Source organism: Bradyrhizobium genosp. SA-4 str. CB756 (assembly GCF_000473125.1).
In the GTDB taxonomy this organism is placed as follows: Bacteria; Pseudomonadota; Alphaproteobacteria; order Rhizobiales; family Xanthobacteraceae; genus Bradyrhizobium; species Bradyrhizobium arachidis.
Genome location: NZ_KI421499.1, coordinates 4,444,119 through 4,557,931, shown reverse-complemented (window position 1 = coordinate 4,557,931; position 113,813 = coordinate 4,444,119). Strand labels below are relative to the sequence as shown.

Annotated in this window: 101 protein-coding genes and 2 riboswitches (2 of these 103 cut by a window edge); of the genes, 70 read left to right on the top strand and 31 right to left on the bottom strand. The window is 65.6% G+C overall.

Annotated features, from left to right (window positions below):
- The 7 genes in view from BRAGE_RS0122340 to cobJ are tightly spaced (at most 2 nt apart) and all read left to right on the top strand, a layout consistent with a single transcriptional unit that may run on beyond the window.
- On the top strand, positions 1 to 300 hold the 3' portion of the coding sequence (locus BRAGE_RS0122340; protein WP_027558954.1) for a DUF1636 family protein. 75 nt of this gene lie to the left of the window's left edge; 300 of the gene's 375 nt are visible here — the last part of the coding sequence; its start codon lies off the left edge, out of view; the stop codon is at positions 298 to 300.
- On the top strand, positions 297 to 1,331 hold the full coding sequence (gene cobW / locus BRAGE_RS0122335; protein WP_027558955.1) for a cobalamin biosynthesis protein CobW: 1,035 nt from the start codon (positions 297 to 299) through the stop codon (positions 1,329 to 1,331). Before BRAGE_RS0122340 ends, cobW begins: the two co-directional genes overlap by 4 nt.
- Positions 1,331 to 4,579 carry a cobaltochelatase subunit CobN gene (cobN, locus tag BRAGE_RS0122330; protein WP_027558956.1) on the top strand — a complete coding sequence of 1,083 codons (3,249 nt, stop codon included), beginning with the start codon at positions 1,331 to 1,333 and terminating at the stop codon, positions 4,577 to 4,579. The genes cobW and cobN overlap by 1 nt, the downstream gene beginning before the upstream one ends.
- Positions 4,576 to 5,739 (top strand): precorrin-3B synthase, encoded by a 1,164-nt coding sequence (gene cobG, locus BRAGE_RS0122325; RefSeq protein ID WP_027558957.1) that lies wholly within the window; start codon positions 4,576 to 4,578, stop codon positions 5,737 to 5,739. The genes cobN and cobG overlap by 4 nt, the downstream gene beginning before the upstream one ends.
- A complete protein-coding gene (locus BRAGE_RS0122320; RefSeq protein WP_027558958.1) occupies positions 5,739 to 6,368 on the top strand; it encodes a precorrin-8X methylmutase in 630 nt (209 codons plus the stop codon). The genes cobG and BRAGE_RS0122320 overlap by 1 nt, the downstream gene beginning before the upstream one ends.
- Positions 6,369 to 6,370: 2 nt before the next feature.
- On the top strand, positions 6,371 to 7,102 hold the full coding sequence (locus BRAGE_RS0122315) for a precorrin-2 C(20)-methyltransferase (RefSeq protein ID WP_027558959.1): 732 nt from the start codon (positions 6,371 to 6,373) through the stop codon (positions 7,100 to 7,102).
- A complete protein-coding gene (gene cobJ, locus BRAGE_RS0122310; RefSeq protein ID WP_027558960.1) occupies positions 7,099 to 7,833 on the top strand; it encodes a precorrin-3B C(17)-methyltransferase in 735 nt (244 codons plus the stop codon). The genes BRAGE_RS0122315 and cobJ overlap by 4 nt, the downstream gene beginning before the upstream one ends.
- Here the strand turns inward: cobJ and BRAGE_RS0122305 are convergent.
- The gene (locus BRAGE_RS0122305) at positions 7,809 to 8,555 is read right to left on the bottom strand and encodes a cobalt-precorrin-6A reductase (RefSeq protein WP_027558961.1); all 747 of its coding nucleotides are present in this window, start codon (positions 8,553 to 8,555) and stop codon (positions 7,809 to 7,811) included. The two genes, cobJ and BRAGE_RS0122305, sit on opposite strands and share 25 nt — an antisense overlap.
- A 10-nt stretch (positions 8,556 to 8,565) precedes the next feature.
- Here BRAGE_RS0122305 and BRAGE_RS0122300 point away from each other — a divergent pair, with 10 nt between their 5' ends.
- From BRAGE_RS0122300 to cobT, 8 genes are all read left to right on the top strand, one after another.
- Positions 8,566 to 9,747: a bifunctional cobalt-precorrin-7 (C(5))-methyltransferase/cobalt-precorrin-6B (C(15))-methyltransferase gene (locus BRAGE_RS0122300; RefSeq protein WP_027558962.1), complete on the top strand. Its 1,182-nt coding sequence runs from the start codon at positions 8,566 to 8,568 to the stop codon at positions 9,745 to 9,747.
- On the top strand, positions 9,744 to 10,112 hold the full coding sequence (locus BRAGE_RS0122295; protein ID WP_027558963.1) for a cobalamin biosynthesis protein: 369 nt from the start codon (positions 9,744 to 9,746) through the stop codon (positions 10,110 to 10,112). Before BRAGE_RS0122300 ends, BRAGE_RS0122295 begins: the two co-directional genes overlap by 4 nt.
- Positions 10,109 to 10,891 (top strand): precorrin-4 C(11)-methyltransferase, encoded by a 783-nt coding sequence (gene cobM / locus BRAGE_RS0122290; RefSeq protein WP_027558964.1) that lies wholly within the window; start codon positions 10,109 to 10,111, stop codon positions 10,889 to 10,891. The genes BRAGE_RS0122295 and cobM overlap by 4 nt, the downstream gene beginning before the upstream one ends.
- Positions 10,891 to 12,201 carry a cobyrinate a,c-diamide synthase gene (locus BRAGE_RS0122285; RefSeq protein ID WP_027558965.1) on the top strand — a complete coding sequence of 437 codons (1,311 nt, stop codon included), beginning with the start codon at positions 10,891 to 10,893 and terminating at the stop codon, positions 12,199 to 12,201. Before cobM ends, BRAGE_RS0122285 begins: the two co-directional genes overlap by 1 nt.
- Positions 12,198 to 12,929 carry a uroporphyrinogen-III C-methyltransferase gene (gene cobA, locus BRAGE_RS0122280; protein WP_027558966.1) on the top strand — a complete coding sequence of 244 codons (732 nt, stop codon included), beginning with the start codon at positions 12,198 to 12,200 and terminating at the stop codon, positions 12,927 to 12,929. Before BRAGE_RS0122285 ends, cobA begins: the two co-directional genes overlap by 4 nt.
- 45 nt (positions 12,930 to 12,974) lie before the next feature.
- Positions 12,975 to 13,194, top strand: a riboswitch (cobalamin riboswitch).
- 37 nt (positions 13,195 to 13,231) lie between these two features.
- Positions 13,232 to 13,909 carry an energy-coupling factor ABC transporter permease gene (locus BRAGE_RS0122275; RefSeq protein WP_027558967.1) on the top strand — a complete coding sequence of 226 codons (678 nt, stop codon included), beginning with the start codon at positions 13,232 to 13,234 and terminating at the stop codon, positions 13,907 to 13,909.
- 42 nt (positions 13,910 to 13,951) lie between these two features.
- Positions 13,952 to 14,701: a precorrin-6A synthase (deacetylating) gene (gene cobF, locus BRAGE_RS0122270; RefSeq protein ID WP_027558968.1), complete on the top strand. Its 750-nt coding sequence runs from the start codon at positions 13,952 to 13,954 to the stop codon at positions 14,699 to 14,701.
- A gap of 10 nt (positions 14,702 to 14,711) precedes the next feature.
- Positions 14,712 to 15,770: a nicotinate-nucleotide--dimethylbenzimidazole phosphoribosyltransferase gene (cobT, locus tag BRAGE_RS0122265; RefSeq protein ID WP_027558969.1), complete on the top strand. Its 1,059-nt coding sequence runs from the start codon at positions 14,712 to 14,714 to the stop codon at positions 15,768 to 15,770.
- Positions 15,771 to 15,844: 74 nt separating this feature from the next.
- Here cobT and BRAGE_RS0122260 read toward each other — a convergent pair whose 3' ends face one another.
- Positions 15,845 to 16,417, bottom strand: a complete 573-nt coding sequence (locus BRAGE_RS0122260; protein ID WP_027558970.1) for a histidine phosphatase family protein — start codon at positions 16,415 to 16,417, stop codon at positions 15,845 to 15,847.
- 72 nt (positions 16,418 to 16,489) lie between these two features.
- Positions 16,490 to 16,691, top strand: a riboswitch (cobalamin riboswitch).
- A 116-nt stretch (positions 16,692 to 16,807) separates the two neighbouring features.
- Here BRAGE_RS0122260 and BRAGE_RS55960 point away from each other — a divergent pair.
- Both BRAGE_RS55960 and BRAGE_RS0122250 read left to right on the top strand, forming a co-directional pair.
- Positions 16,808 to 19,165 carry a TonB-dependent receptor gene (locus BRAGE_RS55960; RefSeq protein ID WP_027558971.1) on the top strand — a complete coding sequence of 786 codons (2,358 nt, stop codon included), beginning with the start codon at positions 16,808 to 16,810 and terminating at the stop codon, positions 19,163 to 19,165.
- 12 nt (positions 19,166 to 19,177) lie between these two features.
- Positions 19,178 to 20,608, top strand: coding sequence for a PepSY-associated TM helix domain-containing protein (locus BRAGE_RS0122250; RefSeq protein ID WP_027558972.1), 1,431 nt, complete (start codon positions 19,178 to 19,180; stop codon positions 20,606 to 20,608).
- A 24-nt stretch (positions 20,609 to 20,632) separates the two neighbouring features.
- On the opposite strand, the gene BRAGE_RS0122245 is transcribed toward BRAGE_RS0122250, so the two are convergent.
- The 5 genes from BRAGE_RS0122245 to BRAGE_RS0122225 all read right to left on the bottom strand — a co-directional run bounded on the left by BRAGE_RS0122245 (position 20,633) and on the right by BRAGE_RS0122225 (position 25,335).
- Entirely contained in the window at positions 20,633 to 21,673 is a 1,041-nt protein-coding gene (locus tag BRAGE_RS0122245; protein ID WP_027558973.1) for a Bug family tripartite tricarboxylate transporter substrate binding protein, read from the bottom strand.
- Positions 21,674 to 21,878: 205 nt separating this feature from the next.
- Entirely contained in the window at positions 21,879 to 22,628 is a 750-nt protein-coding gene (locus tag BRAGE_RS0122240; RefSeq protein WP_231164317.1) for a siderophore-interacting protein, read from the bottom strand.
- Between the two features lie 15 nt (positions 22,629 to 22,643).
- Positions 22,644 to 23,336, bottom strand: coding sequence for an O-methyltransferase (locus BRAGE_RS0122235; RefSeq protein WP_027558975.1), 693 nt, complete (start codon positions 23,334 to 23,336; stop codon positions 22,644 to 22,646).
- A 105-nt stretch (positions 23,337 to 23,441) separates the two neighbouring features.
- Positions 23,442 to 24,266 (bottom strand): AraC family transcriptional regulator, encoded by an 825-nt coding sequence (locus BRAGE_RS0122230; protein ID WP_027558976.1) that lies wholly within the window; start codon positions 24,264 to 24,266, stop codon positions 23,442 to 23,444.
- 97 nt (positions 24,267 to 24,363) lie between these two features.
- A complete protein-coding gene (locus tag BRAGE_RS0122225; RefSeq protein WP_027558977.1) occupies positions 24,364 to 25,335 on the bottom strand; it encodes a LysR family transcriptional regulator in 972 nt (323 codons plus the stop codon).
- A gap of 150 nt (positions 25,336 to 25,485) precedes the next feature.
- Here BRAGE_RS0122225 and BRAGE_RS0122220 point away from each other — a divergent pair, with 150 nt between their 5' ends.
- The 17 genes from BRAGE_RS0122220 (at position 25,486) to BRAGE_RS0122140 (ending at position 46,899) form a co-directional block, all read left to right on the top strand.
- Positions 25,486 to 26,106 (top strand): UbiX family flavin prenyltransferase, encoded by a 621-nt coding sequence (locus BRAGE_RS0122220; protein WP_027558978.1) that lies wholly within the window; start codon positions 25,486 to 25,488, stop codon positions 26,104 to 26,106.
- Between the two features lie 29 nt (positions 26,107 to 26,135).
- Positions 26,136 to 27,557 carry a UbiD family decarboxylase gene (locus BRAGE_RS0122215; protein ID WP_027558979.1) on the top strand — a complete coding sequence of 474 codons (1,422 nt, stop codon included), beginning with the start codon at positions 26,136 to 26,138 and terminating at the stop codon, positions 27,555 to 27,557.
- A 106-nt stretch (positions 27,558 to 27,663) separates the two neighbouring features.
- Positions 27,664 to 28,503 carry a helix-turn-helix transcriptional regulator gene (locus BRAGE_RS0122210; protein WP_027558980.1) on the top strand — a complete coding sequence of 280 codons (840 nt, stop codon included), beginning with the start codon at positions 27,664 to 27,666 and terminating at the stop codon, positions 28,501 to 28,503.
- Positions 28,504 to 28,644: 141 nt separating this feature from the next.
- A complete protein-coding gene (locus BRAGE_RS0122205; RefSeq protein WP_027558981.1) occupies positions 28,645 to 31,647 on the top strand; it encodes a xanthine dehydrogenase family protein molybdopterin-binding subunit in 3,003 nt (1,000 codons plus the stop codon).
- On the top strand, positions 31,644 to 32,459 hold the full coding sequence (locus tag BRAGE_RS0122200; protein ID WP_027558982.1) for an FAD binding domain-containing protein: 816 nt from the start codon (positions 31,644 to 31,646) through the stop codon (positions 32,457 to 32,459). The genes BRAGE_RS0122205 and BRAGE_RS0122200 overlap by 4 nt, the downstream gene beginning before the upstream one ends.
- Positions 32,456 to 32,974 (top strand): (2Fe-2S)-binding protein, encoded by a 519-nt coding sequence (locus tag BRAGE_RS0122195; protein ID WP_027558983.1) that lies wholly within the window; start codon positions 32,456 to 32,458, stop codon positions 32,972 to 32,974. Before BRAGE_RS0122200 ends, BRAGE_RS0122195 begins: the two co-directional genes overlap by 4 nt.
- Complete coding sequence (locus tag BRAGE_RS0122190; RefSeq protein ID WP_027558984.1) at positions 32,967 to 34,511, top strand: AMP-binding protein; 1,545 nt, start codon at positions 32,967 to 32,969, stop codon at positions 34,509 to 34,511. The genes BRAGE_RS0122195 and BRAGE_RS0122190 overlap by 8 nt, the downstream gene beginning before the upstream one ends.
- Positions 34,512 to 34,540: 29 nt before the next feature.
- Positions 34,541 to 35,347 (top strand): enoyl-CoA hydratase/isomerase family protein, encoded by an 807-nt coding sequence (locus BRAGE_RS0122185; protein ID WP_027558985.1) that lies wholly within the window; start codon positions 34,541 to 34,543, stop codon positions 35,345 to 35,347.
- A gap of 76 nt (positions 35,348 to 35,423) precedes the next feature.
- The gene (locus BRAGE_RS0122180) at positions 35,424 to 36,755 is read left to right on the top strand and encodes an MFS transporter (RefSeq protein ID WP_027558986.1); all 1,332 of its coding nucleotides are present in this window, start codon (positions 35,424 to 35,426) and stop codon (positions 36,753 to 36,755) included.
- A 63-nt stretch (positions 36,756 to 36,818) separates the two neighbouring features.
- Positions 36,819 to 38,516 carry a GMC family oxidoreductase gene (locus BRAGE_RS0122175; protein WP_027558987.1) on the top strand — a complete coding sequence of 566 codons (1,698 nt, stop codon included), beginning with the start codon at positions 36,819 to 36,821 and terminating at the stop codon, positions 38,514 to 38,516.
- An 81-nt stretch (positions 38,517 to 38,597) separates the two neighbouring features.
- Positions 38,598 to 40,046, top strand: coding sequence for an NAD-dependent succinate-semialdehyde dehydrogenase (locus tag BRAGE_RS0122170; protein WP_027558988.1), 1,449 nt, complete (start codon positions 38,598 to 38,600; stop codon positions 40,044 to 40,046).
- A 247-nt stretch (positions 40,047 to 40,293) separates the two neighbouring features.
- A complete protein-coding gene (locus tag BRAGE_RS0122165) occupies positions 40,294 to 41,226 on the top strand; it encodes an N-carbamoyl-D-amino-acid hydrolase (RefSeq protein ID WP_027558989.1) in 933 nt (310 codons plus the stop codon).
- Positions 41,227 to 41,425: 199 nt separating this feature from the next.
- Positions 41,426 to 43,027, top strand: a complete 1,602-nt coding sequence (locus tag BRAGE_RS0122160) for an ABC transporter substrate-binding protein (protein ID WP_027558990.1) — start codon at positions 41,426 to 41,428, stop codon at positions 43,025 to 43,027.
- A 17-nt stretch (positions 43,028 to 43,044) separates the two neighbouring features.
- Complete coding sequence (locus BRAGE_RS0122155) at positions 43,045 to 43,986, top strand: ABC transporter permease (protein WP_027558991.1); 942 nt, start codon at positions 43,045 to 43,047, stop codon at positions 43,984 to 43,986.
- The gene (locus BRAGE_RS0122150; RefSeq protein ID WP_027558992.1) at positions 43,983 to 44,906 is read left to right on the top strand and encodes an ABC transporter permease; all 924 of its coding nucleotides are present in this window, start codon (positions 43,983 to 43,985) and stop codon (positions 44,904 to 44,906) included. Before BRAGE_RS0122155 ends, BRAGE_RS0122150 begins: the two co-directional genes overlap by 4 nt.
- A 20-nt stretch (positions 44,907 to 44,926) precedes the next feature.
- Complete coding sequence (locus BRAGE_RS0122145; RefSeq protein WP_027558993.1) at positions 44,927 to 45,916, top strand: ABC transporter ATP-binding protein; 990 nt, start codon at positions 44,927 to 44,929, stop codon at positions 45,914 to 45,916.
- Entirely contained in the window at positions 45,913 to 46,899 is a 987-nt protein-coding gene (locus BRAGE_RS0122140; RefSeq protein ID WP_027558994.1) for an ABC transporter ATP-binding protein, read from the top strand. Before BRAGE_RS0122145 ends, BRAGE_RS0122140 begins: the two co-directional genes overlap by 4 nt.
- On the opposite strand, the gene BRAGE_RS0122135 is transcribed toward BRAGE_RS0122140, so the two are convergent.
- The 11 genes from BRAGE_RS0122135 to BRAGE_RS0122085 all read right to left on the bottom strand — a co-directional run bounded on the left by BRAGE_RS0122135 (position 46,896) and on the right by BRAGE_RS0122085 (position 57,774).
- Positions 46,896 to 47,183 (bottom strand): YciI family protein, encoded by a 288-nt coding sequence (locus BRAGE_RS0122135; protein WP_027558995.1) that lies wholly within the window; start codon positions 47,181 to 47,183, stop codon positions 46,896 to 46,898. The two genes, BRAGE_RS0122140 and BRAGE_RS0122135, sit on opposite strands and share 4 nt — an antisense overlap.
- A gap of 75 nt (positions 47,184 to 47,258) precedes the next feature.
- Complete coding sequence (locus BRAGE_RS0122130; RefSeq protein ID WP_027558996.1) at positions 47,259 to 48,245, bottom strand: sugar ABC transporter substrate-binding protein; 987 nt, start codon at positions 48,243 to 48,245, stop codon at positions 47,259 to 47,261.
- 42 nt (positions 48,246 to 48,287) lie between these two features.
- Positions 48,288 to 49,265, bottom strand: a complete 978-nt coding sequence (locus BRAGE_RS0122125) for an ABC transporter permease (RefSeq protein ID WP_027558997.1) — start codon at positions 49,263 to 49,265, stop codon at positions 48,288 to 48,290.
- Positions 49,262 to 50,212: an ABC transporter permease gene (locus BRAGE_RS0122120; protein ID WP_027558998.1), complete on the bottom strand. Its 951-nt coding sequence runs from the start codon at positions 50,210 to 50,212 to the stop codon at positions 49,262 to 49,264. The genes BRAGE_RS0122125 and BRAGE_RS0122120 overlap by 4 nt, the downstream gene beginning before the upstream one ends.
- Positions 50,205 to 51,728: a sugar ABC transporter ATP-binding protein gene (locus BRAGE_RS0122115; RefSeq protein ID WP_027558999.1), complete on the bottom strand. Its 1,524-nt coding sequence runs from the start codon at positions 51,726 to 51,728 to the stop codon at positions 50,205 to 50,207. Before BRAGE_RS0122115 ends, BRAGE_RS0122120 begins: the two co-directional genes overlap by 8 nt.
- Entirely contained in the window at positions 51,725 to 53,119 is a 1,395-nt protein-coding gene (locus BRAGE_RS0122110) for an FAD-linked oxidase C-terminal domain-containing protein (RefSeq protein ID WP_027559000.1), read from the bottom strand. Before BRAGE_RS0122110 ends, BRAGE_RS0122115 begins: the two co-directional genes overlap by 4 nt.
- 63 nt (positions 53,120 to 53,182) lie before the next feature.
- The gene (locus BRAGE_RS0122105; RefSeq protein WP_027559001.1) at positions 53,183 to 54,067 is read right to left on the bottom strand and encodes an intradiol ring-cleavage dioxygenase; all 885 of its coding nucleotides are present in this window, start codon (positions 54,065 to 54,067) and stop codon (positions 53,183 to 53,185) included.
- 14 nt (positions 54,068 to 54,081) lie between these two features.
- On the bottom strand, positions 54,082 to 54,984 hold the full coding sequence (locus BRAGE_RS0122100) for an NAD(P)-dependent oxidoreductase (protein ID WP_027559002.1): 903 nt from the start codon (positions 54,982 to 54,984) through the stop codon (positions 54,082 to 54,084).
- Between the two features lie 21 nt (positions 54,985 to 55,005).
- Positions 55,006 to 56,370: an amidohydrolase family protein gene (locus BRAGE_RS0122095; protein ID WP_027559003.1), complete on the bottom strand. Its 1,365-nt coding sequence runs from the start codon at positions 56,368 to 56,370 to the stop codon at positions 55,006 to 55,008.
- Positions 56,371 to 56,374: 4 nt separating this feature from the next.
- Positions 56,375 to 57,454, bottom strand: coding sequence for a maleylacetate reductase (locus tag BRAGE_RS0122090; RefSeq protein WP_027559004.1), 1,080 nt, complete (start codon positions 57,452 to 57,454; stop codon positions 56,375 to 56,377).
- Positions 57,451 to 57,774 carry a Dabb family protein gene (locus BRAGE_RS0122085; protein ID WP_027559005.1) on the bottom strand — a complete coding sequence of 108 codons (324 nt, stop codon included), beginning with the start codon at positions 57,772 to 57,774 and terminating at the stop codon, positions 57,451 to 57,453. The genes BRAGE_RS0122090 and BRAGE_RS0122085 overlap by 4 nt, the downstream gene beginning before the upstream one ends.
- 107 nt (positions 57,775 to 57,881) lie before the next feature.
- Here BRAGE_RS0122085 and BRAGE_RS0122080 point away from each other — a divergent pair, with 107 nt between their 5' ends.
- The 6 genes from BRAGE_RS0122080 to BRAGE_RS49080 all read left to right on the top strand — a co-directional run bounded on the left by BRAGE_RS0122080 (position 57,882) and on the right by BRAGE_RS49080 (position 64,322).
- Positions 57,882 to 58,805 (top strand): LysR family transcriptional regulator, encoded by a 924-nt coding sequence (locus BRAGE_RS0122080; RefSeq protein WP_027559006.1) that lies wholly within the window; start codon positions 57,882 to 57,884, stop codon positions 58,803 to 58,805.
- Positions 58,806 to 58,818: 13 nt separating this feature from the next.
- Positions 58,819 to 60,264 (top strand): xylulokinase, encoded by a 1,446-nt coding sequence (gene xylB / locus BRAGE_RS0122075; protein WP_027559007.1) that lies wholly within the window; start codon positions 58,819 to 58,821, stop codon positions 60,262 to 60,264.
- A gap of 130 nt (positions 60,265 to 60,394) precedes the next feature.
- Positions 60,395 to 61,918 (top strand): sugar ABC transporter ATP-binding protein, encoded by a 1,524-nt coding sequence (locus tag BRAGE_RS0122070; protein ID WP_027559008.1) that lies wholly within the window; start codon positions 60,395 to 60,397, stop codon positions 61,916 to 61,918.
- On the top strand, positions 61,911 to 62,951 hold the full coding sequence (locus BRAGE_RS0122065; RefSeq protein WP_027559009.1) for an ABC transporter permease subunit: 1,041 nt from the start codon (positions 61,911 to 61,913) through the stop codon (positions 62,949 to 62,951). Before BRAGE_RS0122070 ends, BRAGE_RS0122065 begins: the two co-directional genes overlap by 8 nt.
- A 66-nt stretch (positions 62,952 to 63,017) precedes the next feature.
- Complete coding sequence (locus tag BRAGE_RS0122060; RefSeq protein ID WP_027559010.1) at positions 63,018 to 63,965, top strand: ABC transporter substrate-binding protein; 948 nt, start codon at positions 63,018 to 63,020, stop codon at positions 63,963 to 63,965.
- Positions 63,966 to 64,163: 198 nt separating this feature from the next.
- Positions 64,164 to 64,322, top strand: coding sequence for a hypothetical protein (locus BRAGE_RS49080; protein WP_156950870.1), 159 nt, complete (start codon positions 64,164 to 64,166; stop codon positions 64,320 to 64,322).
- Here BRAGE_RS49080 and BRAGE_RS49075 read toward each other — a convergent pair.
- Together BRAGE_RS49075 and BRAGE_RS0122045 are read right to left on the bottom strand one after the other, a co-directional pair.
- On the bottom strand, positions 64,306 to 65,550 hold the full coding sequence (locus BRAGE_RS49075) for an MFS transporter (protein ID WP_051377981.1): 1,245 nt from the start codon (positions 65,548 to 65,550) through the stop codon (positions 64,306 to 64,308). The genes BRAGE_RS49080 and BRAGE_RS49075 overlap by 17 nt on opposite strands.
- A 97-nt stretch (positions 65,551 to 65,647) precedes the next feature.
- The gene (locus BRAGE_RS0122045) at positions 65,648 to 67,003 is read right to left on the bottom strand and encodes a glycosyltransferase (protein WP_027559011.1); all 1,356 of its coding nucleotides are present in this window, start codon (positions 67,001 to 67,003) and stop codon (positions 65,648 to 65,650) included.
- Between the two features lie 566 nt (positions 67,004 to 67,569).
- Between BRAGE_RS0122045 and BRAGE_RS0122040 the strand changes: the two genes are divergently transcribed.
- The 6 genes from BRAGE_RS0122040 (at position 67,570) to BRAGE_RS49070 (ending at position 73,155) form a co-directional block, all read left to right on the top strand.
- Complete coding sequence (locus tag BRAGE_RS0122040) at positions 67,570 to 68,295, top strand: response regulator (RefSeq protein WP_027559012.1); 726 nt, start codon at positions 67,570 to 67,572, stop codon at positions 68,293 to 68,295.
- A 120-nt stretch (positions 68,296 to 68,415) separates the two neighbouring features.
- Complete coding sequence (locus BRAGE_RS0122035) at positions 68,416 to 69,039, top strand: DUF1127 domain-containing protein (protein WP_027559013.1); 624 nt, start codon at positions 68,416 to 68,418, stop codon at positions 69,037 to 69,039.
- Positions 69,029 to 69,259, top strand: a complete 231-nt coding sequence (locus BRAGE_RS0122030; RefSeq protein ID WP_027559014.1) for a hypothetical protein — start codon at positions 69,029 to 69,031, stop codon at positions 69,257 to 69,259. Before BRAGE_RS0122035 ends, BRAGE_RS0122030 begins: the two co-directional genes overlap by 11 nt.
- 153 nt (positions 69,260 to 69,412) lie before the next feature.
- Complete coding sequence (locus BRAGE_RS0122025; protein WP_231164318.1) at positions 69,413 to 70,255, top strand: cytochrome-c peroxidase; 843 nt, start codon at positions 69,413 to 69,415, stop codon at positions 70,253 to 70,255.
- Positions 70,252 to 72,768 carry a two-component system VirA-like sensor kinase gene (locus BRAGE_RS0122020; protein ID WP_027559016.1) on the top strand — a complete coding sequence of 839 codons (2,517 nt, stop codon included), beginning with the start codon at positions 70,252 to 70,254 and terminating at the stop codon, positions 72,766 to 72,768. The genes BRAGE_RS0122025 and BRAGE_RS0122020 overlap by 4 nt, the downstream gene beginning before the upstream one ends.
- A 108-nt stretch (positions 72,769 to 72,876) precedes the next feature.
- The gene (locus BRAGE_RS49070; RefSeq protein ID WP_141262976.1) at positions 72,877 to 73,155 is read left to right on the top strand and encodes a hypothetical protein; all 279 of its coding nucleotides are present in this window, start codon (positions 72,877 to 72,879) and stop codon (positions 73,153 to 73,155) included.
- Between the two features lie 43 nt (positions 73,156 to 73,198).
- Here the strand turns inward: BRAGE_RS49070 and BRAGE_RS0122005 are convergent, their stop codons facing one another.
- Positions 73,199 to 74,734, bottom strand: a complete 1,536-nt coding sequence (locus BRAGE_RS0122005) for a glucosamine inositolphosphorylceramide transferase family protein (RefSeq protein ID WP_027559017.1) — start codon at positions 74,732 to 74,734, stop codon at positions 73,199 to 73,201.
- Between the two features lie 27 nt (positions 74,735 to 74,761).
- Positions 74,762 to 75,952, bottom strand: a complete 1,191-nt coding sequence (locus BRAGE_RS0122000; protein WP_027559018.1) for a glycosyltransferase family 4 protein — start codon at positions 75,950 to 75,952, stop codon at positions 74,762 to 74,764.
- Between the two features lie 280 nt (positions 75,953 to 76,232).
- Here BRAGE_RS0122000 and BRAGE_RS0121995 point away from each other — a divergent pair, with 280 nt between their 5' ends.
- Positions 76,233 to 78,323 carry a GumC family protein gene (locus BRAGE_RS0121995; RefSeq protein ID WP_027559019.1) on the top strand — a complete coding sequence of 697 codons (2,091 nt, stop codon included), beginning with the start codon at positions 76,233 to 76,235 and terminating at the stop codon, positions 78,321 to 78,323.
- A gap of 8 nt (positions 78,324 to 78,331) precedes the next feature.
- Here BRAGE_RS0121995 and BRAGE_RS0121990 read toward each other — a convergent pair whose 3' ends face one another.
- Positions 78,332 to 79,678 carry a lipopolysaccharide biosynthesis protein gene (locus tag BRAGE_RS0121990; protein WP_027559020.1) on the bottom strand — a complete coding sequence of 449 codons (1,347 nt, stop codon included), beginning with the start codon at positions 79,676 to 79,678 and terminating at the stop codon, positions 78,332 to 78,334.
- 480 nt (positions 79,679 to 80,158) lie between these two features.
- Between BRAGE_RS0121990 and BRAGE_RS0121985 the strand changes: the two genes are divergently transcribed.
- Positions 80,159 to 81,379 carry an FAD-dependent oxidoreductase gene (locus BRAGE_RS0121985; RefSeq protein WP_027559021.1) on the top strand — a complete coding sequence of 407 codons (1,221 nt, stop codon included), beginning with the start codon at positions 80,159 to 80,161 and terminating at the stop codon, positions 81,377 to 81,379.
- A 28-nt stretch (positions 81,380 to 81,407) separates the two neighbouring features.
- On the opposite strand, the gene BRAGE_RS0121980 is transcribed toward BRAGE_RS0121985, so the two are convergent.
- Positions 81,408 to 82,544, bottom strand: a complete 1,137-nt coding sequence (locus BRAGE_RS0121980) for a GNAT family N-acetyltransferase (protein ID WP_027559022.1) — start codon at positions 82,542 to 82,544, stop codon at positions 81,408 to 81,410.
- Positions 82,545 to 82,764: 220 nt separating this feature from the next.
- Here BRAGE_RS0121980 and BRAGE_RS0121975 point away from each other — a divergent pair, with 220 nt between their 5' ends.
- The 4 genes from BRAGE_RS0121975 (at position 82,765) to BRAGE_RS0121960 (ending at position 86,828) form a co-directional block, all read left to right on the top strand.
- On the top strand, positions 82,765 to 84,051 hold the full coding sequence (locus BRAGE_RS0121975; RefSeq protein WP_027559023.1) for an O-antigen ligase family protein: 1,287 nt from the start codon (positions 82,765 to 82,767) through the stop codon (positions 84,049 to 84,051).
- Between the two features lie 22 nt (positions 84,052 to 84,073).
- Complete coding sequence (locus BRAGE_RS0121970; protein WP_027559024.1) at positions 84,074 to 85,099, top strand: glycoside hydrolase family 5 protein; 1,026 nt, start codon at positions 84,074 to 84,076, stop codon at positions 85,097 to 85,099.
- 131 nt (positions 85,100 to 85,230) lie between these two features.
- A complete protein-coding gene (locus BRAGE_RS49065; protein ID WP_084334270.1) occupies positions 85,231 to 86,376 on the top strand; it encodes an AI-2E family transporter in 1,146 nt (381 codons plus the stop codon).
- Entirely contained in the window at positions 86,373 to 86,828 is a 456-nt protein-coding gene (locus BRAGE_RS0121960) for a potassium channel family protein (protein ID WP_028146339.1), read from the top strand. The genes BRAGE_RS49065 and BRAGE_RS0121960 overlap by 4 nt, the downstream gene beginning before the upstream one ends.
- Positions 86,829 to 86,851: 23 nt before the next feature.
- Here BRAGE_RS0121960 and BRAGE_RS0121955 read toward each other — a convergent pair whose 3' ends face one another.
- Complete coding sequence (locus BRAGE_RS0121955; protein ID WP_027559025.1) at positions 86,852 to 87,535, bottom strand: helix-turn-helix domain-containing protein; 684 nt, start codon at positions 87,533 to 87,535, stop codon at positions 86,852 to 86,854.
- Between the two features lie 301 nt (positions 87,536 to 87,836).
- Here BRAGE_RS0121955 and BRAGE_RS0121950 point away from each other — a divergent pair, with 301 nt between their 5' ends.
- Together BRAGE_RS0121950 and BRAGE_RS0121945 are read left to right on the top strand one after the other, a co-directional pair.
- Entirely contained in the window at positions 87,837 to 88,460 is a 624-nt protein-coding gene (locus BRAGE_RS0121950) for a response regulator transcription factor (protein ID WP_027559026.1), read from the top strand.
- Positions 88,461 to 88,649: 189 nt separating this feature from the next.
- The gene (locus tag BRAGE_RS0121945; protein ID WP_027559027.1) at positions 88,650 to 89,018 is read left to right on the top strand and encodes a response regulator transcription factor; all 369 of its coding nucleotides are present in this window, start codon (positions 88,650 to 88,652) and stop codon (positions 89,016 to 89,018) included.
- Positions 89,019 to 89,030: 12 nt separating this feature from the next.
- Here the strand turns inward: BRAGE_RS0121945 and BRAGE_RS0121940 are convergent, their stop codons facing one another.
- From BRAGE_RS0121940 to BRAGE_RS0121930, 3 genes are read right to left on the bottom strand one after another with little or no spacing between them, the layout of a single operon-like run.
- Positions 89,031 to 89,615 carry an invasion associated locus B family protein gene (locus BRAGE_RS0121940; RefSeq protein WP_027559028.1) on the bottom strand — a complete coding sequence of 195 codons (585 nt, stop codon included), beginning with the start codon at positions 89,613 to 89,615 and terminating at the stop codon, positions 89,031 to 89,033.
- Positions 89,616 to 89,638: 23 nt separating this feature from the next.
- Positions 89,639 to 90,523 (bottom strand): alpha/beta hydrolase family protein, encoded by an 885-nt coding sequence (locus BRAGE_RS0121935; protein WP_027559029.1) that lies wholly within the window; start codon positions 90,521 to 90,523, stop codon positions 89,639 to 89,641.
- An 11-nt stretch (positions 90,524 to 90,534) separates the two neighbouring features.
- A complete protein-coding gene (locus BRAGE_RS0121930; RefSeq protein ID WP_027559030.1) occupies positions 90,535 to 92,223 on the bottom strand; it encodes an aspartate:alanine exchanger family transporter in 1,689 nt (562 codons plus the stop codon).
- Between the two features lie 135 nt (positions 92,224 to 92,358).
- Here BRAGE_RS0121930 and BRAGE_RS0121925 point away from each other — a divergent pair, with 135 nt between their 5' ends.
- The 5 genes from BRAGE_RS0121925 to BRAGE_RS0121905 all read left to right on the top strand — a co-directional run bounded on the left by BRAGE_RS0121925 (position 92,359) and on the right by BRAGE_RS0121905 (position 99,799).
- Positions 92,359 to 93,042: a YoaK family protein gene (locus tag BRAGE_RS0121925; RefSeq protein ID WP_027559031.1), complete on the top strand. Its 684-nt coding sequence runs from the start codon at positions 92,359 to 92,361 to the stop codon at positions 93,040 to 93,042.
- The gene (locus BRAGE_RS0121920; RefSeq protein ID WP_027559032.1) at positions 93,039 to 94,742 is read left to right on the top strand and encodes a SulP family inorganic anion transporter; all 1,704 of its coding nucleotides are present in this window, start codon (positions 93,039 to 93,041) and stop codon (positions 94,740 to 94,742) included. The genes BRAGE_RS0121925 and BRAGE_RS0121920 overlap by 4 nt, the downstream gene beginning before the upstream one ends.
- Positions 94,743 to 94,876: 134 nt before the next feature.
- Entirely contained in the window at positions 94,877 to 97,630 is a 2,754-nt protein-coding gene (locus BRAGE_RS0121915; protein ID WP_027559033.1) for a decarboxylase, read from the top strand.
- An 18-nt stretch (positions 97,631 to 97,648) separates the two neighbouring features.
- Positions 97,649 to 99,349, top strand: coding sequence for an aspartate:alanine exchanger family transporter (locus BRAGE_RS0121910; RefSeq protein ID WP_027559034.1), 1,701 nt, complete (start codon positions 97,649 to 97,651; stop codon positions 99,347 to 99,349).
- 15 nt (positions 99,350 to 99,364) lie between these two features.
- Complete coding sequence (locus tag BRAGE_RS0121905; RefSeq protein ID WP_027559035.1) at positions 99,365 to 99,799, top strand: hypothetical protein; 435 nt, start codon at positions 99,365 to 99,367, stop codon at positions 99,797 to 99,799.
- Positions 99,800 to 99,870: 71 nt separating this feature from the next.
- Here the strand turns inward: BRAGE_RS0121905 and ppk2 are convergent, their stop codons facing one another.
- Both ppk2 and BRAGE_RS0121895 read right to left on the bottom strand, forming a co-directional pair.
- Positions 99,871 to 100,692, bottom strand: a complete 822-nt coding sequence (gene ppk2 / locus BRAGE_RS0121900; RefSeq protein ID WP_231164319.1) for a polyphosphate kinase 2 — start codon at positions 100,690 to 100,692, stop codon at positions 99,871 to 99,873.
- Positions 100,693 to 100,717: 25 nt separating this feature from the next.
- On the bottom strand, positions 100,718 to 101,173 hold the full coding sequence (locus BRAGE_RS0121895; protein ID WP_027559037.1) for a hypothetical protein: 456 nt from the start codon (positions 101,171 to 101,173) through the stop codon (positions 100,718 to 100,720).
- Positions 101,174 to 101,338: 165 nt separating this feature from the next.
- Between BRAGE_RS0121895 and BRAGE_RS0121890 the strand changes: the two genes are divergently transcribed.
- From BRAGE_RS0121890 to BRAGE_RS0121855, 8 genes are all read left to right on the top strand, one after another.
- Entirely contained in the window at positions 101,339 to 101,755 is a 417-nt protein-coding gene (locus tag BRAGE_RS0121890; protein ID WP_035729965.1) for a hypothetical protein, read from the top strand.
- The gene (locus BRAGE_RS0121885) at positions 101,748 to 102,983 is read left to right on the top strand and encodes an HlyD family secretion protein (protein WP_027559039.1); all 1,236 of its coding nucleotides are present in this window, start codon (positions 101,748 to 101,750) and stop codon (positions 102,981 to 102,983) included. Before BRAGE_RS0121890 ends, BRAGE_RS0121885 begins: the two co-directional genes overlap by 8 nt.
- Positions 102,984 to 103,005: 22 nt before the next feature.
- Positions 103,006 to 103,419 carry a hypothetical protein gene (locus tag BRAGE_RS0121880; RefSeq protein ID WP_027559040.1) on the top strand — a complete coding sequence of 138 codons (414 nt, stop codon included), beginning with the start codon at positions 103,006 to 103,008 and terminating at the stop codon, positions 103,417 to 103,419.
- Between the two features lie 136 nt (positions 103,420 to 103,555).
- Positions 103,556 to 105,439: a sensor histidine kinase gene (locus tag BRAGE_RS0121875; protein WP_231164320.1), complete on the top strand. Its 1,884-nt coding sequence runs from the start codon at positions 103,556 to 103,558 to the stop codon at positions 105,437 to 105,439.
- A 111-nt stretch (positions 105,440 to 105,550) separates the two neighbouring features.
- On the top strand, positions 105,551 to 106,531 hold the full coding sequence (locus BRAGE_RS0121870) for an ABC transporter substrate-binding protein (RefSeq protein ID WP_027559042.1): 981 nt from the start codon (positions 105,551 to 105,553) through the stop codon (positions 106,529 to 106,531).
- A 103-nt stretch (positions 106,532 to 106,634) separates the two neighbouring features.
- A complete protein-coding gene (locus BRAGE_RS0121865; RefSeq protein WP_027559043.1) occupies positions 106,635 to 108,347 on the top strand; it encodes a DUF3300 domain-containing protein in 1,713 nt (570 codons plus the stop codon).
- Complete coding sequence (locus tag BRAGE_RS0121860) at positions 108,344 to 109,261, top strand: DUF2950 domain-containing protein (RefSeq protein WP_027559044.1); 918 nt, start codon at positions 108,344 to 108,346, stop codon at positions 109,259 to 109,261. The genes BRAGE_RS0121865 and BRAGE_RS0121860 overlap by 4 nt, the downstream gene beginning before the upstream one ends.
- Entirely contained in the window at positions 109,245 to 109,700 is a 456-nt protein-coding gene (locus tag BRAGE_RS0121855) for a hypothetical protein (RefSeq protein ID WP_027559045.1), read from the top strand. Before BRAGE_RS0121860 ends, BRAGE_RS0121855 begins: the two co-directional genes overlap by 17 nt.
- Positions 109,701 to 109,703: 3 nt before the next feature.
- Here the strand turns inward: BRAGE_RS0121855 and BRAGE_RS0121850 are convergent, their stop codons facing one another.
- Positions 109,704 to 110,240, bottom strand: a complete 537-nt coding sequence (locus BRAGE_RS0121850) for a GNAT family N-acetyltransferase (protein ID WP_027559046.1) — start codon at positions 110,238 to 110,240, stop codon at positions 109,704 to 109,706.
- Between the two features lie 160 nt (positions 110,241 to 110,400).
- Between BRAGE_RS0121850 and BRAGE_RS0121845 the strand changes: the two genes are divergently transcribed.
- The 3 genes in view from BRAGE_RS0121845 to BRAGE_RS0121835 are tightly spaced (at most 29 nt apart) and all read left to right on the top strand, a layout consistent with a single transcriptional unit that may run on beyond the window.
- Positions 110,401 to 112,629 carry a DUF3141 domain-containing protein gene (locus BRAGE_RS0121845; RefSeq protein WP_027559047.1) on the top strand — a complete coding sequence of 743 codons (2,229 nt, stop codon included), beginning with the start codon at positions 110,401 to 110,403 and terminating at the stop codon, positions 112,627 to 112,629.
- A gap of 29 nt (positions 112,630 to 112,658) precedes the next feature.
- Complete coding sequence (locus tag BRAGE_RS0121840; RefSeq protein ID WP_027559048.1) at positions 112,659 to 113,621, top strand: phosphate acetyltransferase; 963 nt, start codon at positions 112,659 to 112,661, stop codon at positions 113,619 to 113,621.
- Positions 113,622 to 113,626: 5 nt separating this feature from the next.
- Positions 113,627 to 113,813 carry the 5' end (the start) of an acetate/propionate family kinase gene (locus BRAGE_RS0121835; RefSeq protein ID WP_027559049.1) on the top strand. The gene runs 1,028 nt beyond the window's last position, so only the first 187 of its 1,215 coding nucleotides appear in the window; its start codon is at positions 113,627 to 113,629; the stop codon falls past the right edge of the window.

Here is a 113,813-nt window from a genome sequence, read left to right as displayed (position 1 = left end):
AAGCGCCTGCATGGCGCGATCCTCGAGGCCGGCGTGCCCGAGGGCGTCAACGTGGTTCCCGTCGAATGCCTGTCTGCATGCAGCCAGGGCTGCTCGGTCGCGCTCAGCGCGCCCGGCCGCTGGTCCTATGTCTATGGCCGCCTGTCGGATGCGAACGCGCAGGACGTGGTCGCGGGCGCCGCGGCCTATGCGGCCGCGCCCGACGGCCTCGTGCCGTGGCGCAGCCGGCCCGAAATCTTCCGCAAGCAGTCGCTTGCCCGCATTCCCCCCATTGCCGTGTTGCCGGAGGCCGCCGAATGAACTCGCTCGCAAAAGTCCCTGTCACGGTGGTCACGGGCTTTCTCGGCTCCGGCAAGACGACGCTGATCCAGCATCTGCTCAGCAATGCCAATGGCAAGAAGCTCGCCGTGCTGGTCAACGAGTTCGGCAGCGAGGGCGTCGACGGCGAGATCCTGAAATCCTGCGCCGATGCCAACTGCCCGGAGGAGAATATCGTCGAGCTCGCCAATGGCTGCATCTGCTGCACCGTTGCCGACGATTTCATTCCGACCATGGAGCAGTTGCTGGCGCGCCCGGTGCGGCCCGATCACATCCTGATCGAGACCTCGGGCCTGGCGCTGCCAAAACCGCTGCTGAAAGCATTCGACTGGCCGGAGATCCGCTCGCGCATCACCGTCGACGGCGTGATCGCGCTCGCCGATGCCGAGGCGGTTGCCGCCGGTCGCTTCGCGCCGGACCCGGCGGCTGTCGAAGCGCAGCGCGCCGCGGACGAAAATCTCGATCACGAGACGCCGCTCTCGGAGGTGTTCGAGGACCAGATCGCCTGCGCAGATATCGTGCTGCTGACCAAGGCCGATCTCGCCGGCAGCGCCGGCATTGAAGCCGCCAAGGCCGCGATCGCCGCCGAGATGCCGCGCCGCGTGCCGATGCTGCCCGTCACCGACGGTGCGATCGACGCGCGCGTCATTCTCGGGCTCGGCGCCGCCGCCGAGAACGATCTTGCCGCGCGCCCGTCGCATCACGATGGCGAGGAGGAGCACGAGCACGATGATTTCGCCTCCGTCGTGATCGATCTTCCGGAGGTTGCGGATGTCGATACGCTGGTTGCGTCGGTGCAGAGGCTGGCGCGCGAGCAGAACGTGCTGCGTGCCAAGGGCTACATCGCGGTCGCGGGCAAGCCGATGCGCCTGCTGCTTCAGGCCGTCGGCGAGCGCGTGCGCCACCAGTTCGACAAGCCCTGGGGCGCGGGTCTCAGGCAGTCGAAGCTCGTCGTGATCGGCGAGCATGGCGATATCGATGAGGCCGCGATCAAGGCGGGATTGGGAGTCTGATGCACGTCGTCTTCCGCGAGAGCCGGGGTCTCGAGGAGACCGCGACGCCAAGAGACATCGGCCAGGACCCGGCCGATCTCGTGGTGCTCTCGTACTCGGATTCCGACCTTGCCGCATTCGCGGCGGGCTGGCGGCGCGGCCGTAGCAGCCTGCCGTCGCTGCGGCTCGCCAATCTCGCGGAGCTGCGTCATCCGCTCTCGGTCGACACCTATATCGAGCGCACGCTGTCGCAGGCGCGCGGCATCCTGGTGCGTCTGATCGGCGGAGAATCTTATTGGCCCTATGGCCTTGCGGCGCTCCAGCAGCTCGCCAAAGATCGTAACATCGTGCTGGCCGTGCTGCCGGCCGACGGCCGCGACGACACGCGGCTCGATGCTTACTCGACCCTGCCGGTCTCGACGCTGCGGCGGCTCAAGGTGCTTTGCGACACCGGTGGCCCCGTTGCCGCTCAGGCCGCGATTGCTCAGCTTGCGCTGGCTTCGGGCCTTTATGCCGGTCCGGTCGTCGGCGAGATGACCGTGCCCGAGATGGGCTTTTATGATCCCGCGCGTGGTGTCATCGCCGCGCCGGCGCCGGGTGAAGGCAGGCCGCTCGCGCTGGTGACCTTCTATCGCTCTTATCTCACTGCCGCTGACACCGGCCCGGTCGATGCCCTGATCGCTGCGCTGCGCGAGAAGGGTTTTGCGGCGTATGGCGTGTTCGTCACCTCCCTAAAGGGCCCGGGCGTCGCGGGCTGGCTGCGGGACTATCTTGCGAAGAACCCTCCGGCCGCGATCGTCAATGCGACGGCGTTTTCTGCGCTGGGCGAAGATGGCACGACGCCGTTCGATGCTGCGTCATGTCCCGTCTTCCAGGTCGCGCTCTCGTCGGCACGGCGCGAGGACTGGGCGGAATCGTTGCGCGGTCTGTCGCCCGGCGATCTCGCGATGCACGTGGTGCTGCCCGAGGTCGACGGCCGCGTGTTCGCGGGCGTCGTGAGCTTCAAGTCGGCGGCGGAGCGCGATCCCGATTTGCAATTTTCGCATCTGGCGCATCGGCCGGATGAGGAGCGCGTGACGGCCGTCGCCGCGCGCGTTGCAGCCTGGTGGCGCCTTGCGGAAAAGCCGGCTGCCGGGAAGCGCGTCGCGATCGTGCTTTCGAACTATCCGGGCCGGCCGCACCAGATCGCGCATGCGGTTGGGCTCGATGCGCTGGCTTCGGTCGAGGCATTGGTGTCTGACCTTGCAAAGGCCGGCTTCGATGTCGCGCCGGTCCATGCGCTCGGCGAGACGCTGCTGAAGCAGCATCTGAGCTGGAGCGTCGCCGATTACCGCGCGTCACTCTTACACCTCCCGCAATCCCTGCGGGATGATCTCGCGCAAGCCTGGGGCGGGCTGGAGACCGATCCAAGCTGCGGCAGCGGTGCGTTCCGCTTCGCGGCCACCGCTTGCGGCCAGTCAATCATCGCCGTTCAGCCGGAGCGTGGCGACGCCATCACGCGCGATTCCGACTATCACGATCTCGCCCGCACGCCGCGCCACGGCTATGTCGCGTTCTATCTCTGGCTCCGCGAGCAGGGCATTGATGCCGTCGTGCACATGGGGGCGCACGGGACGCTGGAATGGTTGCCGGGGAAATCCGTGGCGCTGTCGTCGGGGTGCTGGCCGGAAGCGCTGATCGGCGATCTCCCCGTCATCTATCCCTTCATCGTCAACGATCCCGGCGAGGCTGCGCAGGCCAAGCGGCGGATCGGTGCCGTCACCATCGGCCATCTGCCGCCGCCGCTCGAGCAATCCACGGTGCCGGAGGGTTTGCGCCGGCTCGAACGCCTGCTCGACGAATATTCGACCGCCGATGGTCTCGATCCCGCGCGCCGCCAGCGCCTGATCGCGGCGATCCGCGACGAGGCCCGTGCAGCGGGCCTCGAAGACGATCTCGGTCTCGATGCGTCGGCCGCGCCGGCCGAAGCCATTCCGCGCATCGACCGCTTCGTCTGCGATCTCAAGGAAAGCCAGTTCGGCGACGGCCTGCACGTGTTCGGCCGCGGCGCCTGCGGCGAGGCGGAGCGGGATGCGCTGCGTGCCGCGCTCGCAGGGCAGCGCGTCGCGCCGGGGCCGTCGGGCTCGCCCTATCGTGGACGGCGGGACGTGTTGCCGACGGGACGCAATCTCTTTGCCGTCGATCCGCGCGCCGTGCCGACGCCGTCGGCACATGCGCAGGGGGTCAAGCTCGCCGAAGAGCTGCTTCGTCGCCATTTGCAGGATCACGGCGACTGGCCGAAGGGCCTCGTGGTCGACCTCTGGGGCTCGGCGACGATGCGCACTGCCGGCGAAGAGTTCGCGATGGCGCTGCATCTGGCCGGCCTCGCACCGCGCTGGGATCACGCCTCCGGCCGCGTCACCGGCTACGACATCATCGCGCCGGCCGAGCTTGGACGGCCCCGCATCGACGTCACGCTGCGTGTGTCGGGGCTGTTCCGCGATGTCTTCTCCGGCCTTGCGCAATTGTTCGAGGCAGCATCCGAGGCGCTCGCAACGCGCGAGGAGGAGGGCGACGAGAATCCGTACCGCCACCGCGCCTCGCGCGTGTTCGCGCCGCGGCCCGGACAATACGGCGTCGGCCTCTCAGCGATCCCCGATGCCTTTACGGCAGATACGCGCGACGCCGCCGGCGAAGCCTGGCTGTCAGCCTCGTCCTGGGCCTTCTCCGCCGATGGCGCGATCAAGCCCGATCGCGCCGGCATCGAGCAGCGGCTCGCATCGGCCGATGCCTTCGTCCACGTCCAGGATTTGCCGGAGACCGATCTGCTGCTCGCTGCCGACTATGCCGCGCACGAAGCCGGCGTTGCGGCGGCCGCGGCCCATCTCGGCGCGGCCGGGCCATCGCTCTATCATCTCGACACGACGCGCCCCGAGCAGCCGCATGCGCGCACGCTGACGGAGGAGATCTCGCGCGTGGTTCGCGCACGCGCGGCCAATCCGGCCTGGATCGCCGGCATGATGCGTCACGGTTTTCGCGGGGCCGCCGAGATCACGGCGACACTCGAGCACATGGCTGCATTCGCGCATCTGGCCGGGGCCGTGCCGCCGCATCTGTTCGATCTGTATTACGACGCGACGCTCGGCGATGCCGACATCCGCGCCTTCATGGCGCACGAGAATCCGGCGGCGCTGGCCGCGATGGAGACCTGCTTCGCGCGCCTGCATGAGGCCTCCCTCTGGCGAACGCGCCGCAATTCGATCGCGGCTGCGCTGAAGGAGGCATCATGAGCGCGTCGATGGTCAAGGGCTGGTGTCCCGGCGCGCTGCGCCCGATGCAATCGGGCGACGGGCTGGTGGTCCGCGTGCGTCCGTTCGGCGGACGGCTTGAGGCAAACCAGATCGCCGGGCTCGCCGAGCTCGCCGAGCGCCACGGCAACGGCCTCATCGATGTGACCAGCCGCGCCAACCTCCAGATCAGGGGCGTGAGCGAGGAGACCCATCGGCCGCTGATCGACGGCCTTGCGCAGCTGCAATTGCTCGATCCAGATACCGACATCGAAGCTCGCCGCAACATCCTGGTGACGCCGTTCTGGACTGTCGGTGACGAGACGCAGGCGCTCGCTGCGGAGCTTGAAGAAGCGCTCGCCGACAGCGCGCTCGACCTTCCCACCAAATTCGGCTTCGCCATCGACGACGGCAAGTCGCGCGTGCTCGCCGGCGATTCCGCCGACGTGCGGATCGAACGCGATCGCGGCGGCCGTCTGCTGGTGCGGGCTGATGGCGCAAGGTTCGGCCACTCGGTCGCGCGCGGAGAGGCCGTGAGCACGGCGCTCGCGCTCGCAGGCTGGTTCGTCGCCTCCGGTGGCACGAAGGGCGGGCGAGGGCGCATGGCGGCCCACATCGCGGCCGGCGCGGCATTGCCCGCGGCCTTGCGCGGCGAGACCGAGCCTGCGCCCGTGATGCCGGCATCGCGGCCCGGGCATTATCCGCAAGGAGCGCTCGTCGGCGTCGCGTTCGGGCAGATGCTGCACACGACGCTGCATCAGTTTTCCGGCTGCGGTCACGCGCTGCGCATGACACCGTGGCGGATGGTTTTGAGCGAGGGCAAACGCGAGATGCCGAACGGCGCGGGTCTCATCACGGAGCCTCACGATCCGGCGCTGCGCGTGATCGCCTGTAGCGGTGCGCCGCGCTGCCGCGAGGCGCATGCCGACACGCGCGCGCTGGCGGCCGCGCTGGCGCCGCGCATTGCCCTCGACACGAAGCTCCACGTCTCCGGATGCGCCAAGGGCTGCGCTCGCTCCGGAGCCTCGGCGGTGACGCTGGTTGCGACCAGCGCCGGTTTCGATCTCGTGCGGAACGGCTCGACCCGGGACGAGCCGGTCCTGCGCGGCCTGAACTGTGCCGACATCGTCAGCGATCCCTCCATCCTGGTCGGAGGACACTGATGCCGCACACCTATGAAACCGACGGCGCGGCGATCTACCGGCAATCCTTTGCGACCATCCGCGCCGAGGCCGATCTTGCGCGGTTCACGCCCGATGAAGAGCAGGTCGTGGTGCGGATGATCCACGCCGCCGGCATGGTCGGGCTGGAAGCACATATCCGTTTCACGCCCGGTATGGCAACCGCTGCGCGCGCCGCCTTGCAGAAGGGCGCCCCGATCCTGTGCGATGCGCGCATGGTCTCGGAAGGAATCACGCGTGCCAGACTTCCTGCGGCCAATGCCGTGATCTGCACGCTCGGCGACGAGGCCGTTCCGGCGCTGGCGCAGTCCATGCGCAACACGCGCTCGGCTGCGGCGCTGGAGTTGTGGCGGCCGCATTTGGGTGGCTCAATCGTCGCGATCGGCAACGCACCGACCGCGCTGTTTCACCTCCTCAACATGCTGGAGGACCAAAACTGTCCGCGGCCGGCGGCGATCATCGGTTGCCCCGTCGGCTTCGTCGGCGCCGCCGAATCCAAGGCGGCGCTGATGGCCGATCCGCCGGTGCCGGCATTGACGGTCGAGGGCCGCCTCGGCGGCTCCGCGATCACGGTGGCCGCCGTGAACGCGCTGGCGAGCCGGAGCGAATAGCCATGGGTCGCATCATCTGCTGCGGTCTCGGCCCCGGCGATCCAGACCTGATGAGCGTGCGCGCCGATCGCATGGTGCGCGGCGCAAAGCACGTCGCCTATTTCCGCAAGAAGGGCAGGCCCGGCCAGGCGCGCCGCATCGTCGAGGGCATGCTGGCGGCCGAGGTCACCGAATATCCCATGGAATATCCGGTCACGACAGAAATTGCGTTCGACAGTCCGGAGTACGTGCAACTTCTCGCCGGCTTCTACGACGAATGGGCCGAGCGCCTGGCGCGGCTTGCCCGCGCGGTCGATGTCGTCGTGCTCTGCGAGGGCGATCCCTACTTCTACGGCTCCTTCATGCATCTGCACACGCGCCTGCAGGGCCGCGTCGAGATCGAGGTGATCGCCGGCATTCCCGGCATGGTCGGCTGCTGGAATGGCGTCGGGCAGTCGATCGCGCTCGGCGACGACGTGACGACGGTGCTCATGGGGACGCTTCCCGAGGACGAGCTCGAACGCCGCATGCGCGATTCCGATGCGCTCGTGATCATGAAGACCGGGCGCAACATCGCAAAGGTGCGCCGCGCGCTCGCAACCGCTGGGCGGCTCGATGATGCCTGGCTGGTCGAGCGCGGCACCATGCCCGGTGAGCGCGTGGCGCGGCTCTCGGAGATCGATGCCGCCGATTGTCCTTACTTTGCGATCGTGCTCGTGCATGGCAAGGGCCGGCATCTGGACGCCGCCGAATGACGGGCACACTGACCATCGCAGGCCTCGGGCCGGGCAGCGATGCTCTGGTGACGCCCGAGGTCTCCGCGGCGCTCGCAGCGGCGACCGATATTCTTGGCTATGCGCCTTATGTCTCGCGCGTGCCGCCGCGGCCGGGGCTGACCCTGCATCCGTCGGATAATCGCGAAGAGCTGCAGCGCGCGCGCGAAGCCCTGCGGCTCGCGGCTGAAGGCGGGCAGGTCGTCGTCGTATCCTCTGGCGATCCCGGCGTTTTTGCGATGGCCTCAGCGGTGTTCGAGGCGCTGGAGCAGGCGCCGCAATATCAAAAACTGCCGATCCGCGTGTTGCCCGGCATCACCGCGATGCTGGCGGCGGCCGCGCGCGCCGGCGCGCCGCTCGGCCATGATTTCTGCGCGATCAATCTCTCCGACAATCTCAAGCCCTGGGCGGTGATCGAGAAACGCCTGCGGCTCGCCGCCGAGGCCGACTTTTCGATTGCGATGTACAATCCGCGTTCAGTGAGCCGACCGGAGGGATTTGGCCGTGCGCTTGCGGTGTTGAAGGAAGCTGGTTGTAGCGACCGCTTAGTCATCTTCGCGCGTGCGATCAGCTCGGCTGACGAGAAGATCGAGACCGTCGCGCTGAACGAAGCGACGCCTGAGATGGCCGACATGCGTACGCTTGTCATCATCGGCAATTCGCAGACGCGCCGCGTCGGCCGCTGGGTCTATGCACCGAGGCGGGTCGAATGACCGAGCCACTGCATCACGTCAGTGACGCTCTCGACCCGCAGCCGCTCGGGCAGCCGCGGTCGGGAGATCATGATCACGGGCAGGCCGAGCCCTCGGGCCGCGTCGATCTTGGCGCGCGCGCCGTCGCCGCCGGAGTTGCGGGCGACGATCCAGGCGATGCCGCGGGCGCGCAGCATCTCGAGCTCGCCCTCGAGCGTGAACGGTCCGCGCGACACGATGACATCCGCGGCGAAGGGCAGGGGCGCTTCGGGCGGATCGACGAAACGCAGCGTGTAGGCATGCTGCGGCTTGCTCGCGAACGGCGCGATGTGCTGGCGGCCGATGGCGAGGAACACGTTTGCCGGCGTGTCGGGCAGCGCGGCGACCGCCGCGTTGACGTCCGCGACCTCGATCCAGTTGTCGCCTTGCGTCCTGTCCCATGGCATGCGTTCGAGGGCAATCAGCGGCGTGCCGGTCTCGGCGCACGCCGCAACCGCGTTGCGGCTCATCTCGGCGGCGAAGGGATGCGTCGCGTCGATCATATGCGTGATGCCTTCATCGCGGATATAGTCCGCAAGCCCGCTCACGCCGCCGAAACCGCCGATGCGGGTCGGCAGCGGCTGATCGGCGGGCGCACGGGTGCGGCCGCCATAGGAATAGACGGCATCGATCTGCGCGCGCGCGATCGTCGCGGCGAGCAGGCTCGCATCGGCAGTTCCGCCCAGAATGAGGGCGCGCATCATGGTTGATTCCTTGGCTGATCCCTGGCTGACCATCATCGGTATCGGTGAAGATGGCCTTGCCGGGCTGCCCGAGGCAAGCCGAAAGGCGCTTGCCAAGGCGGAAACTGTTTTTGGCGGCGAGCGTCATCTCGCGCTTGCAGACGTTGGTCACCGCGGCCGCCCCTGGCCGGTGCCGTTCGATGCGGATGTCGTGCTGAACTGCCGCGGCCGGCCGACGGTGGTGCTCGCCTCCGGCGATCCGTTCTGGCATGGCGCCGGCGCAAGTCTTGCCGAAAAGCTCGATGCCAACGAGTGGATCGCGCATTCGGCGCCGTCGACCTTCTCGCTCGCCGCTGCGCGGCTGGGCTGGCGTCTCGAGGCCGTTGCCTGTCTCGGCCTCCACGCAGCGCCGTTCGAACGTCTCATTCCGCATCTAGCGAATGGTGCGCGCATCATTTGCCTCGTGCGCGACAGGAGGGCGGCGGGTGATCTCGCGAAATGGCTCAGCGAGCGCGGATGGGGCGCGTCGGGCTTCTGGATGCTCGCCGCGCTCGGTGGGCCGCGCGAAAGCATTGCTGAACATCGCGCCGACAGCTTTGCGGGCGATGTCGCTGGCAACTTGGTCGCAGTCGCTGTTGAGGCGAGGGGCGGGCAAGGCATTCCCCGCAGCTCCGGCCTCTCAGACGATCTCTTCGTCCATGACGGACAGATCACCAAGCGGCCGGTGCGCGCGCTCGCGCTCTCGGCGCTGGCGTCGCGTCCGGGCGAGCGGCTGTGGGACATCGGCGCCGGCTCGGGCTCGATCTCGGTGGAGTGGGCGCTGTGCGGCGGGACGGCGATTGCGATCGAGGCGCGCGAGGATCGCGCCGCGAACATTCGCACCAATGCGGCGGCGTTCGGATTGGCGCATCGGATCACCGTCGTCACGGGAAGGGCACCTGAAGCTCTTGCTGGCCAAGACCCGCCGGATGCCGTCTTCATCGGCGGCGGTCTCGATCCCGCGATGTTCGATGCCGTCTGGTCCCGTCTCTTGCCAGGCGCGCGGCTCGTCGCACATTCGGTCACGCTGGAGACGGAAGCGCTGCTCGGCGAGCTGCATCAGCGCCATGGCGGCGAGCTGATGCGGGTCGAGATAGCGCATGCCGCTCCGCTCGGCCGCTATCGCTCGTGGGAGGCAGCCCGGGCGGTTGTGCAGTGGAGTGCGGTGCGATGAAAGTCGCCGGACTCGGATTCAAAAAGGATGTCACGCTGGCTTCGCTGCGCGAGGCGTTGCTGGCCGCTGGCGGCACTGAAGGTCTTGCGGCGGTCGCGACCGTCAGCGACAAGGCCGATGCGGAGGCGCTAAAGCAGCTCGCGCGCGAATGCGGCGTGCCGATCAAGGCCGTTCCGTCGGATGTGCTCGCGAATGTCGACACGCCGACGCAGTCAAAACTCGTCGCGGAAAAATTCGGAACCGGCTCGGTCGCCGAGGCGGCAGCGCTTGCGGCCGCGGGCCCTCGCGCGCGTCTGATTGCGACGCGCGTGGTCTCGCAGGATCGCACTGCGACGGCCGCGATCGCCGAAGGAGATGGCGCATGACCGTGCATTTCATCGGCGCAGGGCCCGGGGCGCCTGACTTGCTGACGTTGCGCGGCCGCGATTTGATCGCGGCCTGTCCGGTCTGCCTCTATGCCGGCTCGCTGGTGCCGGAAGGCGTTTTGGCGCATTGCCCGTCCGGTGCACGCATCGTCAACACCGCGCCACTGTCGCTCGACGAGATCATCGCGGAGATCGCCGCCGCGGATGCCGAGGGCAAGGACGTCGCACGGCTGCATTCCGGCGATCTGTCGATCTGGTCGGCGATGGGCGAGCAGCTCCGCCGCCTGCGCACACTCGGCATTCCCTACACGGTCACGCCGGGTGTGCCGTCGTTCTCGGCCGCCGCCGCCGCGCTGGAAGCCGAGCTGACGCTGCCCGGCCTTGCGCAGAGCGTGGTGCTGACGCGCACGCCGGGCCGCGCCAGCGCGATGCCCGAAGGCGAGAACCTTGCCGCATTCGCGGCGACCGGTGCTGTGCTTGCGATCCATCTGTCGATCCATCTGCTCGACAAGGTCGTCGCCGAGCTCTCGCCGCACTACGGCGGAGATTGCCCGGTCGCGATCGTCTGGCGCGCAAGCTGGCCGGATCAACGCATCGTGCGTGCGACGCTCGCAACCCTCGATGCCGCCGTCGGTGGCGAGATGGAGCGCACGGCGCTGATCCTCGTCGGCAAGACGCTCGGCGCTGCGGATTTCGACGAGAGCCGTCTTTACGCCGTCGATTACGATCGCCGCTATCGTCCCGTCGGCGCCGAGCCGCGCTTTCCGGAGGCGTCGTGATGGCCGCAGGCCTCGTCATCTCTGCGCCGGCCTCCGGTGTCGGCAAGACCACGCTGACGCTGGCGCTCGCGCGCGCCTGGCGCCAGCGCGGATTGAACGTGCAGTGCTTCAAGAGCGGGCCCGACTACATCGATCCCGCCTTTCATGCCGCCGCGACGGGTCGCGCCTCGGTCAATGTCGACAGCTGGGCGATGGACCGCGCGGCGATCGCCCATCTCGTCAGCCGCGGCGCGGACGCGGATGTCGTGCTCGCGGAGGGCTCGATGGGCCTGTTCGACGGCGTCGCCGCGCGCGGGGTCTCCGGCACTGGCGCGACTGCCGATATCGCGGAGATGCTGGGCTGGCCCGTGGTGCTGGTGATCGATCCCTCCGGGCAGGCGCAGACCGCGGCTGCGATCGCAGCCGGTCTTCGCGACTACCGCGCCGGCGTGCGCCTTGCCGGTGTCGTGCTCAATCGTGTCGCCAGCCCGCGCCACGAGGACCTCGTGCGGCGCGCGCTCAACGACGCGGACATCGCCGTATTCGGCGCGCTGCCGCGCCATGCCGAGATCTCGCTGCCGAAGCGGCATCTCGGCCTGGTGCAGGCTGAGGAGCAGGCCGAGATCGGCAAGCTGATCGACGAGGCCGCGCGCTTCGTCGCCGAGCATGTCGATCTCGATGCGGTGCTGCGAGCGGCAGCGAGCTGGTCGCCGCAAGCTGCGTCGAACGGCCTCAATGTGACGCCGCCCGGGCAGCGCATTGCACTGGCGCGCGATGCGGCGTTCTCGTTCGTCTATCCGCACATGCTGGAAGCCTGGCGCGCGGCGGGCGCGGAGATCTCGACATTTTCGCCGCTTGCCGATGAAGGTCCCGATGCCAGTGCGGACGTCTGCTGGCTGCCCGGCGGCTATCCCGAGCTCCATGCCGGCAAGATCGCCGCCAATGCACGCTTTCGCAGCGGCCTGCGCGCCTTCGCCGAGACGCGGCCGGTGCACGGCGAATGCGGGGGCTATATGGTGCTGGGCACCGCTTTGACCGACGCCGAAGGCGTCCGCCACGAGATGACGGGCCTGCTTGGCCTCGAGACGAGCTTTGCCAAGCGCCGCATGCATCTCGGCTATCGTCTCGCCGCGCTCGCAGCACCGATGCCGGGACATCAGGCGGGCGCCCGGCTTCGCGGCCACGAATTCCACTATTCGACCATCCTTGCGCAGCCTGACACGCCTTTGGCGGTCGTGCATGATGCGACCGGCGCAGTCATTGCCGAGACCGGCTCGCGGCGGGGACAGGCGACCGGCACGTTCTTTCATCTGATCGCGGAGGACCGGTGAGCGGTTTTGTCTCCTTCGTCTCCGCCGGCCCGGGCGATCCCGAGCTCCTGACCGTGAAGGGCGCCGCGCGGCTGCGCGAGGCCGACGTCGTGCTCTATGACGATCTTGCCTCCGGCGCGATCCTCGACCTGGCGCGGCCCGGCGCCAATCTCGTTGCGGTGGGGAAACGGGCAGGGCGGCCCTCGACCAGGCAGCACCACGTCAACCGCTTGCTGGTCGACTACGCCGCAACCGGCGCGCGCGTGGTGCGGCTGAAGTCCGGCGATGCCGGGATCTTCGGCCGGCTGGAGGAGGAGCTCGAGACGCTGCGTGAGGCCGGTATCGGTTATGAGATCGTTCCCGGCGTCACCTCGGCCTGCGTCGCCGCCGCGCAAGCCGGCATTCCCCTGACCCGGCGCCATACCTCGCGCCGGGTGCAGTTCGTCACCGGGGCCGACGTCACCGGCGAGCTGCCGCAGAACCTGAACTGGGCGGCGCTGGCCGACCCCGAAGCGACGACCGTGGTCTATATGGGCCGCCGCACCTTTCCGGATCTTGCCGCAAAATTGATCGCGCAGGGCCTCGCCCCTAATACCCCCGCGCTGTTCGCCGAATCCCTCGGGCGCGCCGACGAGCGGCTGGTCCGCACCACGATTGCCGAGCTTGCCGAGCAGCTTGCGCGGGGCGGGGCGGCGTCGACCGCCGCCGTCATCCTGTTCGGCGCGCTGGCGGGGGATTATCCGTCATGATGGCCCGGGCCGCCCTTCCGCCCTTGACGCCCGGCTGGCGAAAGGGGCACACAGGAGAGGCATGGTGCTCAACGCGGCGCAAAGCGCCGGAGCATAATCGGGAATGGGGATGGGCGGACCCAGTTGCGGCGCCCAAAACCCCAGCCGCCCCCGCGACTGTAAGCGGTGAGGGGCTCCGATCAGCCACTGGGCCGCAAGGTCCGGGAAGGCCGGAGAACCCCAGTGAACCGCGAGCCAGGAGACCGGCCGTGCATGTTTTGAGGCCAAGGCCGTCGGGTGTGACGGCAGGAAGGAACTGAACCATGCATATCGAACCCGGCGTCGTGACGGGCGCCAAGCTTGTATTGAGTTACGCAACCGGCATCGCCGCAGGCGGCGTTGCCTTGAAGCTCGCGGTCGAGACCGTGCGCGAGCAGGGCATCGGCTCGCTCGCCGTGCGCACCCTCGCGACCACCGCGCTCGTCTTCACCTTCTTCGAGATCCTGCCGCACTTCCCGGTCGGCGTCTCCGAGGTGCACTTCATCCTTGGCTCGACCTTGTTCCTGCTGTTCGGTGCGGCGCCGGCGGCTCTTGGCCTTGCGTTCGGCCTCTTGCTCCAGGGCGTGTTCTTCGAGCCCGCCGACCTGCCGCAATACGGCATGAACGTCACCACGCTGCTGGTGCCGCTGTTCGGGATCCAGGCGATCGCCGCACGGATCATCTCGCGCAACACCGCCTATGTCGACCTCAGGTATCGCCAGGCGCTGGCGCTCTCGACGACCTACCAGGCCGGCGTGATCGCCTGGGTGGCGTTCTGGGCGCTCTATGGCTCCGGCTTTGCGATGAGCAACCTCGCCAACATCGCGACCTTCGCGGCCTCCTATGCGCTCGTCATCGTGATCGAGCCGCTCGCCGATCTCGCCGTGCTGGCGCTGGCGAAGTCGCTGCGCGGTGTCACCGCGCCCGGCCTCGTCACTCCGCGCCTGCACAACGCGGCCTAAGAGATCAAGGGGCGGCCGTCATGGCCGCCCCTCGCGCTCGCGATGCTCACGCTCTCCCTGATAGGCATCGGTTGCGGCGATCCCGATCAGCTCACGCGCGCTGCGATCACTGCCATCAACGCCGCCGATCTCATCCTGATCCCGCGCAAGGGCACCGCAAAGTCCGATCTCGCCGATCTCAGGCGCACGATCTGCGCCGATGTGCTCACGAGCGACAGGACGCGCATTGCCGAGTTCGATCTTCCCGTGCGCGATGCGGATGAAGCCGATTACCGCAAGGGCGTGCACGATTGGCATGATGCGGTCGCCGCGACGTGGTCGCAGACGATCGCAGATCATCTTGGCGGTGAGGGCAAGATTGCGCTGCTGATCTGGGGCGATCCCTCGCTCTACGATTCCTCGCTGCGCATCGCGCGCCGGCTCAAGCCCTTGCCCAAGATCGAGGTCGTACCGGGCATCACCTCGATCCAGGCGCTGTGCGCGGCGCATGCATTGCCGCTCAACGAGATCGGCGAGCCTTTCCTTGTGACCACGGGACGCCGCCTGCGCGAAGGCGGCTGGCCACAAGGCGTCGATACCGTGGTGGTGATGCTCGACGGCGGCACCGCGTTCCAGTCGCTCGATCCGGCGGGGCTTCACATCTATTGGGGCGCCTATCTCGGCATGCAAGATCAGATCATCCACTCAGGCGCGCTGGCCGAGGTTGGTCCGCGCATCGTCGCCGCGCGGCAGGAAGCGCGCGAGCGGCATGGCTGGATCATGGACAGCTACATTCTCAAGCGCGGGCGTTAAGCGAGGCAGCATGTTACCCGAATGTGTCTACCAAAAGTGCCCCGAGATCTCCGCGGCCCATCGCGAAGCGGCGATTGCGCGTCAGGCGCAACTGACGAAACCGACCGGCGCGCTCGGTCGGCTCGAGCAGCTCGCGATCGAGCTTGCGGGCCTGCAAGCGACTGAGCAGCCGCGCGCCGCCCGCGTGCCCGTCATCGTTTTTGCCGGCGATCACGGCATCGTCGCGCAGGGCGTGTCGGCCTATCCGCAAGCCGTGACCATCGCGATGATGGCGAATTTTGCCTCCGGCGGCGCGGCGATCTCGGTGCTGGCGCGTGAACTGGGTTCGACCCTGGAAGTGGTCGACGCGGGCACGCTGGCGCAGGAGGAGATGGCGGGCGTCGTCACCGACAAGCCGCGCAGCGGCACGCGCGATTTCAGCACCGAGGCTGCGCTCACGCCTGCCGAGCTGGCCTTCGCATTCGAAACCGGCCAGCGCGCGGTGGCACGCGCGGAGGCCACCAACCCCGATCTCCTGATCTTCGGCGAGATGGGCATCGGCAACACCACTGCGTCCGCGGCGATCGCCGCGAGCCTGCTCGGCGTCGGCGCCGACGAGATCGCGGGCAGCGGCACCGGTATCGATGCCGCCGGCCGCGCGCACAAGGCGCGCGTGATTGACGCCGCGATCGCACGCCATGGCGTTGCGGGCGCAGCGCCCGAAAAAATCCTGTGCGCCGTCGGCGGCCTCGAGATCGCGGCGATCTCAGGCGCGATCATCGCGGCTGCGCAGCGCCGCATTCCCGTATTGATCGACGGCTTCATCGTATCAGTCGCCGCACTTGCGGCAGCGCGGCTCAACCCGTCATGCCAGCCGTTCCTGTTGCCGTCGCATCAGTCGGCGGAGCAGGGGCATCGGCTGGTGCTGCGTGCATTGAACGTGCAGCCGCTGATCAGCCTCGATCTCCGGCTCGGCGAGGGATCAGGCGCCGCCATCGCGCTGCCACTGGTGCGGTCGGCCTGCGCGCTCCACAACGGCATGGCGACGTTCGCGCAGGCCAATGTGCCGGATCGGCCTAAAGCGCGATGAGATCATCGCGCTTTAGGTTGTTGTTTCAGCATGATCTTTTCGGAAAACCGCTGCGCACTTTTCCGGATCATGCTTTAGCTGATCCGCTGGTTGACGGAGACGACGCGCCAGCCGGTCGTGAGCCGGTCGATCCGGGTCAGCGACAGCGGATCGATGACGAAGCGCAAGGCTGCCTGAGGCGTGAGGGCGAGCGCGATGCAGAGCGCGGCGCGGATGGTGCCGGAATGGACGACGAGCGCGGCTGGGCCCGAGCCAATCCGTGACAGGCCGAGCCGGACGCGCGCGACCTGATCCTCAAAGCTCTCGCCGCCCGGCGGCTTTCCACGCGCTGGATCGCTCCAGAACTTCGCATAGGCCTCGCCGCCGGTCGCTGCGAGCTCGTCATGCCGATGGCCGGTCCAGTCGCCAAAATCCTGCTCGGTGAATTCGCTCACCAGCGTCGGCTCCAGCCCCAGCGCCCGCGCGGTCTCGACCGTGCGCCGCGCCGGGCTGGCATAGCTCGCAGCATCCCGCGGCAGGCGCTGCCGCAGCGCCTCGAGTTGCGCGCGATCGCGGAGATCGGCCGGCGCGTCGGCCGCATGGATCGTGCCTTTGACGCCGTCGACGGGCGCATGCCGTATCAGCCAGAGGAAGGTCTCGCCTTCCATGCTCATCTCCAAGGAAATTGGGCGCTGTGGCAATAACGCCGCAGCTTGCACATTGACTCTGTCTTGGTCGTAATCCTAGATGCCTCTGACGGTTTCCCCGAGAGGGGATGAAAAGGGAATGCGGTGCGGGGACCTTGTCCCCAATGCCGTAGCTGCCCCCGCAACTGTAAGCGGTGAATCCTTCGTCAGAAGCCACTGGGTCCTCGGTCCCGGGAAGGCGACGAAGTGGTCACGACCCGCGAGCCAGGAGACCTGCCGTCAGCCGTGGTCACACGCGAAGATGTCGGTCGGGGAGTACAGACATTCGGCTTCATCGTACGGCTGAAAGCCTGATGATGGGACCTTGGTTCGCGGTGACGTGCCACTGACGTCACACCGAGGTCCAGGACCGTGTCTTCCATCCATATTGTACGACCGCGTCGTTTCCTGCTCGCCTCCGCCGCGCTCACGTCGCTTGCGGCCGCGGATGTGCCTGCCGCGCTGGCGCAGCAGGCCCGCGAACCCCTGCCGCCCGTTGAAGTCTCCCCCGCCCAATCCCGCAAGCAGGCCAAGCCGGCCGGCCGGGACGCGCAGAGCCCACGCCGCGCAACAGCGCGCAGGCCGGCGGCCGCATCGGCGGCGGCCAAGCCCGCCGTGCCGGCCGCAGCAGCGCAGACGCCACTCAACACCAATGTGGTGGCCGAGAGCGCTTCGCGACTCGGCCTGACCGTGCAGGAGACGCCCGCGACCGTCGAGGTCATCTCGGCGAAAACAATGCAGGAGCAGGGCTATCGCACCGTGTCGGAGGTGGCCCAGGGCGCCGTCGGTGTCACCTCCGGCGACAATCCGGCCGAGCCCGCGGCGTTCTCCATGCGTGGCTTCACCAACAGCCAGATCAACATGCTCTACAACGGCATCAAGATCGGTCCGCAGAACATGACCTCGCGGATCACTGATACGGCCAATCTCGCAGCCGTGGAATTTTTGAAAGGGCCGGCCTCGCTGATGTCCGGCGAAGGTGCCGCAGGTGGCGCAATCAACCTGGTCACGAAGCTGCCGCACACCGGGCCGATCCGGAATGAGGCTGACTTCTTTTGGGATTCGCTCAACTCGTTCGGCGTCCACTACGGCTCGGGCGGCAGCACCAACGTGCAGGGGCTCGACTACCGCTTCGATATCAGCCGCTCTTCGCTCAACGGCTTTGCCGACGATACCAACACCAAAACGTTCGATGTGTCGGGCCAGCTCAACTATCGCATCTCCGACAGCCTCAAGGTCTGGGGCGCGATCGAGTATCGCGAAGACCGCGGCAAGGCCTATTGGGGCGCGCCGCTGGTGCCGATCGCCTTCAGCGGCTCGCACGCAACGAGCGGCATCGTCTCGGGCAATTACGTCTCCAACTACAACGGAACCAATCTCGGCGCGGTCACCATCGACGACCGCACCTTCAACACCAACTACAACGTCCTCGACAATCGCAACGTCGCCCAGGAAGTGTGGCTGCGCGGAGGTTTCGAGCTGAAGCTCGCGCCCGACCTGACACTGAGGAGCCAGGCCTATGGCTACGGCGCCGAGCGCACCTGGTTCAACAATGAGGTCGAGGCATTCAACTCCGTCTCGAACCTCGTCAATCGCGAGCGCTTTTACGTCGCGCACAGCCAGCGTTTGGTCGGCAACATCACCGATCTGATCTGGGACACGAACATCGCTGGCTTCGATAACCGCCTGGTCACGACACTGTCGTCAAGCTATCTGGATTTTGTCAGGCCTGGTGCTGCGAACTTTCCGGGCGACTCGGTTTCGCTGGTCGATCCCGCCCGCGGCTATTACGGCCTGCTCACGATCCAGCAGCAGACCGCGCGCATCGACAACGAGGCGCTGTCATTCGAGGACCGGCTGAAGCTGACGCGCAGCTTTGCGCTGGTCGGCGGCCTCCGCGTCGAGCACATTGGACTCGATCGCAACTCGACCGACGTCAACGGCCTGGTGAAGGCAGGTTTCCCGTTCACCAAGGACTGGGTCCCGACGACAGGCCGCATCGGCTACACATGGGAGGCCGTACCCGGCCTGACCTTCTTCAGCCAGTACGCCACCGGCGCCGATGTCTCCGCCAACAACATCTTCCTGCTTGGTCCGACCCAGAATCTGGATCTGACGACCGCGCGCACCTACGAGACCGGCGTCAAGCACCTGTTCTGGGACAACAGGGCGGAGTGGTCATTCTCGGCCTACGACATCCTGCGCAAGAACGTCTATGCGGCAGCCGGCGGCCAGACGCTCAACATTGCGGGACGGCAGGAATCGAAGGGCGTCGAGCTTGCAGCCGCGGTGCGCCCGATCGAGCCGCTGCGTCTGTGGGGCAATATTGCCTATGTCGATGCGCGCTATGCCGACTACAATTTTGCCGGGGGGTCGTTCTCCGGCAACACGCCGCCGAACGTGCCGCGCATCGTCGCCAATGCCGGCGCGTCGTACCGGTTCTTCACGCCCTGGCCAGTGGAGCTCGGCATCACCGGCCGTCACGTCGGCGACCGCTACAACACCGACGCCAATGTCGTGACGATGAAGGCCTATACCGTCGCCGACGTCTACGCCTTCGTCGACATCCCGAAGACGGTGTTCAATGCGGTCGACCAGGCCCGCCTGACCTTCCGCGTACGCAACATCGCCGACAAGCGCTATGCGATCTGGGGCGATCCGTTCTATCCCGACCAGATCCTCCTGGGCGCGCCGCGCACCTATGAGCTCTCGGCCGCGTTCAAATGGTAGGGCGCTGACCACATGATGAGCGCGATCGTCCTGCTGCATCGCTGGCTCGGGGTCGCGTCCTGCCTGCTGTTCGCGATGTGGTTCGCGAGCGGGATCGTGATGCACTTCGTTCCGTTTCCGTCACTGACGGAAGCGGAGCGGTTTGCCGGATTGGCACCGGTCGATCGTGCGGAGGTGAGGATCACGGTCGCCGAAGCGGTGACGGCAAGCAAGCTACCGGATGCGACGCGCGCGCGGCTGATCCAGCGGGGCGATGGGCCGGTCTACATCGTGTCAGGGCGATCGCAGCTCGGCGCGGTCCACGCCTCCGATGGACGGGACGCAAGTGTGACGTCGGCCGACATTGCACTGGCCATTGCGCGGGCGCACGCCGTGCGGCGAGGGCTTGATCCCGCGCCGGCCGCGATCCTCGCACGCGCGGACTATGACCAATGGAGCGTTCCAAACGGCTTTGACCGCCATCGGCCCTTGTTTCGCATGGCCCTCGGCGATGCCGCCGGGACGGAGATCTATATCTCGTCACGCACCGGCGAAGTCGTCCTCGACACGACCCGAAGCGAGCGTGGCTGGAATTGGGTCGGCAGCGTCTTGCACTGGATTTATCCGACGGTGCTGAGGCGCAATTGGGCGCTGTGGGACCGCGTGGTCTGGACGCTGTCGCTGCTGGCCTCGATCGCGGCCTTGCTCGGTGCGGTGCTCGGGATCGTGCGGATCAGGATGCGAGGACGGGCGATCTCGACGCCGTATCGGGGCTGGCACGCCCTGCATCACCTCATCGGCCTCGCAGCAACGCTGTTCGTGCTGACCTGGATTTTCAGCGGCTGGCTGTCCATGGATCACGGCCGGCTGTTCTCGCGCGGGCAGTTGACGCCGGCCGAAGCGCGTGTGGCGGCTGCCGCGCCGGACTGGACGGCTTCATCGCGCGACCAGCTGCGGTCAGCGTCACCGGTCCGCGAAGTCGAATGGTTCGCGTTCGGCGGCAATCTCTATCGGCGCGACCGGCCTGCTCTGGGGTCCCAGACGTTGGTCAGGGCAGGGGATACGTCTCGTGCTGAACAAGCAGGTGTCTTGAGTGTCCGCGACATTCAGGAATTGACAGCGCGCCTTGCCGCGAACTGCGGCATGCCGTCCGTTCTCGCTGAGCCTGACGACTATCCCGCGCAGTCCGTCGTTCCCGGAGCGCCCGTCTACCGCGCCCGATGCGGCGAGGTCTGGTTCGATATCGACGGCGCCGACGGCAGCGTGCTGCAAAGGCTGGATGCCTCGCGGCGGGCCTATCGCTGGTTCTACAGCGCGCTGCACACGCTCGATTTTCCGGTCCTGATGGCGCATCCGCGTCTGCGCGACATCCTGATTGTCGGGCTCTGCGCGCTCGGGCTCGTATTCTCCGTGACCGGCATCGTCATCGGCTGGCGCCGTCTGCGGTCGACCTTCACGGCTTGAACGCGGATGAGCCTGGTCTGACCCTCACATCGGCTCGATGCCGATCTTCTTGATGATGCCGGCCCATTTCGTGGTCTCGGCGGTCATGAAATTGGTCAGGCCTTGGGGGTCCATCACCAGCGGCTCGGCGCCCTGCTCGACGAAGAGGGCGCGCACCTTCGGATCGTTCACGGCTTCGACCATCGCTTTATAGAGCTTGCCGACGATGGCCTTGTCGGTATTCGCCGGCGCGAGCAGCGCGAGCCAGGCGGCGCTCTCGTAATCCTTCAGGCCAGCCTCGGCCGCGGTCGGCACATCCGGCAGCGCGGTCATGCGCTTGTCGCTGGCAACCGCGAGCGGGCGCGCATCGCCGCTCTTGATCAGGCCGAGGACGTTGGGCAGGAGCTGGAAGCCGAGCGGGACTTGCCCTGCGATGAAGTCCGGCGTGTACGCGGCGATGTTGCGGTAGGGAACGTGGGTGATCTCGGTGCCGGTGAGCTGCTCGAAATAGGCCGCCGACAGATGCTGCGACGAGCCGACACCGACCGTCCCGTAGTTCAGCTCGCGCGGATGCGCCTTGGCGTAGTCGATCAGTTCACGCAGCGATTTCGGCGGCAGCCTCGAATTGATCACGATGACATTCGGCATCGTCGCGAACAGACCGATCGGGGCGAGATCCTTCTGCGGGTCGTAAGGAAGCTCCTTGTAGAGCGACTTGTTCGCAGCCAGCGGGCCGGAGGTGCTCATCAGCAGCGTGTAGCCATCAGCGGCCGCATGTGCCGCGGCCGCGGTGCCGATATTGCCGCCGGCGCCGGGGCGGTTGTCGACCACAAAGGCTTGTCCGAGCGAGGTGGACATGCGGTTGAGCAGGATGCGCGTGATGACATCGCTGGCGCTGCCGCCGGCAAAGGGCACGAGCACCTGGATCGGCCGCGCGGGGTAGTCTTGCGCTTGTGCGGGACGCAGTCCGGCCGCGGCGAGAGCTGCGCCTGCGCCGAACGAGAGCAGTGATCTCCGGTCAGGATGAAATCCCTCGCTCCGCTGCTGAGCTGTGTTCGTGATCTTGCTGCGACCGAACCATGCCATCTCGGACTCAATCTCCCGACTGTCTTGTTCTGCGAGCCCTGGGATCGCCCGGAAGGATTCGTCGGGGATGAACGCCAGGCCGCGATTTTCTGCGCCTGGATCGTAGTTAGCTCGCGAATGCGACCGTCATGCCGGCTCGTCTCAAAACTTACCAACCCGTCTCATTCTGCAGCGGGCGCGACATCTTGTCCGAGTGAGAGGAGGCTCAATCCAGTCCGGTTTTGCCCGGCGCCCAATAGGCTTTTGCCTTGATCCGCGACGATGCGACGCCTGCCGCTTTCAGCGCGCGGCTGATGCGCTGGATCGATGATGCCTTGCCCGTCAGGATGAACCTGGCGCCGTTTGCAGCAATGCGCAGCATTTCCGCCTCGACGGCTGCGAGATGTGCATCGTCCGCGCTGCGGGCGATCAATCGTGCTTCACCGAGGCTGATGGCCTCCAGCACCCGCCGCGACTCCGCGACATCGGTGGTTTCGAACATGTGGAGCGCACCGCCGGCTTGCAGATTGTCGCGCAATGCCGCTGCAAGACCGAACGAGGTCTCATCGCCGAACAGGACGATGGGCGCCTCGAGGCCGGTGAGATCGAGCGAGCGGCGCGGGCCGAACAACTGGCAGGTGTCGCCTTCGCGCAAACCGCTCACCCATCGGCTGCCGGGGCCAACGCCATGGATGAAGGCGAGAAGGCGAGTTCTCCCGCTGCTTGCCTCCCATGACATCGGCGTATAGGTGCGCGCGCTCAAGCCCGCGCGCATCGCAACCTGGATCTTCTGGCCCGCATTCCAGGCGACGTCCTTGAGGGCTTCGCCTTCGATCTCGATGAGCCGAAAGTGCGGCGAGAGCGTCTCGATTGCGGCGATGCGCGCGGACCGCATCAGCCATCGCAACAGCATCTGCGTGACCCTTCCTTGTGACGCCTGCGATGAGATTTGCGGCTGCTGACCGGGCTCGTTCAAGGCCTGGCTCCCGGATCATCTGGTCTTGATCGTGAGTTCGTTGCCGCGGCCGGGATCGAACGGCAGCGACAGCGAGAGGTAGCCATTTTCGGGATCGCGGACGTAGTCGATATAGCCGGAGGCTTCCTCGAACGCGTTCTCGCCGACGATGAGCGCGCCGGGTTTCAGATGCGGCTCCAGCAGCTTGAGAATGGGAAGATAGAGCGTGAAGGCGCCGTCGAGCATCACCATGTCGATCTCGCCGCCGAGATCGGCCTTCAGGGTTTCCCGCGCGTCGCCAACCCGAAACGAGACTAAGTCCGCCAGCCCCGTCGCCGCGACGTTCGCTCGTGCGCGCTCGATCTTGCCGGGCTCGAGATCGGTCCCGATCAGGCGGCCGCCGCCAATGTCGCGCAAGCCCGCGGCCATGTAGATCGTCGAAATCCCCATCGAGGAGCCGAACTCGACGATGCGCTTGGCCTTGCTGGCGCGGACGCACATGTAGAGGAAGCGTCCGAACCGCGGCGAGACGCTCAGAAAATTGTTCGCAAATCGCTGGTAGACCTCATTGAGATCGCGGCTCTCGGCCGCGATCGCCTGGCTGATCATCTCTTCGCGACTCGTGCCCTCATTCACGAAGGCCTGCATCAGCGGCGCGTCGGCGATCTCCGCTTCCTGATGAAGACGATGGAGGACGTCGGCGACGAGGCCGCTGCTGATCGAATCCATGTATCCAGCTCCCTTGCAATGCGCCCATCGGCGCGTTGGAGCCTGGATACGAAATCGTCCTTTGGTGCGCATTCCGCGAACGGGACAATCGATTGCGATTTCCGGTCAGTGTGCGCTGATGCGCCGTTCGGCGAGATATCGCGCCGGCGGCTTGCCCAGCGCCTTGCGGAACATGGTGACGAAGGCGCTCGCGCCCTCATAGCCGAGATCGAGCGCGACGGTTTGCACCGAGGCGCCCTGGTCGAGGCGCTGAAGCGCGATGAGGATGTGGAGCTGCTGGCGCCAGCGGCCAAAGCTCATCCCGGTCTCGCGTTGCAGGATGCGGGTGAGGGTGCGTGGCGCGACGGCAATGCGCCGCCCCCAATCGTCGATCGTCGCGCGGTCGGAAGGGTCTTCCATCATCGCGCTCGCGATCCGGCGCAGCCTGGCATCCGCAGGCATCGGGAAGCGCAGCTCCTCGATCGGAGCGGCAGCGAGCTGGTCGAGCAGCACCGTGGCGATCCGACCGTCGGCGCCGTCGACGTCGTACATGACAGGCATGTGGGTGGCATGGACCAGCAGGCTTGCCAGCAACGGGGAGATCGACAGCGCGCAGCATTGCCGCGGCAGTGTCGGCGCCGCATCCAGTTCGATGAAGAGGCAATGCATCTCGACATCGCCGGCGACGCTCACGCTGTGCGGGACATCGCCGGGAATCCATACCGCGCAACGCGGCGGTACGATCCAGACGCCATGTCCGGCCTCCAGCCTGACGATGCCGCGCAAGGTGAGGACAAGCTCGTCCTTGCGATGCGTGTGCATCGCGAGCTCCATGCCCTTGGTGACCATGCGGCCACCGAAGGCGGCGATGGCGCGCGGCACGGCTTCGGGGTCGAAGTCCCCGAGATCATCGGGGAGGAATTGGTCGTCGTTGAGCCGGAAGAAGGGCATGGCGGGCGGTGAGTGGTCCGGACGCGGTGGCGTGCGTCAAACAATATCGGGCCGCCGTCGAATCTTTCAACGCAGCCGGTCCGAATCTCGATCAGTTCTAACCTGCTCGCCTCCGCGGCTTCCTGCGATCCTTGCGGGAGGAGGACGAGCCTGTGCCACTGGAGGAAGGCTCCACGAACTCGCGCGCCACGGCGGCGGCCTCCGCGAGATCGTGGCTGATGACATCGAGCACGGCCTTGGCGGCGACCGACACCGCGCGTCGCGGGTGATGCACCCAGGCAATCGAGCGCACGATCCGCTGCGCGTCGAAGCGGTGCGCGCGGATGGTCCCGCCCGCCAGCGATTGCCGGAGCGCGATGGTCGGCAGCACCGTCGCGAAATCGGTGGTTGCGATCACGTCGCAGAGCGCGGGCAGGGTATCGAGCTCGAGCCGCGGCCGCAGGTCGATGCCGATTGCGGCGGCATGCTCGTCCAGGATCAGCCGCAGGCCGTGGCGCTTGGAAGGCAGCACGAGATCGAAATTGGCGATGTGATCGAAGCGCAGTCTTGCCGGCGGCTGGATCGGGCTGTCCTTGCGGCAGGCGAACACCATCTCCTCGTCCATGACGTGATGCGCGGCCAGCGGCGTCTTCCGGCGCGGCACGTTGATCAGCGCGAAATCGAGCTGGCCGGTGTTGACCCAGTCGATCAGCGTCTCGGTGTAGCCCTCGCAGACCGACAGCGTGATCTCGGGATAGCGGCTTGCGACAGCTGCCGACGCGCTCGCCATGGTGCTTTGCGCGACCGAGGTGATGAGGCCGACGGAAACACGGCCCGAGATGCGTCCGCCGAGCTGTGCCATCTCCTGGCGGGCATGTTCGGCATCGCGCACGATCGGCGCCGTCAGCCGCACCAAGGCCTCGCCGGCGCTGGTCAGCGTCATGCCCTGGACGCTGCGGTCGAACAGCTTTTGGCCGAGCTCGGCCTCCAGCTTGGCGATCTGCATGCTCAGCGCCGGCTGAACGATGTTGAGCTGGCGCGCGGCCCGGGTGACGTTCTTTTCCTCGGCAAGGCACAGGAAATATTGCATCTGCCTGAGTTCCACGGGGTCAGTCCTTTGTTCGCCGATCTGCCTCCGGACCATCATCTCAGATGATGAATGATATAATCAATCATTATTTGTGGTGATGGATGGGATTGCCTAGTCTCGCGGCGGGTCCCAGGGAGCGAAACCAGTCATATGCAGGACGCCACACCCAAGCGGATGATCATCGGCATTTCCGGCGCCTCCGGCGTCACCTATGGCGTGCGCCTGTTGCAGCTGCTGCGCAATGCCGGCGTCGAGACGCATCTGGTGATGTCGAAGACCGCCGAGCTGACCTTTGCCTACGAGACCGACCTGAAGATCGCCGAGGTGAGGGCGCTCGCCAATGTCTGCCATGCGATCGACGACATGGCGTCCGCCATCTCCAGCGGCTCGTTCCGCACCGCCGGCATGATCGTGGCGCCGTGCTCGATGCGCTCGATGTCCGAGATCGCCTCCGGCGTGACCACGACGCTGCTCACCCGCGCCGCCGACGTCGTGCTGAAGGAGCGCCGGCGCCTGGTGCTGATGGTGCGCGAGACGCCGCTGCACACCGGCCATCTCAGGACAATGACTGCGCTGTCGGAAATGGGCGCGATCATCGCGCCGCCCGTGCCGGCCTTCTACGCCAAACCCGAGAATCTCGAAGACATGGTCGAGCACACCGCCGGTCGCGTCCTCGACCTCTACGACATCGACATCGGCGTGGTGCGCCGCTGGGGCGAGGACGAGGCGCTCAAGCGCCGCTCGCCGACGCTGCGCAAGATCGTGCCCTGACCCGAAGGCCTCAAGGAAAGACCCGATACATGCAAATGGAAACTCCGGCCAGAACAGCTGCGAAGGCGCCAGCCGATCTGCGCGCCTGGCTCGCCTATCTCGCCGAGCGTGGCAAGCTCGCGATCGCTCGCGAGGGCATCGGCCTCGCCGATGAGCTCGCCGCCATCGCCAAGCGGCTGGAGCGCGACAGCGCCGTGCTGTTTCCGCGTCCCGACGGGCACGAGATTCCCGTCGTCGCCAATCTCTTTGCGGGCCGCGACTGGGTCGCCGAGTCCATCGGCGTCACCGAGGATCAGTTACTGCCGCGGTTTCTCGCCGCCGCAAGCCATCCGCTGCCGACGCATGAGGTCACGAGCGGCCCGGTGCAGGAGGTTGTGCACGAAGACGTCGATCTGCTCCGCCAGCTCCCAGTGCCCAAGCACAATGAGCGCGACAGCGGCCCCTACATCACCGCCGGCCTGCTGATCGCCCGCAACCCGAAGACCGGCGTTCAGAACGTCTCGATCCACCGTTGCCAGATCTCCGGCAAGAACCGTATCGGCGTGCTGCTGTTGCCGCGGCACACGTTCTCCTATTATCGCCTCGCCGAAGAGCTGGGGCAGGCACTGGAGATTGCCATCGTCATCGGCGCGCACCCCGCGCTGATGCTCGCCTCGCAGGCGATCGCCGCGCTCGACGAGGACGAGATGGCCATTGCCGGTGCGCTGCTCGGCTCGCCCGTGGATGTCGTGAAGTGCCGCACCAATTCGGTCCGCGTGCCCGCCCATGCGGAGATCGTGATCGAGGGACGCATTCTTCAGGGCGTGCGGGAGCCGGAAGGCCCGTTCGGGGAATTCCCTCAATATTACGGTCCGCGCGCCAATCGCGAGGTGATCGAGGTCGACGCGATCACCCATCGCAAGGCGCCGATCTTCCACACCATCGTCGGCGGCGGCTTCGAGCACCTCATCCTCGGCGGCGTGCCGCGCGAGGCGACGCTGCTCCAGCACCTGCGCCGCAGCTTCCCCAATGTGCTCGACGTCCGCCTCACGCGCGGCGGGACCTGCCGCTATCACCTTGCCATCAAGATCGACAAGGCCAATGACGGCGAGCCCAAGAACATCATGATGTGCGCCTTCGGCGCGCATTACGACATCAAGCAGGTGGTCGTGGTGGACAAGGATGTCGACATCTCCTCGTCCGAGGAGATCGAATGGGCGGTGGCGACGCGCTTCCAGGCAGACCGTGACCTCATGGTCGTGTCAGGCGCGCTTGGCTCGAAGCTCGATCCGACCACCGATAACGGCATCAGCGCCAAGATGGGGCTGGACGCGACCGCGCCGGTCAGCGCGCCCGAGCTCGCCTTCAAGCGCATTCGCGTCAAGGGCGAGGAGGATGTCGATCTCGCCACCGCCTTGCAGGCCGACCCCAGCGCCGCCATCGCGCGTCTCCTTGCGGAGGCGCTGGTATGACCGGCTTGCGTCGGTTTGCGCCGTTGGAATATGAAGCGGGTGCTGCCTATAGTGCCGCGCCAACAAGCCAATCGTATTGCAGCGCAATGCTGGGAGGAAGGAACTGATGTCGACGGCCCTGCGCATCGCTCATGGCGCTTTCGGTAGGGTCGCTCTGCTCGACATGGACCGGTCGCTGGTCCGCCACGCCCATCATCATTGCCACGTCCTGCTCAAGGTCGAGGGCGCCGACACGCATTTCATGGTCGGCGATCAGGTCACGCCGTTGACGGACACCGCCGCCGTGCTCGTCGATGGCTGGAAGCCGCATGCTTACGTGCACGACGTCAACCGTCCGCGCACGCTCATCATGGCGCTCTATATTGAGCCGGAATGGCTGAAGGAGTTCCGACCGGGGTGGGCCGCCAGCGGCGCGCCGGGCTTTTTCGAGCGGCCGTCGGGCGAGGTGTCGCCGCGCATCCGCCAGCTCACGCTGCTTTTGGCGGCTGAAATGATGGCGAATCCGGATGCGGTGCGGACCCACGAGCAGACGCTGTCCGATTTGATGATCGCCGTGATCGAGCGCTTCACGCCCTGGCGCAGCTTTCCGACCTCGATCCGCGGCATGAGCGCGGTGAGCTGCGACTGGCGCATCCGCCGCGCGATGGACGCGATGCGCACTCAGGATTCCTATGGCAGCGTCGACCAGTTCGTGAAGGGTGCCGGCCTGTCGCGTGCGCAGTTCTTCCGCCTATTCGAGACCTCGCTCGGCGTCTCGCCAAAGATCTATCTCAATGTCGTCCGCATGGAGCGTGCGCTCGATGCTGTCATGCGCGAGGACACCCCGCTCGGCGAGCTCAGTGAGCGTTTTGGTTTTCCGGAGCCGGCGCATTTCACGCGCTTCTTCCGCGATCATGCCGGTGTCAGCCCGCGCGAGTTTCGCAACGTCTCGCGTCTTGCGGGTTGATTTTGCGGGCTGATATTGCGCTGCACGCTCTCGAATGAGACGATTTGGTAAGTCGTGAGAGCGGGCGGTATGGGCCCTGCACCCCCGTCCTGACAAACGTCACCGTCGCGTCAAAGAACGCGTCGGGAGGTATGCCGGGATATGCTGCAGGCGGTCAAATCCGCAAATCAGGAACGTGGCGATGAGCCGTGGGTCGGGCGCTCGATCGAACGCATCGAGGACGCTGCGCTGCTCTCTGGCCGTGGCCGCTTCATCGACGATCTCGGCGTTCAGCCCGGCACGCTGCACGCAACCATCCTGCGCTCGCCGCATGCGCATGCCGATATTCTCTCCATCGATACTGAAGCTGCAAAGCGTCTGCCGGGCGTTGCGGCGGTTCTGACCGGCAACGACGTCAAGGCCGTCACGACCAGTCTCGTTGTCGGCGTGAAGGCGCCGGTCGAGTGCTGGCCGATCGCGATGGATCGGGTGCGCTATGTCGGCGAGCCGGTCGCTGTGATCGTCGCAACCGACCGCGCGCGGGCCGAGGATGCCGCCGAACTCATCAACGTCGAATACCGCCCGCGTGGTGCCGTCATCGATCCGCTCGGCGCGATCGCGCCGGGTGCGCCCGTGCTGCATGACGGCTTCCCCGGCAATCTCGCCAGCGAGCGAGCGTTTCGCTACGGCGATCCTGAAAAAGCCTTTGCGGAAGCGCCGCATCGCTTCTCCATCGATATCAAGTATCCCCGCAACTCCTGCACGCCGATCGAGACCTATGGCGTCGTTGCCTCGCACGATGCCGGTGAGGATGCGTACGAAGTGCTCGCCAATTTCCAGGGCCCGTTCAGCATCCACACCGTGATCGCGCGTGCGCTCAAGGTGCCGGGCAACCGGCTGCGGCTGCGCACGCCGCCGGATTCCGGCGGCAGCTTTGGCGTCAAGCAGGGCGTATTTCCCTACATCGTGCTGATTGCGGCGGCCGCACGCGTTACGGGCCGGCCGGTGAAGTGGATTGAGGACCGGCTCGAGCATCTCACCGCGTCGGTGTCGGCGACCAATCGCGCGACGACACTGGCAGCGGCGGTCGCCGCCGACGGCAAGATTCTCGCGCTCGACTGGGACCAGGTCGAGGATTGCGGCGCTCACTTACGCGCGCCCGAGCCGGCGACGCTTTATCGCATGCATGGCAATCTGACCGGCGCCTACGACATCCACCATGTCAAGATCCGCAACCGCGTCGTCGTCACCAACAAGACGCCGACCGGCCTCAATCGCGGCTTTGGCGGCCCGCAGGTCTATTTCGCGCTGGAGCGATTGGTTCAGAGGATCGCGATCGGCCTCGGTCTCGATCCGCTCGATGTGATCAAGCGCAACCTGATCGACGCGGGCGCTTTCCCTTATCGCACTGCGACCGGCGCGTTGCTCGATTCCGGCAACTACCAGGAAGCCATTGTGCGCGCGGTCGAGCACGGCAGGCTCGCGGAGCTGAAGGCAAAGCGCGACGAAGCCCGCGCGCAGGGGCGGCTCTACGGCATCGGCTTCACCGCGGTAGTCGAGCCCAGCGTCTCCAACATGGGCTATATCACCACCGTGCTGACGGCGGCCGAGCGCCGCAAGGCCGGGCCGAAGAACGGCGCGCAGGCGACCGCAACGGTCGGGCTCGATCCGGTCGGCAGCGTCACCGTCCACGTCGCTTCGGTGCCGCAGGGGCAGGGTCATCGCACCGTGCTGTCGCAAGTGGTCGCCGATGTGTTCGGGCTCGAACCAAAGGACATCCGCGTCAACACCGAGATCGACACGGCCAAGGACGCCTGGTCGATCGCCTCGGGCAATTACGCAAGCCGCTTTGCGGCAGCGGTGGCGGGCACCGCCAAGATCGCGGCCGAGCGGGTCGCCGGCCGTCTTGCCCGCATCGCAGCCAGCCAGTTGAACGTCGAGGCCGCGGATATCGTCTTCGCAAAGGGTTTTGTTGCGTCAAGGAACAATCCTGAGAACCGCATTGCGTTCTCGCGTGTCGCCGCGCTCAGCCATTGGTCGCCGGGCTCGCTGCCTGACGATGCCGGCCAGACCATTCGCGAGACCGTGTTCTGGACCCCGCCGGAGCTGACGCCGCCCGATGAGGACGACCGCATCAACTCTTCGCTCTGCCACGGCTTCATCTTCGACTTCTGCGGCGTCGAGATCGACCGCGTCACGCTGGAGACGCGGATCGACCGCTACGTCACCATGCACGATTGCGGTACCATCCTGCATCCCGGCATGGTCAACGGCCAGATCCGCGGCGGCTTCACCCAGGCGCTCGGGGCTGCCCTCTACGAGGAATACGCCTACGCCGAGGACGGCAGCTTTCTGACGGGCACGCTGGCCGACTACCTGCTGCCGACCACGACAGAGGTGCCGGAGCCCGAGATCTTCCACATGGAGACGCCGTCGCCGTTCACGCCGCTCGGCGCAAAGGGCGTGGGCGAAGGCAATTGCATGTCGACGCCGGTGTGCATCGCCAATGCGGTTGCGGATGCGCTCGGCGTTGCCGATATCACCTTGCCGCTGGTGCCCGCGCGGCTTGCGGAGCTCGTGCGCGGCGACGAGCCTCCGCCTCCCGCAGGTGGGGCGACGGCCCCGCCTGCGCGCGAAGGCGATCGGCGGCTGCGCGGCGAGGGGCAGGCCTCGGTGAAGGGCGCGCCGGAGCAGGTCTGGGCGATGCTGCTCGATCCCGCCACGCTGCAATCGGTCATTCCCGGCTGCCAGCGCGTCGACAAGGTCACCGACACGCATTTCCGCGCTGACGTCACGCTCGGCATTGGCCCCGTCACCGGACGCTATCGCGCCGACGTCGAGCTGTTCGACCTCGATCCGCCGCATGCCGTCACCTTGCGCGGCGGCGCCACCGGCGCGCTTGGCTTCGGCCATGCCGAGGGACGGATCACGCTTGCGCCCGACGGCAATGGCGGAACCAAGCTCACCTACAGCTACGACGCTGCCATCGGCGGCAAGGTCGCGAGCATTGGTGGTCGGCTGCTGGATGGCGCGACGCGCGTGATCATCGGCCAGTTCTTCACCGCGCTCGCCCGCAAGGCTGGCGGTGGCGGTGCAGAGGGCGGCGGCTTCTCGCTGTTCGCGCTACTGGCGAAAATCGCCAGCCTGTTCGGGGGGCGCCGATGAAGCCGCCCGCATTCGATTATCTCCGTGCCGAGAACGTTGGCGATGTCGTTGAAGGCCTCGCACAGCAAGGTGGTGATGCCCGCGTGCTCGCCGGTGGGCAATCGCTGATGGCGATGCTCAACATGCGCCTCGCCAAGCCGAAGCTGCTGATCGACATCATGCGCATCGATGAGCTGCGCCGGATCGAGCGGAGGGGCGATGCCGTCGTGATCGGCGCTGGCGTACGCCAGGCCGATCTCCTGGCCTGGCCAGAGCTCGCCGAGGCACTGCCGCTGGTGGCGCTGGCGCTGCCTTGGGTCGGGCACATGCAGACCCGCAGCCGCGGCACCGTCTGCGGGTCGCTCGCGCACGCCGATCCCAGCGCCGAGATGCCGCTGGCAATGGTCGCACTTGGCGGCGAAGTGCTGCTCCGCAGCGCCAGGCGCCGGCGCCGCGTCGCGGCCAAGGACTTTTTCGCCGGCATGATGCTGACCGCGCGCGCCGATGACGAGCTGATCGAGGGCATCTCGCTGCCGGTCGTCAAGGGAGCGCGCGTCGCCTTCCGCGAGGTCGCGCGCCGGCACGGCGATTTCGCCATCGTCGCCTGCGCCGCGATGAAGACTCCGACCGGCGTACGGCTCGCCGTTGGCGGCGTCGCCGACGTACCGACCGCGCGCGACTGGCCTCACCTAGAGGGCAGTGCGCTCGACGATGCCCTCAATGCCTTCGCTTACGAGCTTGGCGCGCGCGACGACGTCCACGCCACCGCGCGCTATCGCCGCGACCTCGTGCGCATGATCGGCCGCGATTTGATCGGCGAGGTGCTGCAATGACGCGTCTCAAGGCAGATCAGCGCCATTCCATTCGCCTCACGCTGAATGGCAGACCCGTCGAGGCGGAAGCCGAGCCGCGCATGCTGCTCTCCGATTTCCTGCGCCACCAACTGGGTGCGACCGGGACGCATGTCGGCTGCGAACACGGCGTCTGCGGCGCCTGCACTGTCGTCGTCGACGGCATGCTGACGCGGTCTTGCCTGACGCTGGCCGCGCAGGTCGATGGCTGCGAGCTCAAAACGGTCGAAGGGCTTGCGCCGTCGGCCGACCGGCTCGGCGTGCTGCAACAGGCGTTCCGCCGCAACCACGCGCTCCAGTGCGGCTTCTGCACCGCCGGCATCCTGATGTCGCTCGACCATTATCTGGCCAAGAACCCGGCGCCGACGGAGGCGGAGATCCGCGATCTCCTCAGCGGGCATATCTGCCGCTGCACCGGCTACACCCCGATCATCCAGGCGGCGTTGGAAGCCGCCGCCCAGCTTGCTTCATCCAACAAAGAGACGTCCGATGCTTGATCTCGCCAGCAGCTTCATGGCCAGCGCCGCGCGCGATCCCAATTCCATTGCATTGGTCGACGGCGATCTCCGCCTGACCTATCGACAATGGTACGACAAGATCTCCGCGCTGGTGGCGTCGTTCGACCGCCTCGGCCTCAAGCCCGGCGATCACGTCGTCACGCTGCTGCAGAACCACTGGGAAGCGGCGACGCTGCACTGGGCCTGCCAGTTCGCAGGCCTCGTCATCACGCCGATCAACTGGCGCGCCAAGGCCGACGAGCTCGATTACTGCATCGAGAACGCCGAAGCCTGCGCTGTCTTCTATCAGGATATCTCTGCCGAAGCCGTCCAGGGCTCGGCGCTGGCAGGCAAGCTGCTACGCGTGTCGGTCGATCCCGGCACGGGCGATGCGACGAGCTTTGCTGATCTGATCAAGGACCGCGCACCCGACGCCGAGCCGCGCGTCGGTGCCGATGCGTGGTCGATCATGCTCTATACGTCAGGCACGACGTCGCGGCCGAAGGGCGTGCCGCGGCGGCATCGTGCCGAGCGGGCGGCGGCGATCGCGCATGTCGCGCAAAATCTCTACGGCCGCGGCGAGCGCACCCTCGGCGTAATGCCGCTCTATCACACCATGGGCGTTCGCTCGCTGCTGGCGATGTCGCTGATCGGCGGCAGCTTCATCTGCCTGCCGCGCTATGACAGCCGCCAGGCGCTGGCGCTGATCGAGCAGGAAGCGATCACCAATCTCTATCTGGTGCCGACGCTCTATCACGACCTCGTCCATCACGAGGCGTTTGCCAGGACCGACGTCTCCAGCGTGCGCAAGCTCGGTTTTGCCGGCGCGTCGATGACCGATGGATTGCTCAAGAAGCTGAACGAGGCATTCAGGCCGGAATTGTTCGTCAATCACTACGGCAGCTCCGAGATCTACACCTTTACGATCGATCAGGATGCAGCGGCAAAGCCCGGCTCGGCCGGCAAGGCCGGGCTGAACCAGCACGTCAAGGTCGTGCGTATCGGTACGAAGTCGGTCGCAGATCTCGCGGCAGTCGGCGAGGAGGGCGAGATCATCGCGACGCTCAGAGGCGACGAGGCCTTCGAGGGCTATTGGCGGCGTCCCGAGGCGGACGCCAAGTCGCTGCGTGAGGGCTGGTACTTTACCGGCGACACCGGCTTCGTCGATCCCGATGGTGACCTGTTCGTCACCGGGCGCGTCGACGACATGATCATCACCGGCGGCGAGAACGTCTCGCCGGTCGAGATCGAGAGCTGCCTGTCCCTGCATCCCGCCGTCGACGAGGTCGCGGTCGTCGGCGTCGCCGACGAGAAATGGGGCAAGGTCGTCGCCGCCTTCGTCAAGCGCAACCGCGCAGTCTCGGAAGTCGAGCTGGAGCAGTTCTGCCGCACCTCGGGCCTTGCCAATTTCAAGCGGCCGCGCCGCTACGTCTTCGTCGACGCGATCCCGAAATCGCCGGTCGGCAAGCTGCTGCGGCGATTGCTCGTCGCCGGAGAATACGAGGCCGAGCGCCTGCCGCCATCGGACGCCGCCTGATCATCACCCATCAACAGAAGGAAGCACAGATGCCGTCACCCTATACATTCGCCGATCCGCGGCTGGCAAAACTCGACGGGTTCAAGGTCGAGATCGATGAGGCGCATGAGCGCGCCGACATCATCTTGGGGAGGCCACCCTATAACGTCGTGGCGATGCCGCAGCGCGACCAGCTGCGGCTGACCTTCGAGACGCTGGACGAGGATCCGCGCGTGCGCGTGATCGTGGTGCGCGGAGAGGGCGAGCATTTCTCCAGCGGCGGCAATATCGGCGGCTTCATGGAGGCGAGCCCCGAGCACGTCTCCAAGCTCGCCTGGAACATCGCTGCTCCGGCGCGCTGCGCCAAGCCTGTGATCGTCGCCAATCGCGGCTATTGCTTCGGTGTCGGCTTCGAGCTGTCGCTGGCCTGCGATTTCCGTATCGCCTCCGAGACCACGCAATACGCGCTGCCGGAGCAGAAGCTCGGCCAGATCCCGGGCTCGGGCGGCTCGGCACGCCTGCAGAAGATGGTCGGCATCACGCGCACCAAGGACATCGTGATGCGCTCCAAGCGCATCTCGGCCAAACAGGCCTATGAGTGGGGTATCGCCACCGAATGCGTGCCGGATGCCGAGCTGGAGAAGGCGACCGACAAGCTGGTCGACGAGCTCCGCACCTTCTCCCCGCTGGCGCAGCGCACGGCCAAGAAGCTCCTCAACGACACCGAGGACTCGACGCTCGCCATTGCCATCGAGCTCGAGGGCCACTGCTACAGCCGCCTACGTCAGTCCGAAGACTTCAAGGAAGGCGTCGAGGCCTTCAACGCCAAGCGTCCGCCGAAATTCGTCGGCCGCTGACACGCGATCCAACGAACTGCCGCGGTTCGCAATGGCGCGGACCGCGGCGCCATTCAAACGGGGGAGGTAAAACAACATGGCTGAGATGGATATGCCGGTCGCGGGTGCACAGGCGTCCGCAGACAACAAGCAGATGGTCAACGCGATCATCGCATCGGTGCTCGGATGGGCGCTGGATCTGTTCGATTTGTTCATTCTGCTCTACGTGGCGCCGGTCGTCGGCGCGCTGTTCTTTCCGTCGAGCAATGCGGCGCTGTCGCTGGCCGCGGTCTATGGCTCGTTCGCCGTCACGCTGCTGATGCGGCCGCTCGGCTCGGCAGTGTTCGGTCATTATGCCGACGTGCACGGCCGCAAGCAGGCCATGCTGATCGCCATCATCGGCGTCGGCGTCAGCACCGCGGCGTTCGGCCTGCTGCCGACCATCGCGCAGGTCGGTGTGATCGCGCCGATCGTGTTCCTGATCCTGCGCCTGGTGCAGGGCGTGTTCGTCGGCGGTGTCGTGGCCTCGACCCACACGATCGGCACCGAGTCCGTGCCGCCGCAATGGCGCGGCGCAATGTCGGGCCTGGTCGGCGGCGGCGGTGCCGGCATCGGCGCGCTGCTCGCGTCCTTCATCTTCCTGATCACGTCCTCGGTCTTCCCCGGCGATGCCTTCGCGGTGTGGGGCTGGCGCTTCATGTTCTTCTCGGGGCTGCTCAGCTCGCTGCTCGGCTGGTTCATCTTCCGCAACCTCGAGGAATCCCCATACTTCAAGGAGCTCAAGCGCCAGCAGGGCAACAAGCAGGCGAAGGTCTCGAAGGCGCCGGTGAAGGACGTGTTCTCCGGCGAATATCGCGGCGTGCTGCTGGTCAATTTGCTCATCACCTTCGGCGGTGGCGCCGGTTACTACCTGACCTCCGGCTACCTGCCGAGCTTCCTGAAGGTGATCAACGCGGTCCCGAACCAGACCTCGTCGCTGATCCTGATGGGCGCGAGCGTGTCGGCGTTCTTCTCCGCGGTGCTGGTCGGCGCGCTCAGCGACTGGATCGGCCGCAAGAAGACGTTCCTGCTGATCGGCGCGCTGGCGGCCGTGCTGCTGCCGCTGTGCTATCTCAATCTCGCCGCCACCAAGGACACGACGCAGATCACGCTTCTTGCGCTCGCGATCGCCTTCATCGGCAATGCCGGCTACGCGCCGGTGCTGATTTTCCTGAACGAGCGCTTCCCGACCGCGCTGCGCGCGAGCGGCACGGGCCTGTCCTGGAACATCGGCTTTGCGCTCGGCGGCATGATGCCGACCTTCGTCTCGCTGGTGAGCGCCAGCCCGGCGCAGATCCCGATGTCGCTGGCTTATTTCGCGGTCGGCGTGTTCGTGGTCTATCTGATCGGAGCCGTCGTGATCCCCGAGACCAAAGGCAACTTCCGCTGAGCCAAATCGGCGCGGCTGCGCAAGCGGTCGCGCCGATCCATCGAATTGCGCGAAGAGACGGGAATGGATGGACTGCATTTCGACGACGTGATCGTCGGCGGCGGGTCGGCGGGCTGCGTGCTCGCCAATCGGCTTTCCGCCGACGCACGCCGCCACGTGCTGCTGATCGAAGCCGGAATGGACACGCCGCCCGAGGCGACGCCTGCAGAGATCCTCGACAGCTATCCGATGCCGCTGTTCTTCGGCGACAAGTACATCTGGCCCGGCCTGTCGGCGGCCGCGGGCCGTAACGCCGAGGGCAAGCCGGTCGTCCGTGCCTATGAGCAGGGGCGGGTGATGGGCGGCGGCTCCAGCATCAACGTGCAGTCCGCCAATCGCGGCCTGCCGCGCGATTACGACGAATGGCACGAGCTCGGTGCACGCGGCTGGGGCTGGACGGACGTGCTGCCATATTTCCTCAAGCTCGAGACCGATCTGGATTTCGGCGGCGCGCTGCATGGCAGAGGCGGCCCGATTCCGATCCGCCGCATCGCGCGCGAGGCCATGCCGGCGTTTGGCCGCGCGGCGGGCGAGGCGCTGTCGGCGACCGGCCTGCCGTTTCGCAAGGACCAGAACGCCGAGTTCGAGGACGGCATTTTCCCGCCGGCGTTCTCGAACCGCAACGACCGCCGCGTCTCCACGGCCGCCGGCTATCTCGATGCGGCAACGCGGGCGCGGCCGAACCTGACCATTTGGGCCGGCAGCGAGGTCGAGCAGCTCCAGCTCGATGGCCGCCGCGCGAGGAGTGTGGTGGTCGCGCGTGGTGGGCAGAAGCTCACCGTCGGCGCCGGCCGCGTGATCCTCACCGCCGGCGCGCTGCAATCGCCCGCGATCCTGATGCGGGCGGGCATCGGCCCGGGGCCTGCGCTGCAGGCGCTCGGCATTCCCGTCGCCATCGACCTTCCCGGCGTCGGCGGCAATCTGCGCGATCATCCCGCGCTGACCTTCTGCCAATATTTGCCGCGGCGGTTGCGGTTGCCGCTGGCCCGGCGCCGCCCCAATTTCACGGCCATGCGGTTCTCGTCGGGACAGCCGGGCTGCGATCCCTCCGACATGTACATCACGGCCTCGGCCCGCGGCGGCTGGCACGCGCTGGGCACGCGGCTCGGGCTCTATTTCCTCTGGTGCAACCGGCCGTATTCGAGCGGCTCGCTCACGCTGGCGAGCCAGGATCCGAAGGCCTATCCGGTCGTCGATTTCAATCTGCTGTCCGACGAGCGTGATGTTGAGCGGCTCGTCTCAGCCGTCCGGCTGCTGGCAAGGCTCGTGGTGCATCCGCAGCTCAATCCTGAGGCCGGCGATTTCTTTCCCGCCTCCTATTCCCCGCGCATCAAGCGCCTCAGCCGTTACGGCACCGCCAATCGCATCGTCGCCTCCATCCTCGGTCCGATGCTCGACGTGCCCGCGGGTCTTCGGCAACTCCTGATCCGGCTGGTGCTGCTCAACGGCACCGCCTTCCAGGCGACGCTCGCGGACGAGCGCGCGCTCGAAGCCTTCGTGCGGCAGAGCGTGTTCGGCGTCTGGCATCCCGTAGGGACCTGCCGCATGGGCGATCCCGCCGACAGGATGGCGGTGGTCGATCCCGGGGGCAGGGTGATCGGCAGCGAGAACGTCTATGTCGCAGACGCCTCGATCATGCCGCGGCTGCCGACGGCCAATACCAACATCCCCGTAATCATGGCCGCCGAGAAGATCAGCGATGCGTTGCTGCGGCATCATTGATCCCTTTTCGTTTGGCCCCTTTCAGTGTAGCTCTGCGCCGGCTTGAAACGGCGGGCGCCAAGCCCGCCGATGCGCGAAATCATGGAGGCAACGAGGATGTATCCGAAAGTTCAAATGTTCATCGCCGGCGAGTGGACCGACGGCACGTCCGGCAAGTCGGAGGACATCCTCAATCCCGCCACCGGCCAGCCGATCGGCAAGACCCCGCACGCCTCGAAGGCGGACCTCGACCGCGCGCTGGAGGCCGCCAGGGCCGGCTTCGAGGTCTGGCGCAAGACCTCGCCGTTCGATCGCTACAAGCTGATGCGGAAAGCGGCCGACATCATCCGCTCCCGCGCCGCCGAGATCGCCCCCGTGATGACCATGGAGCAGGGCAAGCCGGTGGTGGAAGCGCAGGGCGAGACCATGCTGGCCGGCGACCTCATCGACTGGTTCTCAGAGGAGGCCCGCCGCGCCTATGGCCGCATCGTGCCGCCGCGGATGGGCAACGTCTCCCAGCTCGTGACCAAGGAGCCGGTCGGCCCGGTTGCGGCGTTCACGCCCTGGAATTTCCCGATCAACCAGGCCGTGCGCAAGATCTCCGCTGCGCTCGCTGCGGGCTGCTCGATCATCGTGAAGGGCCCGGAAGAGACACCCGCGAGCTGCATGGAGCTGGTGCGCGCCTATGCGGATGCCGGCATTCCGCCCGGCGTCGTCCAGCTGGTGTTCGGCGTTCCGTCAGAAGTGTCGGAATATCTCATCCCGCATCCGATCATCCGCAAGATCAGCTTCACCGGCTCGACCGCGGTCGGCAAGCATCTGGCCGCGCTCGCCGGCCTGCACATGAAGCGCGTCACCATGGAGCTCGGCGGCCATGCGCCGGCGATCGTGTTCGCGGATGCCGATCTCGACAACGCCGCGAAGATTTTGTCGGCTAACAAGTTCCGCAATGCCGGCCAGGTCTGCGTCTCGCCGACGCGCTTCCTGGTGCACGAAAGCGTCTATAAGCCCTTCGTCGACAAGTTCGTCGCAGCCGCCAAGAGCCTCAAGGTCGGCAATGGCCTCGACAAGGACACCCGCATGGGCCCGCTGGCGAACCCGCGCCGCGTCGACGCCATGGAAGGTCTGGTCTCCGACGCCGTCCAGCGCGGCGCCAAGGTGCAGGCCGGCGGCAAGCGCATCGGCAATGAAGGCTTCTTCTTCGAGCCGACCGTGATCACCGACGTGCCGCGCGATGCCCGCATCATGAACGAGGAGCCGTTCGGCCCGCTGGCGCCGATCACGTCGTTCCGCAGCTATGACGAAGTGGTTGCCGAAGCCAACCGTCTGCCTTACGGCCTTGCGGCCTACGCCTACACCACCTCGACTAAGACGATGCAGGCGATCGGCTCTGACATCGAGAGCGGCATGGTCTCGATCAACCATCACGGCCTCGCGCTGCCGGAAGTGCCGTTCGGCGGCATCAAGGATTCCGGCTACGGCTCCGAAGGCGGGCTCGAGGCGATCGAGGGTTACCTCAACACCAAGTTCGTCACGCAGGCGAGCGCGTAAAACCCGCGCAACGTCCCATCACAAGGCGCGTCACGCCAGGCCGTGACGCGCCTTTCTCTTTTTTGCGGTCACGGAGGCCTCCCGGAACAACACCGGCACGAGGTGTGAAGCGAAGGATGCCGATTAGGGCGAACGGCATGAAATCTGCTTGGGTGGAAAAACGGCGCGAGGCTGCGTTATGCTGCGCGCGCCGGTGGGCTCCTGAGCCTGCGATCCCCAGCCTCGTCAAGAAATCCGGAAATCGCCGATGCGTATCGTCAACGTTGCCGCCGCCCAGATGGGCCCGATCCAGAAAGCCGACAGCCGCGAGGTCGTGGTCAAGCGCATGATTGCGCTGATGGATGAGGCCAGCGCCAGAGGCGCCGACCTGATCGTCTATCCTGAGTTGGCGCTGACGACGTTCTTCCCGCGCTGGTACGTCGAGGACCGGGCCGAGTTCGACAGCTGGTTCGAACGCCAAATGCCGAACGCTGCGACGAGGCCGCTGTTCGAGCGTGCGGCGCAGCATCGGATCGCGATGAATTTCGGCTATGCCGAGCTGACGCCCGACGGCCATCACTTCAACACGGCGATCCTGACCGACAAGTCTGGCAAGATCGTCGGCAAATATCGCAAGGTCCATTTGCCGGGCCATGCGGAATACGACGCCAATCGGTCGCACCAGCATCTGGAGAAGCGCTATTTCGAGCCGGGCGATCTCGGTTTCAACGTCTGGCGCGAGCTGGGCGGCATCATTGGCATGGCCATCTGCAACGACCGCCGCTGGCCCGAGACCTATCGCGTCATGGGCTTGCAGGGCGTCGAGATGGTGCTGATCGGCTACAACACGCCGTCGGAGAACGCGGAGAGCCGCGAGGAGGGCATCGAGAAGCGCATGTTTCATAACCGCCTCTCCGTGCAGGCCGGCGCCTACCAGAATGCGAGCTGGGTGGTCGCGGTGGCCAAGGCCGGCGTCGAGGACGGTCACGCCTTGTTTGGCGGCAGTCTCATCGTCGATCCCAACGGCGAGATCGTTGCCGAGGCTGAGACCGAAGGCGACGAGCTCCTTGTCCATCGTTGCGATCTCGATGCCACGACTTTTGGCAAGACCACGATCTTCAATTTCGCACAACACCGCCGCATCGAGCATTACGGTCTGATCACCAGCCGGACCGGCGCAGTGCCGCCACCTGAGAAGTGACGCCCCGGTCTTCCCGCAAAATGGCGATCACGTAGCTCAGGCCGCGTCCGTGCTGCTGTGCCATGACCGGCTAAGAAGTCGATGAGATCCCGCTGGCGAAGGCCCGGATAGTGGCATACCATTTGCTTGCAAATGGGCTCGGTTTCACTTGCCCTTGGCCAAAGAAAAGCTGGCATCACGGCATTACTGGGAGGACTTCATGGATCGCAGGACCGTATTGAAGGGACTGGCTGGCGCGGGCGGTCTGGCATTGACGGGCCTTTCGGCCCCGGCAATCGCCCAGGGCGCCGCGGCGCGCACCCTGCGCTTCGTGCCCCAGGCCAATCTCGCCAATTTCGACCCGATCTGGGGCACGCAATATGTCGTGCGCAACGCCGCCGCGCTGGTTTGGGATACGCTCTACGGCATCGACGCGCAGCTGCAGCCGCAGCGCCAGATGATCGAGTCCGAGGAAACCACCGACGACGGCAAGATCTGGACCTTCAAGCTGCGCCCGGGCCTCAAATTCCATGATGGCGAGCCGGTGCTGGCCAAGGACGTCGTCGCCAGCCTGTCACGCTGGGCGGCGCGCGATCCGATGGGCCTGATGATCATCGCGATCCAGCAGGAGCTGACGGCTGTCGACGACCGCACCTTCAAATGGGTCTTGAAGCAGCCCTTCCCGAAAATGCTCTACGCGCTCGCCAAGAACAACGCGCCGTGCTCCTTCATCATGCCGGAGCGCATCGCCAAGACCGATCCGTTCAAGCAGATCACCGAGTATGTCGGCTCCGGGCCGATGAAGTTCGCCAAGAGCGAGTGGGTGCCCGGCGCCAAGTCGGTGTTTGAGAAGTTCACCGATTACGTGCCGAGGCAGGAGAAGGCGTCCTGGCTCGCCGGCGGCAAGAACATCTTGGTTGATCGCGTCGAATGGATCGTGATGCCTGATCCGGCAACCGCCGCCGCGGCATTGCAGAACGGCGAGGTCGACTGGTGGGAGAACCCGATCGCGGATCTCGTGCCGGTCCTGAAGAAGAACAAGAACATCAGCGTCGATATCGGCGATCCCCTCGGCAATATCGGCTCGTTCCGCATGAACCATCTGTTCGCGCCGTTCAACGACGTGCGGGCGCGGCGTGCGGTGCTGATGGCGCTGAGCCAGGAAGACTATATGCGCGCCATCGTCGGCGACGACACCGCGCTGTGGAAGCCGCTGCCTGGCTTCTTCACGCCTGACACGCCGGTCTACAGCGAGCTGGGCGGTGAGATCCTCAAGGGCAAGCGCGATTTCGACGCCGCCAAGAAGCTGCTCGCCGAGAGCGGCTATTCCGGCCAGCCGGTGACCTGCCTCGTGGCGCAGGACCAGCCGATCACGAAGGCGCAAGGCGACGTCACCGCCGACCTGCTCAAGAAGCTCGGCATGAATGTCGACTTCGTTGCCACCGACTGGGGCACGGTCGGCTCTCGCCGTGCGGCGAAGACGCCGCCGGGACAGGGCGGCTGGAACATGTTCCACAGCTGGCATGCTGGCGCCGATTGCATCACGCCCGCCGCCTACACCGCCATCCGCGCCAACGGCGACAAGGCCTGGTTCGGTTGGCCCAACAGCCCGAAGACCGAGAAGGAGATCACGGCCTGGTTCGACGCCAAGAATCTCGAGGAGGAGAAGGCCGCGATCGGGCAGGTCAACAAGGCGGCGCTCGAGGATGTCGTCTACGCGCCGACCGGCTTCTTCTTGACCTACACGGCCTGGCGCAAGAACGTCTCCGGCATCACCAAGGGGCCGCTGCCGTTCTTCTGGGGCGTGTCGAAGTCCGCATGATCGCGCGCTGAGGCCAGATGCTCTCTTACATCCTCCGTCGCATCGTCGCGACCTTGCCGGTAATGGCGATCGTCGCGCTGTTCGTGTTCAGCCTGCTTTACATCGCGCCGGGTGATCCCGCCGTGGTGATCGCGGGCGACCAGGCAAGCCCGGAGGATGTGGAGCGCATCCGCCAGAGCCTCGGCCTCGACCGGCCGTTCCTGATCCAGTTCGGAAGCTGGGTCTGGCGCATCCTGCACGGCGATCTCGGCACCTCGATCTTCACCAATCTGCCGGTCTCGGCGATGATCGGGCAGCGTCTCGGGCCGACGCTGTCGCTGATGATCGTCACGCTGTTGCTCACCATCGTGGTGGCGGTGCCGCTCGGCGTGGTGGCGGCGTGGAAGGCCGGCAGCCTGATCGACCGCGCGATCATGGGCTTTGCCGTGTTCGGCTTCTCGCTGCCGGTGTTCGTGGTCGGCTACATGCTCGCCTACATCTTCGCGCTCGAACTGGAATGGCTTCCGGTGCAGGGCTATACGCCGCTCAACCAGGGCTTCTGGCCCTGGCTGGAGAACCTGATCCTGCCGGCGGTCGCGCTCGGCTGCGTCTACATCGCGCTGGTCGCGCGCATCACCCGCGCCGCGATGCTCGAAGTGTTGCAGCAGGACTATATCCGCACCGCCAAGGCCAAGGGCCTCGGGCAGGGCGGCATCCTGTTCATTCATGCGCTGAAGAACGCGGCGGTGCCGATCGTGACCGTGATCGGGATCGGCATCGCGCTGCTGATCGGCGGCGCGGTCGTCACCGAAAGCGTGTTCGCGATTCCCGGCCTCGGCCGGCTCACGATCGACGCGATCCTGCGCCGCGACTATCCGGTGATCCAGGGCATCGTGCTGCTGTTCAGCTTCGTCTACGTCCTCGTCAACCTGATGATCGACGTCATTTATACGCTCGTTGACCCGAGGATCCGCTATTGACCGATACCACCGTCAATCCGCAATCGCTTCCGGCCGGCCTCGTCCTCGCGCCGCAACTGCCGGAGATCCTGCGCCCGGTCACGATCCGGCGCGGTTTCATCGGCCTGTTGCGCGGCCATCCCACCGTTGCCATCGGCGGCGCGCTGCTGCTGCTGCTCGTCCTGATCGCGGTGTTCGCTCCCTATCTCTGGACGGTCGATCCGACTGCGCTGGCGCCGGCCAAGCGCACGCGGGCGCCTTCGGCCGATTTCTGGTTCGGCACCGACGTGCTCGGTCGCGACATCTACTCGCGCGTGCTGTTCGGTGCGCGGGTCTCGCTGACGGTCGGCCTGTCGGTCGCGATCTTCGCGTCCGCGGCAGGTCTTGCCATCGGCATGGTCTCGGGCTTCATCCGCTGGGCCGACGGCATTTTGATGCGCTTCATGGACGGGTTGATGTCGATCCCGCCGATCCTGCTCGCGATCGCGCTGATGGCGCTGACGCGCGGCAGCGTCGGCAACGTCATCCTCGCGATCACCATCGCCGAGATTCCGCGAGTTTCTCGTCTTGTTCGTAGTGTGGTGCTGTCGCTGCGCGAGCAGCCCTACGTGGACGCGGCCGTCGCCTGCGGCACGCGCACGCCGATGATCATCCTGCGCCACATCCTGCCCAACACGGTCGCGCCGATGCTGGTGCAGGCGACCTACATTTGCGCCAGCGCCATGATCACCGAGGCGATCCTGTCCTTCATCGGCGCGGGCACGCCGCCCACCATTCCGTCCTGGGGCAACATCATGGCGGAAGGTCGCGCGCTGTGGCAGGTCAAGCCTTACATCGTGTTCTTCCCGGCGGCTTTCCTGTCGATCACCGTGCTCGCCGTGAATTTGCTCGGCGACGGCCTTCGCGATGCGCTCGATCCGCGCATGGCCAAGCGTCTTTAGATGTCCCGAGGCTGACCGCGATGGCGTTGTTAGAGGTCGAGAATCTGCAAACCCACTTCCGCACCCCGAGCGGCATCAACCGCGCGGTGGACGGGGTGTCCTTCCACGTCAACGAGGGCGAGACGCTGGCGATCGTCGGCGAGTCCGGCTGCGGCAAGTCGGTGACCTCGATGTCGCTGATGCGCCTGATCCCGGAGCCGCCCGGCAGGATCGCGGGCGCCATCCGCTTCGCCGGCAAGGATCTTCTCGCGCTCTCCGATCGCGAGATGCGCGCGATCCGCGGCAACGACATCTCGATGATCTTCCAGGAGCCGATGACGAGCCTCAATCCGGTGCTGACCGTCGGCCGCCAGATCCGCGAGACGCTGATGATCCATCAGGGCCTGGACAAGCAGGCCGCGGAAGCGCACGCGATCGAGATGCTGACGCTGGTCGGCATCCCCGAGCCGAAGCGGCGCGTGCGCGAATATCCGCATCAGCTCTCCGGAGGCATGCGCCAGCGCGTGATGATCGCGATCGCGCTCGCCTGCAATCCAAAGCTCCTGATCGCCGACGAGCCGACCACCGCGCTCGACGTGACGATCCAGGCGCAGATCCTCAAGCTGATGCTGGACCTGAAGCGCCGGGTCGGCGCGGCCATCATCCTCATCACCCACGATCTCGGCGTCGTCGCCGAGATCGCCGAGCGCGTCATGGTCATGTATGCCGGCCGCAAGGTCGAGGAGGCGCCGGTCGCGGAGCTGTTCCGCTCGCCGCGGCATCCCTATACGCAGGGCCTGTTAGGTGCGGTGCCGAAGCTCGGCTCCTCGCTCGCGGGCACCGCGACGCGGCTTGCCGAGATTCCCGGACAGGTGCCTGATCTGCGCAAGCCGATCATCGGCTGCGTCTTCGCCGGCCGCTGCGCGCTCGCAACCGATCTCTGCCGGCAATATGCGCCGGGCCTGGAAGAGAAAGGCCCGCGCCACATTGCCGCCTGCCACTACGCCGCCAAGGGGGCGGTCGCGGCATGAGTGTTCCGCTGCTCCAGGTCAACGACCTCAAGAAGCATTTCCCGATCAACAAGGGCCTCTTCGGGCGACAAACCGAATTCGTCTATGCGGTCGACGGCGTGTCGTTCGAGATCGCGCGCGGCGAGACGCTGTCGCTGGTCGGCGAGTCCGGCTGCGGCAAGTCGACGGTCGGCCGCGCCATCCTGCGGCTGTTCGACATCACCGCAGGGCAGGTGATCCTCGACGGCCAGCGCATCGACGACGCCCATCCGAGCACGATGCGCCAGATGCGCCGCCGCGTGCAGGTGGTGTTCCAGGATCCGTTCTCGAGCCTCAACCCGCGCATGCGCGTGCGCGACATTCTCGCCGAGCCGATCCGTAATTTTGGTCTGGCCAAATCCGCGGAGGATCTCGAAGTCCGCGTCACCGCGCTGATGGACACGGTGCGCCTGCCGCGGGAGGCGCTGAACCGCCGGCCGCACGAATTCTCGGGCGGCCAGCGCCAGCGCATCGGCATTGCCCGGGCGCTCGCGGCCGAGCCCGAGCTGATCGTCTGCGACGAGGCGGTCTCCGCGCTCGACGTCTCGGTCAAGGCGCAGATCGTCAATCTCTTGCAGGACCTTCAGCAGAAATTCGGCCTGGCACTGCTGTTCATCAGCCATGACCTCGCCATCGTCGAGCACATGACCCACCGCGTCGCGGTGATGTATCTCGGCAAGATCGTCGAGGTGGCGCCGCGCCGCGAGATCTTTGCCGCGCCAAAGCATCCCTATACGAGGGCGTTGCTCTCGGCGGTGCCGCTGCCCGAGCCCGGCGCGAAGCGCAATCCCATCATCCTCGGCGGCGACGTGCCGAGCCCGATCAATCCGCCGAAGGGATGCCGTTTCCACACCCGCTGCCCGCTCGTTTTCGACCGCTGCCGCACCGAGGAGCCGACGCTGCGCGCGATCGGACCAGCGCAGTGGGCGGCATGTCACCTTGCGGAGGAAGTGGAGGGGCTTTAGCCCTGCCGGCGCAGGAAGCCGGTGATCGTGACCTTCTCCCAGATGCCCGCTGCGGCAAAGGGATCGGCGCGGTTGAAGGCTTCGACCTCGCTGCGGCCCGGCGCATCGATCAGGAACAGGCTGCCGATCATGGTCTGGCCGTCGTCGGACACCAGCGGCCCCGACATCACGATCCTAACGCCGAAGCGCGAGGTGTCGCTCAGGAAAGCCTTGTGGGCGTCGTAATTGGCGAGCCGCGTCGGCAGCGCGCCGGCGCGGTCGACGGCGTGAATAGCGAACAGCATGATGTCTCCGTTTCTTGGCTCAGTTCTTGGGACGGCCGCGAGTGCGGCCGTCCGTATTTGCGGTGATTGGTTGGTCTATTTGGCGCCGAGCTTGCCGGCGTCCTCGAAGGTCGGGCAGGTGCGCTGCTCGAGCGGCACGTCGAACGGCTGGTAATTGTCCTTGGTGATGACGGTCGGCTTCAGCACGATCTCGCTGATGACGGGCTGGTTGCGCAAGGAGCGGATCGCCATCATGGTGCCGAGACAGCCTTGCGCGAACCCGTTGTAGTCGCCGCTGGCGAGCAGCTTGCCTGACTTGATCGCGTCGATCGCCTCCTTGGTGCCGTTGATGCCGATCACCTGCGCCTTGCGGTTGGCACCGTCGAGCGCCTCGATCGCGCCGACCGCCATGGCGTCGTTGGCAGCCAGCACGCCGTCGATCTGCGAATTCGACTGCATCAAATTCTCCATGACCTGAAGCGCCTGGAGCCGCTGATAGTTGCCGGGCTGCGAGGCCAAGAGCTTGGCGCCGGGGTTCTCCTTGATCGCGTCGTTGAAGCCGCGGACGCGGTCGACATTGGTCAGCGAGCCCTTGACGCCCTCGATGATGACGATGTTGCCCTTGCCGCCCAGCGTCTTCAGCAGGAAGCGCGCGGTCTCCAGCCCAAGGCTGTAATCGTCGGCGCCGACGAAGGAGAGGAACTTGCCGCCCGCCGAGCGATCGGTGATGTTGACGACCGGGATCTTGGCTTCGTTGATCTTCTCGACGCCCGGCACCATCGCCTTGTAGTCGACCGGCGTGAACACGATCGCGCTCGGCTTCTTCACCACGACGTCCTCGATCTGGCTGAGCTGCTCGGGGATCGAGTCGGGCTTGGTCGGGATGTATTGCAGCGTCTTCGCGTTCAGCGACTTCGCCATGTTGTCGGCGCCGACCCGCACTGTCTGGAAGAACGGGTTGGTCTGGTTCTTGGTGAAGACGGCGATGGTCTCGCCGTCGGCGCGCGCCCCAGTCGTGAACGCGGCCGCCATCAGCAGCGGCAGCGCAAAGGAACACGTCGAGTAGCCCAGTGTCAGTTTCATAGTGCCTCCATCCCTCATTTTGCTTGTTGGATTTCTAAGTGCTCATTGCGCGCGGCGGCGGGTCTTCATGTCGAGCCAGACCGCGAGAATGACGATGATGCCTGTCACCAGCGGCTGCCAGTTGGCGCTGACCGAGAGCAAGTTCATGCCGTTCAGCACCAGCGTCAGGATCAGCGCGCCGATGAAGGTGCCGAACACGGTGCCGACGCCGCCGAACAGGGAGGTGCCGCCGATCAGAACGGCCGCGATCGCGGGCAGCGTCAGGCTTTCGCCGATGTCGGCCTCGGCCGAATTGAGCCGCGACAGGAAGATGATCGAGGCGAGCCCGGCCATGGTGCCTGAGACCGCGTAGACCAGCAGCAGGCGCCGCGCGACGGGAATGCCGGAGAGACGGGCGGCGACCGGATTGGCGCCGATCGCATAGATCTCCTGGCCCCAGATCGTCCGCTGCGCAAACAGCGTCCCGATCCCGAGGAACACCAGCAGCAGGTAGACCGGAATGGGCAGACCGAACAGATAGCCGCTGCCGATCTGGCGGAAGCCTGCGGGGAAGCCGTGCAGGGTCTCGCCCGCCATGTACCAGTAGGTGAGGCCGTTCAGCACCCAGAGCATGCCATAGGTGGCGATAAAGGAGGGGATGCGGAGTGCCGTGACCATGATGCCGTTGAGGAGACCGACGATGCCGCCGCAGGCGAGGCCGGTGAGGATGCCGAGCGCCGGCGAGCCGGTCTTGTGGATCACGGTCCCGGCGATGCAGGCCGACAGCGCGACATTGGCGCCGACGGAGAGATCGAGGCCGGCGGTCAACACCACCAGCGTCAGGCCGGAGGCGATGAAGAAGGTCAGGCTCGCTTGCCGCAGCACATTGAGGATGTTGCCGAGGCTCAGGAAGGAATCGCTGAGCACGGCGAGCACCGCGCAAATCAGAAGCGCCGCGAGCAGGCGGTAGAACAGCTGGATCGCGTCCTGCGACAGGAACGAGCGGGGCGGCGCGATCGCCTCTTTGCTGATATCGGTCATGCGCGGCTCCTGAGGCCGTCGAGGAACAGGGCAACGATGACGAGGACACCGACGCTTGCGACCTGCACCGAGGACGGCAGCGAGATCAGGTTCAGCCCGTTGCGCAGCACGCCCACGGAGAGAACGCCGAGCAATGTGCCGAGCAGCCAGCCATTGCCGCGCTCGAACGAGGTGCCGCCGACCGCGACGGCGGCGATGGCATCGAATTCGAGGCCGAGGCCGGCGGTCGGGTGGCCGGAATTCATCCGCGCCGTCATCAGCAAGCCCGCGATGCCGGCCATGGCGCCGCCGATCGCGTACACCGCGATCAGCAGCTTGTTCGGCGAGAGACCGGCATAGCGCAGCGCCTCGCGATTGCCGCCGAGCGCGAAGATGTAGGTGCCGAAGCGGGTGTGATAGAGCAGGCCGTGGAACACCGCATAGGTCACCAGCGCCATCACGATCGGCACGGGCACGCCGAGCAGCGTCGCCGAATAGATGTCGCGCACGCTGTGGGGGATGCCGACCACGCTCTGGCCGTCGCTGACGATCAGCGACAGGCCCTGCGCCATGCCGAGCGTGCCGAGGGTCGCGACGAAGGGCGGGATACCGAGGATCGCGACCAGCCAGCCATTGGCGATGCCGAAAGCCGCGCCGACCAGCAGGCCGGCGCCGAGGCCGAGCAGCATCGATTTGGTCGCGAGCGACACGATCGCAACGCAAAGCGAGGTCAGCGTCAGCACCGCGCCCATCGACAGGTCCAGGCCCTCGGTCATGATGATCAAGGTCATCGGCAGCGCGAGCATGGTCAGGATGGTCGACTGCACCAGCACGTTGGAGAGGTTGGCGGCCGACAGGAAGCCGGGCGCGATGGCGCTGAACAGCGCGATCAGCAGCACCAGCACGATGGCAACGCCGGGAATGCGCTGCAGTGGATTGGGTTGTGATACGACCGCGGCTTCACGCATGATGCATCCCCAGTCGCACGATGTTCTCCTCGGTCAGTTCGTTGCGGGTCAGATGCCCGGCGATGCGCCCCTCGCGCATCACATAGGCGCGGTCGCAGACATGGCAAATCTCGACCTGCTCGGACGAGATCATCAGGGCCGCTGCGCCTTCGGCCACCAGCCGGTCGATCAAAGCGAAGATCTCGGACTTGGCGCCGATGTCGATGCCCCGCGTCGGCTCGTCGAAGATGAAGAGCTTCGAGCCGGCCGCCAGCCACTTGCCGATCACGACCTTCTGCTGGTTGCCGCCGGAGAGCAGGCCCACGGTCTGCCGCGCGCTGGGCGTGGCAATGCGCAGCTGCCGGATTAGACCGTCGGACGTGCGCTGCGCACTGCGCTGGTCGAACAGGCCGCTCGGGAACAGCTTTTTCAGCGCCGACACGACGAGATTGTCGCCGACCGAGCGAAGTAGCGCGAGCCCTTCGCTCTTGCGGCTCTCCGGGATCAGCGCGATGCCGCGGCGGGCGGCGAGATCGGGCTCGCCGGAGATGCTCTTGCCGTCGAAGATGATCTCGCCTGACGTCACGGGATCAGCGCCGAAGATCGCGCGCGCGACCTCGCTGCGGCCGGAGCCGACCAGCCCGCACAGGCCGACGATCTCACCCCGGCGCACCTCGATGTTGATGTCGGAGATGCCGGTCGCCGCGGAGAGGCCCTTGACCTCGAGCAGCAGTTCGCCTGGCTTGTCGGCAAAGTTGCGCGGATAGGTCATGTCGACGTTACGGCCGACCATCATGCGCACGAGCTGGTCCGGGGTGACATCGGCGGGCTTGACGCCGTCGATGCGGCGGCCGTCGCGCAGCACCGTGATGCGGTCGCCGAGCGCGAACACCTCGGCCATGCGGTGGGAAATATAGACGATGGAGACGCCGTCGGCCTTCAGCCGCGCGATCAGCGCAAACAATAACTCGGTCTCGCGGTCGGACAGCGCCGCGGTCGGCTCGTCCATCACGAGGATGCGGGCGTTCTGGCTGATCGCCTTCGCGATCTCGACCATCTGCTGCTGTGCGACGCCCAGTTTGTCGACGGTGGTGGCGGGATCGATATCGAAGCCGATCGTGTCGAGCACGCGCTTGGCATCGGCCAGGATCCTGCGGCGGTCGATGGTGCCGGGGATGCGGCCCGTCGGCTCGCGTCCCAGGAAGATGTTCTGGGCGATGTCGAGATAGGGGACCAGCGAGAATTCCTGGAAGATCACGGCAATGCCGAGCTTCTGCGCATCCGCCGTCGAGGCGATCGCGACCTTCTCGCCCTTGTGGTAGAACTCGCCGGCGTCGGCGCGATAGGCGCCGCACAGCACCTTCATCAGGCTGGACTTGCCGGCGCCGTTCTCGCCGAGCAGCATATGCACTTCGCCGGGGTAGACGGCAAAGGACACGTCATCCAGCGCCTTGACGCCGGGAAACTCCTTGCTGATGCCGCGCAGCTCCAGCAATGGCGTTGGCGAGGTGACCTCGATCGGAAGCGCGTCGCTCATGCCTTGGCTCCGCCTGCGAAAATCTTACCCGGGTTCATCAATCCATTCGGATCGAGCGCGCTCTTGACCTGCCGCATCACGTCGACGGCGTCGCCGAGCTCGTCAATGAGATAATCGATCTTGCCGAGCCCGATGCCGTGCTCGCCGGTACAGGTGCCGTCCATGGCGATGGCGCGGGCGACCATGCGGGCCTGCAGCGCTTTGGCGCCTTCGGCTTCATCCGGCTTTACCGGATCGATCAGGATCAGCATGTGGAAATTGCCGTCGCCGACGTGGCCGACGATCGGCGCGGTGAAGCCGTGTTCGTCCGCGTCGCGCCGCGTCTCGGTCAGGCATTCCGCCAGACGCGAGATCGGCACGCAGACATCGGTAATCACGGCGCGTGCGCCGGGCCGCAGGCCAAGGCCGGCATAGAGCGTGTTGTCGCGGGCATGCCAGAGTCGGCTGCGGTCTTCCGGCGCCTTCGCCCAGGCAAAGCCGTGGCCACCTTGGTCGGCGGCAATCGCCTGCGCAGCTTCGGCCTGCTCGGCAACGGAGCTTTCGGAGCCGTGGAATTCGAAGAACAGGGTGGGGGCCTCGCGATAACCCAGCTTGGCGTAGGCGTTGATGCCGCGCATCATGACGTCGTCGAGCAGCTCGATGCGCGCCACGGGGATCGCGGACTGGATCACGGAGATCGCGGTGTCGACGGCATCGTGCAGCGTGTCGAAGCTGCAGACCGCGGCCGAGATCGCCTGCGGTACGGGTTGCACCTTCAAGGTGATCTCGGTGATGACGCCGAGCGTGCCCTCGGCGCCGACGAACATGCGTGTCAGATCATAGCCCGCTGCCGACTTCCGTGCGCGCTTCGCGGTCCGGATCACGCGGCCGTCGGCCAGCACCACCTCGAGCGCCATGACATTGTCCTTCATGGTGCCGTAGCGCACCGCCATGGTGCCGGAGGCGCGCGTCGAGGTCATGCCGCCGATCGAGGCATCGGCGCCGGGATCGATTGGAAAGAAAAGTCCGGTATTGCGCAGCTCCGCATTGAGCTGCTTGCGGGTGATGCCGGGCTGCACCACGACATCCATGTCGCTGTCGTGCACGCTGAGCACCTTGTTCATGCGAGCGAAGTCGAAGCAGACGCCGCCGGCGACTGCGGCCGCATTGCCTTCCAGCGAGGTGCCGGCGCCGAACGGGACGATCGGCATGCCCGCGCTTGCGCACAGCTTCACAATCTCCGCGACCTCCTGCGTCGTCTCGGGGAACACCACGATGTCGGGCGGCAAGTTGCGATAATGCGACTCGCTCTGCCCATGCTGATCGAGCACGCCGCGCGCAACGCTCGCCCGCGGGCCGATCATGCCGGTGAGGCGATCGGCCAATATGCTCGTGCTGACACGAGGTCCCATCCCAAAACTCCCGTCTGCTCCCTGTTGCCGGACTCTTGTCGGTCCGCTGCGTCGTCGATCGGCTTAGGCGGCTCTTGCGCTGCTCGCAACCTGCTTCAAGCCGAAATCATAGTTGAGATGAAAATACTCGCTGTCCACCATGCGACCATCCGGCGCACGGCCGGCGGGATGCCTCGTGAATTCGCGGATCAGGCTGTCCTTGACGCCGAACACCACGTCGGAGTCGAGATACTGATCGCCGGCAACGAACACGTGCGTGACGAGCTGCTCGAAGCCGGGCGCCGAGATCATGAAATGCACATGGGCGGGGCGCCAGGGATGGCGGCCCTGCGCCTCCAGCATCTCCCCGACCGGGCCGTCATGCGGGATCGGATAGGCCGCCGGCTTGATCGACCAGAAATGGAAGCGGCCATTGGCGTCGGTGTGGAAGCGCGCGCGCATCGCGAGATCGCCGATGTCGTCGAGCTGCTGCACGTCGTAATAGCCGTCATCGTCGGAGTGCCAGACGTCGACAACGGCGCCGGCTAGCGGCTTGCCGTCGACGGTCGAGACCGAGCCGGTGACCAGCATCGGATCGCCTTCCATCGGACCGGAGATATCGGCGCCGCTGTCCTTCTCCGGCGCGGCCTGGACGAAGAACGGGCCGAGTACCGTCGTCTCGGTTGCGCCTTCCGGTACCGGATGATTGATGGCGTCGACCAGCATGGAGACGCCGAGCGTGTCCGAGAGCAGGATGAACTCCTGGCGCTTGTCGTCGCACATGTGGCCGGTGCGGGTCAGGAAGTCGATGCCGTACTCCCATTCCTTCTGGGTCGGCCGCACCTCGCGGACGAAGGCGTGCAGGTGCCGCACCAGCGCTTCGCTGATTTGCTTGATCCGTGGCTCGGTTGCGTCCGCGATCCGCTCCAGCACCGCGTCCGTGATCGTGTTTTCGTTGAAGTTACGCATACGTATCTCCGCGATCAGAGTTTCGGTTCGCCGAGGCCGGACAGCCGCTCGAGATGCTTGACGGTCGCGATGAAATCGGTGTCGCCATCGCCCTGTGCGACCAGCGAGCCATAGGTCTCGCGCACTTGCGCTGCGAGCTGCAGCGGCACGCCGACGGCGTGACCGGCACCAAGGATCAAATCGAGGTCCTTGGCCATCTGCTTGCAGGAGAAAGTGGACTCGAAATCCCGCGTCCGCAGCGGCGCGGTCTTGTACTTCACCATGGGCGACGCCACCGCGCTGTCGTCGAGCACCTTCAGGATGTCCTGCCAGGCGATGCCGCCCTTGCGCGCCAGCGCCAGGCTCTCCGCCATCATCGCCGCGGACACCGCGATCATCAGATTGACCGAGAGCTTTGCGTAGCGCGCTTCCTCGGCCGGCCCGAGATAGGTCTGGGCACGGGTGAAGGCAGCGAACAGCGGCTTTGTGTTCTCGAACGCGTCCTTCGGCCCCGAGACGAAGCAGGTCAGCGCGCCCGTGTGCACGATGCTGGCATTGCCGGAGACCGGCGAGCGCAGATACGCAATGCCGCGCGCCTGCGCGGCGGCAGCAACCTCGCTGGAAGCCTCGACGCTGACGGTGCTGGTTTCGATCAGAACAGAGTCTGCAGCCATCGCGGCAATGAGGCCGCTCGGGCCTAGCAGCGCGCCACGCAGGGCGGCGTCATCGGGCAGGGAGGTCACGACCGCCGCCTTGCCGTTCACCGCCTCGGCGGGCGAGGCGGCGATAGATATGCCTTGCGTACGCGCCTCACTGATCCGGGCCGCGCTCTGATCGAACGCGGTGACCGCATAGCCTGCCTTGGCGACGAGCACCGACATCGGCAGACCCATCTTACCGATCCCGATGAAAGCAACATTCTTCGCAGCGTCTGTCATTGTCGTTGTCCGTTGGCGCCTTCAGGCGGCGCGTCCTTGTCTTTCGATGTCCTGCACCAGCCGCCGGCCGGATTGCGCCAGCAGCTCCTTCTTCGTCTCCAGCCCCTCGGCCAGCAGCTTGCCGCTCCGCTTCTTCCAGGCACCGCCGATCATGACGGCCTCGATATTGGCAAGGCTCGTCTGCATCACGACGGTGGCGACGGGATCGTGCACCGGATGGAGATTGAGATCTGTGGCGTCGATGATGGCGAGGTCGGCGAGCTTGCCCGGCGTCAGCGAGCCGATCTGGTGCTCGCGGCCGAGCATGCGCGCGCCTTCCGTTGTGATCCAGCGCAGCGCCTCGCGCACGGGAATTGTGGTCGTCGCCGGAATGGTGCCGCTCGCTTTGCGCGACTCCGCATTGTCGAGCGCTCGCTGCATGGAGAGTGCAACGCGCGCGGCGGAGAAGAGATCGCCGGCCAGCACGGATTCGAGGTCAATGCCGATGGTCGGACGCGCGCCGCGCTTGAGCAGGCGTCCGGTGATCGGAAAGCCGTGGCCCTGGATCATCTCGTTCTCCGGCGTGACGGAGAAGGACACACCGAGATCGATCATCCGATCGAGCAACTCATCAGGCAGATCGTTGCCATGGACGATGTTGATCCCGGGGCCAACGAGGCCGGCCTCGATCAGGTTCTCCCAACCGCCGGGCGTCTTGGCCGGACCGCCGCCCTGATGCATTGATGCGATCAGCTTCAGTTCCCGCGCCAGACGGAAATCGTGCATGGCGACGTCGAGTGTCGAATAATGCGGGCCCAGGATCGCAAGCCCGAGCGTGACGAGACCGTCGCGGTCGGCGAGGGGACCCGCCAGCAGCCGCTCGACCTCGCGGCGCGGATGCGGCACTTCCGAGAAATGCGGCTCCCCCGGTTTCGGCTCCGGCTTCGGCGAGCCATGGAAGAAGGCGGCGCGGATGCCGCTCTCGATCAGGCCGCGCACGGCCGCGTCGGTATGATCAGGCGTCGGGTTGTTGTGACACCAGTCGACCAGCGTGGTGACGCCGTGGTTGATCTGGTTCAGCGCGCCGACGAGCGTCGCGATATGGATGTCCTCGGGCCGGAACACGGTCGCAAGGCCCGCATGCATGCGGCGGAAATATTCCAGCAGCGTCCAGTTCGCGGCAAAGCCGCGCAAGCCGGTCTGCCAGGTGTGCATATGCGCGTTGATCAGGCCGGGAATGACGATGCGGCCTTTGCCGTCGACAATCTCCGTGTCGGCCGCGACGTCGATCGATGGCCGCACGTCGACGATCCGGCTGCCCTCGACCAGCACGTCGCCAGTGCCGAGGTCGCCGATCGCCTCATCCATGCTGATGACGGTGGCCGATCTGATCAGGGTGCGCCGCATCGCCTCACGCCGCCGCTTTGATGGTAGCAGGCGGATCGCCGGCCCAGGCGCGCGCGATCAGGTCGCGGATGGCATTGCGCTCCAGCGGGCGCGGGTTCCAGTAGGCGTTGGTGACGGCAAGATCCGCCGCCTTGTCGATGCCGCTCTCGGGCATGCCGACATCGCGCAGCGCCAGCTTTGCACCCAGCCGCTTGGCAAGGTCGTAGAGTCCTTGCGACGCGTCGGCAGCACCAATCGCGCGGGAGATGCGCGCCATTGCGTCTGGCACGGCAGGCGCGTTGTAGGCGAGCGCATGCGGCAGCACGATGGTGTGGGTCTCCGCATGCGGTAGGTCGAACGTGCCGCCCAGCGTATGGCAGAGCTTGTGATGCAGCGCCATGCCGACTGTGCCGAGGCAGACGCCGCACAGCCAGGCGCCATAGAGCGCTTCGGTGCGGGCCTCGCGATCATCGCTCTTGACGCTAATAGCGGGCAGGGCGCGCGCCAGCGCACGGATGCCTTCCTCCGCCATCAGCGACGTCACTGGGTTGGTGTCGCGGGCGTAAAGCGCTTCCACCGCATGAGCAATGGCGTTAATGCCTGAGGTCGCTGCGAGACCAACCGGCAGCGTCAGGGTCAGATCGACGTCGTAGATCACGGTCTCCGGCAGTATCGCCGCATCGCGCACCGTGGTCTTCAGACCGTTCTCGGTCTGGCCGACGATCGGCGTCATCTCCGAGCCGGCATAGGTGGTGGGAATGCAGAGCTGGTTGACGCCGGTGCGCAGCGCGAGGGCCTTGCCGAGGCCGGTGGTCGAGCCGCCGCCGAGCGAGACGACGCAATCGGCCTCGCACGCCTTCATCGCCGCGAGCGCCCGTTCCGTGACCTCGACCGGCGTGTGCATGGTCGCGCCGGGAAAGATGCCGGCATAGAGCGGGCCGAGCGCGGCACCAAGATTCTTGCCCTGCGCCTCCTGCTGCGGCGTCGTCAGCACCAGCGCGCGCTTGCCGCCGAGCCGTTCGACCTCGGTCTTCGCCGAGGCCAAAGTTCCACTGCCGAACACGACGCGGCAGGGCAGGTTTTCAAAGGTGAACGAACCGATCATGCGCCGGTCTCTTTGATGGGATAATCGACCTGGAAGCGTCCGATCCGCAAGTCGCCCAGTGCCTCGCGGACGCGCAGGTGCTCCGGGTGGTTGGCATAGGCGCTGAGCGCCGCCTGGTTGGTGAACTCCGAGAACAGCACCACGTCGCAGGCGTAGTCGACCGCGCTGACGTCCATGCCGACCTCGATGTGGGTGAGGCCGTCGATCCGGCCCTTGAGGCCCTCGAACAGGGTCTTGACCTTCAGCCGGGCGGCGGACCGCTCTTCGGGGGTCTCCCCGCGCAGCCGCCACATCACGATGTGCCTGATCGGGCCCGACATTTCCTGATTTCCTCGCCTGCCATTGTGTGTTGTTGGAGTCATTTTGCCTTGCAGAAAGCGGAAATAAAGGCCAATCTTCGTAAGTCTCTTTTCCTCTTTCCGCAAAAATGGACCGGCTGCTCCAACTCGAAGTCTTCTCCAAAACCGCCGAGCTCGGCAGCCTGTCCAAGGCCGCCGAAATACTGCGGATGTCGAACGCGGCCGCCAGCCGTCATCTCAGTGCGCTGGAGGAGCGGCTTGCGGTCCGCCTGATCGAGCGCAACACCCGCCGGCAATGGCTCACCGAAGCAGGGCAGGAGCTGCTGCAGCGCTGCAGCACGCTGCTCAACGAGCTCGCCGAAGCCGAGGACGCCGTTTCCGACCGCGCGCTGTCGCCGAAGGGCATGCTGCGCGTGACGTCTTCGCTGTCCTTCGCGATGATCTATCTCGCGCCGATGCTGCCGGCCTTCCGCGCGCTCTATCCCGATCTCAGCGTGCAGATCATCAGCGCAAACCGCTATCTGGATTTCATCGAGGCGGGCATCGATGTGGCGATCCGCACAAGGGAGCATGAGCCGGATTCCAACATCGTCGTCCGCCGCATCGGCCAGATGCACCGCGTGCTGGCGGCGGCTCCCTCATATCTGGAGAAGCACGGCCGGCCGGAGCATCCGGCCGATCTCGCCCGCCACAACATGCTGATCTACAACCTCGCCAACGATCCTTATTCGCTGCGGCTGAGCAAGGGCAACACGACGCAGACGGTGCGGATCGCGCCGACGCTCGACAGCAATGATGGCCAGATCATCTGCGGCGCGGCGCGCGCGGGGCTCGGCATCCTGATCCAGCCGCTCTACATCGTGCAGAGCGACATCGCGGCCGGCCGGCTGGTGCCCGTCCTGAGGGGCTGGGAGCTGCCGCTGCTCACCATGAACATCGCCTATCAGAACCGCGTCAGGCTGCCGGCCAAGATCAGGGTCTTTTCCGACTTCCTCGTCAGCCACATCCGCGAGCATTCGGAGCCCGGGATCTGGATCGACGCGACCAAGTGAGCGGAGAGCATCCATGTATCTCGGCATCGATCTCGGGACCTCCGCGGTCAAGACCGTTCTCGTCGACGATGCCCAGCGCGTGATCGCAAGCGAGAGCCGGCCGCTTGCGACGGCCTCGCCGCAGCCAGGCTATTGTGAGCAGGACCCCGCGCAGTGGATCGATGCGACCTTCGCCACGCTGGACGCCCTGAAGGCGAGCCATGCCGGCGCGCTCGCGGCGGTCGAAGGCATCGGACTATCAGGCCAGATGCATGGCGCCACGCTGCTCGATGCGGGCGGAAAGCCGCTGCGGCCCTGCATCCTCTGGAACGACGGACGCGCGGCCGCGGAGTGTCGCATTCTGGAACGACGCTGGCCCGCCTTGCGTGTGACGACGGGCAACAAGGCGATGCCGGGCTTCACCGCACCGAAGCTGCTGTGGATTGCGACGCACGAGCCTGAAACATTCGCGGCGACCAAGCTCGTTCTGATGCCAAAGGCCTATTTGCGCCTGGTGCTGTCAGGCGAGGCCGTCGAGGACGTCTCGGACGCATCGGGATCGTTGTGGCTCGACGCCGCGCGCCGGGACTGGTCGGACGCCGCACTGGCCGCCACGGGCCTGTCACGTAGTCACATGCCGCGCCTGGTCGAGGGATGCGCGCCTGCATCGACGCTGCGCAGCGAGCTCGCGCAACGTTGGGGCATGCGCAGGCAGCCGGTGATCGCGGGCGGTGCCGGCGACAATCCGGCGGGCGCCGTCGGCATCGGCGCGATCCGGCCGGGAACCGCCTTCGTGTCGTTGGGAACTTCGGGGGCCCTGCTGGCGCCGACCAGCGCGATCGCCGCCAACCCGGATCGCGCGGTGCATACATTCTGTCACGCCGTTCCCGGCATGTGGATTCAGGCCGGTGCGATTCTCTCGGCCGCCTCCTGCCTGGCCTGGGCCGCGCGCCTGTTCGGCGCCAGCGAGGCCGAGTTGCTGGCGCCGCTCGGATCGCACCCGCGGGCGCCGTCGCCGGTGAGCTTCCTGCCTTATCTCGCCGGCGAGCGGACGCCGCACGACGATCCCTTCGTGCGCGGCATGCTCGATGGCTTGAGCCATGGCACCGATCGCGGGGCGATCGTGCAGGCCGTGCTCGAAGGCGTTGCCTTCGCGCTCGCCGATTGCCGCGACGTGCTGGCCGAAGCCGGCATCGCGATTGCGGAGGCCGATGTCATTGGCGGTGGTTCGCGATCCCCGTTCTGGCTCTCGGTGCTGGCGAACGTGCTGAATGTTCCGGTCCATCGTTTTGCCGGAGGTGAAACCGGCGCGGCGTTCGGTGCGGCGAGATTGGGGCGGCTTGCTGTCACCGGTGAGGCGGTCGCCGCCGTATGCACGCGACCGCAGCGCGTCGAGACCTTTGAACCCGACGCAAAGCTGGTCGATGCCTATGCCGAGCGGCTTCCCGCCTGGCGCGAACTGTATCGGCCGCGCCACTAGCGCCGCTTCGATGTTGCCTTCCCGTGTGTTCGGTATTGCCCTGCGCCGCGGCCTTTTGTTTAATACGTGAACCGCGCTGAGAAACCAATTGAGACGCGGGTAGGAAACGCATTGTGCGTCGGGAGGCACGATGGACGATCCGATCCTCGAGATGCGCGGGGTCTCGAAATCCTTCTTCGGCATCAAGGCGCTGCGTGCCGTCGATCTCACCGTCTATGCCGGCGAAATCCATGCTTTGATGGGAGAGAACGGCGCCGGCAAGTCGACGCTGATGAAGATCCTGTCCGGCGCATACCGGCCTGATCCCGGCGGCGAAATCCGCATCGAAGGACGCACCGCTCGGATCGAAGGTCCGCTCGGCGGCCGTGCGGCGGGTATCTCCATCATCTATCAGGAACTGTCACTGGCTCCCAATCTCAGCGTTGCCGAGAATATCTATCTGGGGCGGGAGCTATCGCATGCAGGCTTGCTGGCCCGCGGCGAGATGCGTGAGGGCGTCGGGCCGATCCTGAAGCGGCTGGGCGCGGACTTCCTGCCATCGACACTGGTGGCGCACCTGTCGATGGGCCAGCGGCAATTGGTCGAGATCGCCCGGGCGCTGCACGCCAGATCAAAGATCCTGATCATGGATGAGCCAACCACCTCGTTGTCGGCCGCCGAAAGCGAGCGGCTGTTCGCGCTGATCCGCCAGCTACGCTCCGAAGGGCTCGCCATCATCTACATCTCGCATCGCATGGACGAGGTCTACGCGCTCGGCGACCGCGTCACCGTGCTGCGCGACGGCCGGCTGGTCGGCTCGCTCGACAAGCAGGACATCCGCGCCGACACCATCGTCCGGATGATGGTCGGGCGCGATGTCTCCTCATTCTACAAGAAGGAGCACGATGCCGAAGCGGGACGCGGACATCCGGTGCTCGCGGCGATCGACATGGCTGACGGACGCCGCGTCAAGGGCTGCTCGCTCACCGTGCATGCAGGCGAGGTGGTGGGGCTCGCCGGCCTGATCGGCGCCGGCCGCACCGAACTTGCGCATCTCATCATCGGCGCGGCGCCCAGGACTGCGGGCCGCCTCGAGCTCGAGGGACGCCCGGTCGACATCCGCACGCCGGGCGAGGCGCTCGAGGCGGGCGTCGCTTACCTGACGGAAGACAGGAAGGCGCTCGGCCTGTTTCTCGACATGTCGTGCCTTGACAATATCAATCTCGCCGTGCTCGGGCGCGATGCCAAGCTCGGCTGCGTCCTGGATCGCGACAAGGCGCGCGAGCGCGCCGAGCGGGCCTTCGCAGGGCTCAGCATCCGCGCCGCCAATGTCGGCGTCGCCGCAGGTGGCCTGTCCGGTGGCAACCAGCAGAAGGTGCTGCTATCGCGGCTTCTCGCCATTGCGCCGAAGGTCCTGATCCTCGATGAGCCGACGCGCGGCGTCGACGTCGGCGCCAAGTCGGAGATCTATTCGATCATCGACAATCTGGCCAAGGCCGGCACCGCGATCCTCGTCATCTCGTCCGATCTGCCCGAGATCATCGGCATCTGCGACCGCGTCGTCGTGATGCGTGCCGGGCACATCGCCGGCGAAGTCACGCGCGGCCCGCATTCGCCGCTGGCGCAGGAAGACATCATGGCGCTGGCCACGGGGATGGAGCATCTCGATGCCTGACAACGGTGCTTCGAAGGCCAGTGCCGCCCCGACGACGACCAACGGTGCCGCAGCAGAGACAAGGCGTCAGCGGGTGAGGATGCTGATCAGCGCGCTCGGCATGCTGCCGGTGCTGCTGGTTCTCTGCATCGGCTTTCACATGCTGTCCGAGGGCCGCTTCTTCACCGGACAGAATCTCGGCATCGTGCTGCAGCAGGCTGCGGTGAACACCGTGCTCGCCGCAGGCATGACCTTCGTGATCCTCACCGGCGGCATCGACCTGTCGGTCGGCTCGATCCTGGCGGCCTCCGCGATGGCGGGGTTGACGCTCTCCAAGCTGCCGGAGCTCGGCATGCTGTGGCTGCCGGCTGCGCTCGTCACCGGCCTTGGCTTCGGCCTTGTCAACGGCGCGCTGATTGCGCTCCTGCGCCTGCCGCCGTTCATCGTCACGCTCGGCTCGCTCACCGCCGTGCGCGGTCTGGCGCGACTACTCGGCGCCGACACCACCGTGTTCAATCCCTCCATTCCCTATGCGTTCATCGGCAACGGCTCGCTGACGCTGGTTCCCGGCGTCGCGTCGATCCCGTGGCTGTCGGTGATCGCCTTGCTCGTCATCCTCGTCTCCTGGCTGGTATTGCGCCGGACCGTGCTCGGCGTGCACATCTATGCGGTGGGCGGCAATGAAAGCGCGGCGCGGCTTGCCGGCATCAAGGTCTGGGCCGTGCTGATTTTCGTTTACGGCATCTCGGGACTGTTCGCGGGGCTCGGCGGCGCCATGCAGGCGGCGCGCCTCTATGCGGCCAACGGTCTGCAACTCGGCCAGTCCTACGAGCTCGACGCGATCACCGCTGTGATCCTTGGCGGCACCTCGTTCGTCGGCGGCATCGGCTCGATCTGGGGCACGCTGGTCGGCGCGCTGATCATCGCGGTGCTGTCGAACGGCCTGATCCTGATCGGTGTCTCCGACATCTGGCAATATGTGATCAAGGGCCTCGTCATCATCGGTGCCGTGGCGCTCGACCGCTACCGCCTGCAAGGGTCGGCCAGAACGTGATGCGATATTCCGTTGCGGCAACTGGTCTGCCGTGCCGGGGATGAAGACAGACCAGGGAGGAAGCCAATGTTGAAGACGATCATGCTCGCCGGCGCTGCCATGGCGCTCGCTCTAAGCACCGCGCCGTCCTTCGCCAAGGAGCTCAAGTCGATCGGCGTCTCGCTCGGTTCGATGGGCAACCCGTTCTTCGTCGCGCTGTCGAAGGGCGCCGAGTTCGAGGCGAAGAAGACCAATCCCAATGTGAGGATCACGACAGTCGGCTTCGAATACGATCTCGGCAAGCAGGTCACCCAGATCGACAATTTCATTGCCGCCGGCGTCGACCTGATCCTGCTCAACCCGGGCGATCCCAAGGCGATCGGCCCGGCGATCAAGAAGGCGCAGGCGGCGGGCATCGTCGTCGTCGCGGTCGACACCGCGGCCGAAGGCGCCGATGCCACCGTGACGACCAACAACGTGCAGGCTGGCGAGATTTCCTGCCAGTACATCGTCGACAAGCTGGGCGGCAAAGGCGACGTCGTCATCGAGAACGGGCCGCAGGTCTCCGCCGTGATTGACCGCGTCGTCGGCTGCAAGAACGTCCTGTCGAAGAATCCCGGCATCAAGGTGCTATCCAGCGACCAGGACGGCAAGGGCTCGCGCGAAGGCGGTCTCAACGTGGCGCAGGGCTATCTGACGCGCTTCCCCAAGATCGACGCCATCTTCGCCATCAACGATCCGCAGGCGATCGGCACCGATCTTGCGGCCCGGCAGCAGAACCGCAGCGGCATCATCATCACTGCGGTCGACGGCGCGCCCGACATCGAGGCCGCGCTGAAGGATCCGCAGTCGCCGCAGGTCCAGGCCTCGGCTTCGCAGGACCCGTTCTTCATGGCGCGGCGGGCCGTGCAGGTCGGCGTCGGCATTCTCAACGGCCAGAAGCCGGCCTCCACCGTCGAGCTCCTGCCGTCCAAGCTCGTGACCAGGGACAACGTCGCGGAGTACAAGGGCTGGACCTCGGATCGCTCGCAGTAAAGCGACGTTCCTCCCGGGAAGGCCGAGCAAGAGAAGACAGGCGGTGTTTTGATCGACACCGCCCGCGGGCTCACCGTTGTGTTAGCCTTGCACGATCTCGATCGGTCGGTTCGGAAGCAGATTCGGTGAAAGCCAGGACATCCGGCGCCGCGTGGCGGCATGCCAATATCGGGCGCTCGGGTAGGCGAGCGACGCTGCGTGACTGGCGAGCTGACCCGGATTCAATCTGCGAAGACGCCAACCGATGCCGCCGATGTCGACCATGCTTTCAGCGAAGCGCTGGCCTCGAACGGCCCCGCGCTGGTCGAGATCGCGGTCGACGACGCGACCGCGGACCTGTTCAGCCATCCGCGCTAGCGGATGCTTTTCTGCCGCTGGACCGCCGCGACGAGGCGACGGCAAATCGCAAGTAGAGCGCCAGCGCGAGCAGCGAAGTGGCGGCCATGACGGCTGCCATCGAGAGCGCCGTGCGCCCGTCGAAGAGCAGCGCGACCATGCCGCTGGCGATCGCGCCGGATGTCAGTTGAACGCAGCCGGCCGCAGCACTGACCGCGCCGGCGATATCGGGCAACGGCTGCATCGTCGCATTCATGAGGTTCGGCATGCTGAGCCCGAAGGCCAGCGCCACCGCGATCAGCAGCGCGGCGACGAAGGCAGGCGGGCTCCAGCCGGCGAGCGTCGTCACGAGCATCGTGCTCGCGGCAGCAGACAGCAGCACGAGACCGACCGTCAGCACGTTCGCCGGCGCGACGCCACGTCGGCCGAGCTGACTGTCGAGGAACGCGCCGCACATCACCGCTGCCGAGCAGGCACTGAAGATCATGCCGTACTGCCTCGGCTGCAAGCCGACCACGCCGATGAAGTAAAGCGAAGAGCCCGTGACATAGGCAAATACGGTGGAGCCGGCGGCCGCGCCGACCAGAATGAAGACGATCGAAACCGGATGCGTGACGATCCGCAGATAGTCATTGACGACCGCCGACGCCGCGAGGCGGCGGTCGGCACCGGTCCTGGCGCTCTTCCTGGCGCTTTCGCCCAGTCCCCACAGCACGGCGAATATCAGCACGACGCCAGCCGCAGCCTGACATGCATAGATCAGACGCCATCCGCCGACCGCGAGCAGCGCGGCACCCGCGCTCGGTGCGATCACGGTGACCACATTGATGGCGATCATGACGCTGGCGATCTTCGCGCGTCCGGACGCTTCGTCGAACAGATCGCGGATGATCGCGAAGGTCGTGGCCGTGCTCGCCGCGCCCACCCCCTGAACCGCGCGGCAGATCAGCAGCATCGGCAGCGACTGCGCCGCCGCGGAGGCGAGGCTTGCGAGCACGAACAGCGCGAGGCCGAACAGGACGACGGGCTTGCGTCCGACCCGGTCGGAGATTGGTCCGTAGAGGAGCGGTGCGATCGCAAGGCTCAGCATGAAGGCACTCATCGTCAGGCCGACATGCGACGGGCTCGCGCCCAGCGCTGCACCGGTCGCGGCGAGCGCTGGAAGGTTGATATCGATGCCGGAATAGGGCACGGCCGCGAGGAAGCCGAGCAGAACCGTAAAGGCGGCGGAGGCGGGCTGGATCTTCATGGCCGTTCGCATGCGATGGAGTGTGGGAAGGAGGGGAGGGGACGATCCCCTCCTTCCCGCAGGCGGAGGTCGGGAGGTCAGGTGACGTCAGCGCGCGTCAGCTCACCTGGCGATGCGCGGACCTCCGGCCTGTCTCGATCGCGCCGGCCTGCCGCGTCTCGTCGTCGTCATCGGCGGCGATGCGCTTGATGATCCGCAGCACGGCCGACCGGGTGCCGATGCTGGTGAACTCGTCGGCCATGCGCGAGGCACGCATGCGATAGGCGGGACGATCGAGCACCGTGCGTACCGCCTCGCGCAGCGCTTCGGACGTCGGCTCGTTGGTGGCGAGGTTGATGCCGACGCCGGACCACGCCACCCGCGCATTGACGTCGGCCTTGTCCTCCGTCATGCCCGCCGTGACCAGCGGAATGCCGAAGCTCATGGCCTGGTTGACGCTGCCATAGCCGCCGTTGGTGACGAGCACGTCGACGCGCGGCAGCAGCCATTCGAACGGCAGATAGCTGGCGATCCGTGCATTGGACGGGATGGGGCCGGGGATGGCGTCAACCGGGCGGCCGCCAGCGGTCACGACCATCAGCACGTCGGGCTCGTTCGCCAGCGCTTTCAACGTCGGGACGATCAGCAGGCCGAAATTATGATTGGCCACCGTGCCCTGGGTCACCAGCACCACCTTGCGCGAACCGTCGAGCTCGTCCGCCCATGGCGGCAAGGGGACCTGGTCGCGGATGATCGGCGGCGTGCCGACGAAATGGACCGTGGAGGGAAACCTGCGCGGAAACTCGAAGCTCGGCACTGACAACTGCATATAGGCATCGGCGAGCTCGATGACGGAATGGAAGAGCGGCCGCGTCACCGGCCGGACGCCGAAGGGCTTCAACACCCTGTTCAGGCTGCGCAGCACGGGCAAATCGACATTGGCGTCGTACTCGTCGCCAATGACGGCGTATTGCCGGCGCTGCTCCTCGGTCGTCGCAGGCGGCAAGCCGAGAAAATTTGGCGCGCCGTCGTCGCGCGCCCAGTGCAGGAACGACGTCCCGCACAGCACGATCGGCGGCCGCGCCTCCCGCGAGCCGAGCAGCATCGGCAGCACGCCGAAGAACATGTCGTCGCCGACGATGATGTCGGCCTGGAAGTGCTCCAGCGACTCGTAGAGACCCTGGTTCTGCGCCGGGATGGCGTCGACGAAGATGCGTTCGCAGGCGAGGCGCAGCCATTCCGGCCCCGGCGCGATGGTCTTCAACTCCGGGACTACCGAGAGAATGTCGCGCAAATCGAAGTCGGCGCCCTTGGGAAGGCCAAAGAATCTCGCGCCGCTGGCCTCGACGCGGGCGCGAAACACCGTCCCTGTCAGGAACGCGATCTCGTGGCCGTCGGCGATGAGGATGTTGGCGATCGCCAGCATCGGATTGAGATGGCCGGTCGCAGGCGTCGAAGCGAAGAGAACTTTCATGTGGTCGATCCTCTGATTGTCGAACGGCAGTCTGGTGCCGCTCGATGAGCAGAGGAGAGATGTCGGGATCGCCGTTACCGGAAAACTTCGTGGCGGACGGGAAATGGTTACGGCAGCAACGGAGCGTGGCTTTGTAGCGATGCGGGCGGCTCGGAGAGCCGTGCCATGTTACAAATGTAACCGTCACCGGCTGCTCTGAAACGAAGCTGTAATTCGGCGTGCGATCTGGAAAATTCGCATCGCGTCGTGGAGGCGACGCGTTCGCTAAAGTAGTAAAGGGCTGGGATCACAAGTCTTCACGTCTAGGAGATTCCGCGGAATGCGACGGAAAAATGACCTAGTTCGCGGTAAGGTTTGCGAACGTTATTGTTCGTCGCTGGTACATATCTAGATACGCCGTCGGCAAATGATCGTTCGTTTCGAACGGTAGAAATAGCCGCCGGCAGATCGCGTGCCTTATTTTCCGCTTTAGCCGGAGCAGTCCATTGCCTGTCCAGACCCTGACATTGCGCGGCAAGCGGGATTGGCCTGAGACAGGCTCCTGGGGCAAGTTTGAGAGATCGAATATGTTGGCAGACGTCGGCCATATCATCGTCGTCGATGACGACCCTACCCTACGGCAGATGGTGATCAAATATCTGGAAGAGCACAACGTCCCGAGCAGGGCCGCATCCACCCGGGCCGAGCTGCATCGACATCTGGAAGGAGCGCAGCCCAGCCTCATCATTCTCGATCTGCGGCTGGGGCAGGACGACGGCCTCGACATGCTCAGGGAAATCCGTGCGCAGTCCGACGTGCCGGTCATTATCACGACCGGCCACCGTCCAGACGAAATCGACCGTATCGTCGGTCTCGAGCTCGGCGCCGACGACTACATCATCAAGCCATTCAGCCTGAGGGAGCTGCTGGCACGGGTCCGCGCCGTGTTGCGCCGTCAGGAGATGGGACGGGTCGCGCGCGCCCGCGATCCGGAACGCGGCGGCTATCGCTTCAACGGCTGGAAGCTCGAACGCCGTGGCCGCAGGCTGCTGGACGCAAACAATGAGCAGGTTCCCCTGAGCAAGGGCGAATACGCGCTGCTGCTGGCCTTTCTCGAAGCGCCGCAGCGCCCGCTGACCCGCGAGCATCTGCTCCAGGCGACCCGCATCCACGAGGACATCTTTGATCGGAGCATCGATGTTCAGGTGCTGCGGCTGCGGCGCAAGCTCGAGACCGATCCGAGCGCGCCGCGCATCATCCAGACCGAGCGCGGTGTTGGTTACGTCTTCACGCTTCCGGTAGAACCGTTCTAATCGCGGCGCGAACGGCGGCGCCAGGCTGCGTCTGTAACTCTTTTCCCCGTGACGGTGACGGTGACGTAACAGGGCAGCTTCAAGGTTACTCCTGCAAACATCGCGCAGGAGAATCTTCCCATGCCGGACCAGCAGCTCTCTTCAAACGTGAACCGGATCGTTCAATCGCCCCATCGGCAGATCGGCGGCATTGCGCAGCTTGATCTGTCGGATGATCGGGGCAGCAAGCACGTTCGCGCCAAGGTGCCAGATATGTCGAACTACAGGGCGCCGTCGGCTGCGGCGCCCTTCGTGGAGATGGATCGTCAGGCGACCACCTGGCTGTCGACGGCGATAGCGTTCTGCATGGAAGGCTTTGCCGTCTACGGCGCGGCGCTGCATCCGAGCGCGGCTTTCTCGGTCGATGAGGAGTCGGTTTCTGCAAATGCGCACCAGGCTCAGCGCGCTGGCAATCGCCATCCCGCTGTGGCGCACGAGCTGCTCGTCTCTCAACATTTGAATAGTTCTAACTTCATTGCGCCTTTGCCTGCTGCGTGGAGCGAGCAATGCCCGCGCGAGCACGGAGACTGGCTGGCCCGGTTCGGCGAGCAGGTCGTGGCCTTGTGGACGTACTGGCGCAGGGAACACGAGATCAGACGGGCCGTCAGGGCGCTGGCGGAATACGACGACCGGACCTTGCGGGATATCGGTATCCAGGGCCGGGCGGACATCGAGCGAATGGTGAGGTACTGCCGTGATTGCTGATGCGATTTTCTGCGCGATCGCGGGATTGGACTACTACCACGTGGTCGTCCTGGCCCTCATCGCGCGCGGCCTTGAGGCCGGACGGATACCGTTCGGCTGGACGAGACAGTTCGTCGATGCGGCGGCGAGAGACGACTGCATCGATCAAGAAGACTTGAAGGTTGCAGGCGGATTCGGCGGGAACCATGGATTGCTGAAATGTATGACAACACCTACCTGACGGGCAGTGTTCGGATTTGCCCAGAATCGATTGTTGCGTAAATTGATCCGGCGGCGAGCTCTCGTCGCGATTTGTGTGCTGGTCCTCAGCGGCCTTCAGCCTTCTCCGGCGCCGCCGCAGGTGGCGCCATCGGTAGCGCCCGCCGGGCGCGGCATGGACGAGCCGATTACGCCGATGCCGCCGGCTCCGACGCTCGATCCGCGCAAGGTCAGGCTCGGTGAGCGCTTGTTCAGCGACAAGCGCCTGTCGCGCGACAATTCGAGAAGCTGCCTGTCGTGCCACAACATCAACACCAACGGCGCCAGTACGAAGCCGCACGATGTCGATCTGAGCGGTGCGAAGCTGCCGCTCAACACGTTGACCGTCTTCAACGCGACGCACAATTTTCGTTTCAGCTGGGAAGGAAAATATCGCAACGTCGGCGCAGACGTCGCGGCCTCGCTCGTCAATCCGCGGATCATGGGCAGCGATCTCGACACGATCGCGCAGAAGCTCGACCTGGATCCCGCGATGCGCGCCGGCTTCTTTGCCGCCTATGGTATCGGTCCGGACGGCGACAACATCGTTGATGCCATTGTGAATTTTGAAAAGACGCTGGTGACGCCCGGCAGCAGGTTCGATCGCTGGCTCGAAGGCGATAGCTCCGCGTTGAGCTCCGAGGAATTGGAAGGATACCGCGAGTTCAAATCCTTGGGCTGCGTCTCGTGCCATCAGGGCGTCAATATCGGCGGAAATCTGTTTCAGCGTCACGGCATATTTCATCCGTTGGCCTCGCCGGATCCAGCCATCCTGCGCGTGCCGAGCCTGCGCAATGTCGCGACGACCCCGCCTTACTTTCACGACGGCAGCGCACCGACGCTCGACGACGCGGTTCGCAGGATGGGACAGGCCCAATTGAACGCAACCCTGACTGATCCTCAAGTGAAGGCGATCGTCGCCTTTCTCCACACTCTGACCGGACAATATCGCGGTGCGCAGGTCGGAGGCGACCCATGAAGATCGCCCCCGCAATGGTCGGCGTGGCGTTCCTGCTCGCGCTGTTGACCTGGCTTCTGCTCAACGGCCTCAACCTGAATTCGGACCGCTATGATCGGCAAACGCAGGCGCTTTCCGACTTCACCCGGTTCGAGCGCGGTATCAGCCGCGAAGTGCTGACGTCACGGGCCGGCCTGTCACGCAGTTACGACGGCCTTGTCGCGATGGTGGACGCCTACGACGCCGCGCTGGTACGGCTTCGCGAGGCTGCCGGCACGGACAAGGAGCAGCTCGCCGCGATCGACGTGCTGTCTGCACGCGCTACGCGGCAAGAGGAATTGATCGAGCAGTTCAAGAGCAAGAACGCGCTGCTTCGCAACTCCTTCACTTATTTCAGCCTGTTCAGCGCCCGCCTGTCGTCGTCGGACGACCGGCCGCTGGTGGCGGACGTCTCGGCGCTGTCCGCTGCGATGCTGCAGCTGACGCTCGATACGTCTGACGTGACCGCGGCCGAGTTGCAGTCCCGGCTCGACCATCTCGCGCGCTTGCAGATTGCGTCCGAGGACAACGAGTTGCTGCACGCGGCCGTCGCGCACGGCCAGCTTCTGCACGACGTGCTTCCGGACGTCGATGCCATCCTGAAGGCGTTGGTCGCCGAGGCCAGCAACCGCGAACAGGATGCCGTTCATGCGCTGATCGTCAAGCGCCAGATGTCCGCCCGGGCGGCGGCGCGCAAGAACCGCTTGCTGCAATATGTCACGTCGCTGCTGCTGCTGGGCGCGCTCGTATATTTCGGCCTGCTGTTGCGGGCCCGGGCCAAGGCCCTGCGCCGTCGTGCCGCCTTCGAGCACGTGATCGCCAATATCTCGATGCGCTTCATCGAGTCGCATCGTGATGCGCTGCGCAGCCATGTGGAGAGCGCGCTCGAGGAGCTTGCAGGCTTCATCGGTGCGGACAGGGCTTATTTCGCATGGTCGGCGGCCACGACGGACAACATCTACCGGTGGGCCCGCGAAGGTGTTCGCTTCGATGCGACCTGGCCGAGCCGGGCCCTCGACCTTGCCAAGCGGTTCGATGATCGCGAGGAAGCAATCGTCTACATTCCCAAGGTCCGGCCATCGCATCCCGACGATCTGGCGAACCTGCTTGGCGAAGCCGGAATTCGCGGCTGGCTGTGCATCAAGACCCAATCGGGGCATGAACACGTGGCCATTCTTGGCTTCGATGCGGTGCAGGCGCCGGCGCTGAGCAAATGGGCCGAATTTGCGCTCTTCCGCACCGCGTTCGACGCGATCCGCAACGCCGTGGGCCGCGTGATTCTCGAGCAGGAGAAGGAGAGGCTGCAGGCGAGCCTGCAACAGGCGCGGAGGATGGAGACGATCGGCACCTTCGCCAGCGGTATCGCCCACAACTTCAACAATATCGTCGGGGCGATCCTCGGCTATGTCGAGATCGCCGACACCGGCATCAAGTCGGGAAGCCGCTCCGCGGCGAGCCTCGCCGAGATTCGGCGCGCCGGCGAACGGGCGCGCGAGCTCGTTGGCCAGATCCTGAGCTTCGGCCGCCGCAGCCAGGGACGACAGGAGCGCATCTGCATCAGCACGCTGGTGGCGGAGACCGAGGCGCTGCTCGCCGCATCGTTGCCTGCGCATGTGAAGCTCGTAGTCAGCCAGCGTGCCGAAGGCATCACCGTCTCGGGTGAGCCCGCGCAATTGCAGCAGGTCATCCTCAATCTCTGCAACAACGCCGCACAGGCGATGGAAGAACCCGGCGTCATTGATCTGCAGATCGCCGAACGCGACATCATGCATCCCTTGTCGATCGGGCGAACCGAATTGCGGCGTGGCCGCTTCGCCGTGATCTCGGTCTCCGATCCGGGGCCGGGGATGGACGAGGCGACGCTGGAGCAGGTGTTCGAGCCATTCTTCACGACGCGCTCGGAAGGTAACGGTCTCGGGCTTGCGACGGTCCGGGAGATCGTCGAGCAGCACGGCGGCGCCGTGGTCGTGCAGAGCACGCTTGGCGCCGGAACGCGCTTCGACATCTGGCTGCCGTGCGGATCCCCGGATGAGCCGATCTCGCTGCAGCACGCGCCGTCGCTCGCGCTTCGTGGCGCCGGGGAAACCGTTCTGGTGCTCGAAGCGGACCGCAAGCGGCTGCTGCGCAATGAGGAAATTCTCGCCGCGCTCGGCTACGAGCCGGTTGGATTCTCGCGGCTGGACGACGCCGAGGCGGCCTGCCGCGCCGCGCGTACGCGTTTCGACGTGGCGCTGGTGTGCCACGTGCCGGGAGGCTCTTCGCTCGATCTTGCCTATCTGCTCCATGATGCGGCGCCGTCCCTGCCGATCATTCTCGCAAGCCCCTCGGTGCATCATTTCGCGGCGCCCTTGCTGGCGACCGCGGGCGTGACCGAGCTCGTCCATCATCCGCTGATGTCGGCCGAGCTCGCCGCGGCATTGTCGCGATGCCTCGCGGCATCGGCCGCCGGCAAGCGAGCCAAGCGGATTGCCTCCGCAGGCGAGTTGCACCGGTAACGCGATATCGCAGGCGGGAAGCCGTCATGTAGCTCGTTCGTCCTATCCCTGGCGTCAGGTTGCCCGTTTCCCGGGGCGCCCCAATCCGACCGCGATAGGAGAATGATGATGTCCAACCGATGTGGTCTGACCGTCGTTGCCGCCTTGCTTCTGTTCGGCTCCTCGCTCGAAGGCGCAGATGCCGAAGGCACGTCAGGCACTGTTATCCGCAGGATCGCTTCCGTCGACGATGTCGCATCGGCCGAGCGATTGCGGGTGCCGATAGGCCACCGGCAGCCGCGCCTGCGTGACATTCCGCCGAGCGCGGGACCGTCGGCGGCCGAGGCCGAGCTGCGACGCCTCGACACGGAGGTCGACAGGAAGCTGATCATCTGCCGTGGCTGCTGAAGGCATCAGGCTGCGCCGCCGCCGGCAACGGGCTGGCGGCGGTTCAGCAGGCGGTCGAAGGACTGGTTCGCGCAGGCGCGACGGCCGATGGAAATTTGCTGGCGAGGGCGCGGGTCTTGGGTTGAACGCGCGATCCGTCGATCACCTCGAGCCGGCCGCAGCGGTTCAGCGTGTGCAGTTTCCTGCCGGGCCAGGCCGGGCCCGGCTTGAGAGCGTGGCGGACAACCTGCTTGTAGGATGTCGGCGACAGTTCGACGATCTCCGCGAGGGCCAGCGCTGCGCCATATCCATGGGCGCAGTCCTGCACCGGCCGCCACAACTTGCCATCGATGGTGACGAAATTGCCCGCCGGTCGCGTGCTTGCGCGATCGATCAGGACCGGGTTGCTGGCATGGGGCCGCCAGGGTCCGTGCAGGTGGTCGGCGTAATAGATCGCCAGCGAGTCCGAATAGCCGCCGCTTCCGTCGCGCCAGGCGCCGAACAGATAATTCAGGCCGTTGTGCCGCGTGATCGTCGCGTCCGCGAGCTCGAGGCCCGACAGCAGCGTCGCGTGTCGCTCCCATTTGTCCGGAAACCGGACGCATTTGTAGAGCGCGACGTCGCCGTGAAGCGAGCTCTCCGGGATCATCCACAGCTCGCCATCGTCCTCGATCAGGAACGGATAGGAGAGGTGCCAGGGCTCCTCCAGCACCGGCACGACCTCGCCGATCGGTCCGCTGTCGCCGAACTCGATCGCCGAGATGATGCCTTTTCCGACGCGGTGATCGAGGTCCTCGAAGAAGACGAAGGTTCGTCCGCGCCAGGTGATCGGGAAGGGATCGGCGTAGAAATGGTTTCCGGGATCGCCGAGCACGTTCCAGCGCGGCCCGGAGAGATCTCCAGTCTGCCAGACGCCAGCGCCGTCATTGAAGCGCCATCCGACATGCCAATGCGGCGCATAGCAGCACAGGCGATAGATCTCCTTGGCGATCGATACCGCAAGGCCGCGCAACACATAGGCCACCGGCTGCCGGCCGTTGCCATCAGGGGCGGGACGCGCCAGCTGCGGCACGATGCGCGGCCGTCCCGACAGGATCGCCGCCACCATGGTCAGCGTTCGCGCCATGACCGTTTCGAGCCCGCCGCTCAGGCCGGCCGCGATCTCCGCGGACGGATGGCCGCGATCGAGCACGGCGCCGTCGACCTCGTTGACAATCTCGATGACAGGCAGATCGCCGGCGAGGATGGCGGCGAGTGCGGCGTTCTCGCCGGCGGTGCCATTGAACAGGGGGCGGAGATACAGCCTTGCCGTACAGCTCGGATCCCGCGCCGCGCCCGTGAAATCGACGATCACGTCGGCCGTGCCGGTGCCGGCCTGCGTTCGTTCCGGAGTGATCTTCAACCTGCTGGCGCCGCCGAGCTTGCCCTTGTGCAGCACCATGCGCTCGAGCTCAAACAGCGCATCAAGGCCTGCGGGCCGCGACTGTGCCGTTGCGGTCCATGCGATCCGGACCGGAACGCTGCGGCCGTCGATCGACAGCGTCTCGCGATCCATCCACTGCCGCGCATGGTCACGTTCACAGCGAAACTCGATGATCATGTCGAGCCCATCTCTTCCAATGCCCGGTCAGATGACCTGGCCGAGAATTCGAACGTATTCCTCCACCATCGCATCGACCGAATAGCGCGACTTCAGGCCCCTGCCGTTTTGTCGCAGCTCGTCACTCAATGCCTGGTCATTCAGAAGTTGGGAGACGGCGGCCGACAGCTGCGCATGATCGGCGGCGTCGACGAACAGGGCCGTCGGCTTGCCTTCGAAGCAGAGCACCTCACGCAGCACGGGAAGATCGGTTACGACGGAGGGAACACCGGCGTTCGCGGCCTCGACCGCGGCAAGGCCGAAGGTCTCGGCCTGGGTCGGAAATACGAAGACGTCGAGACAGGCGAGGAACTCTGCCATCCGGCGCGGGGGGATTTCGCCGAGCAGATGCAATCTGTCCGATACTTTCAGCTCATCCGCGAGCTGCCTCAGCCGCGCCTCGTCGGCGCCCTGGCCGGCGAGGGCAAGGTGCCAGGATGGCTGATCGGGCAGGAGGCGGATCGCCGCATCGAGCCGCTTGTGCGGGTGCAGCCGCGCGGCGCAGCCGAGCAGGATGCGGTCCGGCGGCAGATCGAATTTCTGCCGCGCAGCCTGCTTCGACAAAGTGAGCGCCTTGTCGTCGAAGCCGTGCGGAACATGCACCATGCGGGAGCGGTAGGCGGCAGGGTAGCGCGAATATTCGCGCTCCATGTCCTTCGAGTTGAGCGTGATGCAGTCGAAGAAGCCGAGGCTGCCCATGGCGATGTCGGCGGTGCGGACCGGCCAGCTCATCGACAGCGCGGATGAGACCTGATTGGCGACGACCGGTGCGCGGCTGACGAGGCGCGTCACGCCCGCGCCGATGACGTTGCCGAAATGCTGGAAGGTCAGGACGGCATCGGGCCGGACGGTCCTGATATGGCGGCCGAACGTCCACAGCATGCGCAGCAGCGCCAGCGGATTGCCGGGGCGGCGCGAGGCGCAATAGAGCGTATCGGGCGGCTCGTCGAACGAATCCGACTTGCGGAAGAAGAACAGATTGGTGACGCGGTAGCCACGCGCGGTCAGCCCGGCACCGAGCAGCCTCGAGATCTCCTGCGCACCCGCGTTCTCGGCCTGCGTCTGCACGAGAAGTACACGCGGCTTTGCTCCGCCACCGTCCGGCATCGCCAGCGCTGCCGCGGTCGACGGCAGCCTCGGTGCCTCGCCCAGTTCTGTGCCTGGCTGGTAATGGAGCACGGATCCCGACCCGCTAATGAAATCTTCACCTTCTTAACTCCGTACCTACCATGCGGGCATCGGCCAGACACCGACTAGCAACAAACGGAGTTAATGCGCGCGCTGCCGGAAGCACATCATTCACAGGAGAATTCCGCTTCCTGCCGGGTGGAATGGCGCGAGCGTGTTAACCAATTGGTCATGCTCGCGCGGGGCCGGGTAACCGCGGATTAACCATAGATATTTACGTTGGGGGCAGGCCACTGAACCAGTGTTTGCCAGTTGAATCCGAGTAAATTCCATGACGTTCGGTCGCCGCGCAGACCCGACCAGTTCCGGATCGACCGCCGCGTCGTGGCAGGGCCGGAATTCATCGAACGGTGAGGGGCGCGGAGCCGCCGCGCGCGGTATGCTCACGACCGCCGGCGCGCTGTCCTTCATCCGGGACAACGGTCGCCGCATCCTGACGCTCGCGCTCGCGATCTTCGCGCTCGGCGTCGTCGTCCTGCTCGTGATTCCGGTGCGATATGCCGCGACCGCGCTAGTCGTCGTCGATCCCCGCGAGCAGCGCGTGACCACGGAGCAGGACGTCCTGCCGGGCATCGGACAGGACAGCGCCGCGCTGCAAAGCCTGGTCGAAGTCGCCAAGTCCGATGGCTTTCTCAAGCCGCTGCTCGAGCAGCTGAAGATTCGCGACGACGAGGACATTTCCGGGGGACACACCGACCCCGCGCGCCTGCTCGAGCGCTTCCGCAACCGTCTCGATATTTCCCGCCGCGGGCTGACCTATGTCATCGCCTTCCGCTTCACCTCGAACCGGCCGGACCGCGCGGCCTATTACGCCAATGCCATCGCCGAGGCATTCGTCGCGAGCCAAAAAAGCATCCGCACCGAGGCGACCGACGAGGCGGCCGACTGGCTGAGCAGCCGGCTCAAGACGCTGAACGACCGGTTGAAGACATCGGAGGACGCGGTTGCCGCCTTCAAGCTCGAGCACAGGATCGTCAACGCCGGCAAGGACTCGACGACGCAGCAGCTGCGCGTGACCGAGCTGTCGCAGCAGGTTGCCGCCGCGCGCGCGCGGACGGAAGAGGCCAAGGCCCGCTTTGAGCAGGCACAGCGCGACCTCAAGGGCAATGTCGAAAGCCCCGTGAAGCAGGATCTGCTGAGTGCGCTACGGGCCCAGCGCTCGGCGCTCAACGATCAGATTGCGCAGAAGCGGGCCGTGTTCGGTGATCGCCATCCCGACCTCGTGATGTCCTACAGTCAGCTGAACGATCTCAACAGGCAGATCGAGGTGGAGCGGGCCAAGGGCATCGACACCGCAAAGTCGGAATATGAAGCGCAGCGCGATCAGCAGAAGGCCCTGGAAAGCCAGATGAAGGCCGCTGAATCGCAGCTGCTGGTCGATGGTCAGGCGCTGGTGAAGCTCCAGGAGCTGCAGCGCGACGCCGAAGCCAACAGGAACATCTACGAGCAGTTCCTCTCGCGCTCCAAGACCACGAACGAGCAGCGCCTGTTGCAGAGCTCGCAGACCAAGATCGCGTCGTCCGCCGTTCCGCCACTGCGCTCGACGCTTCCGCCGCTGCCCTTGCTGCTGGCCGCACTCGCGATCGGCTCGCTGCTGACATCGACGGCCGTCGTTGCCGCAACGGCACGCGGCTCGGACAAACCCGTTCCGGACGTTCGCGCGCGCGAGGTCGAACCGGCTGAGCGCCAGCCGGGCGCATGGGCACGACCGCCGGTGTGGGCCCGCGTTCCCGAGCTGATGTCGGGCGAAGGGCCCCGAAACGTCTGGCAAGGTCCGCTGTCCGCAACCGCCGAGCTCGACCTCGGTCCCTATCTCCGGCCGCTGCTCGAGCGGCTGGAAAAGTCACCGGGACCACGGGGTAAGGTCGCTCTCGTGATGTCGGTCGGCAAGCGCGCCGGCGGCAACACCGTCGCGCGCTCGCTGAACCGGTGGGCGGTGAGCCGCGGGAAGCTGGGCGTCCTGATCCGGGTCGAGCCGGATCTCGGCGGTGCGCGTCCTGCCAACGCCAAAGCGCCGGCCGACGGCATGACCACCACGGCGGATGTCCGCAGCGTCGACGAGCTTCTCGGCGCGGGCAAGCAGCCCAATGCGACGTCCGCGGACGATATTCGCTCCGAGTTCGATCTGATCGTCGTTCACGCGACGTCGCTGGCGTTGCAGCCGGAGGCGGCGGCGCTGGCCGCGCATGCCGATCTCGTCATCCTGGTCGCGCGCGAAGACGCGGTCGATTCAGCGGCCATGCGCAGGGCGACGGCTGCGCTCTCCCGGTTCGGCGGGGTGCCCACTGGCATCGTCGTCAATCACGTGCCCGCCGATCCGTCGGCGCAGCGCCGGGGCGAAGTGCTGGGTCTGGCCGGCTGAACCTGCGCCTATTCGGCGGAGTCCATTCCGCGGACTGCGTAATTACCCCGCTTCGATGCAGAGAAGCGCAGCAATCCGAGAATTGAAGGATCGACCCCGGTCCGCCGGCGGCAGAGGATGTTGAGGGCGATGGTCGCGAGCGCCAGCGACACGGTCGCCGAGATCGCAGCGCCAAGCACGCCGAACCAGGGAATGAGAATGAGAAATCCGACCAGCCGCAGCGCCACGTTCGCGGCGACGACAGGGACATACTCGCGCTCATAGCCGGTCAGTTGCAAGATCGCGGCGGATGGACCGCCCGCCGCCTGGAACGCCGTTCCGATCGCAAGCACGATCAGGACCCAGTGCTGTGCGGCGAAATGAGGTCCGAACAGGTTGAGCAGATAGGGGCCGCCGATCCAGATCAACAGCAGTCCGCTGATCACGCAGAGCGCGGTCACTTCCGCCATCAGCTGCAAGGTCCGCTCGAACTCCTGGTGGTTCTTGCTGAAGTACAGTGAGGGCAGACGGCGCGCACCGAAGCTGTACAGCGCGGCCGAGAGCATGGCGAAGATGTTGGCGAGGCGCGAGGCGGCAAAGTAGATGCCGGCGGTCGCCGGATCCAGCATCCAGTAGACCAGGATGACGTCGAAATACTGGTTGGCGGCTTCGAGGATGGACGCGACCCAGAAATGAAGCGCGCTCGATCTCCAGCGCGACGTCTCGGAGCGCGCCGCGGTGCCGCGGAAATCCGGCAGTGCGCGCGCGATCGCGACGACCTGCGCGCCGAGGCCGATCGACATCGCGATCGTCATCACGACGATCAATTCGGCGGGATCGAGCTGACGATGACCGGTCAGGACGGCGATCAGAAACAGGACGACGCTGACCCGCCAGAAGAACTCGCGGTTGCCTTCTCCCATGAGGATGCTGACCAGGGACCGCGCGATCTGGCTGCCGAGCATCAATCCCGCATTCACGGCCGTGTAGGCCGACACTGCGAGGATCAGCAGCCACCAATCGCCGCGCAGGCTCGCCACGATCGCGATTGCGCCGATCGCGATCAGCATCGCGGCGGAGGAGATCCTCAGGCTCGATAGCAGCACGCCCTTGGTGAGGTCGGGCTGATTTGCCACCCGATACTCGTTGAGGAATCGCACAAGCAGCGACTCCTGGCCGACCAGTCCCACCACCGATGCCATCTGCGCCACCGACAGCCAGGTCGCGAAGATGCCGAACCCGTCGGGCGACATCGTCCGCGCCGCCAGCGAGAACAACGCAAACGCCAGCGCGCCGCTACCAACCTTGAGCAGGATGGTCCCGGCAACACCACGCGTCACGTCGCGCCGCATGAACTGGACGATGGATTTGATCATGGAAGTTGAGGAGCAACTCTCCCCTGAAGAGACGTGGTTCGATATCGGAGATAGCCTAGCATGCCGAAAAACCGCGAGTGTTAATGGGAGACCTTCAGGATATTGCCGCCCATGACGATGTCGCGATGACGCCGGCTGCGTCACCGTGAAACACAGCCGTCCCGACTGTCCCGTTAGCGCAAAGCCCTGACCCGACCGAAATGGCGGCATAGCGCCGCATCGGCGGCCATGACGACAAGATCGGCCGTTTGAATGCGGAAATGGTTGCCGGAAAGGGCCGCCGTTCAGGCCGAGTCCGGGATTTGCCTGACATCCCGAGCAAAGCGCGTGCCGCGATGTCATGGAGCTGGATCAGTCCGCCAGTTCATTAACCTCGATCGGCAGAAATGATCGCGTTTGATCCCGCGATGCGACATCAGGCGAGAGAATTGCACGAGAGAACTGCAAATGGGACCACCGTTAACCGTGGGAGCCTGAACCATGACGGCGGATCAAAGCGTGACCGAGCCGGTCGCAGCAACCGGGGCTGCGACGATGGTCGACGTCGCGATCGTCGGCGGCGGCCTTGCGGGATCGCTCGCCGCGGCGGTGCTCGCGCGGGCAGGGCATCGCGTCACCCTCATCGACAAGCGCGCGGTCTATCCCGACGAATTCCGCGTCGAGAAGATCGGCGGCCCGCAGCTGGAGATGTTCCGGAAGCTGGGCTTCATCCGCGGCCTCGAGAGCGTCGCGTGTCCATATGACCGCGTGCTCAACATCAGGGAAGGCAAGCTGGTTGATGTCAGCGTCGGCCAGGCTTACGGGCTTCCGTATGCGGATCTCGTCGCGATGGCGCGCGGCCAGATCCCCGATGCGTCCAGCCTGATCGTCGACGAGGTCACCGCTATCAGCTGCAGCGACGACGTCCAGCAGCTCGAGCTCGCCTCCGGTCGGCGCCTGAAGGCACGCCTCGTCGTTCTGGCGACGGGCATGGCTGGTGCTCTCGGCTACAAGCTCGGCATCAAGCGGCGCGTGCTGGCCGCGGGCCACTCGGTCTCGTTCGGCTTCACGATTGCCCGGCGCGATGGCGCGCCGTTCGATTTCAACGCGCTGACCTGTTACGGCGAGCGCACCGCCGACGGCGTCGATTATCTCAGCCTGTTTCCGGTGCAGGCCGGCATGCGGGCCAATCTCTTCATGTTCCGCGACCCGGCCGATCCTGTCATGCGCGATCTGCGCCGCGACACCGAAGCGACGCTGCTGCGCCTGTTGCCGGGATTGCGGCCCTATCTCGGCGATTTCCACGTGACGGACCGCGTCCAGAATTGGGTGATGGACCTGTCCGTCGTCGAAGGACACCTCCAGGACGGCGTCGTGCTCATCGGCGATGCGTTCCAGACCAACTGTCCTGCGGCCGGCACCGGCGTTGCCCGCCTGCTGGTCGACGTCGAGCGTCTTTGCACCGAATACGCGCCGCGCTGGCTCATGACCGAGGGCATGGGCAAGGCGAAGATATCGGAGTTCTATTCCGATCGCGACAAGATTGCGGCGGACCAGCAATCGCTGAAGATGGCACACTTCCGCCAGGCGCTGACGTCCCGCAACGATATCGGCTGGGACGTGCGGCGGCGGCTGCATTTCCTGCGGCGCAGCCTCACCCATCGGGTCGATCAAATGCGCCCGGGCTGGCTCGCGCAGGTCCGAAGCGCGCTGCGCGCCTGAGTGCTGCGGTGCTCGGCGCCCGCTCGTGTCAGCGCGTGGGCGTCGAGGTACGGGTCGGCAAGAGCCTGAACTCCGACATCCGCTTGGCGGCCAGCTTGAGCCAGGGGGCCTGCTTCAGCGCGAACAGGGATATGGCGCCCGCGGTGCTGCCGGCCTGCGTGACCGTCCACATCGGCGAGGGCTGCCCGCCGAACAATTTCTTGTACGGCTCGTCACCGATGGTGAAGTCGAGCATCTGATCGCCGCGCTCGATGCAATCCCGTGCCACCTGCTCGAACATCAGCGCGCCCAGGGACTGGCTCTTGTATCCGGCGATGTCGAACGCGCTCATGATGACCATGAAGCTGTCCTGGTGGTGCAATCCGAGCACGGCGGCGATCACCTCGCCATCCATCTTCATGGCATAAAGCCGAACAAAGGAGCCGAGACCGCGAAGCGCCACGTCGGAATAGAAGGCGTAATATTCGGGGCGCTGGAGCAGGTCTCCGTCGCCCTGCGACTGAAAGCGCGGACCGCGAAACTTTCGCATCACGTCCAGTGCCTCGCCGACGGAGGCGCTGTCGTTGCAGCATGCGAAGCTCAGGGCGCCCTTCTTCTGGAGCTGGCGAGATTTCTTTGCGAGCTCCTTTTGATAGGAGCGATCCAGCGCGCTGGCCCGCCATTGTTCGAACGGCGCGACGAGAACGGCCGCGTAGGCATTGGTCTCCATCGACACGCGGCGAGGCGCAGCCAGAAGATTTTCGATCGGAAGCCGTCCGTCGGGAATTTTGGTCATCCGGAGCAGATCGAACGGACGGACGAGGTACCTGATCTCGGCACATGCACTCTCGTCCGCAAGCAACTGCGAAAATACCTCGGGGCTGCAAACCGGCGCGAGATAGTCGGAGACGCGGAGATCGGCGAACTCGACGGTCCGGATCGGTCCACGCCGGACCCGCAGCATGGGCAGCACCATCGCAAGCGCGCCCGTTGCGCGATGGCGCGCCACGACGATCAGAGGGGTTGCGCCCGCATGCGGCGCAAGCCCGGTGTAGAGGCTATGCAGCCAGAGCGGATGCTGGAACGCGGTGGCGGCCGAGCCGTCGAACAGCTCTGCGTATTCCGGCGACAGGAAGTCGAACGCCGGCTCGATGGCGATATCGAAGTTGGTGCTGGGCCTGTTCATGCGCAACCGGGAAAAACCAGGTAAATCGGGGCTGTCGATCGAGCCGGACCTGCGCTTTATAGCAAGGTCGTTACGGGCGAGACACTGGAGGCCTGTAATTTGCATTAATGCGGCGGGCAGGGTTGGTATCGTTACCAAACCCTTAAGTCGCCGGGCCGAGCGGATGCGGAGATCGCGGCGCGCTAGCGGATTGTTAACCGCGCTTTAGGAAAGTCGTCTCATGGCCAGCCTGCAGACCGAGGTGGATTCCGAGACACTCGATAGCGCGTTCTGGAAGACGCGCAGCGCCAGCGTCGAGAAGCTCGCGAGGATCGCCATCCTCAGTTCGATCACCGTCAACGTGATCGCATCGATGGGCAATTTCAACACCGCGCTGCTGCCGGAGCAGCTGAGCAATCTGCAGCAGGCGGTGGCGATCCTGATGTGGGCCGTGCTCATCTACGCGAGTGCCTTCGTGCGCCCGCGTCTGCGGTTGCAGCTCAATCCCGATTTGATCGTTCTGGTCGCATTCTACACCCTCGCCGTCGTCTCCGTGTCGTGGTCCAGCCTGAACGCCGCGGCATTCATGAAGAGTGCGGCGATGGCGATGACGACATTCGGTGCGTTCTGTCTGATCACGCGTATCGACATCGACGAGATTGTGGGGGCCACGGTGCTCGGGCTCTTCATATCGGTCGCCGCGTCCGCCTTCTTCGCGATTGCGGTGCCCGATATCGGGATCGATCACACCTGGATGCACGAGGGCCAATGGCAGGGCGTCTATGAATCCAAGCAGACACTCGGCTTCGTCGGCGCCTACCTGATGTTCTTTTCCTGCTATCGGAAGATGACGGGGCAGGGCTGGATCTCGTTCCTCGTCGTGTTCCTGCTCGCGTCAACCTGCGTGCTCGCGTCGGAATCGCGGGGCGCCGGTGCCGTTGCTCTCGCCGCCTGCGCATTGCTCCTGACCTCGATGTGGTCGGTCCGCTGCATGAGGATCTATGCGGTGCTGCCGGTCGTCATGTGCATGATGGCTGCTCTCCTGATCCTCTACTTCTATGTCACGGGCTACGACGCCATCCGTATCGGCGATGCGAGCATCGATTTCACCGAGCGGACCTTCATCTGGCAGTATGCCATCAGCCACCTCGACAATGCGCCGCTGCTCGGATTCGGCATCAACGGCTTCTGGACCATCCCGTCGGTCTACGACTATTTCGAGCAGAACCACGGCTGGGTCCTGGACAATTATCACAGCGGCTACATCGCAATACTGCTCGAAACGGGATTTCTGGGATATGCGCTCTTTGCCGCGAGCGTCTTCCTGTTCTCGAACAAGATACTCCATCTGATTTCCACGCAATCGATCGACCGGTCGCACTGCGCCCTGATCATCGGATTTGTCGTCCTCAGCTTTCAGTCCAATTTCACCGAGACGATGTTCCTTCGTTCGACGATGTTCACGTCGGTGCTCCTCCTGGCGTTCTTTTTCGCCACATGCAGGCCGGTGCCGCAGACGGACTTTTAAGTCCTCACCCAAGGGAAGCAAGATGACCGCCATCCGGGCTCGCTGGCCGAGAATTTCGTCTCTTGCAGCAAGAGCGTTTTGCCTCGCCTCGCTGCTGTGCCAGGCCTGTGCGGTCGGGCCCGCCGCTGCCGGCGATATGCCGCGACTGGGCCGTGGCATCAACATTCTCGGCTACGATGGAATCTGGGAAGGCGGTCAGAACGCGCCGTTCCGCCTGGACAATTTGACGGCGATCAAGAAGGCCGGCTTCTCGCACGTCAGAATCAATTTCTTCGGTTTCAAGTTCATGGGTCCCGGCAACGTGCTGGACGAGATCGTCCTGCGGCGGCTCGATGCCGTGATCGAAGAGGTTTTCGCGAGGGGCCTCATCCCCGTCCTCGACGAGCACGATACCCACGTTTGCCAGAGCGACGTTTCCGGATGCGCCGAGAAGCTCAGGGCGTTCTGGCGGCAGATCGCCGAGCGCTATGCCGGAAAATATCCAGGACTCGTGTTCGAGGTCTTGAACGAGCCCGGTGGGCAAATGACGTCGGCGAGCTGGAACACGCTCCTCAACGAATGCCTCGGCATCATCCGCCGCACCAATCCCGAGCGGCAAGTGGTTGCCGCCGTTCTCAACGTCGACGAGATTCCAGTCGACGAGCTGGCGCTGCCGGCCGACGACGGGAATATCATCGTCACGTTTCACTACTACGCGCCGATACGGTTCACCCATCAGGGCGCGCCGTGGTCCCGGACGTTTTCGCGGATCGGGCCGCTCGATTGGGGCAGCCCGGACGACGAAGCCAAGGCTGCCGCCGATTTCAACAAGATGAAGCTTTGGGCGGAGAAGGAGAAACGCCCGGTCTATCTCGGCGAGTTCGGCGTGTACGAGCGGGCGCCGTCCGACAGCCGCGTGAGATACCTGTCGTTCATGGCGAGGAGCGCCGAGAAGCTCGGCTGGGCCTGGGCCTATTGGCAGTTCGACCACGACTTCGCAGCCTTCGACAGTGTCCGTCAGGCCTGGAGGCCGGACATCCTGCGTGCCTTGACTCCGCCGCCGCGTTGACGCGGGCAGGCCTGACGGGCAGCTCCTGAACGAACGGCGGGATATCACCTTGATCTGGATCAAGCTTGCCGCGGCGGGCAGGGCACTACTGTTTGCACGCGTGTGCCCGCCCCGAGCGACAGGCTTCGACCTTGAAGAAACCGCGCCAGCTTGTATTTCCGGACGTGATCCAGCTTGTGATCCGGCTCGGATTGCTGGCTCTCCTGATTATCTGGACCTTCCTCATCATCAAGCCGTTCGTGCCGATCCTGACCTGGAGCGCGGTGCTCGCGGTGGCGTTCTATCCGGCGTTCAGCTGGCTCGCCAGATGCCTCGGTGGCCGGCCCCGCACCGCGGCCGCTTTGCTGACGCTCGTGACGCTCGGCATCGTGATCGGTCCGGCGGCCTGGCTCGGATTCGGTGCCGTCGAAGCAATCAAGGATATCGCAGGGCAGATCGGCAGCGGCGAACTCAGGCTTCACGCCGCGCCCGAGCAGATCAAGGGCTGGCCGCTGGTCGGCCCGCAGCTCTATGAGTTCTGGAATCTGGCCTCCACCAACATCCGCACGGTGCTGCGTGAGGTGGCGCCATATCTGAAGCCGCTTGCGGGAATGATGCTGTCGTTTGCCGGCAATACCGGCATTGGCATGCTCGAGTTCCTGCTCTCGGTGTTCGTCGCCGGACTGCTGCTTCCGTTCGGGCCGCAGCTCGTTGCCGCCATCAGGGGCTTCCTCGTCCGCGTCGTGCCGGAGCAGAGCGAGCATTTTCTGGAACTCGCAGGCGCGACCATCCGCGCGGTAGCGCAGGGCGTGATTGGCGTGGCCATCGTGCAGGCGTTCTTCGCCGGGATCGGCTTCAAGCTTGCAGGCCTTTCGATCGCGGGCCTGCTCGCGGTGATCGTCCTCCTGCTGTCGATCGTGCAGATCGGCGCCTTCCTCGTGCTCTTCCCCGTCGTCATCTGGATCTGGACGGACAAGGACGTGACCACGGCCCTGCTTCTGACGCTCTATCTCGTCGTCGTCGGTCTGCTCGACAACATCCTGAAACCGCTGGTGATGGGGCGGGGGCTGACCACGCCGACGCTCGTCATCCTGATCGGCGTGATCGGGGGAACGCTGAGCCACGGGATCCTCGGCCTCTTCATCGGTCCGATCATCCTGTCGGTGGCCTGGGAGCTCGCGGCGGCCTGGATCCGCGTCGAGCGCACCGCGCCGGTCGAGATCGACAGGGCTATGGTTGACGCGGCGGAGATGGCTTCGCAGGCGGGCCGCGAGTTGAGGACTGGTCGATCGCAATGATGCTGCAGATCCTGGTCGGCACCCTGGTCAGCGTCATCAATATCGGACTTCATGCGCTGGTCACGGTCGCCGCGGTCGCGATCGCCCGCCGCGCGTTGCTGCCTCATACCGAACGACCGCGATTGCGTCTGATGGGTGTGATGATGGCGACCGCCGTGGTCCTGGAGATCGCGCACACGCTGGAAGTCCTGGTGTGGGCCGCGACCTACGGCATCGTCCACGCCGCCGCGGCCGGCAGCGATCTGCTCTATTTCGCGTTCGTCAACTACACCACGCTCGGTTATGGCGACATCACGCCGGTGCAGGAATGGCGGCTCATCGGACCGTTGACGGCCATGAACGGTGTGCTGCTGTTCGGCTGGTCCGCGGCCATCCTGTTCGAGGTCTTGCTCAAGACGCTCGAGCATCTCGGTCTGACCGAAACGTCCGGCGCAGATTCACCGCGGAACTGATGCGGCCGGCGCCGCGGTCCAGTTCAGGACTGCAGGTCGAGGCGCGCGAGCAGGTGCCGGTCCAGCAGCACGATCTGGCGCTGGGTGTTGCCGATGAAGCCGAGGACGCCGATCTCGTGCAGCCGCGACAAGGCGCGGGACACGGTTTCCAGCGTCAGGCCGAGATAATCGGCGATATCGCGCCGCGACATCGGCAGCGCCATGACGTCGGATGCGGAGAGGCGCTTGTCCATCTCCAGCAGGAATGCGGCCACCCGCTCCAGCGACGTCTTGCGGCCGAGCAGCAGCATGTGATCCTCGGCGTGCTGGAGGTTGGTCGTGGTCATGCTGAGCAGGTTCCGGGCGACCATGGCGTCGCTTTCAGCCACCATCTCCAGGCTTTGCCGCCGGACCAGCCGCACCGTGGTGTCGACGATCGCTTCGGTGGTAAAGCGGTGCTCGCCGCCGTTTTCCAGCCCGAAGATGTCGCCGATGAGGTGGAACGCGCCGATCTGCCTGCGACCGTCCGACAACAGCTTGTAACTTCGCACCGCACCCGACTTGACCTGGTAGACGTATTCGGCGGGCTCTTTCTCGCCGTAGATTTCGCTACCTTTTCTGTAGGAAAATTCGCTTAAATTGACCAGTGCATTTGAATCGCTGGTCATGCCGAGGTCGCGGAGGGAATTGGGGCGCGGTGCGGAATCCGTGGTGATGCGAACAAACATAGGCCAACTCCTCAGCTTGTCGCCGAATTGGTCTGTGAGGCTAACTATTTTCGCAGCCGGAATGCGCCGCGCTATCCCACTCCCGCTGAAGTTGATTTTCGACCAAGGCGGTATTTCAATCCATTGTCCCTAGGTCCATTGTACCAAGGGACAACATGATTGCCCGGGTGCACAGGATGAGAAAGCATTGCGTCCTTCAAATTTGACTCATCGCGAAGCAGACATTTCAATCCTCAAACGGATGAAGACTGATTTGTAGAGTGAGAAGACCATCAGCGGTCTTCAATGCAAGAGGTGGTAGGTGCCAGGCCTCGTTCACGTGGTCGACGACGATGAATCCTTTCGGACGGCGATCGAGCGTCGGCTGAAGCTGGCGGGCTATGAGGTCGCGACCTATGCGTCGGCGAAGGAACTGCTGGATGCCGGGCCGGACGACGAGCAGGCGAGCTGCATCCTGCTCGACGTGCGGATACCGGGATTGAGCGGCCCCGACCTGCAGACTCAATTGGTCGCATCGGGCTCGACGCTGCCGATCATCTTCCTGACCGGCTTCGCCGACACGCCGACCACCGTGCGGGCGATCAAGGCGGGCGCGGAAGACTTCCTGACCAAGCCGATCTCCTCGGAGCAGTTGATCGACGCTATCGAGCGCGCGCTGGCGCGCCAGAGCGTCGCGCGTGCGCATCGCGGCAGGCTGGAGACATTTCGTGTCCACCTGGCGACGCTGACGCAGCGCGAGCGGCAGGTGTTCGATCTCATCGTGCGCGGCCGGATCAACAAGCAGATCGCGCACGCGCTCGGGACCACCGAACGCACCGTGAAGGCGCATCGCCATCAGGTGATGGAGAAGATGCAGGTCCATTCGCTTGCGGAACTCGTTTCGATCGCGGAGCGGCTCGGAATGCTCGATGCGAATGGCGATTAACTGATTTGTCGCCACGGACTGCACAGTTTCCCTGGTGTGACTTCCCGAAGGGACAATTGAAAACCCGTCGGCACGGTGCTGCGATGCAGGTGCGGAACCTGCAGCTTTTTGCCCGATGCGAGGGGAAGGCCGGGTCATATCGCCTTCAGCCACAGGGCCATCACCGTTGATGCCGCCTGAGAGGTCGCCGTGCCGACGCACCAGTCCGTCTTCATCGTCGATGACGATCCGTCCGTCCGGACGAGCATGTCGAGGCTGCTCCGCGCGCACGGTTTCGTCGCCACGCTGTTCGAGTCCGCGGGCGCCTTGCTCGACTACGGCGGATTGGAGCGGGCGATTTGCATCGTGCTCGACATCAACCTAGACGGGAAATCCGGCATCGAGCTGCGCCTGCGGCTGACGGAGAGGGGTGTGACCGCGCCGGTCATCTACATCACCGGAAACGACAGTCCGGCGAACCGCACCGCGGCGATCGCATCGGGCTGCGTCGCCTATCTGACCAAGCCGTTTTCCGCCGAATCCCTGATCGAGTCGGTAACGCGCGCGGCTACGGCTTAGGGCCTCGAGCGCTCACTCGTCGACATACTGTTCCAGCGTCTTCGCCGGCGCGCCGCTGCGGACGGACGCGAACTGCTCCAGCGGCACCGAGGTCGTGAGGGCCAGGAGATTCGAATCGACCAGCTCGAGCGTCAGCGCCTTGCCCGATGCCAAGTCCTTGACGGTGTTAGGCGACGCCACGTCGGCCGCGATGCAGAGATTGGTGGCACACCAGGTGTAGGGCACGCGGAACGGCGTGCCCTGGTCGATCGTCAATTTGGGCGGCTGTTGCAGGTACATGCCGACGGGCACGAACAATTGCAGCCGGGCGATGGGAGCATCCTCGCGCTCGATCAGGTCGACGCGCACCGCGGTCTGACCGGTCGGGAATTTGCCCGTGATCGAGGTCCGGCACAGCGTCGGCGCCCCGCCGGCCTTGAAGCAGAGTTTTTGCCAGTCGCCATAGGTGATGTCCTTGGCTTCGCGCTGGCCGCGCGTTGCAAACTCGGCGGGCTTGTCGGCCTGCGCCGTCTTCTGTGCGGCGATGCCGGAGCTTGTCGCGGTGGCGATGACCGCAAACGTCAAGAGACCGGAGAGACAATCAATAGGGCGGGGCATGGTCGCGTCTCCGAAATGTGAGCTCATTTCTGCGCATCGAGGAACTTCGTCACCAGCGGCGACCAGAGCGGGATCGCATCCGGAGAGCCGATGAAGAAATGGCCTTCATTGCCGAACGGCGGCATCAGATGATATTCGGCGCGCCCGCCGCTGGCGGTGAAGGCGGCGTACATGCGCTTCGACAGCTCGGGCCCGAAGAACGTGTCGTTCTCGATGTAGATCCACAGCATCGGCACGCGCGAGGTGCGGCCGAAATCCGCGGTCGCCTCGACCAGCCTGTCGGGCGCGCAATTGTTGTTGGGCTTGCCGCCGACCCGGCCGCCGCGCCCGGCGGCGAAGATGATGACCGCCTTCACCTGCGGCGGGTTCACGCTCGACAGCGCCATAGCGGCCCAGCCGCCGGCGGACTGGCCGACCACGATCACGTCCTTCGGGATGATCCGCTTCTCGGCAGCCAGGAAGTCGATGATCCAGAGATCGACCTGCGCGACCGCAAGGCCGGCATCATGGAAATTGGGATTGGTGCATTTGCCGATCTTGGAGAAGAACGGGCCGAACAGCGCGCGATCGGGAACGTCGATCGCCTGCGCGCCATAACCGCTGCCGACCGGCGCCACCACGAGATAGCCGCGCTTTGCGAACCATTTGGCGGCATCGCGGAATTCCACCAGCGGAAAAAAGCTGCGATCCCTCGGAATGAGCGACACGCCGTGATTCATGATCACGAGCGGGAACGGGCCGTCGCCGACCGGGCGCACCAGGTAGGCGAACATCGGCAGCGGCAGCGGGAGCGCCCAGATCTCCTCCTGGAGGCGGATCTCGTCGTCGGCGCGCGCGGGCAATGCGGCGAGGAGAAGGACGAGGAGGGTGATCGCGAACGAGCGCAGAATTGCAGGCAAGCGATGCATCGCGCCCTCCTTCATCCTGAAAACGTCGCGGCCACCACGATCGGGCCGAGCACCGTCAGCACGACGTTGCCGATCGCATAGGGCACGGCGACGCCGAGCACCGGCGTCTGACTCTCGGCGACATCGCAGGCGCCGGTGACGGCAGCATCGACTGTCATGGCGCCGGCGAGCGCCCCGCAAGTCACGACCGGGTTCATGCGCAGAACGTAGTAAGCGACCAGCGTTCCGACCGTCATCGGGATCAGCGTGACGACGATGCCCATGCCGACCAGCAGCAGGCCGTGGGCCTGGATCGCCGACCAGGCGGCAAGACCGTTGCCGAGCCCGACCGCGGCGATGAAGCCGCCAAGGCCGATGTCGCTCAAGGTCTGCTGCGCCGCCGGCGGCATCGCGCCCAGGGTCGGCTTGCGCGAGCGCAGCCAGCCGAAGACGAGACCCGCGATCAGCGCGCCGCCGCCGCCACCAAGCGTCAAGGCGACCCCGCCGACCTTGACGCTGGCAAGGCCGGCCAGAAGGCCGACGGCGATGCCGGTGGCAAGGAAGGCGATGTCGGTCCGGTCGCCGGCGTTGAGCGCGTGGCCGACCTGCACTGCGGCCCGCGCGATATTGCCGGTGCTGCCGACCAGCGTCATGACATCGCCGACATAGACGCGCGTGTCGGGCCCGAGCGGCACCTCCCGGCCCATCCGCGTGAGGGCGCGCAGGAACACGCCGCGTGCGCTGTCGCCGACGATCTCGGCGACTTCGCGGATCGAGCGGCCGTGCAGCTTGCGGTTCTCCACGATTACCTCGATGACGTTACCCGGCAAGCTCTTCAGCAGCTCGTCGGCGTCGATCTCCTCGCCGATCACGGGCTCCGCCGCGACGATGGCCGCAGTCGGGCCGGTCAGGACGACGTCGTCGTTCGCTTCGAGCACGGTGTCGCGGTGGGGCGCGATGTCGGCGCCGCGGCGGACGATCCGCTCGACGATGGTGCGGCGGCCGATCTCCGTCTCGATGGCCTCGACGGTGCGGCCCGTGGCGGCCGAGACGCGATAGGCGCGGGCCTGGAATTTGCGATAGGAGAGGTTGTCCGTCTTCGCCGGCGCGCCGCCGGCAAGCTGCGCCTCGAGCTTCTTCGCCTCCGCCTTGAGATCGATCCGCATCAGCCGCGGCGCGACGAACGGAACGAACAGCAGCGTCAGGATGTAGCCGAGCACATAGGTCACGGCATAGCCCGCCGCGATATGGGCTTCCTGCTGCTTCAACACATCGGCGGGCAGGCCGAGCTGCGCCAGCGCGCCCGAGGCGGTGCCGATCACTGATGATTGCGTCAGCGCGCCGGCGGTGAGGCCTGCGGCCGTTCCGCTATCGAGCTTGAACGCATAGGCGAAGATCAGCACGAGCACGAGACCCGTCGCGCCGATCACCAGCGCCAGCACGACCTGCGCCAGGGTCCGCACGCTCAGCGAAGCGAAGAATTCCGGTCCCGACCGGTAGCCGATGGTGAAGACGAAGAGGCTGAACAGGATCGCCCGAAGGATCGGCGGAAACGCGAAGCTGCCGAGCTGTCCGATCAGGACGGCGACGATCAGGATGCAGGCGGTGGTGCCGATCGAGAAGCCGCGAATCCTGATGCGGCCGAGGATGGTGCCGATCGCAATGGCCAGCAACAGGAAGATCTCCGGTGCGGTGGTGATGATCCACCTGACGGTATCCATGGTCGCATATCCCCGGCGCGTTGCCGCGATTTGATTGGCCGCCCGGCGGGATTGCTTGATCCAGATCAAGCCCGGGCGGGGACGAGGCGGGGCCTATGACGTGATGAAGTGTTTGCGCCAGCCCTCATTGCCGACATGAGCACTCTGGACGTCGCTGCCGGCGCGGTGCGCCGCGATGAAACGGTCGAGATCGTCATGCTGCTCGCCTTCGCCGGCGGCTATATCGACGCCTATACCTGGATCATCCACGGCGTGATGGCGAATGCGCAGACCGCCAATGTGATCCTCCTCTGGGTCTATGCGATGGCCGGCAATTGGGCGCAGGCCCTGCATTTCGCGGCGCCGATCATGGCCTTCACCGTCGGCATCGTGATCGCCGCCTGGCTGCGCCGTATTGCCGGGAATCGGGCCGGCGCACTGAGTATCCTGATCGAGATCCTGTTCTTGATCACGATCGGAATCCTGCACAACCGGCTACCGGATCTCGCCGGAACGCTCGGCATCTCCATGGTCGCGGCGATACAGGCGGCGATGTTCGTCAAGGTCGAGGGCAACGTTTGCAGCACGGTGATGATCACCGGCAACATGCGTCAGGTCGTCGAAAACATCTTCGCGGTCGTCTACGGCGGAGCGCCGCTCGGGACGCTGCGCAAGTCGGCGATTTTCTTCGCGCTGTGTGCGGTGTTCGGCTGCGGCGCGGCGGCCGGGGCCTTTGCCACCGAGACACGTCCCAAGCTCGCGCTGGGTATTCCGGTGGTCGCGCTACTGATTGTCCTGCTGCGTTGCGAGGCAACGCCACGTGAGGAGGAGGGGCGATGAGCACACCGTCCAATCCGACCTGGACGCGGTTCTTTCCGCCGGCCGAATGGCTTGCAACCTATCGGCGCGAATGGCTGCCGTCCGACGCCGTCGCCGGCATCACGCTTGCCGCCTACGCCATTCCGGTCTCGCTCGCTTATGCGGCGCTCGCCGGGCTGCCGCCGCAAGTCGGCGTCTACGGCTACCTGCTCGGCGGTATTGGCTATGCCCTGCTCGGGGCGTCGCGCCAGCTCGCGATCGGCCCAACCTCGGCGATCTCGCTGATGATTGCCGCGAGCGTCGGCGCGCTCGCCGGAGGCGATGCGGTGCGCTATGCGCAGATCGCAAGCCTTGCGGCCTTTGCCGTGGCGGTGCTGTGCTTCATCGCCTGGCTGTTCAAGCTCAGCGTGCTGGTCCGTCTCGTCAGCGACAGCATCCTGGTCGGCTTCAAGGCGGGGGCCGGGCTCACCATCATCATGAGCCAGCTGCCGAGCCTGCTCGGCGTTCCCGGCGGCGGCCACAATTTCTTCGATCGCGCCATCAAGCTGGCCGGGCAGCTCGGCGCCATCCATCCGCTCGTGCTCGGCATCGGCGCCGTCGCGCTGTTGCTGCTGCTCCTCGGTGAACGGCGCTTGCCGGGCAAGCCGGTCGGGATCACCATCGTTGCGCTCGCGATCATTGTGGCAACGGTGCTCGGCCTCCCCGGTCTCGGTGTGCCCGTTACCGGGAAGATACCGGAGGGGCTGCCGGCGCTTGGCGTTCCGACATTCGGCCTGCTTGAGTTCGACGATCTGTTTCCGCTCGCGGCAGGTTGCGTGCTGCTGGCCTATATCGAAGGCGTATCGGCGGCCCGCAGCTTCGCGGCCAAGCACGGCTATCCGCTCGACGTCCGCCAGGAATTTCTCGGCCTGGGCGCGGCGAACCTCGCCGCCGCGTTCGGCCATGCCTATCCCGTCGCCGGCGGTCTGTCGCAATCGGCGGTCAACGACAATGCCGGCGCACGCACGCCGCTGGCGCTGGTGATCTGCTCGGTGGCGCTCGGGCTGTGCCTGCTGTTCTTCACGGGACTGTTGACCAATCTGCCCAAGGCGGTGCTGGCGGCCATCGTCTTCGCCGCCGTCTACAGGCTGGTCGATGTTCGTGCGCTGCTGCGCATGTGGAAGGTCAGCCGGATCGATTTCTACGCGGCGGCGATTGCCCTGGTCGCCGTGCTCCTGCTCGGTATCCTCCAGGGCGTCCTGCTGGCCGCGATCGCGTCGATCTTCCTGCTGCTGGCGCGAGCCTCGCGGCCGAACGTCGCGTTTCTCGGCCGCTTGCCCGGCAGCGGGCGTTATTCGGACAGCGCAAGGCATGAGGACGTCGAGCCGCTGGTCGGCATCATCGCGTTCCGTCCCGAGGCGTCGCTGCTCTACATCAATGCAGAGACAATCCTGGACACGGTCTTGGCCGCGCTCCGGAGCTCGCCGGGCATCCACCTCGTGGCCTGCGACCTCTCGGCCTCGCCCTACATCGACCTGGCGGGAGCGCGGATGCTGCACGAGCTCCATGACGAGCTTGCGTCGCGCAAGGTGACTCTCTGCATCGTCGGCGCGCATGCGCAGCTCCGCGATCTCCTGCGGGCCGAGGGGCTGGCGCAGAAGACCGACAGTGACCAATGGCTGCGGTCGCTCGACAGTCTGCTCGGCAGTGATCAGGCGGCGAGTGCGCAACGCACGGGCTGACGCCGTCCTATTGCGATGCGAACGGAAGGCACCGCCCGTCAGAATGCACGGGACCGTTGACTTGGATCAATGGAGCAAGCGGCGCCGCACTCACGATCCCGCATCACCTTCGCCCCAGGAATTGGGAGAGACCTATGTCCAGAGAGCCCAAGGCCGCGCAGAAGCGCATTGACCAGTTCTTTTCCGGACCCGGCGCGCGGGCAGACGACTGGCGTGACCTGGTCGAGGCCGCGAAGACCTGGGCTCGGGTGGGCAATCGCGCGGCCTTCGACGCAGCGCTGGCCGAGCTCTCCGTCACCGAGGAGTATCATGGCTATCCCGGTCTGCAACTGATGGCCGCGCTGCGGGAAGCCGCGGCCGCCGGCGACGGGCCGACCTCGTTCGCGCTGGCGACCCGCATCGCGCAGGCGCTGTCGACGCGATCCTTCCGCCAGCATGCCGGCGACTGGAGCGCGAAGGACGATGGCAATGGCGACGTCGCCGAGCTGGTGCCGCCGACCTTCGGCGCGCACACCGCGCGCCGGCCCTATTTCGAGACCCTGATCGTGACAGGCGTGTCGTCCAGCCAATGGCCGGCACTGGCGGCCGAATGGCGCAAGCTGCGGCGGCCGGTCGATGCGTTCGTCTATGAGCCAGTGATCGTCGGCAGCCTGGAAGATGCCTTCTGCGCGACCATGCTCAACCCCAACATCGCCGCGGTCATCATCAACGAGGGCTTTGGCCTGCGCTCGCGGCACGATGCGCCGGTGCTGCGTTCGATCACGGCTGCGGCCGGAATCAATGATGAATCCGATGCTTCCGCGCTGCGGCTCGCCCAGATCATCAAGCGCGTCAGGCCCGAGCTCGACCTTTACATGATTTCGAACCGCGACGTCGAAGAGCTTGCGGGCAATCCGGAAGCCAACGTCGTCCGCCGCATCTTCTATTCGGTCGAGGAATTGCTGGAGCTGCATCTGTCGATCCTCGAAGGTATCCAGGATCGCTACGACACGCCGTTCTTCGACAATCTGAAGAAGTACGCGCAGCGCCCGATCGGGACGTTCCACGCGCTCCCGATCGCCCGCGGCAAATCCATCTTCAAGTCGGACTGGATCCGCGACATGGGCGAGTTCTACGGCCCGAACCTGTTCCTGGCCGAGAGCAGCGCCACCACCGGCGGCCTCGACAGCATGCTGGAGCCGACCGGCAACATCAAGAAGGCGCAGGAGAAGGCGGCGAGGGCGCTCGGCGCCGATCGCGTCTTCTTCGTCACCAACGGCACCTCGACCTCGAACAAGATGGCGGTGCAGGCGCTGCTGGCGCCAGGCGACATCGCAATCGTTGACCGCAACTGCCACAAGTCGCATCATTACGGCATGGTGCTGGCCGGCGCCCAGCCGCTCTATGTCGAAGCCTTCCCGATGACGGAATATTCGATGTATGGCGCGGTGCCGCTGAAGACGATCAAGCAGGCGCTGCTCGCTGCCAAGGCCGACGGTCGGCTCGACCGCGTCAAGATGCTCGATCTCACCAACTGCACCTTCGACGGCCACATCTACAACACCCGCCGGGTGATGGAGGAATGCCTCGCCATCAAGCCCGACCTGATCTTCCTGTGGGACGAGGCCTGGTTCGGCTTCGCGCGGTTCTCGCCGTTCCTGCGCCGCCGCACCGGCCTTGGCGCCGCCAACGAGATCGAGGCCTGGATGCGCGACCCCAAATCGGTCGCCGCCTATGAGAAGCAGCAGGCCGAGCTCGGCAAGAACCCGTCGGACGAGGTGCTGCTCAAGGCCCGGCTCATTCCCGATCCCAGGCAGATTCGCCTGCGCGTCTACCAGACCAACTCGACCCACAAGTCGATGTCGGCGATCCGGCAGGGCTCCATGCTTTCGGTCAAGGACGTCGAATTCCACACCGTCGAGCAGCAGTTCAAGGAAGCCGTGTTCACCCACGCCTCGACCAGTCCGAACCAGCAGCTGATCGCCAGCCTCGATATCTCCAGGCGGCAGATGGAGCTGGAAGGCTATGGCCTCGTCGCCAATGCGATGGAGATCGCCTTCGCCATCCGCCAGGCGGTCAACAACAATCCGCTGATCTCGAAATATTTCCGCGTGCTCAGCGCCGACGCCATGGTGCCGGCGCAGTATCGCCAGAGCGGCTTCACCGATTATCTCGCGGCCGGCGTGAACTGGGTCAATACGCTCAAGAGCCTCGACGAGGACGAGTTCTGTCTCGATCCGACCCGCATGACGCTGGTGTGCGGCATGGCCGGCTATGACGGTACCCAGTTCAAGGGCATCCTGGCCAACGAGTACAACATCCAGGTCAACAAGACCTCGCGCAACTCGGTTCTGCTCCAGTCCAACATCAACAATACCCGCAGCGACGTCGCGCATCTCGTGCGCGTCCTCGCCGAGATCGCGGGCGAGGTCGATCGCGCCCTCGCGCAGGGCGGCGCCAACGCGAAGAAGACCTTCGAGGCGCGGGTCAAGAGCCTGATGACCGATGTGCCCGACCTGCCGAACTTCTCGCACTTCCATCCGAGCTTCCGCGGCGATGCCGGCAGCAAGACCAACGAAGGCGATATCCGCACCGGCTTCTATGCCGCCTATGACGTCGCTGGCTGTGAGCACATCCGCCTCAACGATCCCGAGATCGATCGGCGCCTGAAGGCGGGCCCCGAACTCGTCTCGGCGAACTTCGTGATCCCGTATCCGCCGGGCTTCCCGATCATGGTGCCCGGTCAGGTCATCACCCAGGAGACCATCGACTTCATGCGCAAGCTCGATGTGAAGGAGATCCACGGCTACGACGCCAAGGAAGGGCTGAAGCTCGTGCGCACGGAAGCCTTGGCGAAGCTCGGCCGGCCGAAGCCTGGTGCGCAGCCCAAGCTCAAGGCCGCCTCATAGGACTTGGAGGGGACGACCATGCACGCGTTTTTCACGTTCCTCCAGCAGAACCCGTATCTGCTGCTGTTCTTCGTCGTCGGTCTCGCCGTCTATATCGGCCGGGCCAGCATCAAGGGTTACGGCCTCGGTATGGTCGCCGGCGCCATCGTGGTCGGCGCCGGCCTGTCGGTGTGGGCCTCCACCTATGGCGTCAAGCTCGAGCTGAACAATTTCGCCAAGAGCCTGTTCTACTATCTCTTTATGTACGGCGTCGGCCTGCGCGTTGGCCCGTCCTTCATCAACAGCCTCAGGGGCGACGGACTCAAATTCTGTCTCCTGGCCGTCGTGTCGAGCGTGATCGGCCTCTCGCTTGTCGTCATCGGCGCCAAGATGTTCTCACTGCCGCCCGGCGCGGCCGGCGGCATGCTGGCGGGATCGCAGACGATGTCGGCGGCGATCGGTTCGGCCGAGCAGGCGGTCACCTCCGGCGTCGTCAAGCTGCCTGCCGGGATGAAGCCCGAGGAAGCCTCCGGCATGATCGCGCTGTCCTACGGCATCACCTACATCTGGGGCACCGTCGGCATCATCCTGATCTGCAAATATCTGCCGCGCTGGTGGGGCGTCGATGCCAAGGCCGCCGCCAAGCAGTATGAGACGGAATTCGGCGTCAAGGATCTCGAAGGCGGCGGCCTGACCGGCTATCGCCAGTTCGGCCTGCGAGCCTACCGGCTGGAAAACCCGGCGACGGTCGGCATGACCATCGCCAAGTTCCGCGCGATCAATCCGGAATACCGGATCGTCAATGTGGGGCGCAACGGCGTGCCGCAAGGAGCCGATCCCGAGTTCGTGCTGCAAAAGGGCGACGTTGTCGCGCTCGGCGGCGCGACCGAGCACCTCACCGAGAAGATGGGCCTGATCGGCCCGGAGGTCGCCGATGCCAAGACGCTGGGCATTCCCATGGACCAGGCGGAGATTCTCGTCACCAACAAGGAGATGGTGGGACGCACCTTCGAGTCCTTCCGCGACACCGCAATCGCCGGCCAGTTGCAGGTCACCAAGGTCGAGCGTGGCGGCGTGCAGATTCCGGCCGGTCTCAAGACCAAGCTGGAGCGCATGGACATCGTCTCCGTGGTCGGCCTGAAGTCCGCCGTCAACGAGCTCGGCGAGATGTGGGGCCGCATCGCGCGGGCCAACACCTCGACCGATCTGCTCACGCTCGCCGTCGGCATGATCGTCGGGTTCCTCATCGGCATGATCGAGTTCCCGGCGTTCGGTGCCAAGATCGGTCTCGGCAATGCCGGCGGCCTGTTGCTGTCCGGTGTGATCGTGTCCTCGGTGGTGTCGCGGCTGCGCTTCTTCGGCAATACGCCGAACGCGGCCCGCAACGTGCTGGAGGATCTCGGCCTCGTCGTCTTCGTCGCCATCGTCGGCGTCAACGCCGGGGCGGGTCTGCTGGCGCAGCTCACCGGTGCGGTGGCGCTGAAGATCTTCCTCGTCGGCTTCATTGCCTGCACCATCCCGCCCTTCATCGTCTGGGCGATCGGCTACCACGTCTTCAAGATCAACCCGGCCGTGCTGATGGGCGGCGTTGCGGGCGCGCGCTCGCATTCCGGCCCATGCCGCGAGGCCGCGGTCGAAATCCAGAGCTCCGTGCCGTGGATCGGCTTCCCGGTCGGCTATGCCGTCTCGGGCATCCTGCTCACGGTGTTCGGTTACTTCGCGATGATCCTGGCTCAATAGGGGAAAGAAAACGTCATGAGAAAATTGACCTTCGGTGCCGTCCTGGTTGCCTCGCTGGTGGGTGTTGCCGGCTTCAGTCCGCCGGCGAGTGCGGAGACCGGCCAGGTTGCCGTTGTCTTCACCAAGGGCGGATTCATCGTCGGCGTCGGCGGCGGGGAGGGCGTTCTGGTTCTGAGGGGCAAGAAATATCCCTTCACCGTCTCCGGCATGAGCGTCGGCTTCACGGTCGGGGCGTCGACCACGAAGTTCGTCGGCCGCGCGCTCAATTTGAGGGGGCCGGCGTCGATCGAAGGCTCTTATGCAGTGGGCGGCGCCGGCGGTGCCGTCGCAGCGGGCGGAGGTGCCGTGCAGTTGCAGAACGCCAATGGCGTGATCCTGCAGCTCAGCGGTCCCCGGGTCGGGGCGGAAGTGTCGGCGGCGGTCGGCGGCGTCACGATCAAGCTGAAGTAGCTCCGGGAGGAGGGCGCCAAGGCAAACGGGCTGCGTCACCGCAGCCCGTTTCCCATTTCAATCCATACGTTTCAGTATCGTTCCTCGACGAACTTCAGTCCGCGCAGGCTCGCCTGGTCGTTGTAGCGTCCCTTGTGCGACCGCGGCGGCAGCTTGATCTTCTCGCGCTTGACCTTCTTGTATGGGATCGTTCTCAGGATGTGCGAGATGACGTTCAGCCGCGCGCGCCGCTTGTCATCGGAGCGGATCAGCCGCCACGGCGCATGCTTGGTATCGGTCGCCTCGAACATCATGTCGCGTGCGCGGGAATAATCGTACCAGCGCCCGAACGACTCGGTGTCCATCGGGCTCAGCTTCCATTGCCGCAGCGGATCCTCGATCCGCGCCGTGAAGCGGCGTTCCTGCTCCTCCATCCCGACCTCGAGCCAGAGCTTGATCAGGACGATGCCGGCGTCCACGGCGAACTTCTCGACCAGCGGACACAGTTCCAGGAAGCGCTTGTGCTCGGTCGGAGAGCAGAAGCCCATGACATATTCGACGCCGGCGCGGTTGTACCAGCTGCGGTCGAAGATCACGATCTCGCCGCCGGCGGGGAACTGCTCGATATAGCGCTGCAGGAAGAGCTGGGATTTCTGCCGGTCAGAGGGCGCGGGCAGGGCGCAGACACGGAACACGCGCGGGCTGACCTTTTCCGTCAAGGCCTTGATGGTGCCGCCCTTGCCGGCGGCATCGCGCCCCTCGAAGATGATGATCACCTTCAGTTTCTCAGCCTTGACCCATTCCTGGAGGTGACACAGCTCGACCTGGAGCTTTTCGAGCTCCTTCTCATAGTCCTTCCGCTTCATCTTCTCGGCGGGGGCGTGCTTGTTCTCGGCGCGGGCGTCCATGGCCATGCCTGTCCTTTCGCTGTTGCGAGCGCTACTCGTCGCCCCATGAAATCGTCACGCCGATGTCGCCGGGCATGCCGCCCGGAAAATCGATGATCTGATAGGCGATGCGATAGCCGCGCGGCTTCAGATAGTCGGTCCAGAGCTGGAAGATCTCCTTGGGGATGCCGGTCAGCGTGTTCTCCCAACCTTTTTCCATCTGATTGATGGCGCGCCCCTTGTCGGTGCAGAGCGTATTGGGGAAGCGATACACCAAGACCTCGGAGAGACCGTTTCGCACCGCACGCTGGATGATGGTCGAGGCGAGCTTGATTTTCTCCTCCTCGGTCTTGCCGGACGGCTTGCTCAGGCGCTCGATCAGGGCAAGCTTCTCGGCCTCCGCTGCGGCGGCGAGGCGGACATATTCTTCCGCCTTCTGGGCTTCCTTGAGAGCGGCTTCCTTGCGGATTTGCGTGGCGTTTGGAATGAGATCGTCGAGGCCGGGCATGGCTGCGGCTCCCTTTCGGTGTGCAATCGGCATGTCGCGGACGCTAGGTCCGGTAGCCGGCATTCCCTTGATTCAAATCAAGCAAATTGGGAAGCTGCCTGAACACAGTGCCGCAAGTGCACGTTCGCTGACTGGGAGAGACGCTTGAGCGACCAGCTTCATCCGATGGCCCCGCACCATCTACCGTTCTATCTCGCGCCGGGGAGCGGGACCGACACCCTGATGGTGGTGATGGGCGTATTCCTGATCGGCACCGTACTCTGGGTCGGCACGCTCTATTGGAAGCTGCACAGCCTGCCGGAGCGAATGGCGCACAAGTCGCAGAAATTGCAGTTCGAATTGGTGGCGGTGCTCGGCCTGATCTCGCTGTTCACGCACATGCATATCTTCTGGGTTGCAGGCCTCTTGCTTGCGCTGATCGATATCCCCGATTTCGGAACGCCGCTGCGCAGCATCGCCGATTCCGTCGAGAAGATCGCCGACGCGACGCCGGGCCAGGACGAAGCGCTGATGGAGGCCGGTCCTGCGCCTGCTCCGGCGGACAAGCCGGACGTCGCCAGGAAGGAGCGCAGCCATGCTTGAGCTCATGATCTGCTCCCTGGTGACGATCCTGCCGGATTACCTCTACCGCCGTTACGTCCAGGGCAAGCGCTTCGGCAAGGAGATTACCTTCTTCTCGGTCTGGTACGAGCTGCGCTGGGGCATCACGGGATGCCTGATGCTGACGGTGTCGCTGATCACCATGATCTTCTATTTCCATCCCTCCACATCGAGCGCGACGCTTTATTTCCGCACCGTGCCGGTCATGCCGGTCGGCGTCGCCGGCCGCGTGGCTGAGGTGAACGTCGGCTTCACCCAAGCGGTGAAGAAGGGGGACGTGCTGTTCAAGTTGGACGGTGCCAAGCAGCAGGCGGCCGTCGAGACCGCCAAGCGAAAGATTGCCGAGGTCGATGCATCGACAGTGTCAGCGAAGGCCGACGTCGTGAAGGCCGAGGCGCAGATCGGCGAAGCCAAAGCCAACCTGCAGCAGGCCAAGGATGAGCTGGACGTCAAGAGCGAGCTGCAGCGTCGCAATCCCGGCATCGTGCCGCAGCGTGACATCGATAAGCTGCAGGTGCTGGTAGACCAGCGGCAATCCGGCGTGGACGCCGCAAATGCAGTCAAGGAATCGGCGGTCTTGCGCGTCTCGACGCTGTTGCCCGCCGAGAAGGCCAGCGCCGAGGCCGCGCTGGCTGAGGCGGAGGTGCTTCTGGATCAGACGATCATTCGCGCTGGCGTTGACGGGCGGGTCGAGCAATTCCTGCTGCGCACCGGTGATGTCGTCAATCAGCTGTTGCGCCCGGCAGGGGTGCTCATTCCGGATGGTGCCGGTAGAAACATCCTGCAGGCCGGCTTCGGTCAGATTGAGGCCCAGGTGATGAAGCCGGGTATGGTCGCGGAGGCGACCTGCATCTCCAAGCCGTGGGTTATCATCCCGATGGTGATCACAACGGTGCAGGACTACATCGCCGCCGGTCAGTTCCAGGGCGGACAGCAACTGCTCGAGGCCCAGAACGCGGTGAAGCCTGGTACGATCCTCGTATTCCTGGAGCCGCTCTACAAGGGCGGGCTGGAGGGCGTCACGCCCGGCTCGAGCTGCATCGTCAATGCCTATACCAGCAATCACGAGGAAATCTCCGCCAAGGACACGCCGAGCGGCCGGAAGTTCGCGCTCCACGTCGTCGACGCCACCGGCCTCGTCCACGCGCTGCTGCTGCGCATCCAGGCCTTGCTGCTGCCGATCCAGACGCTGGTGTTGAGTGGGCATTGAGCTCGCGGGAGGGAATCTCGAAATGAACTTGCGCAAAATGATTGCGTTCGGTGCAATCCTGCTGGCTTCGCTGCTTGAGACGTCAGGCCGCGCCGATGCACTCGACCTCAACGGCGCATGGGTCAGCGATGCCGACAATTGCACAAAGGTGTTCGCGCGTAACGGCACCCAGATCGGATTCACCGACATGTCGGATGTCTATGGCGGCGGATTCATCATCAACGGCGACCAGATCGTCGGCAAATTTGCGCGCTGCCGGATCAAGGCCAGGAAGGACAACGGGCCATACGTCAACATGGTCGCGGCATGCGCGACCGACATCATGCTGTCGAACGTCCAATTCAGTCTCAGGGAGTTGGATGCCAACAGCCTCATTCGGCTGTTCCCGGGCATGGATGACATCGAAATTCGCTATCACCGCTGCACGACGAAATAGCGATAACGTTCGTCACAAGGGCGTGGATGGGGGCGACCGCTTGCGCCGGTGCCCTGTCCGTGTCCCGCAATTGCCGCTAGGATTGCCCGGCAAGCAGCCGTTCGGGCGCTGCGGGGATTGGAGCATGAGCGGGCGCATGTCCACTGACGCGGTCAGGCCACGGCACGCAGCGGCTGCACTCCTTTGTCTTGCCCTGCTCGTTGCCGCGTGCATGTCGCTCGCGCCGGCCGCTGCGGCCGAGCGGAGCCTGCGCGGCGAGCTCAAGCGCGTGCTGCTGCTGCATTCCTTCGGCCGCGAATTCCGGCCGTGGAGCGAGTTCGCGCGCAGCATCAAGGCCGAGCTCGAGCAACAGTCGCCGTGGCCGCTCGACATCCAGGAGCACGCGCTGCTCACGGCGCGCTTCAACAATCCCGGTCCCGAGGCGCCCTTCGTCGAATATCTGCATTCGCTCTACCAGGGCGCCATGCCCGACATCGTCTTGAGCATCGGCGCGCCTGCCGCCCGGTTCGCGCAGCGATACCGCGCGCGGCTGTTTCCCGACACGCCGCTTATTCTGTCCACGGTCGAGCAGCGGCTGGTGAATCGCGCCGATCTCACCGACAACGACGTCGTCATCGCGGTCCGCAACGATTTCATGGCCGCATTCGACAACATCTTGCAGCTCTTGCCGGACACCAGGACGATCGCGATCGTGATCGGCGCCTCGCCGCTCGAGAAGTTCTGGGTCGAGGAGGTGAAGCGGGAGCTGAAACCCCTGGGCGAGCGGGTCGAGCTCGTCTGGTATTCGGACCTGCCGTTCGAGGAGATCCTGAAGCGCGCAGCGAAGCTGCCGCCGCACACCGCGTTGTTCTGGGGGCTGATGTCGGTCGACGCGGCCGGGATCGTCCACGAGAGCGACATCGCCCTGCGCAGCCTGCATGCCGTCACGAATGCGCCGATCTTTTCCTACCAGGACCCATTCTTCGGCGGCAGCACCGTCGGGGGACCGATGCATTCGGTCGCGGAAACGAGCTCCAGAACCGTGAGCGCCGCGATCCGGATTCTCGGCGGCGAGAAACCCGGAAACGTCAAATACGAGCCGATCGGCTTTGCGCCGCCGCGATATGATTGGCGGGAATTGCAGCGCTGGGGCATCAGCGAGAGCCGTCTGCCTCCCGGCAGCGAGATCCTGTTTCGCGAGCCGAACATCTGGGAGCGCTATCGCTGGCAGATGTTGCTGATCACGGCCGTCTTCCTGGTCCAGGCGGGTCTGATCAGCGGCCTTCTGCACGAGCGTCGCCGCCGCCGGTTCGCCGAAGTGGAATCGCGCCAGCGCCTCGCCGAGCTCGCGCACGCCAACCGCTATTCAGCCGTCGGCGAGCTGACGACGTCGATTGCCCACGAATTGAACCAGCCGCTCGGCTCGATCCTGACCAATGCCGAGACGGCGGAGCTCATGCTCAAGAACCCGTCGCCAGACATGGACGAGATCCGGCAGATCCTCGCCGACATCAGGCGCGACGATCAGCGGGCGAGCGAGGTGATCCGCAGGCTGCGCAGGGTGCTGAGGAAGACGCCGTTCGAGGTCGGCGAGATCGAACTCAACGACACGGTGCGCGAGGCGATCGGCCTGGTGACGGCCGTCGCCGATGGACGCCGGATCGTGCTGACCTACACGCCTGCTCTGACGCTTTTGCACGTCAGGGGCGACCCGGTGCAGCTCCAGCAGGTCGTTCTCAACCTGATCATCAATGCGATGGATGCGATGTCCGATGCCGGCATGAAGAAGCGCGAGGTCCGCGTGACGACGGTGCGCGCCGGCAGCTACGCCGAGATCAGGGTTGCCGATACCGGTCCGGGGATCGCGTCCGCCGATCTCGGCAGTGTCTTCAACCCGTTCTTCACGACCAAGCCGGAAGGCATGGGGATGGGGCTTGCGATCGTCAAGACCATCGTCGAGGCCCATCACGGCACGATCCGCGTCGAGAACCAGCCATGGGGCGGCGCGCAGTTCACGATCCGCCTGCCGCTGCTCGACTGACGGCCGGTATCTTGATCTCGATCAAGCCTTGGGGCCTGGCGAGGCCGTTTCCTTTCGCCGCTGCGCCATGACCGGGGCGGGGGCGGGCAGGGATCGGGGTGGTGGGTGGCGATGAGACGCCGTGAGTTCATGTCGCTGATCGGCGCGGCGGCTGCGTTTCCGGTGCTGGCGAGGGCGCAGGACCGGCTGCCGTCCGTCGCTGTCCTGACCGGCAATGTCCCGGGCGATACCGGCGCGCAGATGCGGGTCGATGCCTTTCAGCAGGGCCTTGCCGACCGCGGCTGGATCGCCAACCAGAACTACCGGCTCGAGGTGCGCTGGCCGGGCCCGAGCCCGGCACGGCAGCAGGTGGAGGCGCGCGAGCTGATCGCCGGCGCGCCGGACGTGCTGCTGTCGACCAGCACCGGAACGACGCGCGCGCTGCGCGACGCCACGCAGAACATTCCGATCATCTTCGTCGGCCTGTCCGATCCCGTCGGGACAGGCCTCGTCGTCAATCTGGCGCGGCCGACGGACAATCTCACCGGCTTTTCGCTCTATGAGCATTCGATGAGCGGGAAGTGGCTGAGCCTGCTCAAGGACATGGCACCCGGCATGACCAGCGCCGCGCTGCTGTTCAATCCGGACTCCTCTCCTTACGCGCCGTTCTATCTTCAGGCTGCGCATCAAATGGAAAGCCGTCTCGGCCTTCAGGTCACCGGCGCCAGCGTTCGCAGCGGGCCTGAGATCGCAGCCGTGATCGAGGCTGCGGCGCGCAGCGGCGGCGGCCTCGTCGTGCTGCCGGACGGCGGCTTCTTCGGACCGCAGAGCCAGATGGCGATTGCTCTCTTGGCGCAGCGCCGCGTGCCCGCGATCTTCGCCGTCCGCTTCTACGCGGTGAACGGCGGGCTGATGTCCTACGGCGCTGATCTCACCCAGCAGTTTCGCGATGGGGCAGGTTATGTCGACCGCGTCCTGCGCGGCGCGGAGATCCGCACATTGCCGGTGCAGTTCGCCACCAGGTTCGAGCTCGTCATCAACATGAAGACCACCCATGCCCTCGGGCTGACCGTTCCGAACCGGCTGCTGCTGGATGCCGAGCTGATCGAATGACGCGCCGCCGCAACGGCGCACGCGCGCCGTTTCGTTGATCTCGATCAATAAATGTCCATCGCTCGGCCCGATGGTCGCGGTCGGAAGTCTTGGGAGGATTGCAATGGTTCGTTGCGGCAAGATCCTGATGGCGCTTGCGCTCGTGGTGGTGGCGATGCCCGCCGCTGCGATGGCGCAGGCCACCACACCGGCGGCGCCGAGCGCGCCGGCAGCACCCGCTACGCAGGCACAGCCTGCAACGCCGCCGGCGCCGTCGGCCGAGCTGCTGAAGCCCGAGCAGTTGGAGGCTCTGGTCGCACCGATCGCGCTCTATCCCGACGAGCTGCTCGCCAACGTGCTGGCCGCCTCGACCTATCCGCTCGAAGTGGTGCAGGCCGATCGCTGGCTGAAGGAGCGCAAGAGCCTGAAGGGCGATGCGCTCAAGACCGAGGTCGAGAAGCAGGGCTGGGACGACAGCATCAAGGCGCTTGCAAGCACCGCCGATGTCCTCGCCATGATGAGCGACCAACTCGACTGGACCAAGAAGCTCGGCGATGCCTTCCTCGCGCAGCAGCCCGATGTGATGGATGCGATCCAGCGCCTGCGCAACAAGGCCTATGACAACAAGAAGCTCACCACCACCAAGCAGCAGAAGGTCAGCGTCCAGTCGCAGGAAGGCAAGCAGGTCGTCGTGATCCAGCAGGCCAATCCCGCGGAGATGTATGTGCCGTATTACGATCCGGCGACGGTGTATGGCAGCTGGCCCTATGCGGAATACCCGCCTTATTATTGGGGCTATCCGTCCTATATCGGCGCGGGCGTGGTCGCGGCCGGTCTCGCCTTCGGCACCGCCTGGGCGATCGGGCGCTGGGGCAATTACTGGGGCGGCGGCTGCAACTGGGGCAACCGCAACGTCTACGTCAATCATCGCACCACCAACATCGCCAACGGCTGGCAGCACAATCCGGCGCATCGCGGCGGTGTGCGCTACAACAACGTCAACGTTCAGCAGCGCTTCGGCAACACCAACATCAAGGCCGGCGCGTCGGATCGGATGGATTTCCGCGGCCGTGACGGCAACCAGGTGCTGCGTCCGAACCAAGGTGCAGGGGACCGCGCGGGAGACCGTGCGGGCGATCGCGCCGGAGACCGTGCAGGAGACCGCGGCGGAGCCGGTGATCGCGCCGGCAACCGCGGCGATCGTCCGAGTGCAGGGACGCGAGACCGGCCGGGTGGGGGTGATCGGGCCGGTGCAGGTGATCGGGCCAAGGGCGCGAACAAGGGCGGCGGCGACCGCGCCAAGGCTGCGAACCGTGGCGGAGGAGGCAATCGTCCCACTGCTGCCAACCGTGGCGGCGGCAATCGCGGCGGCGCGATGAATGTCTCCTCCGGCCGGTCAGCGGCCGCAGCATCCGCGCGTGGACGCGCCAGCATGGCGAGCATGCCGCGCGGTGGCGGGGGCGGAGCGAGCTTCGCCGGTCGTGGCGGCGGCGGTGGCGGCATGGCGATGCGCGGCGGCGGCGGAGGCGGCTTTGGAGGCGGCGGCCGCGGCGGTGGCGGCGGAGGCCGGCGCTCCGACATCGCGCTCAAGCACGACATCGTTCTGCTCGGCCATCTCTCGAACGGCCTCGGCTACTATCGCTTCAGCTATATCGGCAGCGACAAGGCCTATGTCGGCGTGATGGCGCAGGAGGTCGAGCAGGTGATGCCCGATGCCGTGACCCGCGGCAGCGACGGCTATCTGCGCGTCCACTACGAAAAGCTCGGGCTGACATTCCGCACCTACCGCGACTGGCTCGCCGGCGGCGCGAAGATTCCTGCGGAGGTGACGCCATGACCGGTCTGAAATCGTTCCGTCGCGCGGTGCTGCCCGGCCTCGTCGCGCTCGCGCTGTTCGGATCGGCATCGCTCGCGCAGGAATCCTACAAGACACCGGAAGACGCCGCGGCTGCGCTTGCCGCCGCGGTCAAGAGCGGCCCGAAAGACATTCTGAAAGTGCTCGGCAGGGATGCCGAGGACATCGTCTCCTCCGGCGACGAGGTCGCGGACAACGACATCCGGGCGCGCTTCACCTCGATGTACGACGCCAAGCACGACATCAAGGCGGAGGGCAACAAGACCGCGACGCTGATGCTCGGGCCGGACGACTTCCCGTTCCCGATCCCGCTGGTCAACACCAAGAACGGTTGGGCGTTCAACACCGACGAGGGCCGGATCGAGGTGCTCCGCCGCCGCATCGGCCGCAACGAGCTCGATGCGATCCAGACCATGCTGGCCTATGTCGACGCGCAGAACGATTATGCCGACAAGGACCGCGGCGAGGGCGCCGGCGTCTACGCGCAGCGCATCGTCTCTTCGCCCGGCAAGAAGGACGGCCTGTTCTGGCGCGACGACAGCGATCCGAGCCCGCTCGGCGCGCTGGCGGCGGAGGCGTCGAAGGAAGGCTATCGCGCCGGCGATGTCGGCCCCGCGCCCTATCACGGCTACTACTTCCACATCCTCAAGGGGCAGGGCCCGGATGCGCGCGGCGGCGCGCTCAACTATGTCGTCAAGGGCAAGATGATCGGAGGCTTCGGCCTGATCGCCTGGCCGGCGGAATACGGCAATTCCGGCGTCATGACCTTCCTCGTCAATCACGACGGTGTCGTCTATCAGAAGGATCTCGGCACGCGCACCGAGTTCCTCGCCGAGCGCACCACGCAGTTCAATCCCGACCAGACCTGGAAGAAGGTCGATGCCCCAAAACCTTGAACGGCGGACGCGGATGTTCCGCCTGATCGCGCTCCTGCTGCTGGCGCTCGGGCTCGCCGCGCCGACACCGTCCTTTGCGCAAGTATCCGGTCACGTCAGGGTCAAGTTCGTCAAGGCGGGCCTGCTGGTCGGCGGCGGCGCCGGCAGCGGCGTGCTGACCTATCGCGGCAAGACCTATCCGTTCAGGATCAGCGGTCTGAGCTTCGGCATCACGGCCGGCGCGACGGTCGGCCGTTTCGACGGCTGGGCCTCAGGGATCCGCGATGTCAGTGACTTCGCCGGCACCTACAGCTCCGTCGGCGGCGGCTTTGCGCTGGTCGGCGGCGTCAACGGTGTTCACCTCCGCAACGAGAAGGGCGTGACCATCGTGCTGCAAGGCCCGAAGGCGGGACTCGAGCTCGCCGCCAATATCAGTGAGATCACGATCACCCTGAAGTGAGGTTCAAGCGGGCCGCGCGGAACCAAGATCGAGAGTCAGGCGCACCGTCCTCGGATCCTCGCTTCGCGCAGGCCTGAAATCGGACTTCGCGAACACCCGCCGCATCGACGCGTTGTCGGCCAGAACCTCGGCCGTGAGCTCGCGGATCTCCTGTTCCCGCGCGATGTCGATGAGATGCCTCAGCAGCAGGGAACCGATCCCGCGGCCTTGCCAGGCATCCACCACGACGAAGGCCATCTCCGCCTCGCCGGGATTTGTGACCACATATCGGCCGCCGCCGACGATCGCGGGTCGACCCTGTTCCAGGGCCCAGGCAGCCAGCGCGACGTGATTGCTGAAATCGACGTCCATGAAGAAGGCGCGCTCCTTCTCCGAGAAGTGTCGCTTCATGACGAAGAACCGGCTCTGCAGCGAGCTCGGCCCGGTGCGCTCGATCGCGGCGAGCATGTCCGCCTCGTCGCTCGGCCGAAGCGCGCGAATTTCGACTGGGGTGCCGTCCTTCAGCGCGGCTTGCGCGCTGTAATCAGCGATTTGTGACATGCCGATGTCGCCTGGCAGCTATTGGCGCGTCAAGCAAATCGCGCCTCGTAAGCCCGTTACAGGACAAGAGCCTTTCAAGCGTGCAGGTCATCTTGACCTAGATCAACGTTCGTCCTGACCCGCCGCCGTCAATGGTCGAACGCGACGGAGAGGGCGAAACATGTCCATCGATAAGGTGCAAATTCCGGGCGGTCCGATGTCGGGCCTCGTCGCCTCGGCGGTCGAATATATGATCGACGCGGGCCAGCGCAGTGTCCTGTTCCTGGATATCATGCGCCGGCGCGGCGACCAATACAGGGAACATGTCGCGCAGACCGCGCCGCATGTTCTGCAATATTCCGCCGAATTGATCATGGACGGGCGCAAGCTGGACGATCCCGTCAACTACGCGCTGGTGCGCATCATTCCGCCCGACAATGTCGAGATCGACATGAACCGGCGGCCGTTCGTCGTGATCGATCCGCGCGCGGGCCACGGCCCCGGCATCGGCGGCTTCAAGGCCGACAGCGAGATCGGCGTTGCCATGAAGGCAGGCCATCCCTGCTATTTCATCGGGTTCCTGCCGGATCCGATGCCCGGACAGACCATCGAGCGCATCGCGCGTGCCGAAGCCATCTTCATCGAAGAGGTCATCGAGCGCCATCCCAACGCCGACGGCAAGCCCTGCGTGATCGGCAATTGCCAGGCCGGATGGGCCCTCATGATCCTGGCCTCGCTGCGCCCCGAGCTGTTCGGTCCGCTGATCATCGCCGGCGCACCGCTTGCCTACTGGGCCGGCGTGCACGGCAAATATCCGATGCGCTATTCCGGCGGCCTGCTCGGCGGGAGCTGGCTCACCGCGCTCACCAGCGATCTCGGCGCCGGCAGGTTCGACGGCGCCTGGCTGGTGCAGAATTTCGAGAACCAGAACCCGTCGAACACGCTGTGGACCAAGCAATACAACGTCTATTCCAAGGTCGACACCGAGGCGGACCGCTATCTCGAATTCGAGCGCTGGTGGGGCGGCCATGTCAACCTCAACGCCGAGGAAATCCAGTTCATCGTCGATGAGCTGTTCGTCGGCAACAATCTCGCCGCCGGCAACATCGTGATGTCCGACGGCCAGAAGGTCGACCTGCGCAGCATCAGGTCGCCGATCGTGGTGTTCTGCTCCAAGGGCGACAACATCACACCGCCGCAGCAGGCGCTGGACTGGATCCTGGATTGCTACGCCGATGTCGACGAGATCAGGGCCTATGGCCAGACCATCGTCTACACCGTGCACGAGAGCATCGGTCATCTCGGCATCTTCGTGTCTGGCGGCATCGCCAAGAAGGAGCACGCGGAGTTCTCCGGCAATATCGATCTGATCGACGTTCTTCCGCCCGGGCTCTATGAGGCCACTTTTGAAGCGAAGGGCAAGGAGACCGCGAGCTCGGAACTGGTCGTCGGCCAGTGGGTGATGCGCTGCGAGGCGCGGACGCTCGACGACATCCGCGCGATGGGCGGCAATTCCCCCGAGGACGAGCGGCGCTTTGCCACCGCCAAGCGCGTCTCGGAGATCAATCTCAAGGCCTATCAGAAATTCCTCCAGCCCTGGATCAAGGGCATGGTGACGCCCAAAGTGGCCGCGTGGGCTCACAACATGCATCCGCTGCGGCTGCAATACGAGCTGTTCAGCAGCCGGAATCCCCTTATGGCGACCGTGAAATCATTGGCCGAGAAGGCCGAGGAGGAGCGCAAGCCGGTTGCGAAGGACAATCCGTTCCTGGCGTTCCAGGAGCAGATGTCGAAGCAGATCGTCCACGCCCTGGACAGCTGGCGCGACTCGCAGGAGGCGCTGAGCGAAGCGATCTTCCTCAACGTCTATGGTTCGCCGGCGCTCCAGGCGGCGGTCGGGATCGATCCCACCTCCGTGCCATCCCAGCGGCGTGAGATGACCGCCGAACACCGCGCCATGCTCGAGAGGCGCATCGCTGAACTGAAATCGCGGATCGGCGAGGGCGGTCTACGCGAAGCGGCGCTGCGCGCCTTGCTCTATGTTGGCTCGGCGCGCGGGATGGTCGATGAACGCAGCATCGAGGCGTTGCGCCGGGTCCGCCGCGATCATGCCGGCGCGCGCATGACCCTGCCCGAGTTCAAGATGCTGGTACGGGAGCAGTTCTTCATGCTGCTGCTCGATCGCGACGCGGCGCTGGCCGCCATCCCGAAGATGCTGCCCGACGACGTCAATCTTCGCCGCGGCGCTTTCGAGGCGGTCGAGAAGGTGCTGTCCGCGAGCGAGGACGTCACCGGCGAGCGGGCCAAACGGCTGTGGCAAGTTGCCGGCTTGTTCGGCCTCGACATCGGCGGGCCTTCCGAAACGGCGTCGAATGTTGCGCCTTTCGATCCAAAGGCGAAGGCGTCGTAGCGAAAATTGCAGGGACCGGGAGCAACATCATGTCACCAGATGCGACGGCCACGCAGTCTCCCAGCAAGTACGATCGCCTGATCGCCGCTGCCAAGGCGATCCCGCCGGCGCCGACCGTCGTCGTGCATCCCTGCGACGAGACGTCGTTGCGGGGCGCCGTTGACAGCGCTGTGGCCGGCATCATCCGGCCCCTGCTGGTCGGGCCGGAGCAGAAGATCAGGGATACGGCCGCGAAATTCGGATTGGACATTTCCGGCTATGAGGTCGTCGATGCCGCGCACAGCGACGATGCCGCAGCCAAGGGCGTCGAATTGATCCATGCCGCGCGGGCCGAGCTGCTGATGAAAGGCAGTCTGCACACCGACGAGCTGATGCGGGCCGTGACGGCGAAGGTCGGGGGGCTGCGGACCGACCGGCGCATCAGCCATGTCTTCGTCATGGATGTGCCGGCCTATGCCGAAACCATCTTCGTCACCGACGCCGCGATCAACATCTTCCCCGATCTCGACGCCAAGCGCGACATCATCCAGAACGCGATCGATCTGTACACCCAGGCGAATTTCGGCAAATCGCCGCGCGTCGCCATCCTGTCCGCGGTCGAGACGGTCACGTCGAAAATCCCGTCCACGATCGAGGCGGCCGCGCTCTGCAAGATGGCGGACCGCGGGCAGATCACCGGCGGCCTGCTCGATGGGCCGCTGGCCTTCGACAACGCCATTGACGTCGAATCCGCGCGCATCAAGGGCATCAAGTCCGAGGTCGCCGGCCGCGCGCAGATCCTGGTCGTGCCCGACCTCGAAGCGGGCAACATGCTCGCCAAGAATCTCGCTTATTTCGCCAAGGCCGATGGCGCCGGCATCGTGCTCGGCGCGCGCGTGCCTGTTGTTCTGACCTCGCGCGCCGATACTCCGCGGGCCCGGATGGCGTCCTGCGCGGTCGCCGCGCTCTATGCTCATGCAAGGCGCCAGAAGGCGCCGACAGTACCGGCGTGACCGCCATGGACAGCATCCTCGTCGTCAATGCGGGCTCGTCGAGCGTCAAGTTCCAGGTCTTCGCGGCCGAGGGCGAAGGCACGCTGCGCCGGTTGATCAAAGGGCAGGTGGATGGCATCGGCAGCCGCCCGCGGCTGCGGGCGAGTGGGGCGGGCGGCGATCCCATGGCCGACCGCGCCTATCCGATCGAGG

Coding starts and splice junctions, on each gene's coding strand:
- BRAGE_RS0121940 (WP_027559028.1), bottom strand. CDS start 89,615: ATGCCCCGCCCTATTGATTGTCTCTCCGGTCTCTTGACGTTTGCGGTC.
- BRAGE_RS0122195 (WP_027558983.1), top strand. CDS start 32,456: ATGACGCGTCTCAAGGCAGATCAGCGCCATTCCATTCGCCTCACGCTG.
- BRAGE_RS0122155 (WP_027558991.1), top strand. CDS start 43,045: ATGCTCTCTTACATCCTCCGTCGCATCGTCGCGACCTTGCCGGTAATG.
- cobN (WP_027558956.1), top strand. CDS start 1,331: ATGCACGTCGTCTTCCGCGAGAGCCGGGGTCTCGAGGAGACCGCGACG.
- BRAGE_RS0122235 (WP_027558975.1), bottom strand. CDS start 23,336: ATGGATTCGATCAGCAGCGGCCTCGTCGCCGACGTCCTCCATCGTCTT.
- BRAGE_RS0122320 (WP_027558958.1), top strand. CDS start 5,739: ATGCCGCACACCTATGAAACCGACGGCGCGGCGATCTACCGGCAATCC.
- BRAGE_RS0122060 (WP_027559010.1), top strand. CDS start 63,018: ATGTTGAAGACGATCATGCTCGCCGGCGCTGCCATGGCGCTCGCTCTA.
- BRAGE_RS49075 (WP_051377981.1), bottom strand. CDS start 65,550: ATGAAGATCCAGCCCGCCTCCGCCGCCTTTACGGTTCTGCTCGGCTTC.
- ppk2 (WP_231164319.1), bottom strand. CDS start 100,692: ATGGCCATGGACGCCCGCGCCGAGAACAAGCACGCCCCCGCCGAGAAG.
- BRAGE_RS0121955 (WP_027559025.1), bottom strand. CDS start 87,535: ATGTTTGTTCGCATCACCACGGATTCCGCACCGCGCCCCAATTCCCTC.
- BRAGE_RS0122065 (WP_027559009.1), top strand. CDS start 61,911: ATGCCTGACAACGGTGCTTCGAAGGCCAGTGCCGCCCCGACGACGACC.
- BRAGE_RS0121885 (WP_027559039.1), top strand. CDS start 101,748: ATGCTTGAGCTCATGATCTGCTCCCTGGTGACGATCCTGCCGGATTAC.
- BRAGE_RS0122090 (WP_027559004.1), bottom strand. CDS start 57,454: ATGATCGGTTCGTTCACCTTTGAAAACCTGCCCTGCCGCGTCGTGTTC.
- BRAGE_RS0122185 (WP_027558985.1), top strand. CDS start 34,541: ATGCCGTCACCCTATACATTCGCCGATCCGCGGCTGGCAAAACTCGAC.
- BRAGE_RS0122285 (WP_027558965.1), top strand. CDS start 10,891: ATGGCCGCAGGCCTCGTCATCTCTGCGCCGGCCTCCGGTGTCGGCAAG.
- BRAGE_RS49070 (WP_141262976.1), top strand. CDS start 72,877: ATGTCCAACCGATGTGGTCTGACCGTCGTTGCCGCCTTGCTTCTGTTC.
- BRAGE_RS0121980 (WP_027559022.1), bottom strand. CDS start 82,544: ATGAACAGGCCCAGCACCAACTTCGATATCGCCATCGAGCCGGCGTTC.
- BRAGE_RS0121870 (WP_027559042.1), top strand. CDS start 105,551: ATGAGACGCCGTGAGTTCATGTCGCTGATCGGCGCGGCGGCTGCGTTT.
- BRAGE_RS0122220 (WP_027558978.1), top strand. CDS start 25,486: ATGCAGGACGCCACACCCAAGCGGATGATCATCGGCATTTCCGGCGCC.
- BRAGE_RS0121905 (WP_027559035.1), top strand. CDS start 99,365: ATGAGAAAATTGACCTTCGGTGCCGTCCTGGTTGCCTCGCTGGTGGGT.
- BRAGE_RS0121865 (WP_027559043.1), top strand. CDS start 106,635: ATGGTTCGTTGCGGCAAGATCCTGATGGCGCTTGCGCTCGTGGTGGTG.
- BRAGE_RS0121850 (WP_027559046.1), bottom strand. CDS start 110,240: ATGTCACAAATCGCTGATTACAGCGCGCAAGCCGCGCTGAAGGACGGC.
- BRAGE_RS0122305 (WP_027558961.1), bottom strand. CDS start 8,555: ATGATGCGCGCCCTCATTCTGGGCGGAACTGCCGATGCGAGCCTGCTC.
- BRAGE_RS0121970 (WP_027559024.1), top strand. CDS start 84,074: ATGACCGCCATCCGGGCTCGCTGGCCGAGAATTTCGTCTCTTGCAGCA.
- BRAGE_RS0122215 (WP_027558979.1), top strand. CDS start 26,136: ATGCAAATGGAAACTCCGGCCAGAACAGCTGCGAAGGCGCCAGCCGAT.
- cobW (WP_027558955.1), top strand. CDS start 297: ATGAACTCGCTCGCAAAAGTCCCTGTCACGGTGGTCACGGGCTTTCTC.
- cobF (WP_027558968.1), top strand. CDS start 13,952: ATGCTCACGCTCTCCCTGATAGGCATCGGTTGCGGCGATCCCGATCAG.
- BRAGE_RS0122045 (WP_027559011.1), bottom strand. CDS start 67,003: ATGAAAGTTCTCTTCGCTTCGACGCCTGCGACCGGCCATCTCAATCCG.
- BRAGE_RS0122085 (WP_027559005.1), bottom strand. CDS start 57,774: ATGTCGGGCCCGATCAGGCACATCGTGATGTGGCGGCTGCGCGGGGAG.
- BRAGE_RS0121875 (WP_231164320.1), top strand. CDS start 103,556: ATGTCCACTGACGCGGTCAGGCCACGGCACGCAGCGGCTGCACTCCTT.
- BRAGE_RS0122020 (WP_027559016.1), top strand. CDS start 70,252: ATGAAGATCGCCCCCGCAATGGTCGGCGTGGCGTTCCTGCTCGCGCTG.
- BRAGE_RS0122035 (WP_027559013.1), top strand. CDS start 68,416: ATGCCGGACCAGCAGCTCTCTTCAAACGTGAACCGGATCGTTCAATCG.
- BRAGE_RS0122115 (WP_027558999.1), bottom strand. CDS start 51,728: ATGAGCGACGCGCTTCCGATCGAGGTCACCTCGCCAACGCCATTGCTG.
- BRAGE_RS0122275 (WP_027558967.1), top strand. CDS start 13,232: ATGCATATCGAACCCGGCGTCGTGACGGGCGCCAAGCTTGTATTGAGT.
- BRAGE_RS0122205 (WP_027558981.1), top strand. CDS start 28,645: ATGCTGCAGGCGGTCAAATCCGCAAATCAGGAACGTGGCGATGAGCCG.
- BRAGE_RS0122180 (WP_027558986.1), top strand. CDS start 35,424: ATGGCTGAGATGGATATGCCGGTCGCGGGTGCACAGGCGTCCGCAGAC.
- BRAGE_RS0122105 (WP_027559001.1), bottom strand. CDS start 54,067: ATGCGTAACTTCAACGAAAACACGATCACGGACGCGGTGCTGGAGCGG.
- BRAGE_RS0121935 (WP_027559029.1), bottom strand. CDS start 90,523: ATGCATCGCTTGCCTGCAATTCTGCGCTCGTTCGCGATCACCCTCCTC.
- BRAGE_RS0122160 (WP_027558990.1), top strand. CDS start 41,426: ATGGATCGCAGGACCGTATTGAAGGGACTGGCTGGCGCGGGCGGTCTG.
- BRAGE_RS0122135 (WP_027558995.1), bottom strand. CDS start 47,183: ATGCTGTTCGCTATTCACGCCGTCGACCGCGCCGGCGCGCTGCCGACG.
- BRAGE_RS0122230 (WP_027558976.1), bottom strand. CDS start 24,266: ATGCCCTTCTTCCGGCTCAACGACGACCAATTCCTCCCCGATGATCTC.
- BRAGE_RS0122130 (WP_027558996.1), bottom strand. CDS start 48,245: ATGAAACTGACACTGGGCTACTCGACGTGTTCCTTTGCGCTGCCGCTG.
- BRAGE_RS0121915 (WP_027559033.1), top strand. CDS start 94,877: ATGTCCAGAGAGCCCAAGGCCGCGCAGAAGCGCATTGACCAGTTCTTT.
- BRAGE_RS0122110 (WP_027559000.1), bottom strand. CDS start 53,119: ATGGGACCTCGTGTCAGCACGAGCATATTGGCCGATCGCCTCACCGGC.
- BRAGE_RS0122200 (WP_027558982.1), top strand. CDS start 31,644: ATGAAGCCGCCCGCATTCGATTATCTCCGTGCCGAGAACGTTGGCGAT.
- cobT (WP_027558969.1), top strand. CDS start 14,712: ATGTTACCCGAATGTGTCTACCAAAAGTGCCCCGAGATCTCCGCGGCC.
- BRAGE_RS0121975 (WP_027559023.1), top strand. CDS start 82,765: ATGGCCAGCCTGCAGACCGAGGTGGATTCCGAGACACTCGATAGCGCG.
- BRAGE_RS0122250 (WP_027558972.1), top strand. CDS start 19,178: ATGATGAGCGCGATCGTCCTGCTGCATCGCTGGCTCGGGGTCGCGTCC.
- BRAGE_RS0122315 (WP_027558959.1), top strand. CDS start 6,371: ATGGGTCGCATCATCTGCTGCGGTCTCGGCCCCGGCGATCCAGACCTG.
- BRAGE_RS0121995 (WP_027559019.1), top strand. CDS start 76,233: ATGACGTTCGGTCGCCGCGCAGACCCGACCAGTTCCGGATCGACCGCC.
- cobG (WP_027558957.1), top strand. CDS start 4,576: ATGAGCGCGTCGATGGTCAAGGGCTGGTGTCCCGGCGCGCTGCGCCCG.
- BRAGE_RS0122260 (WP_027558970.1), bottom strand. CDS start 16,417: ATGGAAGGCGAGACCTTCCTCTGGCTGATACGGCATGCGCCCGTCGAC.
- BRAGE_RS0122295 (WP_027558963.1), top strand. CDS start 9,744: ATGAAAGTCGCCGGACTCGGATTCAAAAAGGATGTCACGCTGGCTTCG.
- BRAGE_RS0121880 (WP_027559040.1), top strand. CDS start 103,006: ATGAACTTGCGCAAAATGATTGCGTTCGGTGCAATCCTGCTGGCTTCG.
- BRAGE_RS0122170 (WP_027558988.1), top strand. CDS start 38,598: ATGGAGGCAACGAGGATGTATCCGAAAGTTCAAATGTTCATCGCCGGC.
- BRAGE_RS0122210 (WP_027558980.1), top strand. CDS start 27,664: ATGTCGACGGCCCTGCGCATCGCTCATGGCGCTTTCGGTAGGGTCGCT.
- BRAGE_RS0121990 (WP_027559020.1), bottom strand. CDS start 79,678: ATGATCAAATCCATCGTCCAGTTCATGCGGCGCGACGTGACGCGTGGT.
- BRAGE_RS0122080 (WP_027559006.1), top strand. CDS start 57,882: ATGGACCGGCTGCTCCAACTCGAAGTCTTCTCCAAAACCGCCGAGCTC.
- BRAGE_RS0121925 (WP_027559031.1), top strand. CDS start 92,359: ATGAGCACTCTGGACGTCGCTGCCGGCGCGGTGCGCCGCGATGAAACG.
- BRAGE_RS0121895 (WP_027559037.1), bottom strand. CDS start 101,173: ATGCCCGGCCTCGACGATCTCATTCCAAACGCCACGCAAATCCGCAAG.
- BRAGE_RS0121860 (WP_027559044.1), top strand. CDS start 108,344: ATGACCGGTCTGAAATCGTTCCGTCGCGCGGTGCTGCCCGGCCTCGTC.
- BRAGE_RS0122025 (WP_231164318.1), top strand. CDS start 69,413: ATGGACGAGCCGATTACGCCGATGCCGCCGGCTCCGACGCTCGATCCG.
- BRAGE_RS0122175 (WP_027558987.1), top strand. CDS start 36,819: ATGGATGGACTGCATTTCGACGACGTGATCGTCGGCGGCGGGTCGGCG.
- BRAGE_RS0121890 (WP_035729965.1), top strand. CDS start 101,339: ATGGCCCCGCACCATCTACCGTTCTATCTCGCGCCGGGGAGCGGGACC.
- BRAGE_RS0122070 (WP_027559008.1), top strand. CDS start 60,395: ATGGACGATCCGATCCTCGAGATGCGCGGGGTCTCGAAATCCTTCTTC.
- BRAGE_RS0121930 (WP_027559030.1), bottom strand. CDS start 92,223: ATGGATACCGTCAGGTGGATCATCACCACCGCACCGGAGATCTTCCTG.
- cobJ (WP_027558960.1), top strand. CDS start 7,099: ATGACGGGCACACTGACCATCGCAGGCCTCGGGCCGGGCAGCGATGCT.
- BRAGE_RS0121855 (WP_027559045.1), top strand. CDS start 109,245: ATGCCCCAAAACCTTGAACGGCGGACGCGGATGTTCCGCCTGATCGCG.
- xylB (WP_027559007.1), top strand. CDS start 58,819: ATGTATCTCGGCATCGATCTCGGGACCTCCGCGGTCAAGACCGTTCTC.
- BRAGE_RS0122225 (WP_027558977.1), bottom strand. CDS start 25,335: ATGCAATATTTCCTGTGCCTTGCCGAGGAAAAGAACGTCACCCGGGCC.
- BRAGE_RS0122005 (WP_027559017.1), bottom strand. CDS start 74,734: ATGATCATCGAGTTTCGCTGTGAACGTGACCATGCGCGGCAGTGGATG.
- BRAGE_RS0122095 (WP_027559003.1), bottom strand. CDS start 56,370: ATGCGGCGCACCCTGATCAGATCGGCCACCGTCATCAGCATGGATGAG.
- BRAGE_RS0122140 (WP_027558994.1), top strand. CDS start 45,913: ATGAGTGTTCCGCTGCTCCAGGTCAACGACCTCAAGAAGCATTTCCCG.
- BRAGE_RS0121960 (WP_028146339.1), top strand. CDS start 86,373: ATGATGCTGCAGATCCTGGTCGGCACCCTGGTCAGCGTCATCAATATC.
- BRAGE_RS0121985 (WP_027559021.1), top strand. CDS start 80,159: ATGACGGCGGATCAAAGCGTGACCGAGCCGGTCGCAGCAACCGGGGCT.
- BRAGE_RS0121845 (WP_027559047.1), top strand. CDS start 110,401: ATGTCCATCGATAAGGTGCAAATTCCGGGCGGTCCGATGTCGGGCCTC.
- cobM (WP_027558964.1), top strand. CDS start 10,109: ATGACCGTGCATTTCATCGGCGCAGGGCCCGGGGCGCCTGACTTGCTG.
- BRAGE_RS0122145 (WP_027558993.1), top strand. CDS start 44,927: ATGGCGTTGTTAGAGGTCGAGAATCTGCAAACCCACTTCCGCACCCCG.
- BRAGE_RS0121920 (WP_027559032.1), top strand. CDS start 93,039: ATGAGCACACCGTCCAATCCGACCTGGACGCGGTTCTTTCCGCCGGCC.
- BRAGE_RS0122190 (WP_027558984.1), top strand. CDS start 32,967: ATGCTTGATCTCGCCAGCAGCTTCATGGCCAGCGCCGCGCGCGATCCC.
- BRAGE_RS0121840 (WP_027559048.1), top strand. CDS start 112,659: ATGTCACCAGATGCGACGGCCACGCAGTCTCCCAGCAAGTACGATCGC.
- BRAGE_RS0122100 (WP_027559002.1), bottom strand. CDS start 54,984: ATGACAGACGCTGCGAAGAATGTTGCTTTCATCGGGATCGGTAAGATG.
- BRAGE_RS0121910 (WP_027559034.1), top strand. CDS start 97,649: ATGCACGCGTTTTTCACGTTCCTCCAGCAGAACCCGTATCTGCTGCTG.
- BRAGE_RS0122120 (WP_027558998.1), bottom strand. CDS start 50,212: ATGCGTGAAGCCGCGGTCGTATCACAACCCAATCCACTGCAGCGCATT.
- BRAGE_RS0122040 (WP_027559012.1), top strand. CDS start 67,570: ATGTTGGCAGACGTCGGCCATATCATCGTCGTCGATGACGACCCTACC.
- BRAGE_RS0122165 (WP_027558989.1), top strand. CDS start 40,294: ATGCGTATCGTCAACGTTGCCGCCGCCCAGATGGGCCCGATCCAGAAA.
- BRAGE_RS0122245 (WP_027558973.1), bottom strand. CDS start 21,673: ATGGCATGGTTCGGTCGCAGCAAGATCACGAACACAGCTCAGCAGCGG.
- BRAGE_RS0122125 (WP_027558997.1), bottom strand. CDS start 49,265: ATGACCGATATCAGCAAAGAGGCGATCGCGCCGCCCCGCTCGTTCCTG.